This window comes from Streptomyces sp. NPDC102270, assembly GCF_044766405.1.
In the GTDB taxonomy this organism is placed as follows: Bacteria; Actinomycetota; Actinomycetes; order Streptomycetales; family Streptomycetaceae; genus Streptomyces.
In genome coordinates this window covers 225,033-339,818 of sequence record NZ_JBIWLX010000009.1, presented here as the reverse complement: position 1 = coordinate 339,818, position 114,786 = coordinate 225,033, and the positions used below count along the sequence as shown (strand labels likewise).

The following is a 114,786-nucleotide window of genomic DNA, read 5'->3' as shown; positions in this document are numbered from 1 at the left end:
CGCCCACCGCCGCCTTGACATCGTTATCGAAGGTCGACGCGGCCTTGTCGACGGAGTTTTGACCGGTCGTCACGGACTCCATCGCCTTCTGGATCGCGGTCGAGACCTGGTTGTACTCGGGCAGTCCGGGCCGGTAGTGGGTGTCGGCCACCAGCTCGGTGAAGAACTTGTTGGTCGGCACCGAGTTCAGGTACGCCGGGTCCGACGCGACGTCGGTGCGCACCGCGATGTTCGCGTTCGTCACGTTCCACTGCGCGGCGTTGGTCTTCGTCTGGAGCGTGGTGGACAGGAACTTCCAGGCCAGGTCCGGGTTCTTGGCCTTCGCCGGGATCGACCAGGCCCAGCCGCCCGACATGCTCGTACGGCCCGGCGCCTGGCCGTTCTGCGTGGGCATCGCCGCGGTGCCCATCACCGACTGCCACTTCGTCCACGGCTTGGCCGCCGCCGAACTCCAGTTGTTGGGCATCCAGGAGCCGTCGATGTCGATCGCCAGCTTGCCCTCGGGGATGAGCTCGGTGCCCACGGTGGTACCGAAGTTGGCGCCCAGCGCCTGCTGCTTGGACGGGCCGAGGTCCTGGCTGTAGAGGGTGTGGACGAAATCGAGCGCGTCCTTGAAGCCCTGGCTGCCCACCACCCACTTCTTCTGCGAGGCGTCGTAGAGCGACTTGTCGCCGGCCGGGGTGCCGTACAGCAGCATCTCGAAGCCCTGCATGGAGGAGGCCTCACCGCCCGCCTGGCCGGTGTAGAGGTTCAGCGGGGTCACGCCGGGCAGCTTCGCCTTGATCTTCCTGGCGGCGGCGAGCACGTCGGCCCAGGTCTTCGGCTGCCAGGGCACCGGGATCCCGGCCTTCTGGAGGAGCTGCTTGTTGTACCAGATCCCGCGGGTGTCGGTGTCGTCCGGCACGGCGTAGGTCTTGCCGTCGGAGGCTCCGGTCACCGCCGCCTTGGCGGCCTTGGCGTACTGCGACCAGTCGGACCACTTCGCGGTGTAGGAGTCCAGGGGCTTGAGATAGCCGCCCGCGATGTCGGAGTTGATGAGCGCGGTGTCCTCGTAGACGAGGTCGGGCGCGGTCGCGGGGGAGCGCATCATGAGCTGGAGCTTGGTGTAGTAGTCGTTCTCGGAGGCGACCACCGGCACGAGGGTGACCTTGGTGCCCGGGTTGGCCTTGGTGAACTGCTTCACCATCGAGGCGAGGAAGGTGGCCTGGATCTTGTTGGTGCTGTCCAGGTTCTGCCAGTAGACGACCTTGATGGACTTGGCCGAGCTGCCTGACGAGCCCGAACCGCAGCCGGTGACGGCCAAGGTGGTGGCGGCGGTGAAAGCCGCGGCAGTGACGATTCTTGAGCGCACAGTGGGTTCCTCCGGAACGCGAAACCTGAGGGAAAGCCGCGAGTTCTCAGCCTGGAGGCCAGCTCGGACGACGCTCCAGCCTCTGCGCCACCCTGCGCTGATCGGCCTCGATGGCCGGATTTTGATGGGCGCCAGCTAAATCCATTTGATGGATGAAGTCAATGCTTCCAGTATGTAAACTTTCGCCCTGGGAGCGCCGGGGCGGCGCAGGCGAGGGATCAGGTGACCGACAGGTGACGATGCTCAGCGGGACGAACCTGCCGCGGGTCGGCGGCTACAACCAGGCCGTCGTCCTGGACGCCATCCGCACCACGGGTCAGGTGAGCCGGGTCGAGCTGGCCGCCCTCACAGGGCTGACCAACCAGACCGTCTCCAACGTCGTCCGCAAGCTCCTCGACGCGGGTCTCGTGGCGGAGTCCGGCCAGGCCCCCTCCAGCGGCGGCAAGCGCCGCACCCTGCTGACCCTCCGGGCCGACGGGGCCTGCGCGGTCGGCGTCCACCTCGACCCCGACGCCGCGGTCATCGTGGTGGTCGACCTGGCCGGCGAGGTGATCGGCAGCCGGCGACTGCGGCTCACCGACCCGGGCGACCCGGCCGACGTCGTGGACCGCATAGCCCGCACCACCGGGCGCCTCCTCGACCGCAGCGCCGTGGACCGCACGCGCCTGCTCGGTCTGGGCATCGCCGCGCCCGGCCCCCTCGACGGCATCACCGGCGCCGTGGTCTCCCCGCCGAACTTCCCCGGCTGGGGGCGCGTCCCCCTCGCGGACATGTTCGCCGACGCCACCGGTCTGCCCGTCGCCCTCGACAACGACGCCACCGCCGCCGCCATCGGAGAGCGCTGGATCGGCGGCGCCGAGCGGGCCGGCAGCTTCCTCTTCCTCTACCTCGGCACCGGCGTCGGTGCCGGAATCGTCCTCAACAACACGGTCCTGCACGGTGATTCGGGCAACGCCGGCGAGTTCGGCCACATGGCCGTGGAGCCCGGCGACCGCGTCTGCCACTGCGGCGCCATGGACTGCCTCGGCCCCTACGTCAGCCCGGCCGCGATCATCGACGACCTGCTGCGCCGGTACGGCTCTGCCGCCGCCGAGCGCATCGGCCTCACCGGTACGCCCGACTCCGTGCACCACGACTGGAAGGCCCTGCGCCGAGCCGCCCGCGCGGGTGACGCCGACGCCTGCGAGGTCGTACGGCGAGCCGCGCGCCGTATCGGCGAGGCCGCGCGCGGCGCCGCCAGCCTCCTCGACGTCAGCCGGGTCGTCCTCGGCGGCGAGGCGCTGCGCGGCATCGAACCGATCATCCGCGAGGAGGTCGAGGCCGCCGTCAACCGCACATCCGTCGCCCGTACGATCCGGACGGTCGCCGTCGAGCAGAGCGTGATCGGCGAGACGGTGGGCGCGGTGGGCGCGGCGTCGCTGGTGCTGCACGGGAACTACGCGCCGGGGTGGCGGATGCTGACGGATGGGCCGGACTGAAGTGGGCGCGGTGCGTGTCGACTTGGCGGTGTGCCGACGTTCCGCGCCCGAAGTCCGGGTCAGTGGCGCGGTGGGCGCCGGCGGCGGGTCTGGTGCGTAGGCACCAGGACAGGTGACTGGCTGGTCCGGGTGCACCAGGGCAGGACGGCTGCGGAGGACGATGTCCGGCGGGGCGCCGGAAGGAAGGGTTGGAGGTGCGCGAATTCCGCGCATTCCCCCTGCCTAGCGGCGTCTGGAGTGATCGACAGGTGGCTACTTTTCTCTACCGGATCGGACGGTGGGCCTTCCGGCGGCGCCGGCTCGTGGGCGGTCTGTGGCTGAGTGTCCTGGTGCTGGCCGTCGCCGCCGCCGCCCTGGCCCCGGCCGGCGAGGACGAGGACCTCGCCATGCCCGGCACCGAGTCGCAGAAGGCGTTCGACCTGCTGGACGAGCGCTTCCCGCAGAGCAATTCCCAAGGGGCCGAGGCCCGCCTGGTGTTCCGGGCTCCGGACGGACAGCGGGTGACGGCCAGGCAGAACAAGGCGGCCGTCGAGGACGCGCTCGGCTCGCTGGACCAGGGCGAGCAGGTCGCCTCGACCACCGACCCCTACACGACCGGCGCCGTCAGCGAGGACGGCACCATCGCCTACTCGACGATCACCTACACCGCGGACGCCGTCGATCTGACCGCGTCGGCGAAGAGCGCCCTCGAGGACGCCGCGAGCCGGGCCCGGGACGCGGGGCTGACCGCGGAGATCGGCGGCTCGGCCCTGGACGCGGAAGAGGAGCTGGGCGGGACGACGGAGATGATCGGCGTGGCGGTGGCCGCGGTGGTGCTGGTCCTCGCCCTCGGATCGCTGGTGGCGGCCGGACTGTCGCTGCTGACCGCCTTCGTGGGCGTGGCCATCGCCTTCGGCCTGGTCTCCGCGCTGGCCGTTCCGCTGGGCCTGACGTCCACCGTCGCCATCCTGGCGTTGATGCTGGGCCTTGCGGTCGGCATCGACTACGCGCTGTTCATCACCTCCCGTTTCCGCGACGAGCGTGCCCGGGGCAGCGGGCCGGAGGAGGCCGCCGGCCGGGCGGTGGGCACGGCCGGATCAGCCGTGGTCTTCGCCGGGGCGACCGTCGTCATCGCCCTGGTCGGCCTCGGGGTCGTCGGAATCCCCGAGCTCACCAGGATGGGCATGGGCGGCGCGGGTGCCGTGGCCCTCGCCGTGCTCGTCGCGCTGACCCTGGTCCCCGCGCTGTTCGGCTTCTTCGGCCGGCGGGTCCTGTCCCGCGCCGTCCGCAAGGCCAGCCCTCCGGCAGACGAGCGTTCGCACCCGGTGCTCGGCGCGGCCGGCCGGCCCGGGCTCGGCACCCGCTGGGCGCGGTTCGTGCTGCGCCGGCCGGTGGCCGTGCTGATGATCGCCGGACTCGGTCTCGGCGCCGTCGCCCTTCCCGCGCTGAGCCTCGAACTCGGGCTGCCCGGAGACGAGTCCAAGTCGGTGCAGACCACCCAGCGGCGCGCCTACGACCTGCTGTCGGAGGGTTTCGGCCCAGGCTTCAACGGCCCGCTGACCGTGGTCGTGGACATGTCCAGGTCGGCGGACAGCAGGGCCACCACGGATCTGGTCGCCAAGACCGTACGGGCGGTGGACGGGGTCGCGTCGGTCGGCGATCCGGTGCTCAACCGGACCAAGGACACGGCCGTTCTCACCGCCGTCCCGCGGACCGCGCCGAACAGCGGCGCGACCAAGGACCTGGTGCACGCGATCCGGGACGCGGTCCCGGGCGTCGAGGCCGACACGGGCGCCGGCATCCTGGTGACCGGAACCACCGCGCTGAACATCGACATCTCCGAGGCCATGTCCGACGCCCTCGTCCCCTATCTGAGCGTGGTCATCGGCCTGGCGGTGCTCCTGCTGATGGTGGTCTTCCGTTCGGTCCTGGTCCCGGTCAAGGCGGCGCTCGGCTTCCTGCTGTCGGTGGGTGCCGCCTTCGGCGTCCTCGTCGCCGTCTTCCAGTGGGGCTGGGCGGCGGACCTGATCGGCATCGAACAGACCGGACCGGTCATGTCCCTGATGCCGATCCTCATCATCGGCATCGTGTTCGGCCTCGCCATGGACTACGAGGTCTTCCTCCTCACGCGCATGCGGGAGGCCTACGCCCATGGCGCGTCCCCCGGCGAGGCGATCGTCAACGGGTTCCGGCACAGCGGACGGGTGGTGGCCGCGGCGGCCATCATCATGATCAGCGTGTTCGCCGGATTCATCGGGATGAACAGCCCCACCATCCAGACGATGGGCGTCGGTCTGGCCGCCGCCGTGGCCTTCGACGCCTTCGTGGTCCGGATGGCGATCGCGCCCGCGGTCCTGGCACTGCTCGGCCACCGGGCCTGGTGGCTGCCCCGTATTCTGAACCGCGTGTTGCCGAACGTGGACATCGAGGGCGAGGCACTGAGCAGGCAGGTCCCGGCCGCCGCGGGCGAGCCGGACGCGGCGGTGCGGCGACTGCCCGTCGGGCGGGACTGAGCCGGCCATGACGAACACGGGTGGCGGTGGCCCGCGATCACGCGGCACGTGGTGGCGGGAGGCAGCGATCACGGCGACGGCGTTCGCGCTCTGTCTGCTCGGCGGCGTCGTGCAGGACGACGGCAGCACACTGTCACCGCCCTCTGCCGCCGCCTACGTCATCGCCGTGGTGTCCTGTGCCGTGCTTCCGGTGCGGCACCGGGCGCCCCTGGCCGCCATGGCGGTCACCACCGCGAGCGGCGTACTGGCGCCCTTTCTCGGTCTTCTGCTGAGCCCTCTCATCGCGGCCCCGGCCGTGATCGCCGCCTACTCCTACTCGCTCACCGCGCGCACCGAACGGCGCGCGGCGAGCGCGGTGGCGCTCATCTCCGTCGCGCTGCTCGTCGCCTCCACCCCCTTGTTCGGGGCCCTCTCGTGGAAGGACGCGAGCAGGGTGGGCGCGGTGGCGGCGTTCCCGCTGGTGGCCGGCGTACTGGGGCACTCGGTGCACAACCGGCGGGCCTACCTGGCGGCCATGGAGGAACGGGCCCTGCGGGCCGAGCAGAGCCGGGACAGCGAGGCCCGCCGCCGAGTGGCCGAGGAGCGGGTGCGCATCGCCCGCGAACTGCACGACCTGGTGGCCCATCAGATCACCCTGGCCAACGCGCAGGCCACGGTCGCCGCCCACCTCTTCGACACGCGCCCGGAGCAGACCCGCAGGAGTCTCAAGGAGCTTGTCGAGACCACCAGCGACGCGCTCGACGACCTGCGGGCCACAGTCGGTCTGCTGCGTCAGTCCGGGGACGCGGCCGCGCCTCCCGAACCGGCGCCCGGCCTGTCCCGGCTGCCCACGCTCCTGGAGTCCTTCCGCCGCGCGGGCCTGGAGGTGTCGGTGCGCCACGAGGGCACGGCCAGGCCACTGCCGCCGGGAGTGGACCTCACCGCCTACCGCATCGTCCAGGAGGCCCTGACCAACGTGACCAAGCACGCCGGCACCGGAACCGCCCGGTTGGGCCTCGCCTGGCACCGCGATCGCGTGACCGTCACCGTCGCCGACGACGGAGGGGGCGGCCATGCGGCACCGACGGCCTCCGCCGGACCGAGCGCGTCCGCGGCGGGGGACCGGCCGCCCGGCTACGGTCTGATCGGGATGCGTGAACGTGCCACCGCGATCGGGGGACACCTCTCGGCGGGCCGGCGACCGGAGGGCGGCTTCCTCGTCCACGCCCAGCTGCCCCTCCCGCCCGCCAAGGACACGGCGCGCGGAACTGACGGGGCGACAGCCGTCGAGGAGCGGACGGCCGACGCGGCGACCGGTGACGGAGCGATGGGGGACGCGCCGTGACTCTCCGAGTTCTGCTCGCCGACGACCAGGCGCTGCTGCGCGGTGCCTTCCGGATGCTTCTCGACTCCGCCGACGACATCACCGTCGTCGGTGAGGCGGCCGACGGCCGGGAGGCAGTGAGACTCACCCGGGAGCTGCGCCCGGACGTTGTCGTCATGGACATCCGTATGCCCGAGGTCGACGGCCTCACCGCCACGTCCCAGATCTGCGCGGACCCCGAACTGCGCGCCAGCCGCATCCTGATCCTCACCACGTACGAGACCGACGAGTACGTCGCCCAGGCGTTGCGCGCCGGGGCCGGCGGCTTCATCGGCAAGGGCATCGGGGCCGAGGACCTGCTGGACGCCGTGCGGACCATCGCCGACGGCGACACCCTTCTGTCCCCCGCCGCGACCCGTTCCCTGGTCGCCCGATTCCTGGCCACACCGGACGATGTCCCCTCGCACCGGCCCGAACAGCTCGCCGTGCTCACCCCGCGCGAGCGCGAGATGGTGGCCCTGGTCGCGACCGGCCTGTCCAACCAGGAGATCGCCGAGCGGATGTTCCTCAGCCCCTTCACGGTCCGCGCCCACGTACAGCGCGCCATGACGAAACTCGACGCCCGCGACCGGGCCCAACTCGTCGTCATCGCCTACCGGACGGGCCTGGTGCAGGCCACCCCCGACGGCGGCGCCGACCGCAGGTCGTAGTACCCCACTCGCTCACCGCCCGCCCACGAGAGCGCGGCGCGCTCATCAAGCATGCCCACACGCATGCCCGCAACCAAGGATGACGAGGATTCCTGTGTCCGAAGTGGTCGAAAAAGTGGTGCCCCCGGTCCGCATCGGCAGGCCGGCGATCGCTGCGCTGGGCCTCCTGGCCCTCGCGCTCGGCAGCCTGCAGTCAGTGGTGGAACCCGCACTGCCGCTTCTGCAACGCGAGTTGGGGGTCAGCCCCGGCGAAGGAGCACTGGTCGGCAACGCGTTACTCGTCACGGGCGCGGTCGCCGCACCCGTGGCAGGCAAACTCGGCGACCGCTACGGCGGCAAGCGGGTACTGGCCTGGCTGATGGCCGTCGTCTCGGCCGGTGGTCTGCTGGCCGGCCTGGCCACCATGCCGAACACCCTCGAGCTCTCCCACGAACTCGTGCTGTGGAACACCCCGGGGAAAGCCGCGGCCCTCTACGCCGTCGGCGACAACGACGAACTGCACGCCTTCCTGAACTTCCACCGGCCACAACCGCCGTTCGACGCCCTCCGCAACCCCGCCGCCCAGCGGGACCTGTTCGCCACGGTCTTCGCGGGTGCGGGATGGGAGGTCCCCCGGCATCGTCGATGTCATGCGCGACGCGGACGACCTGTTCTTCGACACGGCCGGCCAGATCCGCATGCCCCACTGGCCCAGCGGCCGTGTCGCACTCGTCGGCGACGCCGCGTACGCGCCCTCGTTCCTGACCGGGCAGGGCTCGAGCCTCGCGCTGGTCGGTGCCTACATGCTCGCCGACGCCCTGGCGAGGCACCACGACCACACTGCGGCCTTCGCCGCCTACGAACGCGGCGTCCGCGGGTTCGTGGCCGTGAACCAGGCACTGGTCGACAACGGTGCGGCCAGGCTCTTCCCCACCACGGCGCGGGCCCTGGACCAATGCAACACGATGCTGCGCAGCCTCGTGACCATGCCCACCGCGATCGCACGACCGGCCCACTCGGCCCTGACGCTGCCCGAGTTCGCCGCGCTCAGGTCAGGTTCAGGCCGCCGTCGAGCACGATGACCTCCCCGGTCAGATAGCCGCTGGCGATCACCGACGCCACCAGGTCGGCCACGTCGGCGGGTCGGGCCGGGCGGTGCATCGGCGCACGGTCCCGCCACAGCTCGTGCGCCTGTGCCCAGTCCTTCGTCATCGGCGTGTCCACGAGGCCCGGCGCCACCGCGTTCACCCGTACGTCGGGCCCGAGCGCGGCGGCGAGCAGCCGGGTCACGTGGTTGAGCGCGGCCTTGCTCGCCGCGTACGGCACCGAGGAACCCTTGGGCCGTACGCCGGCGTGGCTGGTGATGTTGACGATGCTGCCGCCCCCGGGGGACCGCCGTAGCGCCGGAAGGGCCGCGGTGCACAGCACCCAGGGCGCGATGAGGTTGACCTCCAGCAGGTGCCGCCAGTCCGCGGGGGTGGCCGCGGCGAGGTCGGCGTGCGGGATCGGCCAACTGATGCCCGCGTTGTTCACCAGCACGTCCAGCCGCCCGAAGTGGCCCAGCGCCTTCTCGACCAGCCCGCGGGCCTCCTCCTCGACGCCGAGATCCGCCTGGACGTAGGCCCCGCCGAGCTCCGCCGCCAGCGCCTGCCCGGCCTCCGTGCTGCGCCGCGAGTGCACGACGACCCGTGTCCCGTCCGCGGCGAGCCGCCGTACGACGGCCTCGCCGATCCCCGACGTGGACCCGGTGACCAGGGCGACGGGCCGGTCTCCCGCTTCGATGCTCATGACAGTGGATCTTGCCAGCTTCACCGCTACCTGTGCCTACTCCGCTCCCTGCACGCCCGTCCTCCCGCGTCCCCAGGCGGCAAGCGGCTGGAGCGCGTCGTTGAGTTGCTCACCGTCCACGGTCAGTGAGTACTCGACGCGGGGCGGCACCTCGTCGTAGGAGACGCGGCGCACCACACCGTCCGTCTCCAGCTCCCGCAGGTGGGACGCGAGCACCTTCTCGGTGATGCCCGGAAGCAGCCGGCGCAGTTCGCCGAAGCGGCGGCAGGGATGTTCGTGCAGCGCCCAGAGGATCAGCACCTTCCACTTGCCGCCGATCACCTCCATGGCGGCGTCGATCCCGCAGATGTGTCCGTCCGGCGCGCCCGGCCGGTTCAGCGTCGTCATGCCCCACTCCTTCGACGTGTTCGCTCACCCCGGGGTAACCACCCACTCCGAAGTGCGTACTTGATCGCCCACCGGCCTGTGCCCAGCCTGAACGGCATGACATACAACACCGTTGAGAAGACCCCCGTGACCCTGCTGGGCCTCGGCGCGATGGGTACCGCGCTGGCCCGTGCCTGGCTGGCGGCCGGCCATCCGCTCACTGTCTGGAACCGAACCGCGCCCCGTGCCAGGCCACTTGCCGCCGAGGGCGCGAAGGTCGCCGACAGCGCGGCCGACGCGGTCGCCGCAAGCGCCCTGGTCGTCGTCTGTCTGCTGGACGACGCCTCGGTCCAGGAGGCGCTGGCCGGTGCCGACCTGGCCGGCCGGGACCTGGTCAACCTGACCACCAGCACCCCTGCCCAAGCCCGCGAACGCGCCGACTGGGCCCGCGAGCGCGGTGCCCGCTACCTGGACGGCGGGATCATGGCCGTCCCGCCGATGATCGGTGTCCCGGAGTCCGGCGGTTATGTGTTCTACAGCGGCTCGCCGGAGCTGTTCGACCGGCACCGGGACACCCTGGCGGTCCCGGCCGGCACCGTCTACGTCGGCCGGGACGCGGGCTTCGCGGCGCTGCACGACGTGGCCCTGCTCAGCGCCATGTACGGGATGTTCGCCGGAGCGGCCCACGCCTTCGCCCTGATCCGCAAGGAGGACATCGACCCCGCGTCGCTCGCCCCGCTGCTCGCCGACTGGCTCGTCGCGATGGCCCCGGCCGTGCACCGGACCGCCGACCAGCTGCGCAGTGGGGACTACACCCGAGGTGTCGTCTCCACCCTCGCCATGCAGGCGGCCGGCACGCCGGCGTTCCTGAGCACCGCCGAACAGCAGGGCGTCAGCCCCGAACTGCTCAGTCCCTACTTCGCGTTGATGCGCCGTCGGCTGGCCGAGGGCGGCGGGGAGGAGGACCTGACGGGCGTGATCGACCTGCTGGTGCGCTGACGGCCGCTCACGGCCCGGGACACCCGGGCTGTCCGGCCGTGCGGGTGCGACCCGGCTCCCGCACGGCCGACCCCGCGTCACGGCTTGATGCCCACCCCGGTCCACAGGCTGACCTCGGCGTCCGAGGCGGTGGGCTCCTTGTCCGGGCGCCAGCGGTGACCGACCGTGACTCCCGGGTCGAGCAGGTCGAGGCCCTCGAAGAAGCGCGCCACGTCGTCGCGTGAGCGGAACTGCACCGGCGTGCCCGCGCCCGTGTAGATGTCCGTGACCTTCTGCCATGTGTCCGGATCGAAGTCGGGCGTGCAGTGGCTCAGGGCCAGCGCGCTGCCCGAGGGAAGCTCGGCCAGCAGCCGGCTCACGATGCCGTACGGGTCCTGCGCGTCGGTGAGGAAGTGCATGAGGGCGTTGAGGGACAGCGCCACCGGCCGGTTCGTGTCCAGCGCCTCGGCCAGCTCGGGCGCGTTCAGGAGCGCGTCCGGGTTGTTGACGTCGGCCTCGATGTACGTCGTGCGGCCCTCGGGCGTGTTGCGCATCAGGCGCTCGGCGTACTTGAGGACCAGGGGGTCGTTGTCGGCGTAGACCACCCGGGCGTCGGGCACCACCGACTGGGCGACCTGGTGGAGGTTCGGCTCGGTGGGGATGCCGGTGCCGATGTCCAGCCACTGACGGATGCCGTGCTCCTTCGCGAGCACGCGGGTGGCGCGGTGCATGAACGCGCGGTTCTCCCGGGCGCACGTGAAGATGCCGGGGTAGACCGACGCGACGGTCTCGGCCGCCTGCTTGTCGATGTCGAAGTGGTCCTTGCCGCCGAGGTAGTAGTCGTACATCCGCGCGGAGTGCGGCCGGCTGGTGTCGATCTCCCGCGCGGCGTGGGAGTTGCTCATCCTGTCCCTTTCAAATGGTGTGCGTGGGGGTGTCGGGCAGGTCGCTGCCGGGGGCAGGTCCGGCTCGGGTCGTTGTTCAGCCGGCCGTCAGATGGTCGGCGAGGCCCCGCTTGACGCCCGCGACGAACGCGGCGATCTCCTGCGGGGTGTAGATCAGCGCGGGTCCGGCCGGATCGGTGGACTGCCGCAGCGCCACCCGGCCGTCGGCCAGGAGTTTCGTCTGCACGCACTGGCCGCCGTTGGGACCGCTCCACGGGGACTCCCAGCCCTGCTCGCCGAGTTCGGTGGCCGGCATCCCGTTGTAGACGTGACAGTCGGTGCTGGTCATGAGTACTCCTTGCGCATGCGGTTCAGGAGTGCCTTGCTGTCCGCGTCCGAGATCAGCAGGGACATGCGGTTGTGCGCCTCCAGATGCGCCGACACGTCCGAGCGCTGGTCCAGGTACATCGCGCCGGAGAGGACCTCGGTGTAGACGATGTCCGGCAACTCCGGCTCCTCGAAGCGGAAGTAGGTGAACGGGGCGCACGCGCCCACGTGGGCACCGGCGGTGAACGGCACGACGTCGACGCTGACGTGCTCCAGCTCCGAGATCTCCAGGATGCGTTCGATCTGCTCCCGCATGACCTCGGGGCCGCCGACCATCCGGTGCAGCACGGCCTCTTCCATCACCACCCACAGCGTGGGCGCGTCGGGTCTCTCCAGCAGGCTCTGGCGGCGCAGCCGCAGATCCACCCGCCGCCCGAGGTCCTCGTCGGGCTCGCCCGGGAAGCCGCCGCGCAGGACCCCGCGCGCGTACGCGTGGGTCTGCAGCAGCCCCGTGACGTAGTGCGGCTCATAGGTGCGCAGGGTCCTGGCCCCGGCCTCCAGGCTGACGTAGGCGCTGAACCACGTCGGCAGGACGTCCCGGTACGTGTGCCACCAGCCGGGCGCGTTGGCCCGCTCGGCGAGGGCGACGAACTCGTCGATCTCCTGCCGGCCGGCCCCGTAGGTCTCGAGGAGCTTCTCCACGTAGAGCGGCTTGAGGGCGACCTCCGCCTTCTCCAGGCGCCGGATGGTCAGGGACGTCACCCTGAGCGCCTTGGCGGCATCCTCCAGCGAGGCACCCGCGCCCTGCCGCCGCTCCTGGAGTCGCCGACCCAGGATCATGCGCAGCACGGTGGGAGCACTGGCGCCGGCCGAGCCCGTACGGCCTTCGCTCACGTCCTGACCTCCTGAGGGGATGTCACCGGCCCGAGTCTGACAGCGACTTGCTGACGCCACCAGTTCGATACCGGCTTTCTGAAATTATCAGGGAGCTGGTTGCAGGTTGAACTTGGGTGCGAGCATAGTTACTTGCGTGAACCGTGCCGCCGAACGCGCGCACGGTGCTGGCAACCGCCCCCACCCCCCCGGCAGGTTGGCACTCCTGCCCCCGATGCGTCTCGTCCGGCCGCGCCGCCGCCCCCACGGAAGGCCAACACCGTGTCCCCCCACACGACCTCGTCCCGTCAGCTGTTGGACGCCGTGGACCAGGAACGAACCCACTGGATCGAACTTCCCGCGCACCGTTCCAGCATCGGCGTCGCCCGGCGCTCGGTCGGCACCCGGCTCAAGACCTGGAGTCTGCCGGGCGAGCTGTGCTCGGACGCGGTGCTGCTCCTGTCCGAACTGGCCACCAACGCCGTGTGTCACACCCTCAGCGCGCGCATCCTGTGCGGCATCGGACTGGTCACCGACGGGATCCTCCGGCTGGAGGTGCACGACCACGACCGCTCGGGCCCCACTCTGCGCCGGTGTCGTGCGGGCCTCGACGACGAGGGCGGGCGCGGACTGTTCCTGGTGGAGGAACTCGCGGACACCTGGGGGGTGCACCGGTCCAGACTCACCGGCGGCAACGCCGTGTGGGCGAACCTGATGGCCTGAACTAGCTCTTGTCGGGAGTGAGTTCGGCGAGCAGCAGGGTCCGGTCGTCCGCGCCGGCCGGATCGGAGGGGGCGTGCAGCAGCCGTCGGCACAGTGCGGGGAGCGGGTCGTGATCGACGGCCGCCGCGTCGAGCGCCTGGGCGAGGCGGGCGATCTCGTGGTCTATGTCGGCGTCCCGGGACTCCACCAGACCGTCGCTGTAGAGGACGAGCAGCGCGGGGTCGTCGATGCTCAGCACGGTCGGCTCGTAGGTGCCCGCGGCGAGGCCGAGCGGCAGGCCCGCGCCGACCAGTTGGACCGGAGCGGTCCGGCCGTCCGGTCCGCGCAGGAGCGGGGGAGGGTGACCGGCGCCCACGAGGGTGCAGGTGCGGTTCCGGGGGTCCCACTCGGCGTAGATGCAGGTCGCGAAGGACGCGCCCGGGGTGTCGCTGGCGAGCGCGTCGAGCCGTCGTATGAGATCGGCAGCGGGGATGTCGAGGCCGGCCAGCGTGCGTACGGCGGTACGCAGCTGGATCATCGCCACGGCGGACTCCGGGCCGTGCCCCATGGCGTCCCCGACGATCAGGCTGACCCGGTCGCCCGGCCGTTTCAACACGTCGAACCAGTCACCGCCGATGATCGAGCCCTGCCCGGCGGGCAGGGAGCCGTGGGCGATCCGGCAGCCCTCGACCTCCTGGATCGTGCCCGGCAGCAGGCTGCCCCGGATGGCCAGGGCGGTGCGGCGCTCGTGCTCGTAGCGGCGCGCGTTGTCCAGGGCGACGGCGGCCCGCGCGGCCAGCGACTCCACGGCGGCGATCTCCGCGGTCAAAAACGGCCCCCGGTCCGGCCCGCGCGAGCAGGCGACGAAGCCGATCGCCCCGCCCCGCAGCCGCAGCGGCGCCACGAGGAAGGAGCGCGTCCTGAGCAGCTCGCCGATGCGCGCGTCCTCACCGGCGGAGGCCGCGAGCCGCTCGGCCGTATGGGCGTCGAAGGAGTCGAGCAACTGCGCGTGCCCGTCGACCAGCGCGCGGGCGTACGGGGTCTCCCGGGGGAAGACGAGCACCTCGCCGACCGGCAGGGTGCGGTCCCAGGACTCGGGCGCGTCCGTGCCCACCCGCAGGGCCAGCCGGCGCGCCTCGATCTGCGCGGGGTCCGCGCCGGCGTAGGTGGTCTCCTCGCGCCGCCACCGCTCCAGCAGATACAGGGACGCCGCGTCGCAGAAGCCGGGCGTGAGCGCGTGCACGACATGGCTGCCGGTCAGCCCCAGGTCGAGTTCCGAGCCGATGACGTCGGCCGCGGGAGAGAAGGCCGAACGGCGGGGCTGGGGCACGGCGGTGGGGGTGTCGGCGGAGCGGCGGTGCGGTTCGTTCCGCAGGGTCGTAGTGCCTTTCCGGGTGGGGGTCCGGGTACCCGGCGGCACGATCGATCGCCGGGCGTCGCAGGGCAACTATATGATGGAGCGTCAAGTGGCCTGGTGGGAAAGGACGTTTTGGTGACCGACACGGATGCTCTGCCGCCAGGGACCGATCCGGACAAGGCGAGCGTAGCCCGGATGTACGACGCGTTGCTGGGCGGAGAGCACAACTTCGCCATCGACCGGGAGGCGGTGGCGGCCGTCACGGCCATCGACCCCCAGGTGCGCGCGCTGGCCCGCGCCAACCGAGCCTTCCTGGGGCGGGCCGTGCGCTTCCTGACCGACGCCGGCGTCCGCCAGTTCATCGACCTGGGCTCCGGGATCCCGACGCAGGGCAACGTCCACGAGGTGGCCCAGGCGGCGAGCCCCGAGGCTCGGGTGATCTACGTCGACAAGGACCCGGTGGCCGTCGCCCACAGCACCACCCTGCTCTCCGGCAACCCGCGCGCCGACATCGTCGACGCCGACATCCGGCGGCCGGCCGACGTCCTGTCCTCGCCGCAGGTACGGGAGTTGATCGACTTCGGTCAGCCGGTCGCCGTGCTCATGGTCGCCATCCTGCACTTCGTCACGCCCGAGGAGAATCCGGCCGGCATCGTCGCCGCCTTCCGGGACGCCCTGCCCGAGGGCAGCTGGCTGGCCCTGTCCCACGCCACCAACGAGGACCGCCCCGACACGGCCGCCGCGGTCACCCAGCTGTACCGCTCCCGGGCCACCTCACCGGTCACCGCCCGCTCCTACGACGAGATCCGGGGCCTGTTCACCGGGTTCGACCTGACGGAACCGGGCCTGGTCCATGTTCCGCTGTGGCGCCCGGACGAGGGCGAGGAACTCCCGGAGAACCCGTCGGAGTACTGGGTGTACGCGGGAGTCGGCCGCAAGAGCGGGTGACAGCGGGGCGGCGCGGCTGTCAGTTGCGCAGGGTGAGTGTCACGTCGGCCTTGTCGTCGGGCTGCCCCTCACTCCAATTCTGTACGTGGATATTCCTGGAAGCACTTGCTCCAGGAAAGAGGATCATATTGGCGAAAGCCTGGGCGCCGTCCAAGTCGTTGGTGTCCTCGCTGGCCCCCTCGTAAAACTCGACGAGGCCCTCGGTCACGCGGATGACGCCATTCGGATCGATGGCAAGCCTGTAGTGAACTTCGACCCTTATCGCTCCGCCGCACCGGGACGCCAGGTGGATTCCCTTGGCAGTTCCGCTCGTCACGGTGCGTGGAGTGAGCGAGAACCCTCGGTTGCAGACGGTGTTCGGTCCGAAGTCCTCATAGTCCATGATCCGCATGCTGACGTTCCCCGTCACCGTACGCTCGGCGGTCTGGGCATCCGTCGCCAGGGCGGGGACCGCGACGGCCGCTGCGGCCGGAATGGCGAGCGCCCGCCAGAGCGCGGAGCGAGAGGGCCCGCGACATATACCTTTTACCCTCACGAGGTTTCCCTCCTGTCAAAATGAGTGCGTGAGGCTGGAACACGGCCAGCCAATGACCCCCTTCATTCCGAACTACGCCTTCGGTTACCTGTGCGCATTTCCACTCGGCGCGTCAACCATTGTTGGTTGAATGGTCAGTTGGCGGCCCATACAATGCGTTCTGGACCGCTGCGACGGTACGCCGGCCCTCACCCCGCGATGGAGTCCAGTTGTTCCGCCGCCGGACGCAGCGCCCACAGGTCGCCGCCCGGCGGCGCCTCCAGCGACGGAACAGCCCTCCGCGCTCGTACGTCACCCGCGTCCGCGGCCGCGTGCACGACGTCGGTCGCCGCGTACCGCAGGAACTCCAGCTCCGGATGGGGCCAGTCGGCGGCTCCGGTCGCGGCGGGCAGCAGATAGTCCACCGCTTTGAACAGGCTCTGCCGGTCCGGGCCCCGGTACGCCCACAGATCGACCCCGACCTGCCGTCCGATGGCCGCGAGCCGGGTGTAGGCGACCAGATCGAAGGTCGAGTAGTGCCAGCTGCGGGTGCGGGTCAGCTCCAGGGGCTGGCTGCCGTCGGCCGCGATCTGCGGCGCGATGCGCCTGCTCCGGGCGTCCAGGACCGTCCGGCGGGCCAGTGCCTCGTCGCCGGTCGCGTAGGCGAGGCCGGCGAGCAGCAGGTCGTAGAAGGTGCCGTGGTTGTTGGCGGCGGCCCCCTCCTGCTTGCCGAAGTCGCTGTCCTTGAGCCAGCCGAGGAAGTCGGTGTTCCACCGGGCCATGCCGGTGGAATCCTTCCTGCTCCAGCCGGGGGCGCCGGTGTCCAGGAGGGCGAGCGCGTCGACGACGCTGGTGTACGACTGCGAGAAGTCGATGATGCCGATGGCCCGGCCGTCGTACTTGCAGGGGATGAACTGGGCGTAATCCAGGTTGGGGTTCATCCGGGTGGCCGGGGCGAGGAACCAGGTGCGCAGCACCTGCCCGGCCTTGCGCGCGTACCGGCTCTCGCCGGTGTAGTACCAGGCGAGGGAGAGGTCGTAGGCGGAGTCGAAGGTCTTCTCGACGTCCTGACGGTCGGTGCCGGAACCGACCTCGGGATTGCGCTCGCCGTCACGCTGGACGTACGGGCAGCCCCATGGGTTGTCAGCGGTGGGGCTCTGGGACGGCCACCAGTACGGGGCCTGGCTGAGGTAGTCGTGCACGTCACCGCCGGGGGCGGGCCTTGGCTTGTCGACGACCGTCCAGGGGCCCTGGTCCAGCCACTTGTCGGCGCGGGCGGTCAACGCCTTCACCGCCCGCCGCAGTTGGGGATCACCCCGATGGAGCCGGGCTTTCGTCTGCTGCAGACGGGCACCGTCCAGGACCGTGGTGTGCGGCGGGGGAGCGGTGTGTGCCGCCGCCGGTGCGCAGAGCCCGGTGGTGAGCGCGGACAGGGCGGTCAGAAGGGCGCCACACAGACGCGACCGCGCGCTCATCGGCCCACTCCGTCCAGCCGGCGCTGGGCGTCGTACAGGTTCCGTGGCCGCACCGCGCCCGGACTGCCGTACAGCTCGAGGCGCGTGTGCAGCTCGCCCGTGAAGTCGGGGACGTCGATCTGGTCGAACTCCCTGACCTCGTCCACGCCGACGGTCGCGGAGTACGGCGCCAGGCCGTCGATCTTCACCAGCCCCGCGCGGCCGTTGGTGACGCGGACGTTCCAGTGCGTGAACCGGGCGCCGAAGAGGGGGCCCGCGCTCGCGTCACCGCCGTGGCGGCCGTTGTTGTTCAGGGTGATGTCGGTGCGGACATTGGCGAAGGGCAGGCCGCGATGGCTGTCGAAGGTGCCCATCCGCATGTCGCCGCGCGACCAGACGTTGTACGACGACAGTCCCTCGACGTTGATGCCGTGGAGCTGGGTGTTCGCGGGCGCGGGGCTGGTGCGCTCCTCGATCGTGAAGTCCTCGACGAGGTTGTCGTGCGAGCCCTCGCGGCAGAAGTAGGGGTGATGGGAGCCGCGGCCCGCCACCCGCGTCCGGCGCAATGTGCACGCGGAGGCGGCCACCAGGCCGAATCCGTTGTCGACATGACGGACCGTCACATCGTCCACCCAGCAGTCGTACGCGCACTGCAGCACGACACCGTTGTGACCCTTGTCCAGCAGATGTGGCTGCTGGGGGGCGTCGGGCGCCTCCAGGGTCAGGCCCTCGACACCCGAGCCGCTCAACTCCGGTACATGCGTGGTCAGTTGTGGGGACCACTCGCGCCGCAGGTCCAGCGGGAGCGGGCGTTCCAGGGTGACCTTCCGGCCGTGGACGCGGGTGATGCGGACGGGCCACTCGTAGGGCACGTACGAGGTCAGTTTCGTCTTGTCGTCCCAGATGTAGGCCTCGGGGCCGGGCCCGCCGCCGCACATGTGCTCAAGGAGGGTGTGGTCCGCGTCGTCCGCGAGCCGGAGGAGGACCAGGGCGCCGGGACGCAGTGAGGAGGTGTCGGCGGCCGTCACCGTCCAGGAGCCCTGCCGTGCCGGGGCGAGCTCGGTGAGCGTCCGCCACTCGTCGCGCCGGTTGCCCGTCCAGCCCTCGAACGGCCACGCCCTGGCCCTGATCGCGGCGACGAGCGATTCCCAACGGGCCCTGGGAGCCAGCCAGATGAGGCCGCCCGCCCAGGACCACGACGACTTGTCCCCGCCGTATCGGGAGCCGTAGGTCCCGATCAGCTCGGTGAGGTTCTTCGTCGCGTACAACGTAGTACGACCGCTGCCGGCGCCCCTGAGCACCACGTTCGAGCGGTCCAGGCGGATCACGTCGTCGATGCGGAACGTGCCCGGCGGGAGGGTGACCGTGCCACCGCCGGCCCTTCCGGCGGCGGCGATGGCACGGTTGATCGCGGGAGCGGAGTCGGTCGTGCCGTCCGCCACGGCGCCGAAGTGCCGTACGTCGGCTACGACTCTGCGATGCGGAAGATGTGTGGCCCCACCATGACACCCCGCACGTCCGACGTACGGGATCTGCGGATGAGTGAAGGGGGTGCGGGCGAACTCCCGCCACAGTGTCGGTACTTCGCCCGCATGGGCGGTCGGCGCCGTGACGACGCCCGCCGCCACCGCGACGGCGCCTCCCAGCAGCGTTCGCCTCGTCATGCCCATGACATTCGATGGGACCATGGGCCCCGTGTGCGCGTTGCTCATGTCCGTTCGCCCTTCCCATGTGCTTTTCATGGATGTGAACGACGTTCATAACTGCGTTGAGCGGTGAGCATGCCACGCCGCTCTTCTGTGCGAAAGAGGTTGCGCACGGGTTAATGGGCCACGTCCGTGAACGGGCACCCATGCCGAACCCCGCCGACCAGATGTCTGTCGGCGGGGCTCGGTGATGCGGGGTGGACCCGGTCCTACCGTCGGCTCCGGCCGACGGAGATGATGCCGGTGATTTTCGAGCCGGTGGCGTTGTCGTAGACGACCTCACCGCCGGACTTCTTCCAGATCCGGAGGTGGAAGGTGTCCGGGTCATCCGTGGCGGTGACGCGGAAGCCGTAACCGCTCTTGCCGTTGACCGTGCCGGACCCCTGGTAGACGGCCTGTGAGCCGGTGACCACGAGCCAGTCGGAGCCGGTCGAACGGAACTTCAGCCCGGCCGGGCCGAAGTCGAGGGATGCCTCGCCGACCGGCGCCACGACTCCTGGCAGGTAGGCCGCGGCGAAGGTGAAGGCGGCCTTGCCCGTCAGGCCCGGCTTGGCGGGGTAGGCGCCGGCCGGGGAGGCGAGGACACCGGCGCCGAGCGCGGGACCGGCGGAGCGGTCGTACACGATCAGCTCGGGAAGCGTCCTGCTGTCCGCTGCGCCGTCGTCGTCGGTGACGGTGATCACCGGACGGCGGATCCCGGCCTTGGCGTAGGCGTGCTCGGCGCGGCAGCCGGACGCGGTGACCGTGCCGGACCGCGGCGCGCTCCCGTCCTTCCAGTCGACCACGCAGGTGTGGGTGTCACTCGTGCCCGGGTCGGTGAACCCGGCCGTGACGACCGCGCGCCCGCCGACCGCCACCGGGGACTGCGGACCCGCGGCGGAGACGACGACCGGTGCCGCGTTGGCCACCTTCACCGTCGCCGTGTCCCGGCTGCGGCCGCCCGTGAGGGTGACCGTGTAGGTGCCGTCGTCGGTGCAGGTGACCGTCGTCGCGGCCGAGCCGGCGTCGGCGAAGGAGCAGGGCGCTTTGGCCTCGACGGTCCACTTCGCGGTGCCCGCACCGGAGAGAGTGCCGTGCAGGGCGATCGCGTCGCCCTCCTTCCCGTCGACGTCCTCGCCGGCGTGCACGATGCTCACCGGGTCGACGCCGGTCAGGGTGGGCACGACCTTCTTGATCAGGCCGTCGGCGTCGAACTCGAGCTTGTCGACGGTCGTTTCACGATGCATGCCGTCACCGCCGGGCATGGCGAACCGGTGGTAGGCGATGTACCAGTCGTCGGTGTTCGGCACCTGGACGACCGAGTGGTGACCGGGACCCTTGATGCCGAGCGAGAGGTCCTTCTCCAGGATCACGCCCCGCTTGGTCCACGGACCGATGGGGGAGGGGCCGGTGGCGTAGGCGACGCGGTAGTTCTCGTCGCGGGTGTCGTTCTCCGACCACATGAGGTAGTAGGTGCCGTGGCGCTTGATGACGAACGAGCCCTCGTTGTAGCCGCTGGGCGTGATGTCCTTCATCTTCGTGAGGTCGAGGGACGTCATGTCGGCGTTCAGCGGGGCCACATAGGCGTGCCCGTTGCCCCAGTAGAGGTACGACTGCCCGTCGTCGTCGGTGAACACGGCCGGGTCGATCATCTGGCCGCTGAACTGGCCCGCCTTCAGGAGGGGTTGGCCCAGCGCGTCCTTGAACGGGCCGGTCGGTGAGTCGGACACCGCGACACCGATGTTGGCGTCGGCACAGAAGTAGAAGTAGTACTTCCCGTCCTTCTCGGCGATCGTCGGCGCCCAGGCCCTGCTGTCCGCCCACGAGATGTCCGGACCGAGGTCGAGGATGACGCCGTGGTCCTTCCAGTGCACCAGGTCGGTCGAGGAGTACGCCTTGAACTGCGTGCCGCTCCAGCCCTCGAAGCCGTCGGTCGTCGGGTAGATGTAGAAGGTGTCGCCGAAGCGCACGATGTTCGGGTCGGCGTTGAGCCCCGGCAGGACCGGGCTTCTCATGATCAGCGCCGAGACCGTCCAGGTGCGCTTCTTGCCGTCGGACCCGGTCACCTCGTACGTCACCGGCTTGCTGAAGTCCTGCACGCTGCCGGAGGCGGGGCTGATCGCCGCGCCGTGCGCGAGGGTGAACTCCGGTGCCAGCGAGGTGAGATCGGTGCCCTCCTTCATCGGCAGCGTGACCTTGCTGTCCGCGTTGTCGACGATGGCGTCGACCTTGAGCGCCGGGTGCGTCGCCTTGGCGATGCCCGCGGTGTTGCCGCTGAGCTCCATGACCTCCGCGGCCGTCAGGGCCCGGTCGTAGATGCGGAAGTCGTCGACCTCGCCGCCGAAGGCGGGGTCGCCCGTGTACAGGGACCTGCCGATGTAGCCGCTGTAGTCCTTGTTCGCGTCGTACAGCTCGGACGGCTTGATGGTGGTCGTCGCACGGGCCGCCTCGACGCCGTCGACGTAGAGGATCATCGTGCCGGTCGCCCCGTCGAGGGTGACAGTGACGTGCCGCCACTCACCGGGCGTGAGCTGCGAGCCGGCCGTCAGCTTCGACTCCGCCGACCAACTCGCCTTCGTGATCGCCGAGTAGAGACTGTTGCCGCCGTTGGAGGGTGTCGCGAACAGGTACTTGTTGCTGTCCGGACCGAGCCCGAACAGCCACTGGAAGCTGCTGCCGCCCTTCCACTTGGCGTACGTCGACACCGTCACGCTGTCGGCGTTCTTCAGCACGCCTCTCGGGATCTTGACGTACGGCGAACCCGTCGCGTCTCCAGACATCTTGAAGGAGCCACCCTGCACACCGGTGCCGAAGGCGGGCGTACCGGCATAGGTGCCGTGGTAGCCGTGGCCGCTGGAGTCGACCGCGATGTTGCCGCCCGTTTCGTCGAAGCCGTAGTGCAGGAGCAGGTCGGCCGGGACGTCGGGGCCCTCCTGCGAGACGGTGACCTCCGCCTGGACCGGGATCGCCGCACCGTCCGGCAGGCTGCCGGTGATCCTGAAGGTGCCCGCCTGGGCGTACTTCGACGCCGGGACGTCCTCCCAGGTGACCGCGACGGGACGCTTGACGCCGTCGGCGTACGTGGCGATCACGGTGGCCGGCAGGACCGGTGCCTGGCCGATCCGCGTCTTCACCGAGATGCCCTCGACGCTCTCGACGAGCTGGTCCGGCTGGTAGGAGCGCAGCAGCCGGTCGTACTCGGCCTGGGTGACCGGGAGGACGGTGCCGTGGCGCGGCTTGGCCGGCAGGTCGTAGTCGGCGACCGGGGTCCAGTTGCCGGAATCGAGGTCGGTGGTCTCGAAGGGGATGTATCCGCGGCCGCCGAACTCGTCGAGGAAGGCGTACCACTTGTGCTCGGTGTTCGACTTGAAGACCAGCGGCCCCTCGGCGGCGCTCATCGCGCCCTTGCCGATGCCCTCCGCTACGGCGGTCCAGTTCGGGTTCAGGATCGAGTCGCTCTTCTCCTCGAAGATGAACTTGCTGTTGGGCGTCGAGGAGCTGTTGTTGCGCTCGTCCTTCGACAGCCGGTAGTAGGTGCCGTTGTTCTGGATCATCGTGGAGTCGATGACCGAGTAGCCGCGGTCGATCCAGACCTTGGGCTCGCTGAACGTGTAGAAGTCGCGGGTGGTCGCGTACATCATGCGGTTGTACGTGTCGCCGGAGTGCGCCGCGTTGTCGTACAGCTTCGACGCCCAGAAGACGACGTACTCGCCGAGCTTGCTGTCGTAGTACGCCTCCGGCGCCCAGGTGTTGCCGGCGCTGTCGGGCGAGACCTTGACCAGCCGCTGGTTCGTCCAGTGGACCAGGTCGGTGGACTCCCAGACCATGACGGACTTGCTGCCGGTGCGCTGCGAGGCGTCCCAGTCGCCGTTGCCGTAGATCCTCAGGTCGGTGGCGATCTGGTAGAACTTGTCGCCCTCGGGGGAGCGGATGATGAACGGGTCGCGCAGGCCCTTCTCGCCGAGCGTGGAGGTCAGGACCGGCTTGCCGTCGTTCAACTCCCGCCACTTCATGGGGTCGTCACCCTTGCTGAGCGCGGCGTAGAGCTGCTCGCCGTCCGAGGTGCCCTCGCCGGTGAAGTAGCTGAACATGTAGCCCTTGAGGGCCTGTTTCGCGGGGAGTTCGGGGACCTTGGCGGTGAGGACGCGGGTGGTCTTCGCGTCGCCCCTGGTGACGGTGGCGGTCAGTTTCACGGTGGCGTCGCCGTCGCCGTGGGCGGGGCGGTGGACCACGCCGTCGTCCGCGACGACGTCCTCGTCTGCGGAGGACCAGGAGACGGCGGTGCCGTAGTCGCCGGTTGCCGGGAGGGCGAGGTTGCCGCGTACGTCGTCGATGTTGTGGACGGCGAGCGACTGGGCGGCTCGCTCGGTGGCCGTGGCGTCGTCGAAGTCCGGCAGGACCGTGACGTCGAAGCTCTTGGTGTCGGTCACAGTGCCCTTCTTCAGGGTCGCCGTGAGCGTGGCGTGGCCGTCCGGTGCACCGGCGGCGGGGCGGGTCACCTCGCCGGAGCCGCTCACCACGTCCGGGTTGTCGCTGGCCCAGGCGATGGCGGACCCGCCGGCCGTGCCGGTCTTCGGCAGGTCCAGGTCGGCCGTGACAGCGCTGGTGTCGCCGAGGCCGAGTGCGGCCTTGTCGGCAGCGACGCCCTCGGTGGCGACGGGCAGGGAGAGCTGCTCGACCTCGGAGGACGTGAGGGCCCGGTCGTAGACGCGGAAGTCGCGGATCCGGCCCTTGAACAGCTTGTCGCCGGAGTACACCGACTTGCCGATGTAGTTGGCGGTGGTCGTACCGGAGCCGATGGCGCCGGGCGTGATGGTGACCGCGGTGTTGCGGCCGACTTCGACGCCGTCCTCGTACAGCACACCGGTGGTGCCGGTCTGGGTGTAGGTCAGCTGCTTCCACACCGCGCGGGTGAGGTTGTGCGAGTCGGCGGGCTTCGTGGTCTGCTCGGTCGACCAGTTGCCGCTCGCGATCGAGGTGCGCAGGGAGTTGCCGGTGGCGAACAGGTACCCGTTGCCGTTGCCGCCGCTGGAGTTGCCGAAGCCGTAGAGGAAGTACGGCGTGCTCTGGGCGGAGTCGATCAGCACGTCCGTGGAGACGGTGATGGAGCCCATGCCCTTCATGACGTCGTTCGGCACCTTGATGTAGGTGTCGGAGCCGTTGAAGGCGAGTCCCCGCGCGGGGTCCGACCAGTCGGCGGTGCCGTTCACCGTGCCGTCGCGGCCGTTGCCGGAGGCGTCGGTGACGGTACTGCCCGAGGCGCCGTCCAGCTTGTACCAGAGGGCCAGTCCCTCGGTGACGTCCGCGGTGTCCGCCGCCTGGGCGGAGACCGCGGGCGCGGCGAGACCCAGGAGCAGTGACGCGGCGGTCAGAGCGGCGAGGCGGCCCGCCCGGCGTCTCGCGCGGGTGCGCGGACGTGCGAGATACGTCATATGGGGTTCCCTGCTGAGGCGTGGGGTGGCATGGCGGGGCCTCGGCGGTGGGCACCCTGCCGTTTCGGCTGTGTGACGTCGTGTTGCGAGAGTGTCAATCGGGCCATACGACAACGTCAAGAGGTTTCGAACGATGTCCGATTGGTCGAACGACACGTTCTCCCCACATGTATGGGGGAGTTGGGGGCATGCGGGTTGTACCCAGCGTGACTACCTCAGACAATCGAAGGGACGGGCACCATGCTCGCCATCATCTCCGCGGTCCTGTTCTTCATCTCCTTTCTGATCAACGCTGCGGACATCTCGACCAATGACACCTTCACCTCGACGAACATCATGCTGCTCGGCCTCATGGTGCTCGCGCTTCACCTGGCGGGCATCGGCAGCGGGTGGAGCGCACGGGGCCGCAGGTCCTGAGTCTCGTAACGGACGGGGCGGCTCCCAGCGGGGGGCTGCCCCGTTCTTGCGTGCGGGGCCACGGTCAGGTGGGCCGATCACCTCTCGAGCGGGCCCGTCACGATCCCTGCAACCAGGCCCGGGTGCCGAACGAGGCACACGCCCGTGAGGCCACCCCCGCCGCGGCGCGCAGGGCCTCGACGAAGGCGTACGGGGTCACCTTCCCCTGATCGGCGAGGTGATAGGTAAGTGCCCCGTGGAGGACGTCACCCGCGCCCAGTGTGTCCGCGACCCGGACGGCGGGTACGTCCACGGTGCCGGCGCCTTCCGGGCCCACCCACTCGATGGGCCGCCCTCCGCGGCTCACCGCCGACCACTGCACCCCGTGTTCGGTGAGGAACCGCAGGACGTCCGCAGGGGTGTTCGTGCCGGGCGGCCGGAAGTCGGCCGAGCAGACGGCCACGTCGATCGACGGCAGCAGCTCCTCCGTACCGGGCTTCCAACTGCCCCCGTCCAGAACGGTTCGCCGGCCGGCGGCCCGCGCGGTGCGGGCGGTCGCCGTCGCCAGCTCCATGTGGTGGCCGTCGAACTCGGCGATGTCGCAGGCGGCCACCAGCGCCTTCAGATCGTCGGGCGGCGTGAGCCGGAACCCCGTCGCGTTGGTCGAGGCGACGGCGCGGTCCCCCGTCGACTCGGTGACCAGAATGGACGACACGGCGGGCGGCTCGGCCGAATCGGCGGCCAGGTCCCGGACGCGCACGCCCAAATTCCGCAGCTCCGTCGCGACCGCGACTCCCAGCGGATGCGAGCCGATGCCGGTCAGCAGCCCGGCCGCGCCGCCCAGGTGGCTGAAGGTCACGGCCGCGTTCGCCGCCGGACCACCTGCCGCCACGACCTGCTGATGACTCGTCAGTTTCTCGTCGGAGCCGGGCACATGGTCCACCAGCTGAACGACGTCCACCGTGCACAGGCCGACGAACAGCCCCTCGGGACGTCGGCTGTTCGTCGGCCTGTGCATCGTGCGGCACCCCTTCCCGCTCGCGGTCCTCAGCCCGCCGCCCTCTTCACCAGCTCACCGATCCGCTCCTCGTCCGCCGCGGTCAGCTTCGTGAGCGCGAAGGCGGTCGGCCACATCGTGCCCTCGTCGAGGTCGGCCTTGTCGTTGAAGCCGAAGGTCGCGTACCGCGCGTTGAACTTCTCCGCGCTCTGGAAGAAACAGACCACCTTGCCCTCCTTGGCGTAGGCGGGCATCCCGTACCAGAGCTTCGGCGCCAGGCCGGGCGCGTTCTCCTTGACCACGGCGTGGATCCGTTCGGCCATGACCCGGTCCGCGTCCTGCATCTCGGCGATCTTCGCGACCACGGCGGCCTCGTCCTCCGCCGCCTTGTCGGCACGCGAGCTGCGGCGCGCCGACGCCTTGACCTCCTGGGCGCGCTCCTTCATCGCGGCGCGCTCCTCGGCGGTGAACGTCTCGGTCCTGCCGGTCGTCCTGCGCGTGCCGGCCATAACGGTTCCTCCAGGTCTACGGATGGTCGGGCATATCTTCACGCGAGAACCGCCGTGGCGTTCACCCCCACGCGCCGGCGATCTGCCGGGTCGTGGCGTTGAGCCGGTTGAACAGGTTCGTCAGGCCGATCATCAGGACGATCGCGGCGAGCTGCTTCTCGTCGAAGTAGGTGGCGGCCGTGTCCCAGACGCCGTCGGTCACCGCGTCGGGACGATCGGCGAGGCGCGTCGCCGCCTCGGCCAGCGCGAGCGCCGCCCGCTCCTCCTCGGTGAAGTAGGGGGCCTCCCGCCACACGGTGACCGTGGCCAGCCGCTCGTCACTCACTCCTGCCTTACGGGCCGTCTTGGCGCCGCCGTCGACACACGCGCTGCATCCGTTGATCTGACTGACCCGCAGATGCACCAGCTCCAGCGTCTGCCCGTCCACCCCACCGGAGTGCACGGCCTTGAAGAGCTGCTGGATGGGCTGCATCGCGTCGGACAGGACGACGGCCGGGTTCTGCATACGGGACTGCATCAGGAATCTCTCCTCTGCCGGGCTGTGCCCCGTCCCTCGGGGCGTGATTCCATCTCAGCCGAGAGGGCTTGTCAGGACGACGGTCGTGGGACACCGTGGGACAGCTGAAACGGCCTTGAGCAGGCACGATCCGGCCCGGACAGGTTCTGTCGGGGCGGGACAGGGGGGCGGGGAACAGTGGTTGAGCACGACAGGACAGGGGCCGGAGATCCACGGGAGGAACTGGCCGCCCGGCTGCGGCTGCTCCAGGAGCTGTCGAGGCGGGGCGTACGGGCCCTCGCCCGGGACGCCGGCCTCAGCTCCTCGTCCCTGTCCCGCTACCTCGGCGGCCAGACGGTTCCGCCGTGGCCCGCGGTGATCGCCCTGTGCCGGCTCGTCCAGCGCGACCCCCGCCCGCTGCGCCCCCTGTGGGAACGCGCCTCCAACCCCCTGCCGGCACCACCGAAGACCAGCCGCCAGGTACCCCCGCCCGCACCGCCCGCCGGCGCCCCGCGCCCGCCCCGCAACGACCTCCCTCGCGACGTGCCCGACTTCACCGGCCGCGAGGCCGAGCTCGCTGCCGTGCTCGACGGGGTGGCCGGCAGCCGGGTGATCGCCCTCGACGGCATGGCGGGCATCGGCAAGACCTGCCTGGCCGTGCACGCCGCGCACCGGCTCGCCGCCGACTACCCGGAGGCCCAGCTCTACCTGGACCTGCACGGCTTCACCGAGGGCCGCAGACCGCTCGACCCCGACCGCGCCCTGCGCACCCTGCTCGCCGCCCTCGACGTACCCTCCGAGAAGGTGCCCCAGGACGGCGGTGTCGAGGAACTGGCCGCCTGCTGGCGGTCCGAACTGGCCCACCGGCGGGCCGTCGTGGTCCTCGACAACGTCGCCGACGCCGACCAGGTCCGCCCGCTGTTGCCCGGTGCCGGCCCCTCCGTCGCCCTCATCACGAGCCGCAACCGGCTGCTCGGATTGGACGAGGTCCCGCCCGTGTCGCTGGACGTGCTCACCGAGCAGGAGAGCGCCGAGCTGCTGGCCCGCGCCAGCGGCGAGGTCGACGGCCCCGAGGGGCGCCTGGCTCGTGACCCCGGGTCCACCGCCGAGGTGCTGCGTCTGTGCGGCCGGCTGCCACTGGCCCTCAGGCTGGCCGCGGCCCGGCTGCGACACCGGCCGGGCTGGACGGTGGGCATCCTCGTCGAGCGGATGGCGGAGGGGGCGAGCGAGTTCGACACCGCCTTCGCCATGTCCGTACGGCAGTTGGACCGTGCCAAGGCCCGGCTGTTCCGTCTGCTGGGTCTGCTGCCGGGGTCGTCGTTCGACGAGCACGTGGCGGCGGCGCTGGTGGACGTGTCGCTGCGCAGCGCCCGCGCGATGCTGGAGGACCTGCTGGACGCGCACCTGGTCCAGCAGCCCGCGGCAGGCCGCTACCACCTCCACGACCTGGTCCACCAGCACGCCCGCCGCGCCACCACGGAACAGGACTCCCCGGCGGAACGGGACCGGGCCCTGACCCGGGTGCTCGACTACTACGTGCACGCGGCGGCCGCCGCGGACACCGCGATGCCGTTCCTGTCGCTGAGCCGCGAGGCCTCCGTGGACCGCCCGCCGGCCGAACTGCCCCATTTCCAGGACAAGATCGCGGCCCTCATCTGGTTCGGCACCGAATACCTCAACCTGCTGGCCGCGTTCGAGGCGGCGGAGGAGGCCGGGGCCGACCGGCACCTGTGCGAACTGCCGCGCTTCATGCGGGCGTACTTCGCCCGGCGCTGCGGCACCACGATGCTCAACGGCCTCTTCGAACGGTCCCTTGCCGCCGCGCGGCGCCTCGACGATCCCCTGCAACTCGCCGAGGCACACAGCGACTTGGGGTTCGCCCGGTACAACGCGGGCCGCATGGCGGAGGCGAGCGCCGCGTACGAGGCGGCGACGGCGCTGGTGCTCCGGGCCGGGGACGTCCGCGCCGAGGCCGAACTGACCATGCGCCGCGGCTACTTGAGATGGGACGAGGGCTACGTCGAGGAGCCGCTCGGGCTGTTCCGGCTGGCGGGCAAGCTGTACGCAGACGCCGGCTGCCCCATGGGCGCGGCCCAGGCGACCGCGTACGAGGCGTGGGCGCTGCTGCAGCTGGGGCACCGTGAGGAGGCGGCGCAGCTGGCCCGTACGGCGCTGGAGATCCCGCACGCCGACGGAGCGTGGCCGCCCACCCTGACGGCCCTGATCACGCTGGGCGTGGCCATCGCCGACGAGGACCCCGACGAGGCCGTCGGCCACCTTCACCGGGCGCTCGCGCTGGCCCGCGAGGACGGCCACCGGCACAACGAGGCATGGTGTCTGAACTGCCTGGGCGTCGCCCTGCGCCAGATGGGCCGCCACGAGGAGGCCCTGGCGAGCCACGAGCGGGCGTTCGCGCTGCTGGACGCGCTGTTCGAGGACCACTGGAAGATCCACTTCCTCAGCGCCTACGGGGAGACCTGCCGCCTGGCAGGCCTGCCCGACCAGGCCCTGCGCCTCCACCGCCAGGCCCTGGAACTGGCTCCGAAGCTCGGTAACCGCCACGCGGAGGCCCTGGCCCACGAGGGCATCGCGGCGGTCCTCGACGCCACGGACCCGACGGCGGCAGCCGAACACCGGGCGGAGGGCAGGGCCGCCTTGCCGGAGTCTGAACCAGCAGCCTGAACCAGGGGTCTGAGACGCCACCCGCCGTACGGCGTCCGCTGCGGCCGAGCGTCGTACAGGTGCATCTCACCGCGGACGAGGCGCATCCCGATCGGCACGGCGACCAGGGCCACCGAGAGCGTCCCGTGCCAAGGCACCGGCCGAGTCGATCCGGCGCATCACCGGCGAGTACCGGCAGGCGACCACGCGGACGCTCCGCATCGCCTTCATCTCCGCCTTCGCCCTGGAGTTGCTGTCCTGCCCGGCAGCCCGGCCAGGTGGTGCGACTGGACCCGCCCATCGGTGGGAGCTGCCGGCATCCGAGCCGGCCGAGGGCCCGCCTGCCTGTCGCGTGCGGCACCAGGCCGGCTCGTCCCACCGCAGCGCGGGCCGCGAGGTCGGCGGGTCAGGTCAACGGCACGATGTGGGCGGTCGGTTCCTGGCCTGGCCGCTGCCGGGCGTCGCGGCCCCGATCTTCAGCTGCCCAGCAGGCCGCGCCGACGTAGGGGGTAAAGACGTCGGCCGCGGGCGGGACGGCCAGTGCCGAGCCCCAGGCGCCCGCATCACCCGGCCGTGGCGCGTCCTGGACACCTGTCTCCGAGCAGCCCCACGGGGAAGCGTGCGTCGCTGCCATCCACCGTGCCCTCCCCGCCTTGCAAAACCGGAACCATGTTCCGTATTGTTTGCGGAACGTGGTTCCGTTTCTTCGTGACGGCGGAACGGATCCCGGCAGTCCTGCCACGCCATGCCGCACGACTTCATCCCCCGGAGGAATCACATGCAGTACCGCACCTTGGGCCGCACCGGAGTGCAGGTCAGTTCTCTCGCGCTCGGCGCCATGAACTTCGGCAGGATCGGCCGCACCACCCAGGACGAGGCGACCGCGATCGTCGACGCAGCCCTCGATGCCGGCGTCAACGTCATCGACACCGCCGACATGTACGGCGACGGCGAGTCGGAGGAGATGGTGGGCAAGGCCATCGCCGGCCGCCGCGACGACATCGTGCTGGCCACCAAGGCCGGCATGCCCATCGGCGACGAACGCAACCACCGGGGCAGTTCGCGCCGTTGGCTGGTCACCGAGCTGGAGGCCAGTCTGCGCCGCCTCGGCGTCGACCACGTCGACCTGTACCAGATCCACCGCTGGGACCCGAACACCGGCGACGAGGAGACGCTGTCGGCCCTCACCGACCTGCAACGCGCCGGAAAGATCCGCTACTTCGGCTCCTCCACCTTCCCCGCCCACCGCATCGTGCAGGCCCAGTGGGCCGCCCGCGAACACCGCCTGAGCCGTTACGTCACCGAACAGCCCAGCTACTCGATCCTCCAGCGCGGTATCGAGGCCCACGTCCTGCCCGTCACTCAGGAGTACGGCCTCGGCGTACTGGTGTGGAGCCCACTGGCCTCGGGCTGGCTGTCGGGTGCGATTCGCGCGGGCCGGGACATCACCACCCACCGCTCGGCGATCCTGCCCCAGCGATTCGACACGACCGCCCCCGCCAACCGGGCCAGGCTCGCCGCCGTCGAGCGACTGGCCGGGGTCGCCGAAGAGGCGGGCCTCACCCTCATCCAGCTCGCACTCGGTTTCGTGACCGCGCACCCCGGCGTGACCAGTGCCCTGATCGGCCCCCGCACGGTCGACCACCTGCACGCCCAACTCGCCGCCGCGGACACCGTGCTGAGCACCGATGTCCTCGACGCGATCGACGAGATCGTCGCCCCCGGCACCGACCTGGCCCCGGACGAGAAGCACGACACCCCGCCCGCACTCCTCGACCCGTCACTGCGCCGCCGCTGACCGCCCAGGGAGACCCCACGCACGAAAGGCCCACCGTCCATGCCGCACCACCCCCCGCCCAGCTTCGGGATCATGACCGCCCCCATGCAGGTCGACTATCACGACATCCTGCGCGTCTGGCGCGAGGCGGACACCATCGACGCCATCGAGCACGCCTGGCTCTTCGACCACCTCATGCCGATCGGCGGCGACCCCGACGGACCGGCCCACGAAGGCTGGACCCTCCTCTCGGCCCTGGCCGCCCGGACGCGGCGCCTACGGCTCGGCGTCATGGTGAGCAGCAACCGCTTCCGGCCACCCGCGATGCTGGCCAAGATCGCCACGACCGTCGACATCGTCTCCGGCGGCAGGCTCGACTTCGGCATCGGTGTCGGCTCGCGCCCCGACCACCCGCCGGCCCGACGCGAGTACGAAGCCCACGGCCTGCCCTTCCACGACTCCGCGCACGCCGTGGGCAGCCTCGACGAGGCCTGTACGCTGATCAAGCGCCTGTGGACCGAGGAGAAGCCCTTCGACCACCACGGCACCCACCACCACCTCACCGGCGCCTTCGGCAACCCCAAACCGGTCCAGCGCCCCCACCCCCCGGTCCTCATCGGCGGCCGCTCCTCCGCGACCCTGCGCATCGCCGCCCGCCACGCCGACCTGTGGAACATCCCCGCCGGCGACATCGACGACGTCACCCGCCGCAGCGCCCTGCTGGACCGGTACTGCGAGGAGATCGGCCGCGACCCCGCCGAGATCACCCGTTCGATCCACCTGCCGGTCTCCTACGACCGTCCGGGCGCCACCCGCGACGCGATCACCGAAGCGACCGACGCCGGCTTCACCCACATCGTCCTCGGACTGCCGTCGCCCTACCCCGCCCACGTCGCCCGATGGGTCGCCGACGAACTCGTCACCCCCACGGCGTGAGGGTTCACTTCCAGCCGTACGCGTACGCCGCCACCCAGGTGATGTCGAGCTGCGCGCTGCTTCCCGGCGCCGCACCCGGACCCTCCAGAGCGCTCTCGTTCTGGAGCACCCAGGACAGGGGACGGTCCGGCACGTCACGGGTGTCATGACCCGTCTGCCGGCCGTCGACGAAGAACCGGACATGGCCCGGGGTCCACTCGGTGGACACCGTGTGCCACCGCGTCCAGTCGTCGCTTCCCGGGAAGTAGCCCTGCTCACCACCGCCGCAGGGGTGGTGGAAGGAGCTGAGGGAGCCTGTCCACTCGCCCTCGGGGTGGTCCATCTCGCAGCCCCCGCCGTAGTGCAGCCACGCGGACTTGTAGCCGGGCGCCAGTTCGGTGACCTTGATGCGCGCGCTGTACTTGCCGTACGTCATCTGCATCACCGCACGCGGCACCAGCGCCGCGGCATGCACAGGGCCGCCGTCCGCGGGCCGCCACATCCGGATCGACATCCGCCCGTCGCCGTTCGCCGCGGGACCGACGCTCACGGTGTCCTCCGGGTGGTGGACACCCACCACGTCCGGCCCCGGCTGACGGCCGTGTCGGGCCAACCCGTCGGATAGGCCCACCAGTTGTCGCGGTACTTCCCCTTCAGGCCCCCGCAGTGGGCCGCGGAGGTGTCGACATCGTGCGCGCAGTCGCTGAACGAACCCAGCGGCACCCGGTCGCCGTTGAAGTCCTCGGCGAGGACCTGCCAGAAGGGCCCGCAGTCACCACGGGGCAGACGCGTGGCGGTGGTGCGGCAGGCATCGGCGGGAGCGGGCGCACCGTCGGCCCGGGGGAGACCGAGGAGACCGCCGGCCACGAGCAGGAGGCTCGCGGCGGTCACCAGGATCCGCTTGCGGTGGTGCGGCGCTGCGTGTGAACCCATCCCGAGGCTCCTTCAGGCGGCCGACGCCATCCGCCCGTGCCGCGCGGGGCGCCGGAAAGGCCATGAACCGCGGCGGAGCGGACCGCACTTCGCGAAAGGACATCCTCGCCCTCCGCACCGCACGGCGCCATCCCCCGGACGGGCCGCGAACCGGAAGGCCCGCTCCGCCGCCGCCTCAGAACTCGCTGTCGATGCCGGTCACGACCGCGGGGCCCAACGGGGCGTCCTCTTCCGCCAGGCCACTGTCACGCAGGGCCCGGGACACCAGCCGTACCGCTTCGGCCTCGGCCTGCAACCGGTCGGGTGCGTCGACCTCGACCCGTGCGGCGAACATGCCGTCCTCCTCCGTGGTCAGCACGCTCAGCTCCTCGCTCTCGCCGAGGTCCGTGTTCCTGGGGTCCTGAGGCCGAAGCCTCCGTCCGATGTCCGAGCGGACGCTGTCGGGCACTCCCCGCAGGAACGTGCCGGGGACGGTGATGACGTAGGTGGTCACGGGGACTCCTTTCTGACGTCCTACCCGGTTCCCCGTGAGCCCGATCGGAACCGAAGGCGTACGGAGGGACTCCGGATGTGCAGGCGGCGTGCCGCCCAGAAGGGGTTTCTGAAACCGTCCCCGCATGGTCACGCCGATCGCGGGTAAACGCGGCCAGAACACCGGAATCTCGGGATGGGCGGACGATGACGACGTCAGTGACGGCCGGCACAGGTACGGCAGTGCCGGAGGTGGCGGACCCCGCACGGGGCGACAGTGAGCGCAGCCGCGCTCTCCGGGACGCCGAAGGCCGCCCGCTCGTCCCTCTGGACCTCGCGGGGAACTGACCAGGGAGTGAAGATCGGCCACGAGGATCAGGACTGCCGAGGCCGGCCGCACGGCCCGCCCGAGGACCGACCCAGGGGTGGACATGCCGTCCACGGCCATGGGCGACGAGTGAAGATCGGATCGTCGCTCTGACCGCGTTCCCGTCGTTGTCCTGGGCAACGGCCGGCGGCAGGCGACATGGATGGAGTGGGGAGGCCGGGACGAGAGTGATCTCGGGGACTGAGGCTGCCGAGCTGGTGTCGGCGACGGCAGCCGGCGCCGAGACGGCGTGGGAGCACTGGGAGCCGTCGGTCCTCCTCGTGGAGGACGATCCCGGCGACGCCATGCTCGTGGAGGAACTGGTCGTCGACGGCGCCGTGAAGATGCGGCTGCGCTGGGTGCGGTCGATGACCGAGGCCACCGAGGTGCTGGCGACCGAGACACCCGACTGCGTCCTGCTCGACCTGCACCTGCCGGACGCCCACGGCCTCGAGGCGGTCTCCCTCGTCCAGGGCCTGGCCGAGCAGGTCGCCATCGTGGTCCTCACCGGGCTCGCCGAGGAGCAGACCGGCCTCGCCGCGGTCGCGGCCGGCGCACAGGACTACCTGCTCAAGGGCCGGGTGGAGCCCGAGCTGTTCGGGCGGGCGGTGCGCTACGCGATCCAGCGCAAGCAGACCGAGCAGGCGGCGGTCGCCCTGCAGGCCGGCGCGCTCCAGGCACAGGAGAACGCCCGTCTGGAGCGCGGACTCCTGCCCCGCCCCCTGCTGCGCGCCGAGGGCGTCCAGGTCGTCGCCCGCTACCGGCCCGGCCGCGCACAGACACTGCTGGGCGGTGACTTCTACGACATCGTCCAGAGCGCCGACGGCACCCTCCACGCCCTCATCGGGGACGTCTCCGGGCACGGCCCGGACGAAGCGGCCCTGGGGGTCGCCCTGCGGATCGCCTGGCGCACCCTCGTCCTCAGCGGAATAACCGGCGCTCAGCAGATGGCCCGGCTCGAGGAACTGCTGATGGCCGAACGGGCCCGCGACGAGGTCTTCGCGACCCTGGTGAGCCTGGCCGCCGTCCCCGGAGAGCAACACGCCCATGTGGTACGAGCCGGGCATCACGGCCTGCTCCAGCGCACCGGGACGGACGTGCAGTGGGTCGAGGTGCCCGGTGGACCGGCCCTGGGCATGGTCCCCGGCGGCGCCAGGTGGCCGACCGCACAACTGCCGGTACCGGCGGGAACGTCGGTGGTGCTCTTCACGGACGGCCTCTTCGAGGGGCACGTGAACCGTGGCACGGAACGCCTCGGCGAGGAAGGACTCCTGGCCCTCGCCCGGGAGGCGGCCGCCCTGGAGCCGGAGGCCTTCGTGGATCGGTTGATCGAGAAGGCCGAGAGCCTCGCCGAGTCGCGGGGCGGCCTGGCAGACGACGTGGCCGTCGTCCATCTGAACTGGAACTGAGTGAGCGAGAGTGCGGTGCGGGACCACATGGTGAGGCGAGGGATGGGCGCGATGCGCAGGGGAGGCCGGTTGACGGTGCAGGGCTGGTTCTACCTGCTGCTGGCCGTCATGACGCTGCTGGTGGTGGCCGGCAGCCTGGTCGGCGCCGGCCTCCTCGGCCGGACGGCAGAGGTGAGCGACCGGCTTTCGCGTCGCATTCAGCCCGCCCAGACCGAGGCGTACCGGCTGCAGGCGGCACTGGCCAACCAGGAGTCGGGCATCCGCGGCTACGCCATCGCCGCCGACCGGCAGTTCCTCACTCCGTACACCCAGGGCAAACGGGACGAGGCGGGCTCGGCCGCCCGGCTGCGCGAGTTCATCGGCGACCGGCCCGAACTGGTGGCGGACCTGCGGGCGATCGAAACCCAGGCGGCCGACTGGCGCCGCACCTATGCCGAACCCCTCGCGGTATCGGTCACGCCCGGCCGTCCGAAGCCGCTGGACCAGCAGAAGGCCGACCAGGGCAACAAGGAGTTCGACCGGCTGCGCGCACTGTGGGACAGGCAGAACACCGACCTGGCGAAGGCGGTGAAGCAGGGCCGTTCCCATCTCGCCCATGAACGCACGGTGCGCGACTGGGTCCTGGCGGGCATGCTCGCCGTCTTCCTGCTGGCCGGCCTCGCCTGCGCCGTCCTGATCCGGGTCCTCGTGACACGTCCCCTGGAGGCGCTGAGCACGGCGTCCAGGCGGGTGGCGGACGGTGACTTCTCGTACGTCATCACCGGCGCCGGCCCGGCCGATCTGGCCGCGGTGGCCAACGCCGTCGAGGGCATGCGCTGGCATGTCGTGGCCGAACTGGAGGCCTCCCGCGCCCAGGAGCAGGCGCTGACCAGGCAGGCCGCCGAGATGGACGCCCAGGCCGAGGAACTGCGCCGCTCCAACGCGGAACTGGAGCAGTTCGCCTACGTCGCCTCCCACGATCTGCAGGAGCCGCTGCGCAAGGTCGCCTCCTTCTGCCAGCTGCTGGAGAAGCGCTACGGCGACACCCTCGACGACCGGGGCCGGCAATACGTCGACTTCGCCGTCGACGGGGCCCGGCGCATGCAGGTCCTCATCAACGATCTGCTGACCTTCTCCCGGGTCGGGCGGGTCAACGACGCCCGGGTGCCCGTCGGACTCGACCAGGCGCTGGACAAGGCGCTGGCCAACCTCGGGGCAGCCGTCGAGGAGTCCGACGCCCGCGTCGACCGCCCGGAACACCTGCCCGAGGTGGTGGGGGACCCCACCCTGCTGACCATGCTCTGGCAGAACTTGATCGGCAACGCCCTCAAGTTCCGCCACCCCGACCTCGCTCCACACGTGACCATCACCTGCGCGGCGGACCCGGACGAGCCCGACAGTCTGCTGATGTGCGTCACGGACAACGGCATAGGCATTCCCGAGCCGTTCACGGAGAAGGTGTTCATCATCTTCCAGCGACTGCACGGCAGGGACGCCTACGGGGGCACCGGTATCGGTCTGGCCCTGTGCAAGAAGATCGTGGAACAACATGGTGGCAAGATCTGGATCGACACCGCACACACGGACGGCACGCGCTTCTGCTTCACCCTTCCGTCCATCGCCGAGAGCCCGGAGGCGTCCGGTATCGGCACCGAGGAGAAGGTTCTGACATGACCACCCCAGCCGCGAGCCCGATCGACGTGCTCCTCGTCGAGGACGACCCCGGCGACGAGCTGATGACCCGTGAGGCGTTCGAGGACAACAAGATCGGCAACACGCTCCACGTGGTCCGGGACGGCGAGGAGGCACTCGACTTCCTCTACCGGCGCGGCGACCACACGGACGCGCCGCAGCCCGATCTCATCCTGCTCGACCTCAACCTGCCCAAGTACGACGGTCGTCAGGTCCTGGAGAAGATCAAGTCCGACCCGGAGCTGTCCCACATCCCCGTCGTCGTCCTCACCACCTCCGCGGCCGAGGAGGACATTCTGCGCAGCTACAAGCTCCACGCCAACGCCTATGTCACCAAGCCGGTCGATCTGGACCAGTTCATCGCCGCGGTCCGTCAGATCGACGACTTCTTCGTCCAGGTCGTCCGCCTGCCGCGTCACTTCTGACGTCGCTTCCCGACCGGCGGGCCGACAGGGAACCGTCCCTGCCCCGCCCGGTCGGCGACCGGGCTCTCAGAAAACGCCCTCGCAGGCTGTCGAACTGAAGTCTGACTAACCATCGTTTGTTCGAACCTACGAACTTCTTCCGTAGTGGGTTACTGATGGCGCCGCGCACTGGTAGGAAACATTCCTAACAATCAGGTCTGCACCAATCAACTCTCCACCCCCCACCTCCGCTTGGAGCCCCCGTGGAACCTGACACAGTGCCCCCGGCCGCCCAGACGTCCCGCCGTACCGTCCTCGCTCTGATGGGCGCGGCTACCTGTGCGGCCCTGTTGAGCCCCCGCCGTGCCGCCGCAGCCTCGGCGGCCGCACCGGGCCTCGACGACCCCGCGAAGAAGGAGATCGCCATGAAGCTGGTGTCGAGCGCGGAGAACTCCTCGCTCGACTGGAAGGCGCAGTACAAGTACATCGAGGACATAGGTGACGGCCGCGGCTACACCGCCGGCATCATCGGCTTCTGCTCCGGCACCGGAGACATGCTCGACCTCGTCGAGCTGTACGCCGACCGCAAGCCCGGCAACGTCCTCGCCAAGTACCTGCCGGCCCTGCGCCGCGTCGACGGCTCAGACTCCCACGACGGCCTGGACCCGAACTTCCCCGACGACTGGCGCAAGGCCGCCCGGGACACGGTGTTCCAGCAGGCGCAGAACGACGAACGCGACCGCGTCTACTTCAACCCCGCCGTCCGGCAGGGCAAGGCGGACGGGCTGCGCGCGCTCGGCCAGTTCGCCTACTACGACGCCATCGTCATGCACGGCGACGGCGGCGACGCGACCAGCTTCAGCAGCATCCGCCGCCGGGCCCTGCGCCAGGCCAAGCCCCCGGCGCAGGGCGGCAGCGAGACGACGTACCTGGACGCCTTCCTCGACGCACGCGTGTGGGCGATGAAACAGGAGGAGGCGCACAGCGACACCAGCCGGGTCGACACCGCCCAACGCGTCTTCCTGCGCCAGGGCAACCTCGACCTGAACCCGCCCCTGGACTGGAAGGTCTACGGGGACAGCTACCACATCGGCTGACAGGCCGTCGGTGACGGCCTTGGTGCGCCACGGCGCCGGGGCCGTCACCGCTTCGCGCGGGCGCGCCGACAGCGCCACGCGATGAAAACCCTGTCGACGCAGCGTGTTTGCCGTCGAAGCGAGCGGTAACGCGATGTCCATGAGTGAATCGAACGAGCAGACGAATCAAGATTCCGCGACCACCCAGACCGCGGCGAAGGCCCGGCGCAGCACGGCCAAGGCCACTGCCCCGGCGACCAAGGCGGCGAACAAGGCCGCCGAGAAGGCGGATGACGCCGCGTCAGCGGGCCAGGAGGCGACCGAACGGACGGCCAAGACGGTGAGCGGGGCCGCGCAGACCGCGGCCAAGAGCGTCGAGGCCGGCCGCCAGACCGTCATCGCCGCCTCGGGACAGGCCGCGGCCGTCGCCAAGACGGCCTGGACGGTCATCGCCCAGCGGAAGCTCATCGCCGCGGGCGTCGGTGCGGGGCTGACCGCCCTGACCGCCACGTCGTACGCGGTCGGCCGACGCTCCGGACGTCACACGCACGGTCCGATCACCCGCTTGACCGGCGGGCGGATCTGACGGGGGAGGGGCGGGCCCCGAGACATTCCTCACCGTTCTTGACCTAACAGGTCGTTGAGGCGGGCGCCCGCCGCCCACTGCCGCAGAGCGCTGCCGTCGAGCAGACGGATCGTCCGCTCCCTGCGTGCCCACCGGAGGTCGCGGTCGGTGAAGACGCCCCGATGCACGACCAGACGCAGCGGCGACCCCTGGGCCCCGCGGTGCGGGTGAGGATGCGGCGCGTCCTCGTCGGGGAGGGGCTCCGCCACCGGCCGGAAGGCCACGTCGATACGACGGCCGGCCGCGTCCCGCGCGCACAGGCGCGGCCGGTCCGGCGCGGGCACCAGCCGCACCCGCCACCCGTCCCGGCGCAGCATCCGCGCCACCGCCAACGCCAGTTGCTGGGTGTCGAGTTCGCGCAGCTCGTCCGCGGTGTAGTAACCCAGACGACGGCGGGCGTCAGGACGCCCGTGCCGTATCGCGGCCGTGACGACCAGGGCCAGCAGGCCGACCCCGGCCACGGGGACGGCGATCCCGGCGGCGCGGTACCCCGCGGCGAGCACGGCCGCCACCGCGCACACGCCCGCCACGACACCGGCGAAGGCGGGCAGCACATCACGGAGCCCCGGCCCGTAGCGCCCCTCGGCCCGCAGCGCGCGCACGACGTGCCGTTTCCGCGACAGACGTGACGGGACGAGGCCGGACGTCCACGACAGACGTGCCACAGCCCCAGCCCTCCCCGTGCCGCCCGGTCCGCACCCGTCACTTCACTGATACCCAGCCGGTGGCCAAGTGCCGTGGAAGCAGGACGAATTCGGCCACGCACGCCCAGCGCACGGAGGCGTCATGGGGGCGCGTGGGAGGCCGTCATGGCACCCGGTCCGGAGCCCTGTCCGTGGCGGCTTCGCACCGCCGTCCTTGCCACCCGGTTGCGAGTGCTCGCTCACAGGCGAGGCTGGATACATGGGCGCCGGGGCACACGGGAAGGACAGGACGGCCCAGTGAACAGGGCACAGACCGGCACGCGGCAGCGGCCGACCGGCGAGGAGAGGAAGACATGGCAGGGGCGGAGGACACGGGGGCCGAGGGGAGACGACCCTCTACGGGGCCCACCGAGGCGCTGGAGGCCATCGGGACCGCGGCGTACGTCGTGGACGACGAGGGCCACGTCATCGCCGTGAACAGCCATGCCGAAGAGCTGCTGGTCCGCCCCGCCGCAGAGTTCCTCGGCCGTGACGCCCACGACCTCCTGCACCGGGACGCCCACGGTCATCCCTTGCCGCGCAGCCGGTGCGACATGCGACAGGCGTTCCACGCCGGGCGCACCGCCCAGGCCGAGGGGGACTACTTCGAGTGCGGCGACGGCACCCTGTTGCCCGTCTCGTGGCTGATCACGCCGTACGACCTGGACGGCGAGGACGTCGGCACGCTCGTGCTCGTCCACGCCCAGCACCCGCCGGAGACAGGCAGCCGGCCGGAGGCGGAGGTCCAGGCGATGCCGGAGCTGGAACGGCTCGCCCTGCTGGCCGAGACCACCACCCGCCTGACGTCCACACTCGACGTCGAGGAGACCCTGCGGCGGCTGGTGGCCCTGGTGGTGCCCCGGCTGGCGGACTGGGCCGTCGTCGACCTGATCACCGAGCGCGACGAGGTGTGGCGGACCGCGGTCGTCCACGCGGAGGACGACACCCTGGTGCGCCACGAGGACCTTCAGGGACCGATGCCGCCGGTCCCGGAGGAATCACCGATGCCCCTGTCCCGGGCCCTGCGCGGGGTCGCCTCCACCCTGGCAGGGCCGCAGACCTACCAGCGGGAGCCGGACTCCGGGATAGCGGTGGAACAGCGCCGCCTGTTCGAGGCCACCGGAATCCGCTCCGCCGCCATCGCCCCCATCCGCAGCACCCGCGCCGTCCTGGGCGCCCTGACCCTGGGCCGGGCCAAGGACCCGGTGGACTTCACCACCGCCGATCTCCCGCTGATCGAGGACATCGCCCGCCGTGCCGGCCTGGCCCTGGACAACGCGCGCCTCTACCAGCGGCAGCGCAAGGTCGCCGAGACCATGCAGAACCACCTGCTGCCCCAGATGCCACGGGTGCCCGGACTGCAGATGACGGCCCGCTACCTGCCCGCCCCCGACGCCTCACAGGTCGGCGGCGACTGGTACGACGCCTTCACCCTCTCCGACGGCGCCACCGCGCTGGCGGTCGGAGACGTCGTCGGCCACGACCTGGAGGCCGCGGCCGGCATGGCACAACTGCGCAACATGCTCCGCGCCTACGCCTGGGCCCACCAGGAGGCGCCGAGCCGGATCGTCGCCCGGCTCGACGCGGCGGTCATGCACATCACCGACGTCACCATGGCCACCATGATCTTGGCCCGCATCGAGGAGAGGGACGACGGTCACTGGGAACTGACCTGGACCAACGCCGGCCACCCGCCGCCCCTCCTGATCAGCCACGACGGCCTGGCCCGCTACCTCACCGACGGTCACGGCATCCTCCTGGGCACCGGAGTCAACGCACCCCGCACCGACGCGAGCGTTCTGCTGCCGCCCGGCTCCACCCTGCTGCTCTACACCGACGGCCTGATCGAGGCACCCGGCCGGTCCATAGACGAGGGCCTGCAGCATCTGAGCCGGCACGCCGCCGCCCTCGCCCACCGCCCGCTGGCCTCCTTCACCGACCAGGTGCTGCGCCGGGTACGGCACGTCCACAACGACGACGACGTCGCCCTGCTTGCCGTACGAGCACCCACCAGAACGTCATGACCCCTGACCGTGATAGACAACGCCCCTGAACCCACGGGCCGTCCGCGCCCGCCGACCCGGCGACCTCCCGACAACAGGACTTGATGCAAGTGATTCTGAAGACCTTTCGCTGGGCGTTCGCGGTCACCGCGCTCGGCCTGGCCGCAGGAGTGCTCTACGACGGCTGGGCCGCGTTCGGCATCGTGGCGATCCTGGCCGTGCTGGAGATCTCCCTGTCGTTCGACAACGCGGTGGTCAACGCCGGAATCCTGAAGAAGATGAACGCCTTCTGGCAGAAGATCTTCCTCACGGTCGGCGTCCTGATCGCCGTGTTCGGCATGCGGCTGGTCTTCCCGGTCGTGATCGTCGCGGTCACCGCGAAGCTCAATCCGTACGACGCGGTCCAGCTGGCCCTGACCGACAAGAACCGTTACGAGCAGCTGGTCACCGACGCGCACCCGGCGATCGCCGCGTTCGGCGGGATGTTCCTGCTGATGATCTTCCTGGACTTCATCTTCGAGGACCGGGACATCCAGTGGCTGCGCTGGATCGAGCGGCCGCTGGCCAAGCTCGGCAAGGTCGACATGCTGTCGGTCTGCATCGCCCTGGTCGTCCTGCTGATCACCGCCTTCACCTTCGCCACCCACGCCCACCAGCACGGCGGCGCGCACGCCGACAAGGCGCAGACCGTCCTGATCTCCGGTATCGCGGGCCTGATCACCTACATGGTCGTCGGCGGCCTCTCCGGCTACTTCGAGGACAAACTCGAGGACGAGGAGGAACGCGAGAAGGAGGCCGAACGCTCCGGCGGGACCCGTTCGGCGGTCACGCTGGCAGGCCGGGCCGCGTTCTTCATGTTCCTGTACCTGGAGGTCCTGGACGCCTCCTTCTCCTTCGACGGTGTGATCGGCGCGTTCGCCATCACCAACGACATCGTCCTGATGGCGCTGGGCCTGGGCATCGGCGCCATGTACGTCCGTTCCCTGACCGTGTACCTGGTCCGCCAGGGCACCCTCGACGACTACGTCTACCTGGAGCACGGCGCGCACTACGCGATCGGCGCCCTCGCCGTGATCCTCATGGTCACCATCCAGTACCAGATCAACGAGATCATCACCGGACTCGTCGGGGTCGTCCTCATCGGCTGGTCCTTCTGGTCCTCGGTGCGCCGCAACAAGGCGCTCGCGGCGAACGAGGGCGTGAAGGACACGGACTCGGTCCCGGCGCCGTAAGGCCCGAAGGGCGGTCCTCGCGGTCTGCCTCTGCCATGGCCACGACGAACCGGGGCATCCGTCGGGGTATGAAGGCGATGCCGACACGGCGCCTGACGCGCCTGATGGTGGTACTGGCACTGTTGCCCCTGGCCGGGGCGTGCAGCGACGATCACGACCGGGCGTCCGGTGGCCCGCCGGCGGCGGGGGCGCTCCGCGTCGCGGACTCCGGCGAACAGGTGGTCATCGCCACCGACAACGGCCTGCGGCTGCGTCCGGCCGACGGCCGCGACGTAACCGTCGACGACCGCGTAGACGGGCACTGGTCCCATCACGGGAAGGTGTGGACGCTCGACCTGTCGTGTGCCGACCGAAGCACGGGCGACGGGGACTGTCCCCGGATGCCGTACGTCGAGATCCCCGACGGCATCAGTGTCACGGCCACCGCCCGCAACGCCGGCGTCGACGTGGCGGGCGTCGCCGCCGCTTTGGACATCGCGACCGTCAACGGCGATGTGACGGTGACCCGTTCCGGACGCGACGGCGCCGACGTACGGCTGTCCACCCGCAACGGCTCCGTGCGCGCGACGAGCGTGGCTGCGCGGCGGGTGCACGCGGCGACCACGAACGGCGACGTCGTCCTCGGATGTACGGCCGTCCCCTCCGGTGTCAGCGCCGCGACCGTCAACGGCTCGGTCGACGTCACCGTGCCCCACGACAGCCCGCCCTACCGGGTCACCGCGTCCACCGACAACGGCCGCGCCACCGTGGCCGTCCCGGTACGCGAGGCCGACCGGGACCACACCATGACGCTGACCTCGGTCAACGGCGACGTCGGCGCCCGCCGGGACTGACCGCTGCCCGGCCCCACAGCGACTGGAACGCTGAGGATGTCATCGGTGGTTTGAGCTTCATTCGCCCGGGCAGACGCGGGTTCAGGTGCTTGGGATCACAGGCCCACCGCGGAAGCGGCCGAACGCGGCTCTCCTTGGTGCGTGCCGCCGAGGCCTCTCCCGCGACAGTCCGAGTGATACGGCGGACGCGACCGCCCTCACTCCCACTGCGCAGACGGAGGAGCGAATCATGCTCATGGCCCACCCCGCCCTTCTCACCGACCTGCTCGAGCGCTACGAGGCGCTGCATGTCCTGCACGCCGAGGAAGGCAGCGCCGGAGCGCGTCAGCGGCTCGAGGACGTGTCCTACACCTTGTGCATCGCCACGGGCACCCGCGACATCGAATCCGCCCTGGCAGCGGCCCGCCGCCAGTTGTCCGGGACCCGCCCCAAGGACGACTCGCTGGTGGCGGGCGCCTGACGTGAGTGACACGAGCCGACCGGGTACTCGGGTGATCCGCCGAACACCGGCCGGAGGCTGCCCGCTGCGCCAGGGGCCGCCACCTGCCGAGAACCCGAGAACCTGAGGAGCCCCCGATCATGACGGACGTGTCCGGTACCGGTCCCGCTCCCGCGGACGACCGCAAGGAGCTCACCAACCGCCAGGGCCACCCGGTCCACGACAACCAGAACCAGCGCACCGTCGGCGCCCGCGGGCCCGCCACGCTGGAGAACTACCAGTTCCTGGAGAAGATCAGCCACTTCGACCGGGAACGCATCCCCGAGCGGGTCGTACACGCCCGCGGCGTCACCGCGTACGGCTACTTCGAGTCCTACGGTGCCTGGGGAGACGAGCCGATCAGCCGGTACACCCGGGCCAAACTGTTCCAGGAGCGCGGCAAGCGCACCGACCTGGCCGTCCGCTTCTCCACCGTCATCGGCGGGCGCGATTCCTCCGAGGCCGCCCGTGATCCCCGCGGCTTCGCCGTGAAGTTCTACACCGAGGACGGCAACTGGGACCTGGTGGGCAACAACCTGGGCGTCTTCTTCATCCGGGACGCGATCAAGTTCCCGGACGTCATCCACGCCCTCAAACCCGATCCGGTCACCTTCGAGCAGCAGCCGCGCCGCATCTTCGACTTCATGTCCCAGACACCCGAGTCGATGCACATGCTGGTCAACCTGTTCAGCCCGCGCGGCATCCCCGCGGACTACCGCCACATGCAGGGCTTCGGCGTCAACACCTACAAGTGGGTCAACGCCGACGGCGAGACCAAGCTGGTCAAGTACCACTGGATGCCCAAGCAGGGCGTCCGCTCGATGACCGAGGAGGACGCCGCCAATGTGCAGGCCGACTCGCTCGGCCACGCCACCAAGGACCTGTACGAGGCGGTCGCCCGCGGGGAGTACCCCGAGTGGGAGCTGCTGGTCCAGATGATGGACGACCACGACCACCCCGAGCTGGACTTCGATCCGCTGGACGACACCAAGACCTGGCCCGAGCAGGACTTCCCGCCGAAGCCGGTGGGCCGGATGGTGCTGGACCGGATGCCGGAGAACTTCTTCGCCGAGAACGAGCAGATCTCCTTCGGCACCGGCGTCCTCGTCGACGGACTGGACTTCTCCGACGACAAGATGCTGGTGGGCCGGACCTTCTCCTACAGCGACACGCAGCGCTACCGGGTGGGCCCGAACTACCTCCAGCTCCCCGTCAACCAGGCCAAGAACGCCGAGGTGCGCACCAACCAGCGCGACGGTCAGATGACGTACCACGTGGACGGCGGGGGCGAGAACCCGATCGTCAACTACGAGCCGTCGATCACCGGTGGCCTGCGCGAGGCGCAGTACCCGACGCACGACGAACAGGGCCCGGAGATCCACGGCCGGCTCACCCGCAAGCGCATCCCCCGCACCAACGACTACCTGCAGGCGGGCCAGCGATACCTCCTCCTGGAGGAGTGGGAGCGCGACGACCTGGTGAAGAACTTCACCGACCTGCTCGCCCAGTGCGACCGGCCCGTGCAGGAACGCATGGTGTGGCACTTCCTGCTGGTCGAGAACGACCTCGGTCTGAGGGTCGGTGACGGGCTCGGCATCAGCCCCGAGGACGTGGCCGGTCTCGAGCCGCTGGCGAGCCAGGACCTCACCGACGAGGACCGCAAACGGCTGTCGAACCTCGGCAAGAACCCGCCGCGGGACGTCGAGGGCCTGACCATGACCCACTGTGTGCCCGACGAGCGGCACGTGGTGACCCGCTGATCCACCCGGACCAGGGCGGCGCCGGCGGCGAGGGCACATGAGATCGTTGGGCCACCGATCCCTGAGAGGCGACCCCAACGATGAACGAGGTGGAGCCGGAGGGCTCCGGCACCGCGGCGCGGACGCTGGCCCGGCTGGCCCTGCTCTGCCTGGCGGGCGTGGTCGCGGCGGTGGTGGCCGCGGGCCAGTGGCTGCTCCTGCTGCTGGGCTTCGTGGGCCTGTGCCTGGCCGCCGCCGGCATCTGGTGGGCACTGGCCCACCGGGGCCTGGCGCGTCTGTGCGGCGCCCTGCTGGCGGTGGCCGCGCCCGTCGCCGTCCTGGTCCTGTACGCGGTGTCCGGCCTGTGGCCGTTCGCGGCCTCGGCGCTGGGCCTGTGGGTGGCGGCACTGGCCTGCGCCAGAAGCGCGCTGCGCCGACTGCGCGCACCCCGCGCCACGCACTCGCGTCCGGTCCGGCCCCCTCGCAGGCCGGTCCTGATCATGAACCCGCTGTCGGGCGGCGGCAAGGTCGGCGAGCACGCACTGGTGGAGCGCGCCGAGGCCCTGGGCGCCCGGGTGATCCTGCTCGACGTGGACGACAGCCCCGATCCGGCGGCGCTGGCCCGCCAGGCCCTCGCCGAGGGCGCGGACCTGCTCGGCGTGGCGGGCGGGGACGGTACGCAGGCCCTGGTGGCGGGGGTGGCCGCGGAACACGACGTGCCGTTCATGGTCCTCGCCGCCGGGACCCGCAATCACTTCGCGATGGATCTGGGCCTGGACCGCGACGATCCGGCGAGTGGTCTCCAAGCCCTCTCGCACGGTGTGGAGATCCGTGTCGACCTGGGCGACGTGGCGGGCCGGCCCTTCGTGAACACGGTCTCGTTCGGGACGTACGCGGAGATCGTGCAGAGGCCCGAATACCGCGACGCCAAGGCGTCCACCACGCTCGACCTGCTGCCGGACCTGCTGGTCGGTGAGGCCGGCGCCCAGCTGACCGCCACGGCGGACGGCCGACGGCTCGAAGCCCCGCACGCGCTGCTGGTGAGCAACAACCCCTACGCGCAGGCCGGCCCGATGGGCGTCGGACGGAGATCCCACCTGGACGGTGGCCGGCTCGGTGTGATCAGTCTGCGGATCGAGGGCGCGGCACAGGCCGCCGAACTGGCGCTGCGGGGCGAACGCGCCAGCGGGATCACCTCCTCGACCTCGCGCCGGGTCGTCGTCGAGGCCGACGCGGAGACCATCCCGGTGGCCGTGGACGGCGAAGCGCTGCTGCTGCCCCCGCCGGTCGTGTGCGCCGTACGACCCAAGGCCCTGCGGGTGCGGGTACCGAGAGACCGTCCCGGCGCGCCGTACACTGCCCCGTCGGTCGACTGGCGCCGGGTCGTGCGCCTCGCCTTCGACCGGACTCCCTTCCCGGCCGTCAAGAACCAGGAGCAGAGCGATGCTTGACCGACCGCAGCGCGAACAGCACACCGCCCGAGAGCTGTTGCGGGATCTCGCCGCCCTCGACCAGGCGCTGTACGAGGCCGTCACGGTCACCCGGACTCCCGCTCTGGACCACGCCCTGCGGCGACTGTCGGCCGCGGCGGACCACTCCAAGATCTCCTTCACGATCGCCGGACTGCTCGCCCTGTGCCCCGGCCGGCCACGGCGCGCCGCCGCCCTCGGAGTCGCGGCCATCGGTGTCGCCTCGGCGAGCGCGAACATGCTCGGCAAGCGCCTGGTGCGCCGGCCCCGTCCGCACCGGGCGGAGAACTCGCCGTTCCCGGGGCGGCATGTGCCGATGCCCGAGTCCGCGTCCTTCCCCTCCGGGCACACGGCGTCCGCGGTCGCGTTCGCGGCGGCGGTCGGACCCGCGCTTCCCGTCGCCACGGTGCCGCTGGGCCTCCTGGCCTGCGCGGTGGGCTACTCACGGATCCACACCGGCGTGCACTACCCGGGCGACGTCGTCGCCGGTGCCGTGCTGGGCACCGGGGCGGCGGCCGCGGTCCTCGCGGCCGCCGGATGGCGCGGCGGCGGTCTCCGTCCTGCCCGGCGGACCGGCTGAACGACCCTCACAGGGGCGTCCGTCAGTCCGACGCCCCGGAGCCGCTCTCGGGCTGCGCGGCGGGGTCGCCGGCGTCGGGCGAGGTGTAGAAGACCGAGGTCCCCTGCTTGGTGCGCTGGGCCTGGTTCCTTGCCACGAGTCCTTCGAGTGTGGTGCGCACGACGGTGGCCTTGATCGTGCGCTCGGGGTGCTGCCTGCCGAGCGCATTCGAGATCTCGGCCGCCGAGCGGGGCTCCTTCTGTTCGGCCAGATGCTCTCGGACGAGGTCCACCAGGGTGGGCCCCGACCGGGTGGGCGAAACCTTGGCGGCCGCCTTCTTCGCGCTCTGCTTCCCGGCCGGTGCGGCGGAGGCCTTCTTGCGCGGAGCGGGCACCGCACCGCGTGGCGGAGCGGCGGGCGTGGCGGACGCCGGCGGAGTGCCCAGCACCTGCTGGATGTTCCGCAGGACGGTGTGGTCGTGCTGCAGTGCGGCCAACTGACCCTGGAGCGCCGCGATTTCCCCGCTGAGGCGCTCCTGTTCCTTGAGATTGCGTTCGAGGTCGTCGGTCACCTGGGTGCTGTACTGCGAGGTCAACTCGGTGGTGGTGGGAGCGGATTCGGACATGGGCTGGCACCTCTTCCTATGTCGTAGCGATACTACGCAGGACACACCTGTCCTGTTCTGTACTTGTGCCGCACCCGCTGCGCGGTCTGGAGGGCGTCGATCGGGGTACACGGGTCGGCATGACACCGACTGACGACCCGACAGCGGCCAGGGCAGCACGGCAACTGCGCCGCATACAGGCCTTCTACGCGGCCGGCGTCGTCCTGTGGACGGCGTCGTCGGCCTGGACGATGTGGGATTCTCCCGGCAGCCGGCTCATGTGGACCTCCCTGCTGCTCCTGGCCGTTTTCACGGGCCTGCTGGCCATGACCTCCCGGTGGCTGGGGCACCTGCGGCCCACCGGCTCGGCCCGGCCTTCCCACCACGCCGCGTTTTCCGGAAGGGCCGGGCGCCACGCGGTACCCAAGCCCTGATTCCCTCGCAGTCCGTGCGGCTCCAGCTCGGCGCGGTCATCAACAAGGGGCTCACCGTACGCGGCGCCCAGCAGCACGGCCGGCGCTACATGGGCGGCTGAGCTCCTCGTCGGTCGTTTGCCGCACGTGCAGGGGGAGACCCGGCTGCCCATGAGCGTGCGACGACGTCATCCACGTACACGACAGAACCGGGTCCTGCGGCTGCTCGACCGTCTGGAGCGGGAACCGCGGCAGGACCCGCTGATCGACACACTCGGGGCGCGGATACGGTCCCTGCCGCTGGGGCGCGGCCGGGACGTGCTGCACGGCACGTGGCTCGGGCATCCCGTCCATCCGCTGCTGGTGCAGGTGCCGATCGGCAGCTGGCTGTCCGCCGCGATCCTGGACCTGCGCAAGGGCCGCCCCCGTGAGGCGGGCCTGCTGGTGGGCGTCGGCCTGGCCGCGGCCGTCCCCGCCGCGCTGACGGGGGCCGTGGACTGGGCGGAACTGCGCCGCCCGCAGATGCGCGTCGGGCTGGTGCACGCCGTGTCCAACACGGCGGCCGCCGGCCTGTACACGGCCTCCCTCGCCTGCCGCCTCACCGGCCGTGGGCGCGCGGGCCGGACCCTCGGCTTCCTGGGACTCGCGGCAGTGGGCACCGGCGGCATGCTGGGCGGCCACCTGGCCTACCGGCAGGCCGCCGGCGCCAACCATGCCGAGGCCGTGCCCCATGTCGTCGGCGACCGCTGGCACCGGATCGGCGCGGTGGGCGACTTCCCGCCCGGCCGACCCGTGCGGCGCAGCGTGGACGACGTGCCGGTCCTGGTGGTGCGTGAGACCGGCGGGGCGATCCACGCGCTGGCCGACCGGTGCAGCCATCTGGCGGGGCCGCTGTCCGAAGGGACGGTGTCCGACGGCTGCGTGCGGTGCCCCTGGCACGGCAGTGTCTTCCGGCTCTCGGACGGCCTGAATGTCCAGGGCCCGGCCATCGCCCCTCAGCCGGCCTTCGACACGCGGGTCACCGAGGGACAGGTCGAGGTGCGACTGCGCCACCACGAAGAGAAAAACGAAGAGCACGAAGAGAAAGACGCGGACGGTGGAGAACCGGACCGTCACCTGAGCGAGGCAAGCCATGAGCACATCAACTGACGGCCGCATCGGACGACGGGCGCAGGCGTTCCTGCGGCGTACCGGCCGCCACTACGCGGGCACGCACGACCGGCCCCTGCGCGGCTATCTCGCCGCCATGGCGGCGTTCGGCACGTACACGGCCGGCTGGGCCACGGCCGTCCGGCTTCGCGGGCGCCCTTTGCCCGACCGGCCGGAACCCTGGGACGTGCTCCTGACCTCGGTGGCCACGTTCCGGCTCAGCCGGCTGATCAGCAAGGCGTCGGTGACCAGCCCACTGCGCGCCCCGTTCACGACGTACGTCGGTCCGCAGGGCCCCGCCGAACTGCACGAGGAGGCGCAGCCCGAGACCGGCAAGGACACCGTGGGCGAACTGCTGACCTGCCCCTTCTGCATGAGCGTCTGGGTGGCGTCGACCCTGACCGCCGGACAGCTCCTGTGGCCCCGCGCGACACGTACCGCTATGGGCGCCCTGACCGCGCTGGCCGGCGCGGACGCCCTGCAGCTGGCGTACGGCGCACTGGTCGGCAAAACCACCGACGGCTGACCGGGAAACCCGCTCATCTGTGGGCCAACTTCTTCAAACGCGCATAACCGTGCTTATCCGTCGATCTTCTGGGCACTTGGGGGTCACCCTGCGACAGGCGGGACCATCGGCACCACCTCGAGGAGCGACTGTGGCCATGCGCATCGGAGTAGAGGAGGAGTTCCACATCCTGGCAGTGGAGAGCGGACTGCTCGTGCCGCGTGCCGACGCGGTTCTGCGTCGGCTTTCCCGGGACACCTTCACCACGGAGCTGCACCAGTCCACCGTGGAGTCGAACAGCGGGGTGCACGCCTCGCTGACCGACCTGTACACCGACCTCGCCAGAACCAGACGGCGGCTCGACGCGGCCGCCTCCTCGCTGGGGCTGGCGGTCGTGGCCGCGGGCACGGCACCCCTCGCGCCCGCCGGCTCCGGGCACCCCACGGCCGGCGCGCGCTATCGCCACATGGTCGAGGAGTACCGGCAGGTCGCCGACGAGCAGCTCATCTGCGGCGCCCAGGTCCATGTGGACATACCCGACCGCGACACAGCCGTAGGGGTGATGTGCGCGGTCTCTCCCTGGCTGCCCGTGCTGCTGGCGCTGTCCGCCAGCTCACCGTTCTGGCAGGGAGCCGACACCGGCTACGCCAGCTGGCGCACGCTGTTGTGGCAGCGCTGGCCGACCGCGGGCCCGGTCGGCTGCTTCCGCAGCGCGGCCGACTACGACGCCGCGGTGGGCGACCTCGTCCGGGCCGGGGTCATCAGCGACCCGGGGATGATCTACTACGACGTTCGCCCCTCCGCACATCTGCGGACGCTGGAACTCCGTATCTGCGACGCCTGCCCGCGGGTGGAGACCGTCGTGCTCGTCGCCGGTCTGTTCCGTGCCCTGGTGGCCCAGGCCATCGAGCTGCGCGCGGCCGGTGCGGCGGAGTGCGACGGCCGTCACGAATGGCTGCGCGGCGCGTCCTGGCGGGCCGCCCGCTCCGGCCTGGAGGGTGTCCTGGTGGATCCGAGGACCCACCGGGAGGCGCCCGCCGCCGATGTCGTACGCGCACTGCTGGCCCGCTTGCGTCCCGCCCTGGAGGCCCACGGCGACTGGCAGACCGTCAGGGATCTGGCCGAGGCGGCCCTGGCCGACGGCAGTGCCGCCGAGCGCATGCGCCGCACGGCGCGCGAGGAGGATCTGCTGTCCTGCACCGACCTGCTGATCGCGGAGACCCGCGGCGAGCGGCGCCACCGCAGGCCGGCCCACGTCAGCCGCAGGAGCGTCGCAGGTTCCGTCGCGGGCGCGGCGGGCTCCGGTGCACCGGAGGTCCTGGGCAGCTGATCCGGTCCCGCGCGGGGCGCGCCCGGCTGCCCCGTCGGGCCGTCCCATATCCGACAACCCCGAGGAGAGATTTCGTCATGTCCAGCAATTCCGCCCGGGTCGCGACCGGCAGGCGCGACCCGGGGATCCCGTCCCGGCTCGTGGCCGACGGTTCCTGGGAAGGGGGCGGCGCGTCATGTGCGGTCTGAGCGGCGAGATCCGTTTCGACGGCAGGCGACCCGACCTCGCGGCCGTCGAGCGTATGACCGACCGGCTCGCCGCCCGCGGACCGGACGGCCAGGGCATCTGGACACGGGGCGCGGTGGCGCTGGGGCACCGACGACTGAAGATCATCGACCTGTCCGACGCCGGCGCCCAGCCGATGACCGACGCCGACGGCGAGATCACCGGCGTCTTCAACGGCTGCGTCTACAACTACCAGGAGCTGCGCGAAGAGCTCGGGCGCCTGGGGCACCGCTTCAAGTCCACCTCCGACACGGAGGTCGTGCTCCACGCCTACCGTGAGTGGGGAACCGCCTGCGTGGAGCACTTCCACGGCATGTTCGCCTTCGCGCTCGTCGAGCACCGCACCGGCCGTGTCGTGCTGGGCCGCGACCGGCTGGGCATCAAGCCGCTGTACCTGGCGCCGACGCCGGACCGGCTGCGGTTCGCCTCCTCCCTGCCCGCCCTCCTGGCCGCCGGCGACGTGGACACCACCATCGATCCGGTGGCCGTCCACCAGTACCTGAGCTGGCACGCCACGGTCGCCCCGCCGCGCACGGTCCTCAACGGCGTACACAAACTGCCGCCTGCCACTGTGCGGGTCGTCGAGCCGGACGGCAGCCACCGCGACCACCGCTACTGGCAGCCGTCCTACACACGGCGGGACGAGTACGCGGACATGGCGCCCGACGAGTGGCGTGACGCGGTGCTGGAGGCGCTGCGCACGGCCGTACGCCGCAGGATGGTCTCCGACGTGCCGGTGGGCGTGCTGCTCTCCGGCGGCCTGGACTCCAGCCTGATCGTCGCTCTGCTCGCCGACGAGGGGCAGCGCGACCTGAAGACGTTCAGTGTGGGCTTCGAGGCGGAGGGCGGGGAGGAGGGCGACGAGTTCCGCTACTCGGACCTGGTCGCCCGCGAGTTCGGCACGGACCACCGCCGGATGATGGTGCCCTCGGGCCGCGTCTCGACCGCCCTGGACGACGCCGTCGCAGCGATGAGCGAGCCGATGATCAGCCACGACGTGGTCGCCTTCCACCTGCTGTCCGAGCAGGTCTCCAAGGAGGTGAAGGTCGTACAGAGCGGGCAGGGCGCCGACGAGGTGTTCGCCGGGTACCACTGGTATCCGGAACTGGCCGCGGTCGCCCGCGAGGAGGAGCCGCAGAGGTACGCCGAGACGTACTTCGACCGCCCGCACGCCGACCTCGCGGGGGTCCTCCAGCCGCACATGCTGCCCGAGGACGACGTGTCGGGCCGCTTCGTCAGGGACCACATGGCCCGTCCCGGAGCGCAGACCGCCCTGGACGCGGCGCTGCGACTGGACACGCACGTCATGCTGGTCGACGACCCGGTGAAGCGGGTCGACAACATGACCATGGCCTGGGGACTGGAGGCCCGCGTGCCCTTCCTCGACCACGAGCTGGTGGAGCTCGCCGCGGCCTGTCCGCCGGAGCTCAAACTCGCCGACGGCGGCAAGGGCGTACTGAAGGAAGCGGGCCGCAAGCTCCTGCCGCGGGAGATCGTCGACCGGCCCAAGGGGTACTTCCCGGTCCCGGCCATCCGGCACATGGCGGGTCCCGTCCTGGACCGCGTCCGCGAGGCGCTCGCGGCACCCGAGGCGAAGAAGCGGGGGATCTTCCAGGAGTCGTACGTGGCGGAGCTCCTGGCGGCGCCCGACGAGCACCGGACCAAACGGGGCGCCAACGCCCTGTGGCAGGTGGCGCTGCTGGAGATTTGGCTGCAGACACACGACATCTCGTGACCGGCGAGCACACCGCCCGGCCCCCGCACACGGCGCCGCCCGCCCCGGCGCAGGGCCCTCGCGGTGCGACGCCCGGATCGGCGCCGGGGTCTGCCCATGGTGCGGCGCCCGGGTGGGTGGAGGGGCCTGCCGGTGCCGTGATGCCGGCATCGGCGGAGGGCCCGCGCGCCGCGGCGCCTGCGTCGGCGCAGGAATCCGCAGCGCCGCAGGGGTCTGCCCGTGGTGCGGCGCCCGGATCGGTAGAAGGGCCTGCCGGTGCAGCGACGCCTGCGTCGGCGCAGGAATCCGCAGCGCCGCAGGGGTCTGCCGGTGCCGCGATGCCCGCCCCGGCACGGGGGTCCGCCCGCCCCGCAGACCCCGCACCGGCACAGGGGTCCGCCCGCCCCGCAGGCCGAGCACCGGTGCGCGGGCCCGCCCGCGTCGCCGCGCCCCCACCGGTGCAGGAGCCCGCCCGTGCGGCGGCCCCGGCTCCGATGCCGCTGCCCGAGGCGGAAGGGCCACGGGACGCCGTGACCCGGCTGCACGCGCACGGCTGCTGGTATCCCTCAGCCCATCCCGACGGCACCCAGGTGGCCTTCATCTGCGACCGGGGCGGCGTCCCCCAGCTGTGGGCCGGGCCCGTGGACGGGGAGGGCGTCCGGCTGCTCGACTCCTCCCCGGACCCCGTGAAGGAGGTGTCCTGGTCACCCGACGGCCGCTGGATCGCGTACACCACCGCACCGGGCGGCGGAGAGCACTCACGCGTGCTGTGCGTGCGTCCCGACGGCACCGGTCGTCGCCTGCTGGCCGGTGCCGACCCGGACAGCTCCGCCTACCTCGGCTGCTGGGCCCACGACGGCTCGGCCGTCGCCGTCACCCTCGCCGCACCGGCCGACACCCCCACCCGGGCGGACGCCGCCCCGGCCCACTGGACGGCGCGGGACGGCCGGGCGACCCTCCTGGGCACCACCGCTTACGCCGTGGGGCAGGGAGGGACACCGGCGACCCGGCCTGGCGCGGGCCTGTCCGCCTACCTCGTCGATCCGGACGCTCTGGCCTCTCCCGTGCTGCTCGCCACGGAACCGGACGCCCCCACCCTCCGGGTGTGCGACCTCAGCCACGACGGCAGGCTGGCGCTGCTGCGCCGGGGGCCGCGCGGGCGGCGGGAGGCGTTCGTCCGGCGCCTCTACGACGGGGCGACCACCTTCACCCTGCCGGTCGCCGACGGTGACCAGTGGATCGGCCGGTTCTCGCCCGACGGGCGGACGCTGTGGCTGCGCAGCGACGCCGACCGGGAGTACGCGGCCCTGTTCGCCGTCGCTCTCGACGCCGACGGCACACCGCTCGGCAGAACCGTCGTCGCCGAGCGCGAGGACTGCGACCTCGAACTGCTGGCGATGGCGCACGACGGCAGGACGGCCGTACTCGCGTGGAACGTGCGGGGCGCCTGCGAACTCGACGTCGTCGAGACCACCCCCGGGTACGGGGCCGCGGACACCGCCGGACCGGCGCGGCCGGTGCCGCTGCCCCACGAGGTCGTCACGCGGATCGCGCCGGCCGGTGCCGGGCGCCTGCTGCTGGCGCTGTCCGGTTCACAACGCCGCCCCGGCGTGTGGTGGGCCCACGAAGGCGTGTCCCTGCTGCGCACCCCGTGGTCCTCCCGGGACGAGGACGCCGTCCCACCCGGCCGCCCGCCCGTACGCCCCGTCCTCTCCCGCCTCACCGCCCGGGACGGCCTGCCCCTCAGCGGCTGGTACTACCGCGCTCCCGGACGCGCCCCGAACGAGCCCGCGCCCTGCGTGATCCACCTGCACGGCGGCCCCGAGGACCAGGAACGCCCGGTGTTCGACCCGCTCTACCACGAGCTGCTCGGGCGCGGACTGGACGTCTTCGCCCCCGATGTCCGCGGCTCCGGCGGACACGGCAGGTCCTTCGTCGACGCTGACCTGGGCACCGGCCGCTTCGCCGCACTCGACGACGTCGCGGACTGCGCGGCCCACGCGGTCACGGCGGGCCCCGCGGACCCCACGCGGCTGGCGGTGATGGGACGCTCATACGGCGGCTACCTGACCTTCGCCTCCCTGGTGTGGCACCCGGACCTGTTCCGCACCGGGGTCGCCGTCTGCGGCATGTCCGACCTCCTGACCTTCTTCGCCGGCACCGAGCCCTGGATCGCGGAATCGGCCGCTCACAAGTACGGCCACCCCGAACGCGACCGCGAGCTGCTGCACGCCCTGTCCCCGATGAGCCGTATCGACGCGCTGCGGGCGCCCCTGCTCGCCGTCCACGGCGAGCACGACACCAACGTGCCGCCGGGGGAGTCGGAACAGTTCGTGCGGGCCGCGCGGGAACACGGTGTGGCCGCCGAACTCCTCGTCCTGCGGGACGAGGGGCACGACTTCCTGCGCGCGGACAACCGGCGCCTGTTCCGCCGGGCCGCCGCGGACTGGATGGAACGGCACCTGCACCCCTCCTGACCCCCGGACGGCGGCTCCGGGCGTTTCGGACGGCGTCAGCGGTCAACACGGTGTTCAGACCGGTAGGCATACGACGTCGACACCGGACCGGGCGGGACGGACTTGGGAGGAACGATGGATCACTCGCGGGTGCCGGTACTGGAGGCGCTGGAGGAGTTCCGGCGTCGCGGAGACACGGTCTTCGGCCCGCCCGGCCACAGGCAGGGCCGCGGTGTGGACCCGCGAGTTGCCGAGATCGTCGGGCTCGACGTGTTCCGCTCGGACGTCCTGTCCCTCAACGGCCTGGACGACCGCCGCCAGTCCCAGGGCGTGCTCAGCCAGGCGCAGGAACTGATGGCGGACGCGGTCGGCGCCGAGCAGGCGTTCTTCTCCACGTGCGGCAGCTCCCTGTCCGTCAAGACGGCGATGCTGGCCGTGGCGGGCCCCGGGGAGAAGCTGCTGATCTCGCGCAACGCGCACAAGTCCGTGATCTCGGCCGTCGTCGTCAACGGCGTCGAACCGATCTGGGTCCACCCCAAGTTCGACCGCGAGCGGCACATCGCCCACCCGCCGGAGCCCGACGACGTACGCCGCCGCCTCCAGGAGCACCCGGACGCCAAGGGCATGCTGCTGATCACCCCCACCGATTGGGGGACCTGCGCCGACATCCGGGGCGTGGCGCGCGTGTGCCACGAGTTCGACGTACCCCTCATCGTCGACGAGGCCTGGGGCGCCCACCTGCCCTTCCACCCCGACCTGCCGGCCTGGGGCATGGACGCCGAGGCGGACCTGGTGGTCACCAGCGTCCACAAGATGGGCGGGGCGATCGAGCAGAGCTCCGTCTTCCACCTCCAGTACGACCGGGTCTCGCCGGAAGCACTCAAGCAGCGGGAGGACCTGCTCGGTACCACGAGCGCCTCGTCCCTGGTGTACCTGACCCTCGACGGCTGGCGCCGCCAGATGGTCGAGCAGGGCCACGACCTCCTGGACGCCGCGCTGCACCGCGCGGAGCGGATCCGGCTGGCGGCCGGGGACCTGCCGGGACTGCGGCCCATGGGGCAGGAGATCGTGGAGGAAGGGCTCGCCGCCGACTTCGACCCCCTGAAGATCGTGATCGACGTACGCGAGCTCGGGATCAGCGGCATGCAGGCCGCCGAATGGCTGCGGGCCGAGCGGCACGTGGATGTGGGCGGTTCCGACACCTGCCGGCTCAGCGCGTCGATCACGCACGCCGATGACGACGAGACGGAGAAGGTGCTGCTGGACGCCCTGCGCGCCCTCACCGAGGGCGCCGAGTCCATCGAACGCAGGCCGCCGGTACGCCTGCCCGAGCCCTCGGCCCTGGAGCTGGAGCAGGCCATGCTGCCGCGCGATGCCTTCTTCGCCGCGGTCGACCATGTCCCCGCCGAGCGTGCCGCCGGGCGTATCTCCGCGGAGATGATCAGCCCGTACCCGCCGGGCGTGCCGGCGGTCGCTCCCGGTGAGGTCATCACCGACGAGGTCCTCGACTACCTGCGCAGCGGCGTCGAGCACGGCGTCCTGATCCCGGACGCCGCCGACCCCTCGGTCAAGACGCTGCGGGTGGTGGCACGGCACTGAGCGGGTCTGCTGTGAGGAGGCCCTTGCCGGCGATCGCCGCCAGGGACAGCGTGCGGTAGCCCATGGACTCGAACAGCACGGTGATCCGGTCGCCCTCCTCGCTCATCACCGTTCCGTCGCCCCATTCCGAGTGCCGCACGCGCGTGCCCGCCGGATAGGAGTCGGCAGGCGCCTGCGCGTCGGAGTCGTCGCTCGTGTCGCCCACCCCCTCGACGACGCTGTCCTCGGACGGGGCGGGCGCGACGGGCGCACACATGTCGCACGCCCCGCACGGCGCCTCGTAGGGCTCCCCGAAGTAACCGAGCAGGAAGCGGCGCCGGCAGCCGGTCGTCTCGGCGTACCCCAGCATCATGGCCAGCCTCGACTCCTCCAGCCTCCTGCGTGACCGGGCCTCCTCCGCCGCACGCGCGGCCGCCTCCTCGGCCGTCGTCCCGGCAACGGCACGCACCCGCCCGTCGTCCTCGGTGCGCACGGCCCCCCCTGCTCCAGCCGATTGACGGCCGCCGTCACCCGTCTGCGCGAAAGCCCCGTCTCCTTCCCGATGCCGTCCGGCTCGGCGGGAGCGTCGCGCTCGTGGACGTACTCAGCGACCGCGCCGAGGGTGTCCTCGTCCGGCGTGCGGGTGGCGAAGAGGCGCTGCAGGCCGCTGTCCTGCGGCCGGTAGTGCAGGACGGCGAGCGCGGGCCCGCCGTCGCGGCCCGCACGGCCGATCTCCTGGTAGTAGGCGTCCAGGGAGCCGGGTACGGAGGCGTGCAGCACGAACCGTACGTCCTCCTTGTCGATGCCCATGCCGAAGGCGGAGGTGGCGACCACGACGTCGGTCTCGCCGGCCAGGAAGGCATCGTGGACCCGGGAGCGCTCACCGGCTGTCAGCCCGGCGTGGTAGGCGTCGGCCGACAGACCCAGCGCGGCGAGGTCGGCGGCGTAGGCCTCGGCGTCCCGGCGGGTGGCGGTGTAGACGAGGCCCGGCTTGGGCTCCGCCGCGGCACGCTCCACGACCACCCGGCGCTTGTCCGTGTCGTCGAGGAAGCGGCGCACCTCCAACGCGATGTTCGGCCGGTCGAAACCGGCGACGACCAGTTCCGGATCTTCCATGCCGAGCCGCTCCACGATCTCCTCGCGCACCGGCGGAGCGGCCGTGGCGGTCAGGGCGAGGACCGGCGGCCTGCCCATCCGCTGGGCCGCCTGGGCCAGGCGGAGGTAGTCGGGACGGAAGTCGTGGCCCCAGGCGGCGACGCACTGGGCCTCGTCGACGACGAACAGCGAGGGCGCGGCCTCGGCCAGGCGCTCGACCACCTCGTCCTTGGCGAGCTGCTCGGGGGAGAGGAACAGGAACTCGGCGTCGCCCTGCCGCACCGCGTCCCAGGCGGCCTCCGCCTCTCCGGCCGCCTGGGCGGAGTTGACCGCGACGGCCTCCGGGGCGTCGGCGTGGCTGAGCAGGCCGGCGATCTGGTCCCGCTGGAGGGCGATCAGCGGAGAAACCACCACCGTGGGCCCGGGAAGCAACAGCCCGGGCACCTGGTAGACCGCCGACTTCCCGGCGCCGGTGGGCATCACGGCCAGGGTGTCCCGGCCCCGCATGACCGCTTCCATCGCGGTCAGCTGCCCCGGCCGCAACTCGCTCCAGCCGAACACGTCGTCGGCGGCCCGCGCCAACCGCTCCGGGACGCCGGGACTTCTCGTGGCGGTCATGCCGGCTCCCTTCACGGCCTGGGGTCGGTGCGGTGCCACTGCGGCCGTGCGTCGCCGCCGCGACGTCCCGCCACGGAGGCACAGCGCGGACACAGGCGCCGCACCCGGTCGGCCGCGCCCCCGGACTCCGGGAAGGTGTCGGACCAGGCGACGTGCGGGAACCGGATCAGCTGGGAGCGGCTGAGGGAGAGCCCGCAGACCGTCTGGTTCGTGCCCGGCTGCCCTGCGTGGACTTCTCCGGACGGCAGTCGTCGGCGGCCCTCCTCCTCGTCCGTCCACTGGCCGGACGAGGCGGCGGCGTACTGCTTGACACGTGGCATGGCGGCTCCCCGATCGTCTGGGGCACCGCGTTCCCCGTCTGCCCGGACACAAGCCCGGTTCCTGCCTCAGGCCACCCGGATCCCCACGATGCAGGTGTCGTCGTCCGTGTCCGACTTGCTGTGCGTCAGCAGACGGTCCAACTGCTGGTCCAGCGTGGGCGGGACGGCCCGAGCGACCGTCAGGAACTGCGTCAGGGACTCCTCCACGGACCGGTCCCGGCGTTCGATCAGACCGTCCGTGTACATCAGCAGCGTGTCGTCGACGGCCAGCTGGACCTCGTGCTCCTCGTACGTCGCCTCCGGTACGGCGCCCAGCAGCAGCCCCGTCACCAGCGGCAGCGGTGCCGCCTCGGAGCCGCGCACCAGGACCGGCGGCAGATGCCCGGCCCGCGCCCAGCGCAGAGTGTGGGTCTCGGGGTCGTACAGGCCGCAGACGGCCGTTGCGGTGACCGCTCCGGTCAGATGGTGGGCCACCATGTTGAGCCAGGACAGCAGTTGGCCCGGCCCGGCGCCGGTCACGGCGAGCCCGCGCAGCGCGTTGCGCAGGACGACCATGCTGGTGGCCGCCTCTATGCCGTGCCCCGCGACGTCGCCCACGCACAGCAGCACCAGCCCGGACGGCAGCACGACCGCGTCGTACCAGTCGCCGCCGACGAGATGCTGGGTCTCCGCGGGCCGGTAGCGCACCGCCACGTCCAGTCCCGGAACCGCCAGCGGCGCCTGCGTCGGGGGCATGATGGCGTGCTGCAACTGGAGGGTCAGCCGGTCGCGTTCGCTGGCCTGCTGCTCGCTGTGGGCGAGCTGGTCCCGGGTGGCGGCGAGGGCGACCTCGGTCCAGTGGTGCGAGGAGATGTCCTGGTAGGCGCCGCGCAGCAGGTACAACTGACCGGCGGAGTCCAGGGCCGGCTCCGCCACGACCCGGATATGGCGGGTGACCCCGTCGGGGCGTTGCAGCCGGAACGCGGTGGAGGCGGGACGGCGCTGGTGGAGCAGGGTGCGCAGGAACCGGCCGATGGCGACGGCGTCATCGGGGTGGGCGTGGGCGGCCAGGTCCTCCAACGGCACGGGGGCGTCGGAGGCGGGCCTGCCGTAGAGGTGGTAGAGCTGGCCGTTCCAGGTGATCTCGCTTGTCAGCAGGTTCTCCTCGAAACCGCCGATGCGGCCCAGGCGCTGGGCGTGCTGGAGCAGGCTCGCCAGGCGGGCCGTCTCGTCCTCGATGCGCCAGATCAGCAGGACGCTGCCGCCGTGCCGGCTGACGTTGATGTCGGCGACCGCCGCGAGCGTGACGTCGTCCACCAGGGCGGTGAGCCGCATGCGGTGGGCGCGGAAGGGCTCGCCGGTGGCGTAGACGCGCTCGATCCGTTCGAACAGCTCGCTGTGGCCCGCGGCCATCGGGTACGCCTCCAGCAGCAGCGCTCCGTTCACGGCGCCCCGCGGCCGGCCGGCCGGGTCGAGGAAGCGGCTGTTGACGTGGTGGATGCGGAAGTCGACGAGCTGCCCGTCGGAGCCCAGGTGCGGCACCAGTACCAGGGCGGGATCGTGGAGCCCGTCGGCCAGGTCCATCAGCTCGGAGACGTCCGGCAGGACGCGCGGGCTCGTGGCGTCGTCGGGATGCGGGAGCGCGTTCGTCTCCAAGGTGTGCGCGCACAGCTCGGCCAGCGCCTCGATCTGGCGGACGATCGCCGCGGGAGGGGGCTCCAGCGCCGTGGACCAGACGATCTCCAGTACGCCGTGGATGCGCCCGCCGGTCTCGGCGGGTACGGCGACCCGGCCGCCGTCGCGGTAGTGGTGCTGCCCGATGGACGGCAGGCCGGTCTCGGACAGACTGCGGATCCATTCCCCCCTGCGCTCGGTGAGCCCGCGCCGTGCCACGGTCGTCACGCCCGGCGGCACATGGCGCCAGCGTCCGGCCTCGGCCGTGGAGAACCCGGCGCTGCCCGCCAGCGCGAGGGACCCGTCGGCCCCCAGGGCCCAGATGGCCACCGCCTCCGCGCCCAGCGGGGTGAGCGCGTGTTCCAGCAGCGAGTCCGCGACGGCCTGGGTGTCGTCGGCGGCCAGCACTCCGCTCTCCGCCGCACGCAGTCGTACGGCGGAGGAGTGCCCGTCGGCCGGATCGGCAGACGCGGTCGCCGCGAGGAAGGCGCTGGTCACCTCGGACATCCGGTCGCGCGAGGCCTGGTTGATCACCTCGACGGCGAACTCCAGTGGTGTCAGCCCCGCCTGCTCGGCGAGCTCGGCGAGCTGCCGCGAGGCCTGCGCCGGACCGCACCCCAGCCGCTCGACCAGGATGCCCTTGGCCAGTTCGATCAGGGCCCGCCCTTCCGCCTCGGCCTGCGCTGCCCGCACCTCCTTGCGCAGCCGCTCCACGGTCGCCGCCAGCCTGCCCACGGGGGAGGGCTGCCCGTCACCGTCGCCGTCGTCGACGGCGGGCTGGTCTGGCACGGAGGCGTTCTCGGGCTCGGAGGGCTGACGGAGATCACTCAAGGTGGGCCTGTTCCTCGGCTGGGACGTCACGCGGTCGGCTGGTGGGCTCTGCGTGCGCTCACCCCGGCAGCCACCGTCGGACGCGGGCGATCAGGTCGCCGGTGTCGACGGGCTTGGTGACGTAGTCGTTGGCACCCGACGCGAGGCTCTTCTCCTGGTCGCCCGGCATGGCCTTCGCGGTGACCGCGATGATGGGCAGCTCCGCGTACTGCGGCATCGAACGGATCTCCGCGGTGGCGGCGTAGCCGTCCATCTCCGGCATCATCACGTCCATCAGGACCAGCGAGATGTCCGGGTGGGCGAGGAGCATCTCGATGCCCTTGCGGCCGTTGTCCGCGTGCAGGACGTGGAAGCCGTGCAGTTCCAGCACCCCGCTGAGCGCGAAGAGGTTGCGCGCGTCGTCGTCGACCACCAGGACCGTCCGGCCGACGAAGGAGTCGTCCACCACCTGCGCCACAGGCCGCTGCGGGTCCTCGGGACGCACCAGCGACAGCACGTCGCCAGGCTGCTCGGCGGACAGGTGCAGGGTGATGCGCTCGCGCAGGTCGTCCAGGCTGGACAGGAAGTCCAGCGGCCGGTCGCCCGCCAGAGCCCGCAGACCCTGCTCCTGGCCGAGGTTCACCCGATGCCCGGTGTGGATCAGGACCGGCACGCTGGCCAGCGCCGAGTCGCCGCGCATGGCCTCCAGGAAGTCGGCGCCCTCGTCGTGCCGCATGCCCAGTTCGAGGACGACACAGTGGCAGGGGTCGGCCGCCAGCGTGCTCGCCGCCTCCTGCGCCCCCACCGCCGTGATGATGTCGATCCCCCCGTGCGGATCGTCGGAGTCGTACGCGAGGTCGGCGACGGCCCGCTCGGCGACCAGCGTGAGCAGACCCCGCGGGCGCTCCTCGATGACCAGCAGACGGCGCCTGCGGTGCTCGGGGGAGGGCGCGGGAGCGGCGAGCTGCCGGGGCTCGGCCGGCTCCCCGGCGGCCAAGGTGTCCTGCGGGTGTTCCGCGGGACGTCCGCCGCCCTCCACCAGTTCCGCGAAGTCGGCGCGTGCCACGGGCAGGTACAACGTGAAGGTGCTGCCCTGGCCGGGAGTGCTGTCGACGGTGACCGCGCCGCCCAGCAGATGGGCGATCTCCCGGGTGATGGACAGACCGAGCCCGGTGCCGCCGTACTTGCGACTGGTCGTCCCGTCGGCCTGCTGGAACGCCCCGAAGATCGTCTCCAGTTGCTGCTGCGGGATGCCGATACCGGTGTCCTTGACCCGGAACGCCACGACCGGGCCGCCGCGGTGCACGCCCGGCGGTACCTCCCGGTCCGCGGCGGGGTCGATCCGCAGTTCCACACCGCCCTGCTCGGTGAACTTCACCGCGTTCGACAGCAGGTTGCGCAGGATCTGACGCAGCCGGGAGTCGTCGGTGAGCAGATCGGCCGGGGTGCCGGGGGCGGTGGCCACCGTGAACTCCAGGCTCTTCTGCGACGTCATCGGCCTGAACGTCGCCTCGACGTACTCCAGAAGCTGGCGCAGCGGGACCCGCTCGGGCGCGACGTCCATCTTGCCCGCCTCGACCTTGGACAGGTCGAGGATGTCGTTGATCAGCTGGAGCAGGTCCGAGCCGGCCGAGTGGATGATGCCCGCGTACTCGACCTGCTTCGGCGTGAGGTTGCGCGAGGGGTTCTGCGCCAGCAACTGGGCCAGGATCAGCAGGCTGTTGAGGGGGGTGCGCAGCTCGTGGCTCATGTTGGCCAGGAACTCCGACTTGTACTTGGAGGCCAGCGACAACTGCTGCGCGCGGGTCTCCAGTTCCTGCCGGGCCTGCTCGATCTGGAGGTTCTTGGCCTCGATGTCCCGGTTCTGCGAGGCCAGCAGGGAGGCCTTCTCCTCCAGTTCGGCGTTGGAGCGCTGGAGTTCGTCCTGCTGGACCTGCAACTCCTCGGAGCGGGCCTGGAGTTCGGCGGTCAGCCGCTGGGACTCGTCGAGCAGCTCGTCGGTGCGGACGTTGGCGACGATGGTGTTGAGGTTGACACCGATGGTCGGCATCAGCTGCGTCAGGAAGTCCTGGTGGATCTGCCTGAAGCGGCTGACGGAGGCCAGTTCGATCACCCCGAGGACCTGCTCCTCGACCACGATCGGCAGCACCACCAGAGCGGAGGGCGCGGCGTGCCCGAGACCCGAGGAGATGGTGACGTACCCCTCGGGCAGCTCTTCCACGGTGACGCTACGGCGGTTGCGCGCGGCCTGCCCGACCAGCGAGCGCCCGACCGGGATGCGGGTGGGCCGCTCTTCGTCGTCGGGATAGCCGTACGAGCCCACCAGCCGCAGTTCGTGCCCGCGCGGGGTGTCCTCCGCCAGGTAGAAGGCGCCGTACTGGGCGGCGACCAGCGGGGTGAGCTCGTCCATGATGAGCTCGGCGACCACGGGCAGGTCCCGGTGGCCCTGCATCAGGCTGGAGATCCGGGCCAGGTTGGTCTTCAGCCAGTCCTGTTCCTGGTTGGCCCGGGTGGTCTCGCGCAGGGACTCCACCATGGAGTTGATGTTGTCCTTGAGCTCGGCGACCTCGCCGGAGGCCTCCACGTTGATCGACCGGGTCAGGTCGCCCTCGGCGACGGCGCTGGCGACCTCGGCGATCGCGCGGACCTGCCGGGTGAGGTTCCCGGCCAGTTCGTTGACGTTCTCGGTGAGCCGCTTCCAGGTGCCCTCGACGCCCTCCACCTCGGCCTGTCCGCCGAGCCGTCCCTCGCTGCCGACCTCGCGGGCGACGCGGGTGACCTCGGCGGCGAACGACGACAGCTGGTCGACCATCGTGTTGATGGTCGTCTTCAGCTCCAGGATCTCGCCCCGGGCGTCGACGTCGATCTTCTTCGACAGGTCGCCGTTGGCCACGGCGGTCGTCACCAGGGCGATGTTGCGCACCTGCCCGGTGAGGTTGTTGGCCATCGAGTTGACGTTGTCGGTGAGGTCCTTCCAGGTGCCGGCCACGTTGGGTACGTGCGCCTGTCCGCCGAGCCGTCCCTCGGTGCCGACCTCGCGGGCCACGCGGGTGACCTCGTTGGCGAACGCGGACAGTGTGTCGACCATCGTGTTGATGACGTCCGCCAGGGCTGCGACCTCGCCCTTGGCCTCCACGGTGATCTTCTGCGAGAGGTCGCCGCGGGCCACGGCGGTGGCCACCTGGGCGATCGAGCGGACCTGCCCGGTCAGGTTCGACGCCATCACGTTGACGTTGTCGGTCAGGTCCTTCCAGGTCCCCGACACGCCTCGGACGATCGCCTGTCCGCCGAGGTTGCCCTCGGTGCCGACTTCTCGGGCGACGCGGGTGACTTCGTCGGCGAAGGCGGAGAGCTGGTCGACCATCGTGTTGATGGTGTTCTTGAGTTCGAGGATCTCGCCGCGGGCGTCGACGGTGATCTTCTGGGAGAGGTCGCCCTGCGCCACCGCCGTGGCCACCTGGGCGATGTTGCGGACCTGGGACGTCAGGTTTCCGCCCATGAAGTTCACGGAGTCGGTGAGGTCGCGCCAGGTGCCCTTGACGCCCTTGACGTCGGCCTGACCGCCCAGCCGGCCCTCGGTGCCGACTTCTCGGGCGACGCGGGTGACTTCGTCGGCGAAGGCGGAGAGCTGGTCGACCATCGTGTTGATGGTGTTCTTGAGTTCGAGGATCTCGCCGCGGGCGTCGACGGTGATCTTCTGGGAGAGGTCGCCCTGCGCCACCGCCGTCGTCACCTGGGCGATGTTGCGGACCTGGGACGTCAGGTTTCCGGCCATGAAGTTGACCGAATCGGTGAGGTCGCGCCAGACGCCGCCCACTCCGGGTACCTGGGCCTGACCGCCGAGGCGCCCCTCGCTGCCGACCTCGCGGGCGACGCGGGTGACCTCGTCGGCGAAGGCGGACAGCTGGTCGACCATCGTGTTGACGGTCTCCTTCAGCTGAAGGATCTCCCCGCGCGCGGGCACGTCGATCTTCTGGGACAGGTCGCCCTTGGCCACCGCGGTCGCCACCTGGGCGATGTCACGGACCTGGGTGGTCAGATTGCCCGCCATGGCGTTGACCGAGTCGGTCAGGTCCGCCCAGGTGCCCGAGACCCCCGGGACCTCCGCTTGGCCGCCCAGCGTGCCCTCGGTGCCCACCTCGCGGGCCACCCGGGTGACTTCCGACGTGAACACGGACAGCTGATCGACCATGCCGTTGAAGACCGTGGCGATGTCGCCCAGCAGACCCTCGCCGTCGGAAGGCAGCCGGGTGCCGAAGTCGCCGTCGCGCACGGCGGTCAGCCCGGCCAGCAACTGCAGTAGTTCCTGTTCGCCCGGGGCCTGTTCCCGGGCCTCCGTCGACGTGCTGGTCATGCGCACCCTCGTTCCGCTCCCCACGAGCCCCCGCACCGAGGACTCGGAACCGTGCCGGGCTCGTGAAGGGCCCGCTCACCAGCAACAATCCCGCACCCCACGGAGCTGCGCGATGAGAAATCCGATGAAGATTAACCCAGGTGCCGAGCAGCGACAAAAGGTTGACCGAAGCATGGTGACATGGCGAAAAAAGGCTTCGTGAGGGTGGCATGAGGGAGGCGGCCTCGGGTACTCGGCACTGTTTTTCACTGGCCGGGGTATGCCGGCGCGAGGGCGTCCTCCAGGGTCGGGTGGAAGGGGATGACGGTGTCGAGACCCACGAGCTGCAAGGTGCGCAGCACGGCGCCCGGCACCACCACGAGCCGCAGCCATCCTCCCGTGGCCCGGGCGGCCTGGAAGGCGGCGATCAGGGCGTTGACACCGCTGGAGTCCATGAACGTGACCCGGCTCAGATCGATGACGACCCGCCGCTCCGCGGAGGCGCCCGCCGGGGCCAGGGCCCGCGTCAGGCCGCCCACGCTCTGGTGGTCGATCTCTCCGTCGAGGCCGAGGACGGTGATGCCGTCGGCGTCGGTCCGGGACACGGACAAGCTGCCGCGACCCGCTGCTTCCCGCTTCTCTGCCACTTGCGTCCTCTGCGCACTCGATGGGACCTGCCACGTCCTTGGTGCCACCGTTGCCCCAGAAGTCCCGGCGCGATGCGTGAGACAGCACGTGAGTTCGCCCGCAGCACAGGAACAGCGGGGCACAGGCGTAAGGCAGGAGACACGGGGTAGGCGCGCGCTCATGAACGGGGTACTGGAGATGGTCGGCGGGGTGCGGGTCCTGCCTGAGGAGTGTTCGCGGATGCCGGAAGCCGCACCTGCCGAGGTGACCGTGGCCCTGGACGGAGCGGACGGCTGTATCGCCGACGCCCGGGCCCAGACGTCGAAATTCCTGACGCGGGTGCAGGGGGAGTACGGGCTGCCGGTGTCGGCCCGCACCATGGATCTGGGGCAGCTGGTGGTCAGCGAGCTGGTCACCAACGCGTTGAAATACGCGCCCGGGCCGGTGCTGCTGCACCTGCGCATCACCGACGGCATGCTGGAGATCGAGGTGTGGGACACCGATCCGACACTTCCGCTGGCGCGCGCCGCCGACGCGGGGCGGGTGGGCCAGCACGGTCTGGAGATCGTGATGGCGGTCGTCCAGGGGATCGAGGCGCGCCGAGAGCCGGTCGGCAAGTGCGTCACGGCCCGCCTCACGTTGTTCGACGATCCGATGTAGACGACCCGATGCAGTGGTCGGACGAGGGGCGGTGAGCAGTCACCGCGGGCACGAGGGTGCGCGGCGCCGGCGCCAGGCCGACCGGCATCCTGCCCGGATCCAGGTTGTGGCCATCCTCGCGCACCGGCACGCTGTTCTTGGACATGGGCACTCCTCATCGGTCGAGCCGCAACGGGCGCTCGCCGACCTTCCGGGAGGGCGGTGCATCCGGCCGAGGGATCACGAGGGAAGTTCTCTGCACACACAGTCTGGGAGGCATCCGTGGCTCGTCGCCATCGTCTGATCCGAGTCAGTCCGAGCGCCGTGTGGGACATCCTCGCCGACGGTCACCGCTACGCGGAGTGGGTCGTGGGAACCAGCCGGTCCGAGCCGGTCCGGGGGAAGTGGCCGCACCAGGACGCGGCGATCCGTTTCCAGATCCGGCTCGGCCCGGTCCGACTGGAGAACGAGACGGTCGTACGCCACTGCGAGGAAGGCGCCCGGCTGGAGCTGGAGGCCCACGCCGGAGTGCTGGGCACCGCCCGCATCGCGATCGAGCTGCGGCAGTGGGGCGAGCACTGCCTGGTCATCGTGGACGAGCACCCACTGCAGGGAGCGGGCGGCCGACTGCACAACGTCGGCTTCGACGCGCTGATCCAGCTGCGCCACCGCACCATGCTCGCCCGACTGGCCAGGCTGTGCGAGAACCGGGACCGCGACGCCCTGCGTCCGGTGCCGATCAGGTCGGTGGCACCGGGCGCGGAGGGCGCCGGTCATGCCTGACGCCGTGGTGATCGGCGCGGGCCCCAACGGCCTGGTCGCCGCCAACGTACTGGCGGACGCCGGCTGGAGCGTCGAGGTGCTGGAGGAACAGCCGGAGCCGGGCGGCGCGGTGCGCCACGACCACGGGGTCGATCCCGCCTTCGTCAACGATCTCTTCAGCTCCTTCTACCCGCTCGCCGCCGCCTCCCCGGTCCTGGCCGCACTGCGCCTGGAGGACCACGGACTGCGCTGGAGCAACGCGCCGAGCGTGCTCGCCCACCCCCTCACCGACGGCAGCTGCGCCCTCCTGGACCGCGATCTCGACATCACCGCCGGGTCCCTCGACGCCTTCGCGCCGGGCGACGGGGACGCGTGGCGGAGGCTGCACGATGTGTGGCTGAACCTGCGCCCCGACCTCCTGGACGCGCTGTTCACGCCCTTCCCCCCGGTCCGCGCGGCGGCCCGCCTGGCGTGGCGGCTGCGGGCCGCGGGCGGTCTGCGGATGGCCCGGACCCTGGTCCTTCCGGTACGGCGGATGGGGGAGGAGGAGTTCCGCGGCCAGGGCGGCCGGCTTCTGCTGGCGGGCAATGCCCTGCACGCCGACCTCGCCCCGGAATCGGCGGGCAGCGGCGGCTTCGGCTGGCTGATGGCCATGCTGGGCCAGACATACGGCTTCCCCGTCCCCGTCGGCGGCTCCGGCGCCCTGACCCAGGCCCTGGCCGGCCGTCTGCGGGCCCGGGGCGGGCGGATCCGCTGCGGGCAGCGCGTCGAGGAGGTCGTCGTCCGCGGGGGCCGGGCCGTCGGCGTGCGGACGGCGACCGGCGACGCGGTGCGGGCCCGCCGGGCGGTGCTGGCGGACGTGTCGGTACCCGCCCTGTACGGGAGCATGCTCGACCCCGAGCACCTGCCCGCGCAGCTCCTGGACGACCTGCGCCGGTTCCAGTGGGACTTCGCCACCTTCAAGGTCGACTGGGCGCTCGACGGCCCGGTGCCCTGGCGGGCCGAGCAGGCGTCCCGGGCCGGTACCGTGCATCTCGCCGACGGCGTCGACGAACTCACGCGGTTCGCCGCGCAGCTCGCCATGCGGCAGGTCCCGGACCGCCCCTTCCTGCTGTTCGGACAGATGACCACGGCGGACGCGACCCGCTCCCCGCAGGGCACGGAATCGGCCTGGGCCTACACCCACGTCCCCCACGAGATCGGTGCCGACGCCGCCGACGAGGGCATCACCGGCCAGTGGGACACCAAGGACCAGGAACTCATGGCCGATCGGGTCGAACGCCAGGTGGAACGGTTCGCGCCCGGATTCCGTGCCCTGATCCGCGCCCGCCGCGTCCTGGCGCCCCCGACCCTCCAGGCGCTGGACGCCAACCTGAGCGGCGGCGCCATCAACGGGGGCACGACCGCACTCCACCAGCAGCTCGTCTTCCGGCCCGTGCCGGGCACCGGACGCCCGGAGACCCCGGTCCCCGGCCTCTACCTGGCCTCCTCCGGCGCCCACCCGGGCGGCGGCGTGCACGGGGCGCCGGGCGCCAACGCGGCACGGGCCGCCCTGCACCGCCACCGGCCCCCCGGTCTCAACCGCGCCCAACGACTCCTGACCCGCCGCGACCGCACCGGAAGCAGACGCTGAGCCACGGCGCCGCCCGCTTCGGGATGCCGTACCTGTCGAGGAGGAACAGTGAACGAACACGAGCAGGCCCTGGGCGGCCCCGACCGTGACCACCGGCGCCCCGCCGGTGTCGACGACACGACCGTCAAGGCCCTCGGGGCGCTGTCCAAGGCACTGGAGACGACCGAGCGGGCCAGGGGCCGGCTGTACGACTTCCATCAGCTGACCGGTACCGCCGATCTGCAACTGGACGATGCCGTACGGCTGTTGGAGGAGGCAGGTCACCCCGAATGGGCCGAGAAGGTCCGCTCGCAGGTCCTCGGGCGCAATGTCATCCCCGGACACTGGACGTTCCAGATCGTCGAGGCCTACAACGCCACCTACTACCGGCCCTTCCAGCAGCTGGAGCTGAGCGCGGTGCAGGAACTCGCGCAGGGCAGTGACCACTTGTTCGAGGCGGAGATGAAGGAGGAGCGCCGCACGCCCGGGCACCCCGACCACACCCCGCGCCCGCCGGCCTCAGGGACCTGAGCCGGGGCGTTCGTTCGACGCAAGGAGAGTCCATCCGTGCGCAGCAGTCCGCTCATCGGCCGGACGGTGGCCGTCACCGGAGCAGCCCGCGGTCTGGGCGCGGCTCTGGCCCGGGAAATCTCCCGGCGAGGGGGCCGGGTGGCGCTGCTGGGCCACGAGAAAAGCCTCCTGGACGCGGAGGCCGCCGCCCTGCCGGGGCCGGCCCTGGCCATCGGGGTGGACGTCACGGACCCGGACGCGCTGGCCACCGCGGCCCACGCCGTGCGGGCCCGACTCGGAGCTGTCTCGGCCGTGGTGGCCAACGCGGGCATAGCCGAAGGCGGCCCGTTCCAGGCCTCACCGCCGGCCGCCTGGAGCCGCGTCGTGGACGTCAATCTCACCGGCAGCGCCCACACGGCCCGGGCGTTCCTCCCGGACCTCCTCGACACGGCGGGCTACTTCCTCCAGATCGCCTCGCTCGCGTCGATCGGCGCGGCCCCGATGATGAGCGCCTACTGCGCCTCCAAGGCGGGGGCCGAGGCCTTCGCACACGCCCTGCGGGCCGAGGTGGCACACCGGGGCGTCGGGGTGGGCATCGCCTACCTCAACTGGACGGACACCGACATGATCCGGGACGCCGACCGGCACGCCGTCCTGCGGGAACTGCGCGTGCACATGCCGGGGCCCGCCCGCCGGATCCACCCCGTCGACACGGTGGCCGCCCGCCTGGTCACGGGCCTGGAGCGGCGTCGTACAGCGGTGTACGCACCGGGCTGGCTGCGCCTGGTCCAGCCGGTGCGCACGGCCCTGCCTCCCGTCGTACTGCGCGTGTCGCGCCGTGCGCTGCCGCGCATGGAGGCCGAAGCGCCGGTCGAGTACACCGGGCCGCTGGGCGCCGGTGGCCTCGCCGACCGCGCGGCGCGTCACGAGAACTGACCCGGCGCCCGCCCGTTAGCCGCGACGGCAGTTTCACCGCAGGCCGTTTGTCCCGCCCGAGCGGGTGTGTCCGATGCCTGAGGTGAAACTGCCGGATGCCTCACCGCGTGGCGGTGCCGGTCAGGAGCGCCGTGCGCGGCGGGTGCCGTAGAGCGCGGCGGCGCCGAGGGCGATCACCGCGGCCGCACCGCCCGCTATCAGGCCTACCGGCGCGCTGGAACCGGTCTCGGCCAGCGGCGGGGTGCTGTCGCTGGGCGAGGGCGCCGGGGTGGTGGGGGGCGTCGACTCCAGCGGAGGGACGTCCGGGGTGGTGGGCGGAGTGCTGGAGGAGGGCGGCGGGGTGGTGGACGTGGCCGGCGGAGTCGTCTCGTCCGCGGGCGGTTGGCTGGCCGGCGGGGTGCTCGGGCTGTCCGGCGTGGAAGGGGAGGCCGGGGGCGTGGGGGAGTTCGGCTGCTCAGGGGCGCACGACTTGTCGCCGCCGTTCCACGCGGCGATCAGGTGGTTCGGCGTGACGACGTTGTCGGGCTGGTAGGGCGCGGGCCCGTGCCCCTTTCCGGAGCCGCCGTCGTAGATGACGTCGTCGCCGTACAGGTCGATCTGGCCGTAGCAGTCCGGCGTCTTCACCGTGAGCTTCTGCCAGGTCCGCTTGGCGTCGTCGGCGCCGGGAAGGTCCGCGGCGCCGAGATAGACGGTGGCGTGGTCGACGAGGGTCTGGAGACCGGAGGTCGGCCAGGTGGGGCCCTCGGTGGTGTATTCGGCCAGTGAGACCGGGTACGTGCAGCCGTCACCGACCGTCTGACCCGGAGCCAGCCGCACCTCGACGGTGCCGGGGGCGGCGGACAACTGGTGGAAGCCGCCCTGCGAGGTCCAGTCGGCGTCCGGCTTTCCGGTGGCGTCGACGATGCGGTACTGCACCGTGGCGGACTGGCAGCCGCCCGCGGGTGTGGCACTGGCGGCGGCGGCCCCGAACAGCGGAGTGGCAGTGGCGAGGAAGGCGGTCGCGGCGACGGCGGCCGACGTTCTGGAGCGTGAAAGGCGCGTCAAGATATGCCCTAGCGGTTTCGTGAGTGTGGGAGGTGGCAGGACGCGAGCGGCCGCGGTGGGCGGAGAAGACGAAGGCAAGCCGTGGCGAGCCACGCGCGTCACTTCGCTCGCTTCAGTCACAGCGAGCGAGCCGCATTCTTGTCGGTCTTCACAACTCCCGTCAATCTTTCACGAGTTCAGCACGCGGAGGCGTCCTGGCTTGGGAGTTCTGCCCCGGTATTCGCAGGTCCTGTGGTCGGCTCGGTCAGTCCGTCGCCGGTGCGGGTCCGGACGGGCCCTGCCCTGAACTGAGCCCGTCCAGCAGGAGGTCGCCCAGCTCGGAGAAGGCGTCGCCGGCGGTCAGGCCGGTGCTCTCCAGAAGGACTCCCGACTGGACCGCGTCGATGGTCACCGCCACGACCTGAGCCGCGAAATGCCCGTTGAGCGCGCGGAAGACACCGGTCTCAACGCCTTCTTCGATCAGCTGGTGGACCCGGTGCGCCGCGGCCGCGGAGTTCTTGCGGTAGATCTGTGCGGTCGGCTCGTACCCGACCATGTCGTCGTAGAAGGCGTGGGAATGCCGGCGCATGGCCGTGCCGACGCCGGCGAGGTAGACCCGGATGCGCTGCCTGGGGTCGGGCTCGGCCTGGACGGCCTGTTCGATCTCGACCGTCGCCTCCCGGAAGAAGGCGCGGGTGACCGCCAGGACCAGCTGTTCCTTCGTGGGGGCGAGGCTGTAGAGCGTCGCCTTGGAGCACCCGAGCCGCTGGGCGAGCTCATCCATGGTCACCGCGGTGAAACCCTCGGCCAGGATGATCGCCTCGGCCTGGCGCAGCAGCTCGTCGCGTCGGCGGGTGTCGACGACCCGCTTGCGTGCCGTCCGGCGTGGGCGTCGGTCGCGCGAGTCAGTTTGGGCCGTCACCGCAGCATTCTCCCACGCCCGCCCCCGCCGGAAGCAGCGGGTGATCCCACCGCCGTCGCGAGCGGGGAAGCGGCGTCACCTGATCGAGGAGCCGATGGAGATGCCGCCGTCCACGTCCAGGACGACGCCGGTGATGTAGCCGGCGGCCTCACTGGCGAGGAAGGCGGCGGCTTCGGCGATGTCCTCGGGCCTGCCGGTGTGGCGCATGGGGATCTTGTTGGTGAGTTTGTCGCGGGCGGGGCCGTTCATGGAGGCGAGCATGGGGGTCTCGATGAGGCCGGGAGCGATGGCGTTGGCGGTGATGCCGTGCCGGGCGCCCTCCAGCGCGAGGGTGCGGGTCATACCGACGATGCCGGCCTTGGCGGCCACGTAGTTGGTCTGGCCGAAGTTCCCGCGCCAGGACATGGACGAGAAGCTGATGATGCGTCCGTAGCCCTGGCGTTTCATGGGGGCGAACGCGGCGCGGGCGCAGTGGAAGCCGCCGGTGAGGCTGACGTCGATGACCGCGTGCCAGTCCTCGTCGCTGATGTCCTCGACGCGGTTGTCGCGAATGATGCCGGCGTTGTTGACCAGCACGTCGAGGCGGCCCATAGCGTCGGTGACGCCGTCGATCCAGGCGTTGACCTGGGCCGATCTCGTCACGTCCACCACGTCGGTGCGCAGTTGCGCGTCGTGGGCGTCGGTGAGGGTCCTGGCGGCGTCGGTGAGGGCCTGTGCGTTGACGTCGGCCAGTGCGACGGTGGCGCCCTCGGCGGCGAACCGGGCCGCCATGGCGAGGCCGAGACCTTGTGCGGCCCCGGTGATGGCGACGACCCGTCCCTGGTAGCGCTTCACTTGTTGTCCGCTTTCGTGGTGGGAGGAGCGAGGAAGACCCGCAGGGCGTCGGCCACCGAGCTCGCCGGCCAGTTGTCGGCGAAGGTGGCCAGCTCCTCGCGCAGGGCCTGCTCGGGGGGCATGCCGTCGATCCGGTGCAGCAGCGTCTTGAGGCGTTGCTGAGCCGGGCTGTGACGGTCGGCCAACTGATGGCAGAGGCGGGTGGCGGTGGCGTCGAGGTCGGCCTCGGGCACGATCGCCTGGATCCAGCCGGTGTGCGCGAAGGCGGTCGCGGGCAGCAGTTCGCCGGTGAGCAGGAGCCAGCGTGACAGGCCGCGTCCGACCGCGCCGGGCAGCCGGACGCTGGACCCGCCTGCCGGCACCAGGCGCCGGCCCAGATGACCGTCCCCGATGAGCGTGGTGTCGGCGGCGACGACCACATCGCAGGCCAGCGCGAGTTCGAGACCCCCGGCGACGGCGTGACCGTGCAGCACGGCGACCCATGGCTTGGGGCTGGCCGCGATACGGCTGAAGCAGGCCGACACGTCGGTCAGGAAGTCCACCGGGTTGTCGCCGCGGTCGTGCATCTGAAGGAACTGGTGGAAGTCCCCGCCCGCACAGAAGCTCCGTCCCCTGCCTGCCACCGCGATCACCGCTGTGCCGGGATCGGCCTCGGCACTGGTGATCTGCTTGTCCAGGGCCTCGATGAGGGTGACGTCCAGGGCGTTGCGTCGCTCGGGGCGGTTGAGCAGCAGCCACCGGACGGGGCCGCGTTGCTCGACGAGCAGAGGTTCGGTGTCGGTCAACGTGGCTCCGGGGTGGCGAGTTCGGTTTGCCGGCGTCTGCGCAGCAGGTAGCGCTGGGTCTTGCCGCTGGGCGTCTTGGGCAGGGCGTCGATGAAGTGGATCCGGCGCGGGTAGGCGTGGGCGGCGTAGCGGGTCTTGACCAGCAGCTGGAGCTCGGTGGCCAGTTCCGGTGAGGCGTCGATGCCGTCGCGGAGGAGGACGTACGCCTCGATGACCTCGCCGCGGACCTCGTCGGGTGCGCCGATGACACTGCACTCGGCGACGCCGGGATGCTGGGCGAGGACGCTCTCGATCTCGAACGGCCCGATCCGGTAACCGGCCATGATGATGACGTCGTCGTCGCGGGAGGAGAAGAAGAAGTCGCCGTCCGCGTCGATGCGCCCGGCGTCGCCCGTGAGGTACCAGCGGCCGTCCGCGGTGAACTTGGCGCCGGCCTGCCCGGGGATCTGGTAGTCGCGGAAGGTCATCAGGGGGCTGGCGGCGACGTCGATCGCGACCCGGCCGAGCACGCCCGGTTCGACGGGCTCGTCCTTGTCGTCGGCCAGGACGGTGAGGCTCCAGCCGGGCACCGGCCGGCCCATCGATCCCGCCTTGAGGGGACGGGCGAGTTCGGGATGATGGTGGTTGGCCAGGGGCATGCCGACCTCGGTCTGGCCGAAGTGATCGTGCACGGCCAGGCCGAGCGTGGCCCCGGCCCACTCGTTGACCTCGGGAGTCAGGGGCTCACCCGCGCTGGACAGCCGCTCCAGCCGCAGGTTCTGCGGCACCGGCACCGACGAGGAGCGCAGGCCGCGGTACACGGTGGGGGCGGCGGTGAAGTCGGAGACCTGGTGGTCGACGAGGGTGCGCCAGGTCGTCTCCGGGGAGAACCCGCCGGACAGCAACAGGCTGGGAATGCCGGCGGCCATCGGAGCGACGATGGCGGAGTACAGCCCGTAGGCCCAGCCGGGGTCGGCGGCGCACCAGTACCTGCTGTCCCGGGTGACACCCAGGCCGTACTCCAGGTAGACCTGCCATCCGGCGATGTAGGAGACGGGGTGGACGACCCCCTTGGGCTTGCCGGTGGTGCCCGAGGTGAACATGTGCACCAGGGGTCCGTCCCCGCTGGTGGTGACGGCGGGCACGGGCTCGGGTGGCGCGGCGGCGAGGAGGTCGCCCAGCGAGACGTCACCGTGCTGCGCGCCGGTTCCGGTGACGACGACACGGCGCTGAGGGTCGTCCGGCATGTCGGGGCCCGGGTCGAGCTTGTGGCGCTGGTCCGGGTCGACGACCACGACGTGCGCCCCCGCACCCTCCAGACGCAGGGCGATGGCCTGGGGCGCGAACGCGGTGAACAGCGGGACATGGACCGCGCCCAGCCGCCAGATCGCCAGGATGACGGTGACCAGGTCGGTGCTCTTGCCCATCAGAGTCGCCACCCGGTCACCCGGGCCGACGCCGAGCCCCTGCAGCGCCCGCGCACAGCGGTGCGAGTCCGCGGCCAGAGCACCGAAGGTCAGCGTCGCGGCCTTGCCGTCACTGTCGACCACGGTGAACGCGACGTTCTCGGGGGCGTGCCGGTCGCACAGCAGCCAGGCCACGTTCAGGGAGGGAGCCGTGAAGACCGAGGTCAGTTCGGCGACCCGGTCGGCGGCGCTCACCGCTGGTCCTTGCGGTCGATGACGGGCAGGACCAGGCGGCTGGGGTGGTTCGGACCGTGGTGGATGTGGTTGACCGCGGGAATCATCTGTTCCTCGCTCTCGCGGGCGATGAACCCGCCGGTGTTGGTGTTGCGGTCGTAGCGCGGGAAGTTGCTGCTGGAGACGTCCACGCGGATGCGGTGGCCGGGAAGGAACACGTTGGAGGTGGCGGTCATGTCGACGGTGATCTCGTAGACCGTGCCGGGCTCCATGAGTTCTTCCGTGGCGAGGCCGTCCCGGTAGCGGGTGCGCAGGATCCCGTCGCACAGGTTGATCGCCTTGCCGTCGGGGAAGACGTCGACGAGCTTGGCGGTGAAGTCGGTGTCGACCGCCGACGAGGACACGAACAGGGTCAGGCTGACCGGACCGGTGACCTCCACGGGCTCGTGCAGCACGGGGCCGGCGAAGCACAGCACGTCCTCGCGGGCGGCGACCGCCCGCTGGTCGACGGGGCCGCAGAACCCCTGTGTCGTCGGCATGGACGCCCCGCCGGCCGAGGGAACCGGGCGGCGCGGGTCGTAGAGGTAGGTGTCGCGCTCCGCGTGGGTCGGCGGCTCGGTCGTCAACGTGCCGTCGCCGTCCGCCGTGTTGGCGTGGCCGGCGCTGGTGAGGTGGAAGTCGGTCCAGCGCGTGTCGGGCAGCGGCCACTCCTGCTCGTCGCGCCACTGGTCGATGCCCATCACGAAGATCTTCACCGGGGCCACGTCGTCCAGAGCGGTGGTGTCGCCGCGGAGCCAGCGGTCGAAGAACTTCACATGCAGACCGGTCAGGCCCAGCATCTGGGCACTGGCCAACGGACCGAAGGAGCGGTCGGGGTAGACGCCGGTCGTGGACATGTGGTCCCACGGACCGATGATCAGCCGCTGCCCGTCACGGGCCTGCTCACTGCCTGCCTTCTGGCGGGCGGTGGTGTAGGTACGCACGGTCTGGCCGATGTAGAGGTCGTACCAGCCGCCGATGTTGAGCGCCGGAGCGGTGACGTTCTCGAGCTCGGGCGTGAGCTCAATGGCGTCCCAGTACTCGTCGTGGGAGGGGTGCGCCATCCAGTCGTCCCACCACTTGCCGTACGCCGCGAGGACCGGAACCTCGGCCGTCGGCAGCACGTCGTTGAGCGCGTCCGGAGACAGGAGTGCCTGACCGAGCTGCTGCAGCTGAGCCACGGAGCCCTCGCCGGCCGCCAGGGACCGCTGCGCGTCAGCCATGTACATCATGGCGTTCCACATCGTGACCAGGCTCAGTGAGAGGGCACCGCCCGGGCCGTACCAGGGCGACTCGTAGTTGTCGATCGAGGTGAGGGCGGGCGCGATCGCCCTGAGGGCGGGGGCGCCGGTCACGGCGGTTTCCCACTGGACCATGCCCAGGTAGGACGGCCCGAACATGCCTACCGTGCCGTCCGACCACGGCTGGTCGGCGATCCAGGCGACGGTGTCCTCACCGTCGGCCCGGTCGGCCATATGGGGAACGAACTCGCCCTCCGAGCGGTGGGTACCCCGGCAGTCCTGTACCACCAGCGCGTACCCGGCCTGCACCAGAGCCAGGAAGTCGGGGACGGCCGATTGGCCGAAGCCCATCACGTCCTTGCCGTACGGCAGGCGAACGAGCAGCGTCGGCGCCTCCCCCTGGGCCGGATGCCACACGTTGGCGGCGAGCGCGACGCCGTCACGCATCGGGACCCGGACGTCTATCTCGTACAGGTGCTGCATCGGTACTCCTCGTCGAGCCGACGGCGTGGTTCAGGATGTGGGTACGTTAGGCAGTACTTTCGTACCCTGTCAATTACCCCGAGGTGTCCCGGGCTCCCGGATCGCCGGGGGCGGCCGGGGTAGGCATCGGGGGGACCAGTCGGCCTTCGGAGGAGATGAACCGGTGAGAATCGTCGTGACAGGTGCGTCCGGTTTCCTCGGACGACTGCTGGTCGGCGCGTTGGCGCGGACGGGGACCTTCGGCGGTGAGCCGATCAGCCGTCTGGTGCTGGTCGACCGCGTGGGCGGCCCCGGCACGGCACACGGTGACGAGGTGCCCGTGCAGGTGGTGCACGGGGAACTGCCCGAGCACCTGGACGCGGTGTTCGCCGAGCCGGTGGACGTGCTGTTCCATCTCGCCGCCGCGGTGTCGGCGGAGTGCGAGGCCGACTTCGACCTCGGGATGCGCGCCAACGTGGACGTCACCCGCGCGCTGCTGGAGGCGGCCCGGGCGCAGTCCGGCTCGGGCGGGCCGGTGACGCGGGTGCTGTTCGCCAGCAGTGTCGCCGTCTACGGCTCCCACCCGGCACTGCCTCTGCCACCGGCGGTCAGCGAGACGACGGTGCCGGTACCGCGGTCCAGTTACGGCACCCAGAAGCTGATGTGCGAGCAGCTGATCGCGGACTGCACCCGACGCGGCTTCGTCGACGGGCGTGTCGTGCGGCTGATGACGGTGGCGGTACGTCCGGGCAGGCCCAACGCGGCCGCCTCCGGATTCCTGTCCGGCATCGTCCGCGAGCCGCTCGCGGGGCTGCCCGCCGTCTGCCCGGTCGATCCCGCTCTCGAAGTGGCACTCTCCTCACCCCGGCGCACCATCGAGGGCATCCTCCGTGTCGCCGAGGCCGAACGCGGCACCGGACCGGGGTACTTGGAGGGCCCGCTGCCGGTGAATCTGCCCGCCCTGACCGTCTCGGTCGCCGACATCCTCGCCACCCTGCGACAGGTGGCCGGTGACACGGTCGCCGACCGGGTCACCCTCGCTCCGGACCCAGCGGTCGAGGCGATCGTCGGCTCATGGCCGGCCGTCTTCGACCACCGGCGCGCCGCCGCACTGGGACTAGGTCCCGACCCGAGCTTCCTCTCGGTCCTCCGGGACTACCTCACCGATCACCCCGACGCGGTCACCGCCCCGCCGGACTGAACCGCGGAAGGCGGTTCGGTCAGCCGGGGAAGCGTCCGGTGGAGCGCAGCAGCCAGCGGCGTTCGGCGTAGGCCAGGTCGTCACGCCACAGCCGTCCGGCACCCGCCGTCATCAAGCGGCGCAGGACAGGGGCCGCGGTGCGGGCCACGGCGAAGCCAGGGCGCGCGGAGGAGGCCACGACCGCCTCGACGACGGCGGTACGCGGCCGGCCCAGCTCGTCCGGGCCGAGCGGGGTCACGTGCGTCTCGACCACGGAGCCCAGGCCCTCGCCCTCGGTGATGCGCATGAGGACCGTCCGGGGTTCGGGCGTGGTGAACACCGCCCGTACCGGCACGACGAACCGACCGGCGACCTTGAAGGACACGTCCACGGTGAACCCGTCCTCACCCGCCTCCTCGGCGCCGGGTGTGCCGACCACGGTCAGATCGACGAAGGAGTACGGGTGGAACCACGCCCCGTGCCACGGGTCCAGCCGATTGGCCAGGACATCCTCCGGCTCGCAGATCCCCACCCCGCTGTAGACGGCGGCGACGGAGCGCGACAACTTTGGCCGGGGCGGAACGACCGGTGCCGGTGTCGGCGGTTCACCGCCGGCCTGGTCCAGGCGCACCCAGACCAGCACTCCGTCGTCGTGCACGGGCAGCGGCTCCCAGCCGGCGAACGCCCCGCCGTCCAGGGCGAGTCCGTGCCAGTGGCAGACGAGGGTCCCGCAGCGCACCGGGCTGTCGGCGAGCGGTGCCCCCAGGTGCGGGCAGATACCGGGACCCGCCGCGAGCCGCCCGTCGGCGGTGCGCCACACCACCACTTCCCGACCGGCCACCGTCGCGGACAGCGGCCGGTCTCCGCGTACGTCCCGGGCGGCACCGACGACGTACCAGTTGCCGGACGGGCGGGCCTGGGCCCGCTTCAGTGCCTCGGCGATCAGGCCGGGCCGGGCCTGCCGCCACGTCGGCTGCTGCCTCTCCCAGCGCACCGGGCGGCGCCGCAGGGCGAGTGGGAAGCGGGCACGGCCCGCAGGTCGCCGCGGTGTCATGCGATCCTCCGCAAGGGTGAGGGAGTGCCGGCCGCCGTGTCCGGTACGGGTGCCGCCCGGTTGCCGGCCGTCCGGTGCCGCAGCCGTGCCGCGCCGACCCGGACCAGGCCGTCGAGGGCCACGACGGCGCGGCGGCGTCCCGGGACCACGGCACGGCGCCGCACCGAGCGGTACCCGTCCGCGGCGACCGCGTCCAGGATGCCGCCGTACAGCACGAACGCGGTGCGGATGCACGGGCGGGAGACCGCGTCGAGCATGGCCAGCCCCGGAGTGGCCGCACGGTACAGCTCGCGGGTCAGCCGCTCGAACTCCCGCAGGGCGGCGGTGATCCGGCGGTCGGGCCGTCCGGTGTCCCGGCTCCAGCGCAGCAGATGCCGGTCGACGCCGTGGGCGGCCAGCAGGTCGGCGGGCAGATAGACGCGGCCGCGGTCGAGGTCCTCGCCCACGTCCCGCAGGAAGTTGGTCAGCTGGAACGCCACGCCCAGGGCCGCCGCGTGCGGTGCCGCCTCCTCGCGCGGGACGACCGTGCCGAGCACCGGCAGCATCTGCAGGCCGATCACCTCCGCCGAACCGTAGGTGTAGGTGCGCAGGTCGGCGTAGGTGGCATAGGCCGTGGTGTCGAGGTCGGCGCGCATCGCCGTCATGAAGTCGGTGAAGTGGCGGTGGTCGATGTCGTAGCGCAGCGCGGTGTCGGCCAGGGCTCGGACGACCGGTTCGGCGCTGTCGCCCCTGCTCAGCCCTCTCTCCAGCTGGTGCTGAAGACGGGCCAGCCGCTCCGCGCGCTCGGCGGGGGTGGTCGTGCCGTCGAGCGTGTCGACGATGTCGTCGGCCCAGCGGGCGAACCCGTACAGCGCGTGCACGGCCGGCCGGCGTGCCGGCGGAAGCAGGCGGGTGGCGAGGAAGTACGTCTTGCCGTGCTGGGCGTTGAGCCGCCTGCAGCGGGTGTACGCCTGCCGCAGTGCCGGATCGGTGACGCCTGCCGCGTCGAGTTCACGGACGGTCATACGGGTCTCCGTTCGCGGGGTTCACGTACTGCGGGGCGCGGCCGCCCGGGGCGGGTACCGCCGGTGATGCGTGCGGCGGCGAGCTTGCCCGACAGCAGGACGGTCGGCACGCCGACGCCGGGGGTGGTGCCGCAGCCGGCGAGAACCGCGTTGACCGTGCCCCGCACCAGGTTGCGCGGCCTGAACGGCCCGGTCTGCGCGAAGGTGTGGGCGGCGGAGAAGGGCGAGCCGGCTGCATGGCCCTGGGCCTGCCAGTCGGCCGGAGTGACCAGACACTCCTCGTCGATGGCGGCGGCGAGACCGTCCAGGCCGCGCCGTTCCAGTTCGGCGAGCAGGCTGTCGCGGTAGCGCGGCCCGAGTTCGCCCCAGGCGGCCGGCCCGGGGCCGAGCGCGGTGTTCGGGCAGGGCGCCAGGATGTAGTGCAGATGGCGGCCGGGCGGGGCCAGGCCCGGATCGGTGGCGGTCGGGCGCGTGATGAGCAGGGACGGATCGCTCATCAGACGGCCGGTCTCGGTGAGTTCGGAGAACGTCCGCCGCCATGCCGCCCCGAAGGAGAGGGTGTGGTGGGCCAGCCAGGGCCAGGTGCGGTCCGTGCCGGCGTGCAGGATCACGGCGGAGGGCGAGAACCGCAGACCCACCGGCCGTCTCGGGGCGCGGCCCAGCAGCCGGTAGGCGACGGGAAGGTCAGTAGTGAGGACGACGGCGTCGCAGGCGATACGGCCGGTGTCGGTGACCACGGCGGTGATCCGTTCCCCGGAGCGTTCCAGACGGGTCACCGCCTCCCCGAAGCGCAGGTCGGCGCCCGCGTCCGCGGCGGCGTCCGCCATCGCCCGGGGCAGGGCGTGCATACCGCCGCGCGGGAACCACACGCCCGCCACCGTGTCCATGTAGGCGATGACGGCGTACGCGGCCAGGGCGCGTTCCGGGGCCACCCCCGCGTACAGGGACTGGAACGAGAAGACGCGCCGTAGCCGCTCGTCGTGCAGGAAGCGTCCGATGCGCGCGTCCAGACGCCCGAACCCGCCGAGCGCGGCCAGGCGTGCGAGGTCGGGGTGGAGCAGGCTCAGGGGCGAGTCGAAGTCGGCGTCGATGAAGCGCCGCATCTGCACCCGGTACAGCCGCTCCAGCCAGGCACGCAACCGCCGGTATCCGGCGGCTTCGGCGGCCCCGGCGAAGCGCTCGATCTCCGCCTCCATCGCCTCGGCGCCGGTGTGCACGTCCAGCGTGCTGCCGTCGGCGAACCGGGCCCGGTAGGCCGGGTGCAGCGGCACCAGATCGATCCGGGCGCGCAGGCTGTCGCCGACGGCGGCGAACGCCTCGTCCGCCAGGTGAGGCATCGTCAGCACCGTGGGTCCGGTGTCGAAGTGGTAGCCGCCGCGGACGATCCGCCCGGCACGCCCACCGGGTGACGCGTCGCGTTCCACCACGGTCACCCGGCGTCCGGCGCCGAGCAGATGCAGGGCGGCCGCAAGCCCGGACAGACCGGCGCCGACGACCACCACATGGTCGGTGCGCCCGGGCACGGTCCGGGTCATCGGCCGGCCCCCTCGCCGGTCGCCGGGACCAGGGGGAGGGCGACCACGTCGGAGGCCGTGGTGCCGGTCACGCCGCCCGCGGAGCGCAGGAGCCCCTGCAACCGCCTCGCGGGGCCGGGTTCGAGCGCGGCGGTGTCCAGGTGGCGCAGGCCCTGGGCGACCAGCCCGCGGATCTTGTCCTCGACGGTGTCGCGCGCGCCCGTGGACACGAACACCTGGCGTACCGCGGCGAGTTCGGCGTCGGAGGCGTCCGTACGGCCGAGCGTGTCGCGCAGCAGGTCCTGGGCACGTCGGTCACCCGAGGCCTGCGCCCGTGCCTGCGCGACGGCGGCGAGGTAGGTGGGTTTGCCGCTGCGGATGTCGCCGCCCCGGGGCTTGCCGGTGTCGTGCGGATCGGCGAAGGCGTCGAGGAGGTCGTCGCGCAGCTGGAAGGCCAGCCCGACGCGGCGGCCCGCCGAACACAGGGCCCGGGTGGCGGCGGGGCCGGCGTCGGCCAGGGCCGCGCCGAGCGCGAGGGGGCGTTCCACGGAGTACCGGGCGCTCTTGAGGCAGGCGGCGCGGATCGCCCGGGCCTCGGAACGCGCCGAGGTGGCCTCACCCTGCACGTCCAGGTACTGCCCGGCCACCATCTCCGTGCGCAGGGCGCTCCACAGCACCCGGACCCGCCGCGCGGTGGGGCGCGGCATCTCGGTGTCCGCCAGCACGTCGTCCGCCCAGGCCAGGGCCAGGTCACCGGCGAGGATCGCCGCGGCCTCCCCGAGGCGCGCACCGCGCCGCGGGGCACACGCGCCCGCGTACTGGGCGGTGACGTCGACGTGCAGGGCAGGCTGTCCGCGGCGCAGCCGCGCGCCGTCCATCACGTCGTCATGGACCAGGGCACAGGTCTGGATGAGTTCCAGGGCGGATCCGATCCGCAGCGCGGCGTGCGCCTGCCAGGGCTCGCCGCCGCCGCAGGCCCGCAGGGCCCACCACACGAACTGGGCACGGCCGAGTTTGCCGCCGCTCCGCGTGAAACGGACGACCCGCCCGGCCAGGTCCTCGCCGAAGAGCGGATCGACGGCCTCGGCCGCGGCCATGTGATGGTCGAGCAGGCCACCGAGTACCGCGCGCACGGCGTGCGGCACGTCCGCGTCCACGGCGCGCGGGTCGTCGTACGCCGGGGGTGTGCCGGGCGGGGAGGCGCGCTGGTGATCACCTCGGCCGTGGTCCGTCTCCGCGGCCGTCCGGTGCGCCGGAGCGGGGGACACCTGCTCGGCGGTCGGGGGTGCGCACGGACTCCGGTCCGCGCGGTGGTCCTTTGTCACGGTGGAGCTCATGCCGCTTCCCCTCGTCGAATGCTCGTGCTCAGAGCTGGCGTCGTCATGACCGGTTCGCCTCGGATGGCGGAGACGGATGCGGGGCGGAACGGGAAGGAATGGAAGCGACCGGGCCCCACGGGGGTGCGTTTTCCCCGCCGCCTGCTCGATTCGATGCGAAGTCGATGCAAGTTGCCTCATCCGCGTGGAATCCGCACGGTGGAAGGGCCGCGGTCGCTCCAGGCGACCACCAGGCCCAGCGGAGGAGTGACGATGAGGACCGCACAGCGAACCGGCGGGGAGAGGGACATCGACGAGCGCGAGCTCGTGGAGGGGTTCCGCAACGGGGACGAGGCATGCCTCGCCGTCGTGCACCACCGGTGGGGTCCGCTCGTCCACGCCCTTGCCAGGCGCTCCCTGGGCGATGCGAGGGAGGCGGAGGACGTCACCCAGCTGGTGTTCCTCGCCGCGTGGCGGGGCCGCGCCGGATTCGCCCCGGACCGCGGCACCCTGCCCGGCTGGCTCACGGGCATCGCCCGCCGGAAGATCGCCGACGCGCTCGCCGCCCGCACCCGGCGCACCGAACTCGTCGCCGCCGTGGGCGCCCAGTTGCAGCTGCGGGCCCACGACGAGGCGGTGCTGCCGGAGACCGCCCTCGACCGTGTCCTGCTCGCCGACGAGATGTCACAGCTTCCGGCACCACAGCGCCGGGTGCTCAACCTCGCCTTCTACGACGACCTCACCCAGACCCAGATCGCCGAACTCACCGGCTGGCCGCTGGGAACGGTCAAGAGCCACGCCCGACGGGGCCTGCGCCGCCTCGCCGGCCGGCTCCGCACGGACGATCTCGTCGAGTGCGCCGCGTGACGACGCGGAATCGATCCGCGGCTTCACGGGTGGCATCCGCATCCGGACGGGTACTGCGACCGGAACACCGACGACACGGCACGGCGAGGGTGCGGAGGGAGTGACCGGCCATGGACGAGGTGGACGTCGCCATCATCGGAGCGGGAGCCGCGGGCCTGTCCCTGGCCCACCGCCTCTCGCGCCCCGCGCCAGGCGCGCGCCTGTCCGTCGTCCTCGTGGACGCCCCGCCCGGCCCGCTGCGCCCGCCCCGGCGCACCTGGTGCTTCTGGGAGACCGGCCGCGGACCCTACGACGCCGCGGTCACCAGGTCATGGCAGCGCCTGCGCGTGCACCCGCCCACGGGGGAACCGATCGAGCACGACATCTCCCCCCTGCGCTACAAGATGATCCACTCGGACGACTTCGAGTCCCTGATCGAGCAGGACCTCGCCCGCAGCGGACACGTACGACGCCTCGAGGCCACGGTCGAGAGCGTCGAAGGACTCCCGCAGGGTGCGCGCATCGACGCCCGCACCGCGGCCGGGCGCCCCGCATCCGTGCAGGCCCGCTGGGTGTTCGACTCCCGGCCGCTGGACAGCCTCCCCGCGGCCCGTACGACGCTGCTCCAGCACTTCCACGGCTGGTTCGTCCGCACCGGCCGTCCGGTCTTCGACCCGGCCCGCGTCGAGTTCATGGACCTGCGCACGTCCCAGCCCGCGAAAGGCCTCTCCTTCGGCTACGTGCTGCCCACCCGCCCGGACCAGGCCCTGGTGGAGTACACGGAGTTCTCGCCGGCCGTCCTGTCCGCGGACGCGTACGACAAGGCCCTGGACCACTACACCGGCACCGTGCTCGGGCTGCGGGACTTCGAGGTGACCGGCACCGAGACCGGCGTCATCCCGATGACCGACGCCAGGTTCGCACGGCAGACGGGCGCGTCGGTCTTCCGTATCGGAGCGGCCGGCGGAGCCACCCGGCCCTCGACCGGCTACACCTTCGCCGGCGCCCAGCGGCAGACCGCGGCCGTCGCGGCAGCCCTGCGCCGAGGCCGGCGACCCCTGCCCCCGCTGCCGCACTTGCCCCGCTCCCGCGCCATGGACGCGGTCCTGCTGCACGCCCTCGACAGCGGCCTCGTCGACGGCGCGGACTTCTTCGCACGACTGTTCACAAGGATCCCCATGACCCGGCTCCTGCGCTTCCTCGACGGCGGCACACGACCGCACGAAGAACTCGCCATCGGTCTGCGCACCCCCGTCCTGCCCATGCTGCGAGCCGCCGCGCAAGTGCCCCGACTTCCCCGACGCCCCTTCCCCGGACCCTGACCCGCTGTGCGGCCCGATCCCCCGACTCCCCGACGACCCGCACCAGGAGGCAGCGTGACCGTGCTGCGTGACGCGGACCTGGCCGCCGCATTCGACCATGCGGCGCACAGGTACGACACACTCGTGGCCGCCAACCCCGGCTACCACGCCCAGCTGCGCCGCTCGGCCCGGCGGCTGGGCCTGCCCCACCGGGGCACCGGGCTGCGCGTGCTGGACCTCGGCTGCGGCACCGGCGCCTCCACCGCCGCGCTCGCCCGCGTCCTGCCCGACGCCGACATCACGGGCGTGGACGCCTCCGCCGGGATGCTCGACCGTGCCACGGCCAGGCCGTGGCACGGCAGGGTCAGGTTCGTGTGCGCGCCGGCGGAGGCTCTCGCCGAGGCGGGCGTGGCCGGGCCCTTCGACGCGGTGTTCGCCGCCTACCTCTTCCGCAACGTCGCGGACCCGGACGCCGTGCTGGACACCGTCCACGACCTGCTGGCCCCGCACGGCCGGCTCGCCGTGCACGAGTACACTCTCAGCGGCCGCCCGCTCGACCGGGCCGTCTGGACGGCCGTGTGCCGGGGCCTGGTGCTGCCCGTCGCCAACGCCCTCGGCGACGGCGACCTCTACCGCCACCTGTGGCGCAGCGTCGTCGGCTTCGACACCGTCGACCGGTTCACGGACCGTGTGCGAGCCCGGGGGTACGACCGGGTACGGGCCCTGCCCCTGCCCGGCTGGCAGACCGGCATCACCCACACCGTCGTCGCCCGCCGCGCCGCCCCGCCCGCCCGGGGCGGACAGTGACCGCCGCCACGGCGGGTCCCCGCCCCGGGCGGGACCGGCACGCCGTCCTCCTGCCCCCGCCGCCCGGAGCGACCCGGGTCGGCGGGCCGCGCAGCACCGCCGTCGTCGGCGGCGGCATCGCCGGCCTCGCCGCCGCCACGGCGCTCGCCGAACGCGGCGTCGACGTCACGCTCTACGAACGCGAGGCCTACCTCGGCGGCCGCGTCGGCGGCTGGAGCACCCACCTGTACGACGGCACCACCGCCACCATGAGCCGCGGCTTCCACGCCTTCTTCCGCCAGTACTACAACCTGCGCAGCCTGCTGAGCCGTACCGATTCCCGTCCGGGCCGCCTCACCGGCCTCCCCGACTACCCGCTGCGGCACCGCGACGGACTGCGGGACAGTTTCCGCAGAGTGCCGCGCACGCCGCCACTGAGCGCACTGGGCTTCGTGGCGCTGAGCCCCTCCTTCCGCTGGCGGGACATGGCGCGCATGAGTCCCGCGCGGGCCCTTCCCCTGCTGGACGTCCGCGTCCCCGACGTCTACACCGAACTGGACGCCGTCAGCGCCCACGACTTCCTCGCGTCCCTGCGCTTCCCGGCGGCCGCACGCCACCTGGCCTTCGAGGTCTTCTCCCGCAGCTTCTTCGCCGACCCCCGCGACCTGTCGGCCGCCGAGATGGTCCTGATGTTCCACATCTACTTCCTCGGCAGCTCCGAGGGACTTCTCTTCGACGTGCCCGACGACCCCTTCCCGACCGCCCTGTGGGACCCCCTCGCCAAGCACCTCGGCCACCACGGCGTCGACCTGCGCCTGTCCACCTCCGTCGAGAACGTCTCGCCCACCGCGGACGGCGCCTTCACCGTCGCCACGGACCGCGAGGAGAGGCGGTACGACACCGTCGTGCTGGCTCTCGACACGGCGGGCCTGCGCTCCCTGGTCGGCCGCTCGCCCCGGCTCGCCGACGCGGCCTGGCGTGAACGCGTCGGGCGGCTCCGCACCGCCCCGCCCTTCCTCGTCTCCCGGCTCTGGCTCGACCGCCCCGTCGACGCCGGCCGGCCCGGGTTCCTCGGCACGGCCGGATACGGCTCGCTGGACAACGTCAGCGTCCTGGAGCGCTGGGAGCAGGAGGCCGCCCGCTGGTCCGCCCGCACCGGCGGTTCCGTGGTCGAACTCCACGGCTACGCGCTGCCCGAGAACGCCGACCCCGACGCGCAGGCCCGGCACCTGAGCGCACAGCTGGGCAACGTCTACCCCGAGACCCGCCACGCGCGCGTCCTCGACGCACGGCACGAGTGGCGCCAGGACTGCCCCCTGTTCCCAGTCGGCGGATACACCGACCGCCCCGGCGTACGCACCCCGCAGCCCGGCCTGATGCTCGCGGGCGACCTGGTGCGCACGGACCTCCCCGTCGCCCTGATGGAACGGGCCGCCACCAGCGGCTTCCTCGCCGCCAACGCCATCCTGCAGTCGTGGGCGGTACGGGGCCACCCCTTGTGGACGGTGCCCAACGGCGGCCGCAACCGCGTGCTCCGGGCCCTGGCGGGCGCCCGTGCATGACAGGGGGCGTCACGAGGTGCGCATGCAGCTTGAGAGACTGCTGGGTATGGACATCGTGAGCAGAAACCATGTGACCGTCACCGGCAACGCGCAGGGACCTACGGTCGTGCTGGCTCACGGCTTCGGCTGTGACCAGAACATGTGGCGGCTGACCGTGCCTGCTCTGGCCGACGACTACCGCGTGGTGCTGTTCGACTACGTCGGTTCGGGCCGCTCGGACGCGTCCGCGTTCTCGGCGGACCGGTATGCCTCTCTGGACGGGTACGCCCGGGACGTGGTCGAGGTGTGCGAAGCCCTCGACCTGCGCGACGCGGTGTTCGTGGGCCACTCGGTCAGCGCGATGATCGGCGTACTGGCGGCCGGCATGGCGCCGGAGCGGATCGGCGCGCTGGTGATGGTCGCGCCGTCCCCGCGGTACATCGACGACGAGGGCTACCGGGGCGGGTTCAGCGCCGAGGACATCGACGAACTGCTGGCGTCCCTGGAAGCGAACTACCTCGGCTGGTCGGCCGCCATGGCCCCGCTGATCATGGACAACGCCGACCGGCCCGAACTGGGCGACGAGCTCAAGAACAGCTTCTGCGCCACCGACCCGGACATGGCACGCGTCTTCGCCCGGACCACGTTCCTGTCGGACTCCAGGGACGACCTGAAGAAGGTGAGCGTGCCGACACTGGTGCTGGAATGCACCCAGGACGTGATCGCCCCCCGTGAGGTCGGAGCCTTCGTTCACGAGACGGTTCCCGACTCGACCCTGGTCACCCTCGACGCCACCGGACACTGCCCGCACCTGTCCGCGCCCGAGGCCACCAACCGGGCGATCGTCGACTTCCTGGCGAGCCTGTGATGATGTGCCGCGCCGGCCAGCAACCAGACCCACGGGACGCCGACCGCGACAACGCCGCGGACGCGGCGTTCGCCGCACTGCTGGAGGACAGCGTCGAGGACCTCTACGAGAACGCCCCCTGCGGATACCTCTCCACGCTGATGGACGGCACCGTCGCCAAGATCAACGGCACCCTGCTGGACTGGCTCGGCCTGGAGCGGGAGGCCGTGGTGGGCCGGATGCGGTTCACCGACCTGCTGAGCGTCGGCGGCAAGCTGTACCACGAGACGCACTTCGCGCCGCTGCTGCGGATGCAGGGCGAGATCAGCGGCATAGCCCTGGAGATGAAACAGACCGGCGGCGGCCGGATACCCGTGCTGGCGTCCTCCGTCGTCAAGAACGGCACCACCGGTCAACCCCTCCTGATCCGCACCACGGTCTTCGACGCCCGGGACCGCCGCGCCTACGAAGTCGAACTCCTGCGCCGCCGTGAAGCGGCCGAGGAAGCACGCCGGCAGGCGGAGGCCGACCGGACCCGGCTGCAGGAGGCGCTCGCCGTACTCCAGCAGTCGCTGCTCCCGGACACCCTGCCGCCGGTACCGGGCGTTCAGACGGCCGCCCACTACCACACCGCCTCACCCGACCGGCTGGGCGGCGACTTCTACGACGTCTTCCCCCTCGACGGCAAACGCTTCGGGTTCTTCCTCGGCGATGTGTGCGGCAAGGGACCCCAGGCCGCCGCACTCACCTCGCTGACCCGCTACACCCTGCGCGCCGCCGCACTGCACGACCCCGACCCCGTCTCCGCCCTGACCATCCTCAACACGGCGCTCCACGAGCGGTACGCCGGCAGCGGCGACCCCCGCTACTGCACCGCCGTCTTCGGCACCCTCGAACCCGATCCGGAGACCGGGCGTCTGGCCGTTCACCTCGCCGCAGGCGGTCACCCACCGGTCGTCGTCGCGCGCGCGGACGGCACAGCCGACTTCCTGCCCACCCCCGGCGGCCTTCTCGTCGGCATCCTGCCCTCCGCGCGCTTCGCCGACGCCCGGACCGTTCTCGGCCCAGGCGACACGCTTCTTCTCTACACGGACGGCCTCACCGAAGCCCGCACCGGCCAGGACCGCACCGGTCTCTACGGCGACGAGGCGTTGCTCGCCTTCGTCACGGCGCACGCGGGCAAGCCGCCGCAAGCCCTCATCCAGGCCCTGACCGGACTTCTGGGCAGCTTCGGTGACGGCCTCGACGACGACACCGCCCTGCTCGCCATAGGTGTCCCCGCCTCCGACCCACAGACGAGAAACGAACCATGAGCCCGTTGAAAATCACCACCCGAGACGCCGCGACCGGCCCCGTTCTGAAGCTTTTCGGTGAACTCGACTACGCCAACGTCGGCGAACTGCGCGCAGTGCTCGACGGCCTCCCCCTCCGGCCGGGCCAGTGCCTGGTCCTGGACATGAGCGGACTGGAGTTCTGCGACTCCAGCGGCATCACGGCTCTGATCGCCGCGCGCAGCAACGCACAGGCCGTCCAGGCGGACGTCGCCCTGGCGGCCGTACCGCCGAACACCCTGCGCGTGCTGCGCATCGTAGGTCTCGATCAGATCTTCACCATCCACCCCGACGACGCGAGCGGCGCTCGAACCTGAGCCGATCGGCCGCCACGGTCAGTCCAGGATCTCGATGTACCCGTCGGTGCCGTGCACGCGGATCCGCTGCCCGTCCCGGATCCGCCGGGTGGCCTGCTCGACGCCCACGACGGCCGGCAGGCCGTACTCCCGGGCGATCACCGCGCCATGGGTCATCAGGCCGCCCACCTCCGTCACCAGGCCCGCGATGCCGACGAACAGCGGTGACCAGCTGGGATCCGTGAAGGTGGTGACCAGGATGTCGCCCGCTTCGAGATCGGCGTCCGCCATGTCGAGGATGACGCGGGCCCTTCCCTCGACGGTCCCGGTGGAGACCGGCAGGCCCGCCAGGGCGCCGGCCGGCACGTCGTCGCGCCGGTACGCCCCGCTGAGCGCCTCCCCGTCCGAGGTGAGGACCCGGGGCGGCGTGAGCGCCTGGTACGAGCGGAACGCGTCCTTGCGCTGCTGCACGAGCCGGTCGTCGACCTGCTTCGAGTGCACGACGTCGCGGAACTCCTCGAAGGTGAGGTAGGAGACGTCCTCCTTTTCGGCGAGCACGCCCGCCTCCACCAGACGCTCGGCTTCCGCGAACAGGGCCTGCTTGTAGACGAAGTAGCGGCTGATGATGTCGTACTTCGGGTACTCCCGGTAGCCGATGAAGGTGCGGACCCGGTCGATCATGCCCTTGGTCTCGTCGGCCTTCCGCTCCCCGTCCGGCAGGGCCCGCAGGCGTGACAGCACGCCCTGTTCCTTCTTCTGCGCCTGTTGGCGCCCTTGCTCGAAACGCCGCCGCGCCGCGCCCGGTTCGAAGTTCCTCACGTGGTCGAGGATCACGGGCACGAGCGTGCCGGGGCGCTCGCGCCACCGCGGCCTCGTGATGTCGATCTCGCCGACGCAGCGCATGCCGTACCGGTCGAGGTAGGCCTCGATGGCGCCGCGTGCCTCGGTCCCGCCGGGGAGCTTCGCCATTTCGTCGAGGAAGCCGTCGTCCCCGACGCCGCCCTCCAGGAACGCGACCACCTCCCGATGCGGGCGGATCACGTCCGCGACGTCGAGCAGCGCCAGTCCCATCTCCGAGGTGACGTTGCCGGGGGCGGACAGGGTCAGCGTGTCGGCCGCGTTCTTCTCGCCCAGCCACTCCTCCAGCTTGTCGTTGAGCCACCAGGTGGCCTCCATCCCCGCCATGATCGCCTTGAAGTTCAGGGGATCGGTGAGGACTCGTTTCTGTTCCTCGAAGGCCTCCAGCAGGAACTCGAACAGCTCCGCGCCGCTCTTCGTCCGGGCATCGCGCCGCAGGGCCGCGAGGGACGCCCGGCTGCGCTCGATCAGCCCGGTGACGACGGCCGGATCGGTCTCGACCGGGTCGGACGCGCCGCCGGCCCGCGGCCCGCCGGCAGGCGCGTCCGGGAGCGACGGAACGAAGTCCTCGCGCTCCAGGACGGTCTCCAGCGCGTCCCTGACCAGCGGATCGCCCCTCCCCATGAGGTCCAGCAGGGCGGCCCGGCTCGCGGGCGAGGCCAGACGCCGGGTGACGTCGACGAACAGCCTCCCGCCGGCCTCGTGCATCTGCACCATGGCCGTCAACTGCCACATGGACAGGCCCAGGGGCTTCATGGGGTCGGTCATCATCTGCTGGTGGCCGACGGAGACGTAGACGTGATTCTCCTGGTCACCGCTCTCCGGGACGGGGAACAGCGTCGTGATCGGGCGGCTCTGCACGATGTGGAAGTCGTCGCCGACCAGGCACCATTCGATGTCCTGCGGGCGGCCGAAGTGCGCTTCGATCCGACGCCCGAGCTCCACGAGCCGGACCGCCTGCGCATCCGTCAGCGCCGGCTGCTCCTGCCGCTGCGCGTCGATCGCCACTTCCCGCGTGCCCCCGGCGGGCAGGGCGTGTACGGCACGCTGCTTGGCGGAGATCGTCCTGGCGACGACCTCGCCGTGCCGCACGGTGAAGACGTCCGGGTTCACCAGACCGGAGACAAGGGCCTCGCCGAGGCCGAATCCCGCGTCCAGGGTGGCAACCGTCCGGTTGCCCGTGACGGGGTCGGCCGTGAACAGGATGCCGGACGCCTGCGGGAGGACCATCTGCTGCACGACGACGGCCATACGGACCGTACGGTGGTCGATGCCGTTGCGCCGGCGGTAGGTCACGGCCCGTTCGGTGAACAGAGACGCCCAGCACCGGCTGACGTGCCGGAGGATCGCCGCCGGACCCACGATGTTCAGGTAGGTGTCCTGCTGGCCCGCGAAGGAGGCGGTGGGCAGGTCCTCAGCGGTCGCGCTGGACCGGACGGCGTAGGCGGCCTGCTCGCCGGACCGAGCGAGCGCACCGGTGATCGCCTCCGCCAGCTCGTCCGGGACGGCGATCCCCTCGATGGTTTGGCGGATCTGCGCGCTGAGCGTACGGATCGCCTCCTGGTCGTCCGGGTCCACCCGCGAGAGCTGATCCAGCTGTGCGTCGAGCGACGGCATCGACTCCACGACCCGCCGGTAGGCGTCCGTCGTCACGCAGAAACCCGCCGGCACGCGGATGCCCTCCATCCGTGACAGGCTGCCCAGGTGCGCCCCCTTGCCGCCGACGACGGCGACTTGACTCCCGTCGACCTCCTGAAGATCCAACACGTACTGCTCGGTCAGGTCTGACGACACGTAGTTCCCCCATATCCGCAGGTTGTGGCCTCGGCCGACGATTGTGCGCGGTGACCGGGGGCTTGCCGCAAGCCCCCCTTCGCGCTATAACTTGGGTAACGGCAAGGAGAGTTCTCTCCTTGCCCTTTCTTTTTGCCGTCCTCCGGAGCGGCCCCACGTGCTTGCTCGACGGCGCATCGGGTACCGCGTTTCAATGAGGGTGGTATCTGCATGGCCAAGCGATTACTGAAAGCGATGGGTGTGTGACTCGTCTCAGTGGCTCGGGGGACGACCAGTCGGGCGGACCGGGTGACGACCCACTCTCCGTCGCGCTGGAGGTCGCCGATGCCGTGGACGGTCTCGCGAACCTGTGGTCGGTGGCCGCCCAGGGAGCGAGTCTGAGGCTGTCACCGCACCAGCTGAGAGCACTGCGGATCCTGGAGTCGGAACCGGGCCTCAACCTCACCTCCCTGGCGGAGAGCATGGAGATAGGCCCGCCGACCGCCAGCCGGCTGTGTGACCGGCTGGAGGCCGCCGGCCTGTTGGAGCGTCTGCTGCACCCGCACCGGCGGCGTGAGGTGCAGCTCGTTCTCACGGTGCGCGGCCGGCATGTGCTCGACGAGGTGGCCGCGCGCAGATCACAGGCGCTCGCCGCGGTCCTCGCGGCCATGGGACCCGGCGAGCGGGCGGCGCTGAGCGGGGGGCTGCGGGCCTTCCTGAGCGCTCAGGGCGACACCGACAAGGACAACGACGACCCCGGACGCTGACCGCGGGGTCAGCCGTGGCGGCCGGTCCAGTCGAGGCACACCACGGCGGCGTCGGACAGCAGTTCCTTGCTGCCGTAGTGCTCGATGAGCCCGCCGACGACCGCGCGTGCCGTCTCGTGCGGCGGAGTGGCACGGGTGGCGCCGAGGACCTGGCGCAGGACCCGCTCGCCGAACAGGTCGCCCGTCGCGGAGCGGGTGCCGTGGACCCCGCTGCTTACCGCGATGAGACGGTCGCCGGGCTCGACCTGGAACGTCTGCTCCGTGTAGAGGGTCTCCTCGAACATGCCGAGCGGCATCTGCGCCTCCAGCTCGACCCGCTCGGTGTGGCCGCCGCGCTGCCGGAACAGTTGCGGGGAGCCCGCGTCGACGGCGTGCACGAGGCCCGTGGCCAGCTCGAAACTCAACAGCAGGGTGGAGGCGTACGCCTTGCCGCCGTACTGGGCGTAGACGGCCTGGTCGGCGAGACACGCCTGGTCGGCGAGGCCTATGCCGGCGCGCCGGGCGTTGCGCAGGGCGCCGGTCGTGAGACCGGCGAGCAGGGAGGCGTCTATGCCCTGTCCCATCCCGTCGGTGATGGTGAGGACGAGGTGGTCGGCGCCGGTGGACCAGTCGAAGGTGTCGCCGCCGATGGCATAGGCGGGTTCGAGGTGGGCGCCGATGACGAACTCCTCGCGGGCGCAGCCCCGGCCGGGCAGAAGCTGCCACTGCATCTCGGCGGCGAGGGTCAGCCGACGGGTGCGGCGGGCCTGGAGGTAGAGGTCGGTGTCGCGGCCGGCGGTGGCGATCTCGTGTCCGAGCGCCGTGGCGAAGTCGCCCAGCTGGAGCACGGTGCGCGGGTCGACGGCGCCTGCGGGCAGGTGCACGGACAGGACGCCGAGACGGTCGCCGCGCACCGTGATGGGCAGATGCGCCAGCTGGCCGGCCGGGTCGGGCAGGACTTCGAGCACCGGTTTCTGGGTGAGGAAGGCGCTGCCCGCGGGCCCCTCGTGGGCGGAGACCGGGGGGCCGGTCCGCGGCAGGTGCGTGACCGGCTGCAGGACGGTCAGGCCGTAGTCGGCGAGGAGCACGCTCACCTCCTGAGCCCCTACCCGTTCGGCGAGCAGACGGCGGGCGGTGGCCACCAGCGCGTGCGGCGAGGCCGCGCGCAGGTGTGCTTCCGCGGACGGCTGCGGTTCAGAGGCTTTCACCAGATCCACCCTCTCGCCTTGTGTCCTTCACGCTACCGCGAGCGGACGGGCCGACAGGCGGTTCGCTTTCGGAAGGCGAGCGGTCGGATGTGCGGGGCCGCTCCCGCGCCGCGACGGTCACGGTGTGGCACAGCAACAGGCAGACGTCGTCGTCCCGTTCGGAGTCGTACAGGAGGGGCTTGAGCAGGGCGTCGGCGGCGGCGTCCAGGTCCTGTTCCAGCTCCGGTGTGCCCAACGCCTCCAGGGCGCGGCACAGGCGCCCGATTCCGGGGTCGATGCCCTGCCCCCGGCGTTCCACCAGGCCGTCGGTGTACAGCACGAGGGACGAACCGGGGGGCAGGTCGGTCCGGTGGTCCGTGTACACGTAGGGCAGCGGGATGCCCAGCATCACGCCGGGTTTGGCGTCCAGGACCCGTACGGTGCCGTCGGCGGCGCGCACGACGGCCGGCGGGTGGCCCGCCGAGGCCCAGACCACTTCCGGTTCGCCCGGCCGGAAACGGGCGATCAGCGCGGTGGCGTACAGGTCCGGCTGCAGGTGGCCCAGCATGTGGTGCAGGCGCGTGAGGATCTCGCCGGGGGTGGCGTTCTCGACGGCGTAGGCGCGCAGGGCGGTGCGCAACTGGCCCATGACGACGGCGGCGTGCAGCCCGTGGCCGGTGACATCCCCTATCACGGCCAGCAGGCTGCCGTCGGGCTGGAGGAAGGCGTCGTACCAGTCACCGCCGATGTTCATGCCCCAGGTGGCGGGGAGGTAGCGCGCGGCGAGCAGCAGTCCCGGCGGCGTGGGCAGGTCCGTGAGCTGGGCGCGCTGCAGTGCTTCGGCGGTGTTGCGGGACCGCTGGTAGCGGTGGGCGTGGTCCAGGGCGACACCCACGCGGCGGGCCAGCTCGACCAGCATCAGGGAGGTGTCCTCGTCGAAGCGGGGACCGGGGGCGGTGAGGGTGAGGACGCCCAGCAGGCGCTGTGCGACGAGGGGGATGGCCAGCAGCGGCCGCTCGGGGGACAGGGCGGAGGGCGGGAGATCGTCGACGCCGGGAAGGCTGCCCGGGTGGGCGGCGGCGTGCTGGGGGCGGCCGGTGCGGGCGGCGGCCACGGCGGCCGCCGAGTGCTCCCGGACGCGGTGCGCGCGTTCGTCTTCGTGGCCCTCGGACTCCTCCTCGTCGAAGAGCCAGACGTCGAGGCGTTCCGCGTACTCCGGCACCAGCACGTCGAAGAGGCGGCGCAGGATGGCCGTACGGCTGAGGGACGACGTGATGGCGGCGCTGGCGTCGCCGAGGAAGGTCAGCAGGCGGCGGGCCTTTTCGGCCGCGGCGCGTGCGGTCCGCTCGGCTTCGAGGAGCTCTTGCTGAGCGCGTGCCGCGGCCTCCAGGTCGGCGTGCAGCGCCAGGACGCCCTGGTTGGTCTGGTGCAGTTCCTCCCGGTGCAGCCGGACCAGGTTCTCCTGCTCGTCGAGGAGGCTGAGCACGGCCGCGGTGTTCTCGTCGGCGCTCAGCAGGGCCTGCGGCAGCGAGGGGGCGCCGCGGCGAGCCATGCGGACGGGCGCGTGCGGCAGCGGGCAGGTCAGTAACGGCGTCTCGTCCTGAGGATCCGGCTCGCGCTCGCCGACCGGGCTCAAGGACACCTCGAGCAGACCGGACTGCCGGATGTGGAGGCGGAGTTGCCACTCACCGCCCTGGCCGAGGCAGTGGCGCAGGCGTGCCGTGAGCGCCGTCAGGAAGCGGGCCCGCTCCAGCGCCGGCGCCCCGCCGTCCGTGGCGATGCGGTCGACGGCGGCGCGGGCCCGGGCGGCGTCGGCCACCGACGCGATCTTCCAGACGTCAGGGGGTGCGGTCATACGGGTCCGTCCGGGGGTCAGGGGCCAGGACGGCCACACTGGCGTCGTCGCGCAAGGGGCGGGCGGCGCTGCCGGCGTCCCGCAGGACGACCGCGGCCACCACGGCAGGATCGTGGGCGGCGAGCCGGGGGTCACCGGGGGGCTCCCAGCGGCCGGGGAGCCCGTCGCTGTGCAGGACGAGCAGACTGTCCGGCGTCCAGGCGCTCTCGCGCAGGGGCACGGTGGCGGGGAAGTGGGCGCCGACGATGCCGGGGTGGGAGATGAGGGGCTGCCACGCGCCGTCGGTGCGCAGCCTGGCGCCGATGTTGCCGACCCCGGCGAAGGAGAGCCGGCCGCTGTCCTCGTCCAGCTGTGCGACGCCGACGGCCGCGCCTCGCGTGGCCCGCAGTGCGGTGTGCAGCCGCCGCAGGATCTCGGCCGGCGGCAGATCGGCGCAGCGGCGCAGTTCCTCGACGGCGGCCGTGGACGCGTCGGCCGCCTTGTCCCCGTGGCCGAGGCCGTCCACGAGCATCAGCGTGACGCGTGGGCCGGAGCGCACCCGGCTGAAGGCGTCTCCGGAGTGCTCGGCATGGGCGAGGGAGGTGGTGATCCCACCGGCCCGGGTGCCCGAACCCGACCTGGCCTGCCGGGGGAGAGGGCGGCCGGGGCCCCGCACCGGGGTGATGCGGGCCACCGCGACGGTGCCCCGCCCCGGTCTGCTGTGCAGGTCGAACTCGCCGGCGACGCGCCGACAGGTGCCCAGGCCCGCACCGAGGGACGACGAGGCGGTGGTGTGACCGTCCCGCATCGCCGCCGGGACGTTGTCGATGCCGGGTCCGTGATCGAGCGAGACGATCTGGACGCAGGGCACGTCCTCGGCGAGCGTGTCGGCGGGGGCGGCCAGGTTGATGAAGAGGCGGCCGCCCCCGGCGTGCTTGACGAGGTTGGTGCCCAGCTCGGTGGCGACCAGCGCCGCGACCGCCGTGGCGTGCGCGTCCAGGCCCGCCGCGGCGCAGGCGGCTTCGGCGGCGACCCGTACGTCCCGGACGCGGGTGCTGTCCTGGACCGGGATGTCCCAGACCCTGCTCACGACGCACCTGTGCGGGGCGCGGGCAGGCCGGAGACCCAGTCGGTGATGGTGACGGTGGTGCCCTGGCCCGGGCGGGTGTCCAGAGCGAACTCCTTGACGAGCCGCTTGGCCCCGCTCAGTCCCAGCCCCAGGCCGTTTCCGGTGGTGTAACCGTCGGTCATGGCGAGCTCGACGTCCCGGATGCCGGGGCCCGCGTCGACGAAGGACAGCCGCAGTCCGCGGCGGGTGCCTTCCGCCAGCACGCTCATCTCCATGTGCCCGCCGCCACCGTGGACGAGGGTGTTGCGGGCCAGCTCGCTGGCCGCGGTCACCAGCTTGGTCTGCTGGACCAGGTTGAAGCCGAGGTCGGCAGCGCTCTGGCGCACCTGTTGGCGGACCCAGGACAGGTCCGCGTCCGAGGCGATGGGCAGGCGCATGGTCGAGGCGATGGGGGCATGCATCATGCACCCTCTTCCGGGTGTGCGGTCGGAGCTGCCGAGGGCGCGCGGCCCAGCAGGGACAAGGCCTTCTCGACGTTCAGGGCAGTCCCCAGGCCGGGCAGGGTGAGACCCATCTCGACCAGGGTGATGGCCACGACGGGACGCATGCCGGCGAGTACGGTCCGAGCGGCCAGCAGGCGTGAGCTCGCGGCGATCTCGGCCAGAACGCGGCCGAGGAAGGAATCGACGATCTCCACCCCGGAGATGTCGATCACGACACCGTTCACCGGCGTCGCGCCGGACGCGATCCGCTGGGAGATGTCGTGCTGGAGCTGTTCGGCCAGCCCGTCGCTCAGCTCGCCCTGCAGGGTGACCAGCAGGACGTCTCCCAGTGCCAGTACCGGCACCGGGCCCGGGCCGGAATGCGTGGCGAGGAAGTCGGTCACCGCGGACTCGCTCCCGTCACCGGGCGGGCGGAGACGACGATGCCCTGCTGGGCGAGCGCGTAGGCCAGCGCGTCGGCGAGACCGGCCCGCGTGATGATCGAGCCCAGGTCGATGCCGAGATGGACGATGGTCTGCGCGATGGCGGGACGGATCCCGGAGACGATGCACTCCGCGCCCATCAGCCGGGCCGCGGCGACCGTCTTCATCAAGTGCTGCGCCACGAGCGAGTCCACGGTCGGGACGCCGGTGATGTCGAGGATCGCGTACGCGGCCCGCTGGTCCACGATCGCTTCCAGCAGGCTCTCCATCACCACCTGGCTGCGGGCGCTGTCCAGGGTCCCTATCAGCGGTACCGCGACCACGCCCTCCCACAGCTTTATGACGGGTGTGGCCACCTCCAGCAGCTGCTGGCGCTGCCGGGCGATGAGCTCCTCGCCCGCGCTCACCGTCGTCTCCATGATCACCAGGCGGAGCGTCGCCGTCAGGACCGCCAGCGCCTGGACACACGCGTCCCCTCGCCTGCCGTCGACGGCGTCCTCGAACTCGGAGCGCAGCAGTGCGGTCACCGGCTCGCGCAGCTCCGCGACCTCTCCGGCGATCTGCACCGGCGTGAACCCGGCCCGGGCCCGGGCCGCGGCCATCCGGGCGAGCTGGTCCCGCACAGTACCGAAGCCCGGAGCGTCGACATCCTCGAGACGCCCGGAGCAGGCCACCTCGGCCAGGGCGTCCACCACGGCTTTGCACGCCTCGACCGCCTCGTCCCGGGAGACGGTGAAGACCGTACGGAACAGGGCGGCGTCCGCCCAGCGCTGGGCGATCCGCTCACGACGCCGCTCCAGGAAGGCGCCCAGCTCCTTCGCCGTCTCGAGGGCTGTGTCGTGCTCCGCCACCTGCATCGTCTCCCTGCCTGCGAGCCCGTTCGGCCCGCCGAGCGGTCAGGCCACGTGGCAATTATTGCCGCATGGCAAACGTTAACGCGAGCGTGTACGGCGAACAACATGCCCCCGCCGCAGCGCCCGGACTCGCCGGTCAGCCGGACTGCTGTGGCCTGCCGTGCCAGTCCAGACACACGATCAGCGCGTCGTCGTCCGGCATGGCTTCACCGCGGTGGCCGGTCAGCTCCCGCAGGACGGCGCGCGGCACCTCGGCGGCGGGCAGCAGGCGCGTGGAGTGGATGGCCCGGGCGAGAGCCGCTTCCCCGTACGCCTCGCCCCTCGGGGAGGCCACGGCATCGACGCCGTCGCTGACGAAGACGAGCCGGTCGCCGGGCTCCGCGTGGAAGTCCTGCGCGAGGTAGTCGGTCTCCTCGAACATGCCCAGCGGGAGCTGGGCGTCGAAGGCGACCCGTTCCACGGTGCCGCCACGCAGCCGCAGCAGCTGGGGGGAGCCGGCGTCCACGACACTCGCCCGGCCGGTGGCCAGGTCGAAGTCGAGCATCAGGACCGACAGATAGCAGCGCCCCCGGTAGTGGGCGTAGACGGCCTGGTCGGCCAGGGCCGCCTGGTCGGCGATGGACAGCCCGGCGCGCCGGGCGTTGCGCAGCGCGTTGATGGCCAGGTTCGTCAGCAGGGACGCCTCTATGCCCTCGCCCATGCCGTTGGTGACGTACAGCGTCAGCCGGTCGGCGGTGGCAGACCAGTCGAAGTTGTCGCCGAAGATGGCGTAGGCCGGCTCCAGCTGCGCACCCAATTCGTACTCGGGGCGGGAGCAGGCGCGGCCGGGCAGCAACTGCCACTGCATCTCGGCGGCCAGCGTCAGCCGGTCCTTGCGCCGCGCCTGGAGGTACACGTCGGTGTCGCGCTCCGCCACGACCACCTCGTGCCCCAGTACGTCGGCGATGTCGGCCAGCTCCGACTCCCACCGCTGCGTGGCGTCGCTGTCGGACAGGGTGACGGACAGCACGCCGAGCCGGTCGCCGCGCACACTGACCGGCAGATGCAGACGGGTTCGTCCGCTCCGCCCTTCCTCCCGGTACGGCTTCTGCGAACCGAAGGCCCGCCCGGCCGGAGTGTTGTGCACGGACACCGGCTCCAGCGTGTGCGGCAGGACCGACACCGGCTGGAGCACGGTCAGGCTGTAGTCGGCCATGAACAGCTCGACGTCCTCCGCGCCGTACTGCTCGATCAGTACGGCGCGGATGGCGTCGAGCAACTCGTGGGGGGCCGCTGTGCGCAGAGCGCGTTCAACGGCCAAAAATCTCTTCATGATGACAAAACACCTGTTCCTTCGCCGGACGACGTACGGGTCTCACTCACGAGGCCGGCTCGCTTCCACCGTCCCGGTCCTGTGCGGTCGGCGCGCGCCTAGTACGCTGACAGGCACCCCGGTGCCTGCGAGAGTGTGATCGTGACTGCCTTCCGTCGCCGCTCAGAGCCTGATGAGGTCGCACGCGTGACCACCACGGCCGCCGAGCTGCTGGAGGTCGTGTGGGGCCGGGCCTCGACCTCGCCCACCTCCGCGTCGCAGCTGCGGGTGCTGCACATCCTCGAGCACCACGACGGCATCAACCTGCGCACCCTCGCCGAGTGCCTCGCCTCGACCCCGCCGTCCACCAGCCGGCTCTGCGACCGGCTGGTGGCGGCCGGGTTCGTCGAGCGGATCGTGAGCGAGGAGAACAGGCGTGAGGTGCGGCTGCATCTCAGCGGCCGGGGCCGCGCCTTCCTCGGCGACCTGCGCGCCCGCAGGGAGAGGGAGTTGCAGACCGTGCTGGCGGACATGCCCGCCGCGAAGCGGGTCGCGCTGCTGGAAGGGCTGGAGGCGTTCTGTTCCGCCGCGGCGACGCAGATACACGACGACCCGGCGGAGTCCGGCCACCGGACCGCCTGAACCGAAGAGCGCGCCGACGGCACCTTTGTCACCTCTCGACATGGGTGACCAGCACACGGAGTGGTCTCCGTCCACCGGAGCATTCCAGGTCCTTCCCCGTACGTCCGACACGGCTACTGTGTTGCGTCCCGGCTTTTGTTGTCAAACGGCAACAGTGCGCGGGTGGCTTCCTTACGGGAGCTCGGGTACCCCGCCGCGGCGAGTTCTTCGGCGCGTGTGCGCTATGTCTCTCGAACGAGGGAAGCCGGGCATGCCCGGAGCCATGTGGGGAAGGAGCTTCTGCTCAGCCGAACCGCAGTGTCCGCGGGGCGAAGGTGCCCTCGGGGCCGTCGGCGCGACCGACCGACCACACCGTGTCGGTGCCTGGCACCGGCGCCAGCCGCAGTGTCCGGGAGTCTCCCTCGCCGGCCACCGCCGGTTCGTCGTACTCGGTGAAGGACCGACCGTTCCAGGCGAGGAAGTCCGGCCCGGAGACCAGCGGCGGAGAGCCCGGCGGGCCCCACTTCTGCGAGCGGGCCACCGCGACCCAGGCCAGCTCGCCCGAGGCGGAGGCCGCCAGCGAACTGATCGAGCCGAAATCGGTGGGCACGCTCACCCGGCTCCACGTCTGTCCGTCGAAGCGGAGCAGCAGCGGCGGAATCGGCCGTCCCGGCGGACCGCCGATGAACCCGGCCGTGCCGCCCGCCCACACCTCGGTCGGGGAGACCGCCAGCACACTGCCCACGGCCGACCGCGGGGACGCGTCCACGATCGTCTGCTGCCACGCCTGCCCGTCCCAGTGGGACACGGCCGCACCCGAGTCGGTGGCGCCCGCGGCCCAGACGTCGTCGGCGGCCTTGATGTGCAGGCCGTATACCGCTCCCGGTGGTACGGGCACGTCCAGCCAGCCGTCCTCGTCCCGGCGCAGCAGTGCCTGGGCGCCGCCGCGCGAACCGATCAGCCAGGTCTCACCGCCGCCGCCGACGACCTGGGTCGGCACGACACCGGGCGGGGGCCGGCTCTCGGACCAGGCGGTGCCGTCGAAGCGGAGCAGACGGCCGCCGCCCGCCGCGTCCCGGCCCACCGCCCAGACCGCGGCCGGGGAGGTCGCGGCGACGGACAGCAACTCACCCTGCCAGCCCGCCCCGGGCAGGCTCTGGCGGTGCCATTCGGTTCCGTCCCAGCGCAGCACCAGCGGGAAGCCCGGCGCCTCGCGACCGACGGCGTCGGCGCCCACCGCCCAGGCCAGGTCCGGGCCGAGTGCCACGGCCTCGTTCAGCGCGGCCTGGGGGCGGACCTGGGCCGGGACCGGAACGTGCAGCGAGGACAGGGGTTCCGCCGCGGCCGAGCTCATCACGGCGATGAGGGTCATGGCGACGGCGAGGGCCGCGACGAGAAGTCTGCGTGCCATGGTCAGCCTCCCAGCCGCTCACTCATCAGATTCGGTTTCGAGCCGTAGATCTCGACGGTGCCGAAGGACAGCAAGGCCGCCCCCGCCCTGGCCAGCGCACGTGGTTTGACGTCGATCGCGTTCGTGCGCTCCGGGCCGTAGGAGAAGGTGGTGCGGGGGCCGTCGACGCGCGCGTACTTCGACTGGAACGCGCGGTCGCTGCGCACCGGCAGCCACAGCGCGCCGTCCGGGCCGCGCACCATGGCCTCGGTGGAGGTGTCGCCCAGCGGCGGGTAGGTGGTGCGCCAGGCGTGCCCGTCGAAGGACATCAGGTAGGTGCGGCCCACGCCGTCGGTGTACCGGCTGCCGCCGATCGTGATCCGGCCGGACGGTTCGAGCAGCAGGGTGTGCACGTTGCTGTTCGGCGGCAGCGGTACCTTCGCGTCCCGCCATGCCGTGCCGTCCCAGTGCAGGACAGTCGTCCCGTTGCTGGTGTCCGCCCAGGCCCAGGCGTCCGTGGCGGTACGCGCGGTGATCCCCATCAGGTACAGCACGCCGTCCGGGGTGGCCTGCGTGGTCCAGCGGGAACCGTCGTAGTGCAGCACCTTCAGTCCGGTGTCGTCCTCACCGACCACCCAGGCGGCCCCCGGTACGGCGGTGAAGTCCTGGTAGGTCCACAGCGTCTGCGGCAGCGGGACGGTACTCCAGCCTCCCGCCGACCGGCGCAGGATCTCGCCCTCGCCCGCGCGGTTGTGGAGGATCCACACGTCCGTGCCGACGAACTGCACCTTGCCGAGCCAGCCCGGCTCACCGGCACCGGGGAAGGAGGTGTCCCGGCTCCACGCCGTGCCGTCCCAGCGGTACAGCATCGGCCGCAGGCCGTCGGCGGCCTGCTCGTACCCGGTCGCCCACGCCTCGCGCGGCCCGCGGGCGGCGAGGTCGGACACCGTCACGGGCGGGGCCGCCGCCGGCACCGGCAGCGCCGACCAGCTCGGCGTCACGCCCTTGGCAGGCGTCACGGCCGCGGCCGGCGACACCACCGCGGCACACGCGATCACCAGGCAGACGACGACCGCACGGAGACCGTTCACGAGACCTCCCAGAACGCGCAGGCCGCACAGGTTATTGGCCGTCACGCCCCGTGGACAGTCGGCATTCGGCCGATCGTGGCCCGTGGGAACACAGACCCTGCGCCCGCCTCACTGCCCGCCCCGCCTTACTACGCCGTGGTGTTCACCGCCGTGCGGACCGCCGGCGACAAAGGCTAAGAGGACGCTGACGAGCGGTTGTTCGAACTGGCCGCCGAGCAGCCGGGATTCCTCGGTGTCGGTCGCTTCCCGTCCTTTTCGGCGTGCTCCTCAGGCGGAAGCCGGAGTAGCCCGGTCGGACGTGGGTTCCAGGCGGACGACGAGTCCCTTCGACGTGGGCTGGTTGCTGATGTCGGCGACGCTGTCCAGCGGCACCAGGACGTTGGTCTCGGGGTAGTAGGCGGCGGCGGAGCCCGGTGCGGTGGGGTAGGGGACGACCTCGAAGTCCCGGGCGCGGCGCTCGGTGCCGTCCGCCCCGACGCTCACCAGGTCGACGTGGTCTCCCTGGGCCAGGCCGAGTCCGGAGAGGTCGGCCGGGTTGACGAGTACGACGTGGCGGCTGCCGTGGATGCCGCGGTAGCGGTCGTCGAGCGTGTAGGGGACGGTGTTCCACTGGTCGTGCGAGCGCAGGGTCTGCAACAGCAGGTGACCCTCGGGCGCCTTGGGGACCACCCGCTCGTTGCGGGTGAACAGGGCCTTGCCGACCGCGGTGTTGAACACGCCCTCGTTGACGGGGTTGGGCAGCTGGAAGCCACCGGGCCGCGTCACGCGCGCGTTGAAGTCGTGGAAGCCCGGCACGATGCGGGAGATGCGGTCACGGATCGTGCCGTAGTCCCCTTCGAACCGGTCCCAGGGGATGTCCGGTTTGCCGCCGAGGGTGCGGCGGGCGAGCCGGCACAGGATCGCGACCTCGCTGAGCAGCAGGTGAGAAGCGGGCTCGAGACGCCCCTGGGAGGTGTGCACCTCGCTCATGGAGTTCTCCACCGTGACGAACTGCTCGCCGTCGGCCTGGACGTCTCGTTCGGTGCGGCCGAGCGTGGGCAGGATCAGCGCCGTGTCACCGCAGACGGTGTGGGACCGGTTCAGCTTGGTGGAGATGTGGGCGGTCAGCTGGCACGAACGCATCGCGTCCTCGGTGACCTCGCTGTCGGGAGCGGCACGCACGAAGTTGCCGGCCAGGGCGAGGAAGACCTTGACGCGTCCCTCGCGCATCGCCTTGATCGCGTTGACCGAGTCGAGCCCGTGCGGGCGCGGCGGGTCGAAGCCGAACTCCTTCTGGAGGGCGTCGAGGAACGAGTCCGGCATCTGTTCCCAGATGCCCATGGTGCGGTCGCCCTGGACGTTGCTGTGCCCGCGCACCGGGCAGACACCGGTACCGGCCCGCCCCAGGTTGCCGCGGAGCATCATGAAGTTGACGATCTCCCGGATGGTGGGCACACCGTGCTTGTGCTGGGTGATGCCCATCGCCCAGCACACGATGACGCGTTCGCTGCGCAGGACCTCGTCGCGGACCTTCTCGATCTCCTCGCGGGTCAGGCCGGTCGCCGCGCGCACGTCCTCCCAGTCGACGGCGCGCGCGTGCTGGGCGAACTCCTCGAAGCCGGAGGTGTGCGCGTCGATGAAGTCGTGGTCCAGGACGGTGCCGGGCCGGGCGTCCTCGGCTTCCAGCAGCAGCAGGTTGAGGGCCTGGAAGAGGGCGAGGTCGCCGCCGGGCTTGATGTGCAGGAAGCGGTCGGCGATCTGGGTGCCGCGTCCGATGACCCCGCGTGGCTTCTGCGGGTTCTTGAAGCGCCGTAGCCCCGCCTCGGGCAGCGGGTTGACCGCCACGATGCGGGCGCCGTTGCGCTTGGCCTCCTCCAGGGCGGACAGCTGGCGCGGGTGGTTGGTGCCGGGGTTCTGTCCGACCAGGAAGATCAGGTCGGCGTGGTGGAGGTCGTCGAGACTGACGGTGCCCTTGCCGGTGCCCAGCGTCTCGCTCAGGGCGAAGCCGCTGGACTCGTGGCACATGTTGCTGCAGTCGGGCAGGTTGTTGGTGCCGAAGGCGCGGGCGAAGAGCTGGAGGACGAAGGCGGCCTCGTTGCTGGCCCGGCCCGAGGTGTAGAAGACGGCCTGGTCGGGGGAGGAGAGCGCGGTGAGTTCCTCCGCGAGCACGCCCAGGGCGTCGTTCCAGCTGAGGGGCTCGTAGTGGTCGGAGCCCGGTCGCTTGATCATCGGCTCGGTGAGCCGGCCCTGCTGGTTGAGCCACATGTCGGAGCGGCCGGCGAGGTCGGAGACGCTGTGCTCACGGAAGAAGTCGGCGGTGATCCGGCGTTTCGTGGCCTCGTCGTTGATGTGCTTGGCGCCGTTCTCGCAGTACTCGTTGCGATGGCGCCGGCCCGGGGCCGGATCCGCCCAGGCGCAGCCGGGACAGTCGATCCCGCCCACCTGGTTCATGGTCAGCAGGTCCACCCCGGTCTTGCGCGGGGACGTCTGCTCCAGGGAGTACTCCAGCGCGTGCACGACCGCGGGGACCCCGGCCGCCCACTTCTTCGGCGGTGTCACGGAGAGGGTGGTCTCCGGCTCGTCGTCGGGCGGGTTCTGCATCGCATCGCCTTTCTCTTGCCGCGACTCGCTGGCCGCTGGGTCCTGCCGCGTCCGGTACGAGGGTCAGCCGACGGGCCACTGGGCCACTCGGCTCCTCGGCGGTTCCGGGTGGTCGTGCTGTACTCGGCCGTTGCGGATGGTGCCGCGCCAGGCCCCGCCCTCCTGCCCCAGCCCCTCCATGAACAGCTTGAAGTTCTGGAGCTCGCGGCGCACCAGCCGGGTGATCACCTGGGTGACCCTGGAAGAGCCGGTGAGCCGTTTCGCGGTGCCGCGTGGCTCCAGCAGCATCCGGACGGTGATGGCCGTGCCGCCCGACTCCGTCGGCCGGAACTCGACCTCGCCCTGGTGGGAGGGGCGCTGCTCCAGGCCGCGCCAGGCCAGGTAGGCGTCGGGGTCCTGCTCCACGATCTCCACCGCGAAGCGACGGCGCAGCGGCCCGTAGCCGATGGTCCAGGTGGTCACGGTGGGCCTGGCCTGTTCCACACCGTGCACCACGTTCGAGAACCGGGGGAACGTCTTGAACTGGGTCCACTGGTTGTACGCCGTCCGCACCGGCACCGCGACCTCTACGGTCTCCTCGACGTGCCGCCTCCGCAGCGGCCGCCGGCGCGTGACGCCGTCGGCGTCGGTGCGCATCCCCGGTGTGTTCGGGACGGCCTGCTGGGAGTCGTGTTCACGCGCCATCCTGGCCTCTCCTCCGATGAGCGAGCCGGGGCGTCGCACCCGGCCCCCTTCGTGCGTCAGGGCTTCTCTACCGGTTCCCACATCGCGGTTTTCGAGTCGCTCCAATGCGCCGGCTTCCAGGCGTGGTGGGCTCGACTCCCGGGGCTGGTTCCAGCCGTTCTCGGCGTAAGAGTCCCGTCAAGGCGGCGGGGGCCGGCGTAAGGGAGCCGTCAACGGGTGACCGCATCCGGTGACGTGCGGGGTTTGCTCTCCCTGTCCGTTTTTCTTCCGAACCTCTTCCAGGAGTTCGTGATGGCCGATCTGGCCTTCGTCGTCACCACGGTCGCGGTCTTCGCGCTGGTGGCCCTCGTCGCCAAGGGGGTGACGAGGCTGTGACCGCCGAGAACATCGTCGGCCTGGTGGTGGCCGTCGCCCTGCTGGGCTATCTCGTCCTCGCCCTGATCTTCCCCGAGAGGTTCTGAACCAGCACATGGGTCCCGTACTCGCCGGCGTCCTCCAGCTGCTGGCCCTCATAGGGGCGCTGGCGCTCGCCCACATCCCCCTCGGCACCTACATGGCCCGGGTCTACTCCGCCGACCGGCACTGGCGCATCGAGAAGTGGATCTACAAGTCCATCGGCGCCGATCCCGACACGCAGATGCGCTGGCCCGCCTACCTGCGCGGTGTCCTCGCCTTCTCGGCCGTGTCGGTCCTCTTCCTCTACCTCATCCAGCGGCTCCAGGGCGTGCTGCCGCTGTCGCTCGGCTTCAAGGCCGTCAACCCGGACCAGGCGTTCAACACCGCGGTCTCCTTCGTGACCAACACCGACTGGCAGTCGTACTACGGCGAACAGGCCATGGGCCACATCGTGCAGACCGCCGGTCTGGCCGTGCAGAACTTCGTCTCGGCGGCCGTCGGCATGGCCGTCGCCGTGGCGCTGGTGCGCGGGTTCGCGTTCTCCCGCTCCCGGCTTCGCCCGAGCGGAGGGACCACCGTCCGCACCGGTGAGCTGGGCAACTTCTGGTCGGACATGGTGCGCGGTGTCACCCGCGTCCTGCTGCCGGGCGCGTTCCTCGCGGCGATCGTGCTGGTCGCCTGCGGCGTGATCCAGAACTTCGCCGGAATCCACGAGGTGGGCCAGTTCATGGGCGGCTCGCAGCAGTGGAACGGCGGCGCCGTCGCCTCGCAGGAGGCCATCAAGGAACTCGGCACCAACGGTGGCGGCTACTTCAACGGCAACTCGGCGCACCCGTTCGAGAATCCGACGCCCTTCACCAACCTCTTCGAGATCTTCCTGCTGCTGGTGATTCCGTTCTCCCTGACCCGCACCTTCGGGCTGATGGTCGGCTCGGTCAAGCAGGGCTACGCGATCCTCGCGACCATGGCCGTCATCTGGGTGGGCTTCGTCGCCCTGATGATGTGGACCGAATTCGCCCACCACGGACCGGCGTTGCAGATCGCCGGTGGGGCGTTGGAGGGCAAGGAGGTCAGGTTCGGCGTCGGTTCCTCCTCGATCTTCGCGGTGTCCACGACCCTGACGTCGACAGGTGCCGTGGACTCGTTCCACTCGTCCTTCACGGGGCTCGGCGGCGGCATCACCATGCTGGGCATGATGCTGGGCGAGATCGCGCCCGGCGGTACCGGCTCCGGGCTCTACGGCATGCTGGTCATGGCCGTCATCGCGGTCTTCATCGCCGGCCTGATGGTCGGCCGTACGCCCGAGTATCTGGGCAAGAAGATCGGCACCCGCGAGATCAAGCTGGCCGCCTGCTACATCCTCGTCACCCCCGCGCTGGTGCTCGTCTTCACCGCCGCCGCGATGGCGCTGCCCACGCCGGGCAACTCGATGGCCAACACCGGGGCGCACGGCTTCTCCGAGATCCTCTACGCCTACACGTCCGCCGCCAACAACAACGGCTCGGCCTTCGCCGGACTGAACGCGGACACGCAGTGGTTCAACACCACCCTGGGCCTGGCCATGGTCCTCGGCCGCTTCCTGCCCATGGTGTTCGTGCTGGCGCTGGCCGGCTCGCTCGCGGATCAGCAGCCGGTGCCGGCGACGGCGGGCACCCTGCGCACCGAAAAGCCGCTGTTCACCGGGTTGTTGGTGGGCGCGATCCTCATCATCACCGGTCTGACGTACTTCCCGGCGCTCGCGCTTGGCCCGCTGGCCGAGGGGCTGGCGTCATGAGCACTCCTGCGGGGACCGCTCGCAACGAAAGCGAAGAGATGTCCACAGCCACTCCCACCCGAGTACCGCACAGCGACGTACCCACCGGGCGCCGTTCTCCCGAGGGCCGGGTCGGCGCGGGCCTCTTCGACCCCGGGCAGCTGCTGACGTCGCTGCCGGACGCCTTCCGCAAGCTCGACCCAAGGGTGATGGTCAAGTCGCCCGTGATGTTCGTGGTGTGGATCGGCTCCGCCCTGACGACCGTCTTCTCCTTCGAGGACCCCGGCGACTGGTTCGGCTGGACCATCAGCGCCTGGCTGTGGCTGACGGTCCTGTTCGCCAACCTGGCGGAGGCGGTCGCCGAGGGCCGGGGCAAGGCGCAGGCCGACACCCTGCGCAAGGCCAAGACCGACACCGTCGCCAGGCGTCTGGCGGGTGACCGTGAGGAGCACGTCCCCGGCACCGGTCTGGGGATCGGGGACCTGGTCGTCTGCGAGGCAGGCGACATCATTCCCGGCGACGGTGACGTCGTCGAGGGAGTCGCGTCGGTCGACGAGTCGGCGATCACCGGAGAGTCGGCACCCGTCATCCGGGAGTCGGGCGGCGACCGCTCGGCGGTCACCGGCGGCACCAAGGTCCTCTCCGACCGGATCGTCATCAGGATCACGACGAAGCCGGGCGAGACCTTCATCGACCGGATGATCAACCTGGTCGAGGGCGCGGCCCGGCAGAAGACGCCCAACGAGATCGCCCTGAACATCCTGCTGGCCTCGCTGACGATTGTCTTCCTGCTGGCCGTGGCCACGCTGCCGCCGCTCGCCGACTATGCGGGCACCCACCTCACGATGGTCGTGCTGGTCGCCCTGCTCGTCTGCCTCATCCCCACGACGATCGGCGCGCTGCTCTCCGCGATCGGTATCGCGGGCATGGACCGGCTCGTCCAGCGCAACGTCCTGGCGATGTCCGGCCGGGCGGTCGAGGCCGCCGGTGACGTCTCCACACTGCTGCTCGACAAGACCGGCACCATCACCCTCGGCAACCGGCAAGCGGCACAGTTCCTGCCGGTGCGGGGTGCCGGCGAGGCCGAGCTCGCCGACGCGGCCCAACTGTCGTCGCTGGCCGACGAGACGCCGGAGGGCCGCTCCGTCGTCGTACTGGCGAAAGAGAGGTACGGGCTGCGTGAGCGCCACCGGGGCGAACTCGCCGGCGCCGAGTGGATCGCCTTCACCGCGCAGACCCGCATGTCCGGCGTGGACGTCGACGGCAGGAGCGTGCGCAAGGGCGCGGCCGGTTCGGTCATCGCCTGGGTCGAGGAGCGGGGCGGCGCGGTCGCCGAGGACGCCGGGACCCTCTCCGACCGGATCTCCGAGGCCGGCGGCACTCCGCTGCTGGTGGCCGTCGAGGACGATCGGGGGGCCCGCGTCCTCGGGGTGGTCCACCTGAAGGACGTGGTCAAGGAGGGCATGCGGGAGCGGTTCGAGGAACTGCGCCGCATGGGCATCAGGACCGTCATGATCACTGGTGACAATCAGCTGACGGCCAAGGCGATCGCCGAGGAGGCGGGCGTCGACGACTTCCTCGCCGAGGCCACTCCCGAGGACAAGATGGCCCTCATCAAGCGGGAACAGGCGGGCGGCAAGCTCGTCGCGATGACCGGTGACGGCACCAACGACGCCCCGGCCCTGGCCCAGGCGGACGTCGGCGTCGCGATGAACACCGGTACGTCGGCCGCCAAGGAGGCCGGCAACATGGTCGACCTCGACTCCGACCCGACCAAGCTGATCGAGATCGTCGAGATCGGCAAGCAACTCCTCATCACGCGGGGCGCGTTGACCACGTTCTCCATCGCCAACGACGTCGCGAAGTACTTCGCGATCATTCCGGCGCTGTTCGCGGCGGTTTACCCCGGCCTGGACAAGCTCAACATCATGGGCCTGTCCTCGCCGGACTCCGCGATCCTGTCCGCCGTCGTCTTCAACGCGCTGATCATCATCGCGCTGGTGCCGCTCTCCCTGAAGGGCGTGCAGTACCGGCCGGTGAGCGCGGACAAGCTGCTGCGGCGCAACCTCGGGATCTACGGCCTCGGCGGGCTGATCGCGCCCTTCGTCGGCATCAAGATCATCGACCTGCTCGTCTCGCTCATCCCCGGGATCGCGTGAAGGACATGAACAGCTCCTTTGTGAACACCGCCCGTCTGCTCGGCGCGGGCCTGCGGGCACTGCTGGTGTTGACCGTGCTCACAGGCATCCTCTATCCGCTGGCCGTCACAGGTGTGGCCCAGGCGTTCTTCCCCACCGCGGCCAACGGCTCCGAGACCAGGGCGGACGGCAAGGTCGTCGGCTCCTCCCTCATCGGTCAACAGGGCTACAGCCTGGACTACTTCCAGTCCCGGCCGGCCAACGGACTGGGAAAGAACTCGGTCAACACGCAGTACGCGTTGATCCTGTCCGGCGCCACCAACCGCTCCGCCGACAACCCCGAACTCGTCACGTGGGTGAAGGAGGCCAAGGCCGGAGTCGCCAAGGACAACTCCACCGCCGACTACAAGGTCAAGCCGTCCCAGGTGCCTGCCGACGCGGTCACCTCCTCCGGCTCCGGCCTCGACCCGGACATCTCCCCGGCGTACGCGCAGCTCCAGGTCCACCGGGTCGCCGAGCGCAACGGCCTGTCCGTCGCACAGGTCGAGAAGCTGGTCGAGGACCACACCGACGGCCGCACGCTCGGCTTCATCGGAGAGCCCCGGGTCAACGTCCTCGAACTCAACATCGCCGTCAGGAAACTGGTGGGGAAGACCTGACGCGGGGCTGATGGTGGAGGACGACCCGCAGCTCGTACGGGGTCCTCGTCATCACTCTTCAGGCACGCCGGTACGGAGTCGACACGGCCCCGACGGCGCCACCGCGCTCAGCCCGGCTGCCCGAGGTGGCACTGCTCGGCCTCGGGCTGGCCGATATGGACGGCGTCGATGTCATCAAGGGGCTGCGGGCCGGGCCCGGGCGCCGATGCTCCAAGCGGCCGTTCATCCACGGCGCGCAGCGGGCGGCGTTCTGCTGGGCCCCGGAGGCATGGTCGGTCTCGGCTTCGGGGAGGACCTGCGCGGCGGGTCATGGCCGCCCCGCGGGGTCCTCCAGGCCTCGTACGGGTGCGGGTGTGCCGTCGCTGCGGGTCTCCAGGGCGTGCAGGACGGCCACCATGTCCTCGTCGCCGTGGCCCTGTGCGACGGCCTCGCCGTACAGGGCGTGGCAGGCGTCGAGCAGCGGGGAGGCCAGACCGGCCTTGCGGGCGGCCTCGGCGATCAGCCGGTTGTTCTCCAGGACGTTGGTGGCGGCGGCCTGCACGGTGAAGTCGCGGGTCAGCAACTTGGGCCCCTTCACCCGTGAGACGGCACTGGCCATCGGTCCCGCGTCCAGGACGTCCCGGAGCAGGTGCTGGTCGAGTCCGTGCCGGTCGGCGAAGTGGAACGCCTCGGCCAGCCCGGTGACGAGGGTGATCAGGAACAGGTTCACCGAGAACTTCATCAGCAGCGCGCCAGGGACCGCACCGCAGTCGAACGTCTCCCGGCACATGGCGGCCAGCAGCG

The 114,786-nt window shown here is 71.5% G+C and carries 97 protein-coding genes and 3 pseudogenes (2 of these 100 running past the window's edge); 52 read left to right on the top strand and 48 right to left on the bottom strand.

The window, feature by feature from the left end:
• A protein-coding gene (locus tag ACIRP7_RS21170; RefSeq protein ID WP_403661529.1) for an extracellular solute-binding protein crosses the window boundary here: on the bottom strand, nt 1-1,351 show its 5' portion. 29 nt of this gene lie to the left of the window's left edge; 1,351 of the gene's 1,380 nt are visible here — the first part of the coding sequence; it begins with the start codon at nt 1,349-1,351; its stop codon lies beyond the left edge, outside the window.
• 239 nt (nt 1,352-1,590) lie between these two features.
• Here ACIRP7_RS21170 and ACIRP7_RS21165 point away from each other — a divergent pair, with 239 nt between their 5' ends.
• The 5 genes and pseudogenes from ACIRP7_RS21165 (at nt 1,591) to ACIRP7_RS21145 (ending at nt 8,395) form a co-directional block, all read left to right on the top strand.
• The gene (locus ACIRP7_RS21165; protein WP_403661784.1) at nt 1,591-2,829 is read left to right on the top strand and encodes an ROK family protein; all 1,239 of its coding nucleotides are present in this window, start codon (nt 1,591-1,593) and stop codon (nt 2,827-2,829) included.
• 248 nt (nt 2,830-3,077) lie between these two features.
• Nucleotides 3,078-5,321: an MMPL family transporter gene (locus ACIRP7_RS21160; RefSeq protein ID WP_403661526.1), complete on the top strand. Its 2,244-nt coding sequence runs from the start codon at nt 3,078-3,080 to the stop codon at nt 5,319-5,321.
• 7 nt (nt 5,322-5,328) lie between these two features.
• Nucleotides 5,329-6,645, top strand: coding sequence for a sensor histidine kinase (locus ACIRP7_RS21155; RefSeq protein WP_403661523.1), 1,317 nt, complete (start codon nt 5,329-5,331; stop codon nt 6,643-6,645).
• On the top strand, nt 6,642-7,334 hold the full coding sequence (locus tag ACIRP7_RS21150; protein ID WP_403661520.1) for a response regulator: 693 nt from the start codon (nt 6,642-6,644) through the stop codon (nt 7,332-7,334). The genes ACIRP7_RS21155 and ACIRP7_RS21150 overlap by 4 nt, the downstream gene beginning before the upstream one ends.
• A gap of 79 nt (nt 7,335-7,413) precedes the next feature.
• Nucleotides 7,414-8,395: pseudogene (locus ACIRP7_RS21145) on the top strand (MFS transporter).
• Here the strand turns inward: ACIRP7_RS21145 and ACIRP7_RS21140 are convergent.
• Both ACIRP7_RS21140 and ACIRP7_RS21135 read right to left on the bottom strand, forming a co-directional pair.
• Nucleotides 8,361-9,101: an SDR family NAD(P)-dependent oxidoreductase gene (locus tag ACIRP7_RS21140; protein ID WP_403661517.1), complete on the bottom strand. Its 741-nt coding sequence runs from the start codon at nt 9,099-9,101 to the stop codon at nt 8,361-8,363. The pseudogene ACIRP7_RS21145 and the gene ACIRP7_RS21140 sit on opposite strands and share 35 nt — an antisense overlap.
• A 36-nt stretch (nt 9,102-9,137) precedes the next feature.
• Complete coding sequence (locus ACIRP7_RS21135; protein ID WP_403661514.1) at nt 9,138-9,488, bottom strand: winged helix-turn-helix transcriptional regulator; 351 nt, start codon at nt 9,486-9,488, stop codon at nt 9,138-9,140.
• Between the two features lie 96 nt (nt 9,489-9,584).
• Here ACIRP7_RS21135 and ACIRP7_RS21130 point away from each other — a divergent pair, with 96 nt between their 5' ends.
• A complete protein-coding gene (locus ACIRP7_RS21130) occupies nt 9,585-10,466 on the top strand; it encodes an NAD(P)-dependent oxidoreductase (protein WP_403661511.1) in 882 nt (293 codons plus the stop codon).
• A gap of 77 nt (nt 10,467-10,543) precedes the next feature.
• On the opposite strand, the gene ACIRP7_RS21125 is transcribed toward ACIRP7_RS21130, so the two are convergent.
• The 3 genes from ACIRP7_RS21125 to ACIRP7_RS21115 all read right to left on the bottom strand — a co-directional run bounded on the left by ACIRP7_RS21125 (nt 10,544) and on the right by ACIRP7_RS21115 (nt 12,550).
• Nucleotides 10,544-11,350: an SAM-dependent methyltransferase gene (locus ACIRP7_RS21125; protein WP_403661508.1), complete on the bottom strand. Its 807-nt coding sequence runs from the start codon at nt 11,348-11,350 to the stop codon at nt 10,544-10,546.
• A 76-nt stretch (nt 11,351-11,426) separates the two neighbouring features.
• Nucleotides 11,427-11,678 (bottom strand): DUF397 domain-containing protein, encoded by a 252-nt coding sequence (locus tag ACIRP7_RS21120; protein WP_037708986.1) that lies wholly within the window; start codon nt 11,676-11,678, stop codon nt 11,427-11,429.
• Nucleotides 11,675-12,550 (bottom strand): helix-turn-helix domain-containing protein, encoded by an 876-nt coding sequence (locus tag ACIRP7_RS21115; RefSeq protein WP_403661505.1) that lies wholly within the window; start codon nt 12,548-12,550, stop codon nt 11,675-11,677. Before ACIRP7_RS21115 ends, ACIRP7_RS21120 begins: the two co-directional genes overlap by 4 nt.
• A gap of 261 nt (nt 12,551-12,811) precedes the next feature.
• On the opposite strand from ACIRP7_RS21115, the gene ACIRP7_RS21110 reads away from it, so the two are divergent.
• The gene (locus ACIRP7_RS21110; RefSeq protein WP_403661502.1) at nt 12,812-13,252 is read left to right on the top strand and encodes an ATP-binding protein; all 441 of its coding nucleotides are present in this window, start codon (nt 12,812-12,814) and stop codon (nt 13,250-13,252) included.
• A 1-nt stretch (nt 13,253) separates the two neighbouring features.
• On the opposite strand, the gene ACIRP7_RS21105 is transcribed toward ACIRP7_RS21110, so the two are convergent.
• Nucleotides 13,254-14,561, bottom strand: coding sequence for a PP2C family protein-serine/threonine phosphatase (locus ACIRP7_RS21105; protein WP_403661498.1), 1,308 nt, complete (start codon nt 14,559-14,561; stop codon nt 13,254-13,256).
• A 162-nt stretch (nt 14,562-14,723) separates the two neighbouring features.
• Between ACIRP7_RS21105 and ACIRP7_RS21100 the strand changes: the two genes are divergently transcribed.
• Nucleotides 14,724-15,536, top strand: coding sequence for an SAM-dependent methyltransferase (locus ACIRP7_RS21100; RefSeq protein WP_403661495.1), 813 nt, complete (start codon nt 14,724-14,726; stop codon nt 15,534-15,536).
• A 19-nt stretch (nt 15,537-15,555) separates the two neighbouring features.
• Here ACIRP7_RS21100 and ACIRP7_RS21095 read toward each other — a convergent pair whose 3' ends face one another.
• From ACIRP7_RS21095 to ACIRP7_RS21080, 4 genes are all read right to left on the bottom strand, one after another.
• Nucleotides 15,556-15,918 (bottom strand): hypothetical protein, encoded by a 363-nt coding sequence (locus ACIRP7_RS21095; protein WP_403661493.1) that lies wholly within the window; start codon nt 15,916-15,918, stop codon nt 15,556-15,558.
• Between the two features lie 341 nt (nt 15,919-16,259).
• On the bottom strand, nt 16,260-17,525 hold the full coding sequence (locus ACIRP7_RS21090; RefSeq protein WP_403661490.1) for an alginate lyase family protein: 1,266 nt from the start codon (nt 17,523-17,525) through the stop codon (nt 16,260-16,262).
• On the bottom strand, nt 17,522-19,174 hold the full coding sequence (locus ACIRP7_RS21085) for a glycosyl hydrolase family 28-related protein (protein WP_403661781.1): 1,653 nt from the start codon (nt 19,172-19,174) through the stop codon (nt 17,522-17,524). The genes ACIRP7_RS21090 and ACIRP7_RS21085 overlap by 4 nt, the downstream gene beginning before the upstream one ends.
• A gap of 245 nt (nt 19,175-19,419) precedes the next feature.
• Entirely contained in the window at nt 19,420-24,621 is a 5,202-nt protein-coding gene (locus ACIRP7_RS21080) for a family 43 glycosylhydrolase (RefSeq protein WP_403661487.1), read from the bottom strand.
• A 240-nt stretch (nt 24,622-24,861) separates the two neighbouring features.
• On the opposite strand from ACIRP7_RS21080, the gene ACIRP7_RS21075 reads away from it, so the two are divergent.
• Nucleotides 24,862-25,038 (top strand): hypothetical protein, encoded by a 177-nt coding sequence (locus tag ACIRP7_RS21075; RefSeq protein WP_403661484.1) that lies wholly within the window; start codon nt 24,862-24,864, stop codon nt 25,036-25,038.
• Nucleotides 25,039-25,135: 97 nt separating this feature from the next.
• Here the strand turns inward: ACIRP7_RS21075 and ACIRP7_RS21070 are convergent, their stop codons facing one another.
• The 3 genes from ACIRP7_RS21070 to ACIRP7_RS21060 form a co-directional block, all read right to left on the bottom strand.
• The gene (locus tag ACIRP7_RS21070; RefSeq protein ID WP_403661481.1) at nt 25,136-26,035 is read right to left on the bottom strand and encodes a PfkB family carbohydrate kinase; all 900 of its coding nucleotides are present in this window, start codon (nt 26,033-26,035) and stop codon (nt 25,136-25,138) included.
• A gap of 29 nt (nt 26,036-26,064) precedes the next feature.
• Nucleotides 26,065-26,523, bottom strand: coding sequence for an iron chaperone (locus ACIRP7_RS21065; protein WP_403661479.1), 459 nt, complete (start codon nt 26,521-26,523; stop codon nt 26,065-26,067).
• Between the two features lie 61 nt (nt 26,524-26,584).
• Nucleotides 26,585-27,040 (bottom strand): carboxymuconolactone decarboxylase family protein, encoded by a 456-nt coding sequence (locus ACIRP7_RS21060; protein WP_403661477.1) that lies wholly within the window; start codon nt 27,038-27,040, stop codon nt 26,585-26,587.
• A 177-nt stretch (nt 27,041-27,217) separates the two neighbouring features.
• On the opposite strand from ACIRP7_RS21060, the gene ACIRP7_RS21055 reads away from it, so the two are divergent.
• The 3 genes from ACIRP7_RS21055 to ACIRP7_RS21045 all read left to right on the top strand — a co-directional run bounded on the left by ACIRP7_RS21055 (nt 27,218) and on the right by ACIRP7_RS21045 (nt 32,393).
• The gene (locus ACIRP7_RS21055) at nt 27,218-29,701 is read left to right on the top strand and encodes a tetratricopeptide repeat protein (RefSeq protein WP_403661474.1); all 2,484 of its coding nucleotides are present in this window, start codon (nt 27,218-27,220) and stop codon (nt 29,699-29,701) included.
• Nucleotides 29,702-30,458: 757 nt separating this feature from the next.
• Entirely contained in the window at nt 30,459-31,478 is a 1,020-nt protein-coding gene (locus tag ACIRP7_RS21050) for an aldo/keto reductase (protein ID WP_403661471.1), read from the top strand.
• A gap of 39 nt (nt 31,479-31,517) precedes the next feature.
• The gene (locus ACIRP7_RS21045; protein WP_403661468.1) at nt 31,518-32,393 is read left to right on the top strand and encodes an LLM class flavin-dependent oxidoreductase; all 876 of its coding nucleotides are present in this window, start codon (nt 31,518-31,520) and stop codon (nt 32,391-32,393) included.
• Nucleotides 32,394-32,397: 4 nt separating this feature from the next.
• Here the strand turns inward: ACIRP7_RS21045 and ACIRP7_RS21040 are convergent, their stop codons facing one another.
• The 3 genes from ACIRP7_RS21040 to ACIRP7_RS21030 all read right to left on the bottom strand — a co-directional run bounded on the left by ACIRP7_RS21040 (nt 32,398) and on the right by ACIRP7_RS21030 (nt 33,798).
• Nucleotides 32,398-32,922 carry a glycoside hydrolase family 16 protein gene (locus tag ACIRP7_RS21040; RefSeq protein WP_403661465.1) on the bottom strand — a complete coding sequence of 175 codons (525 nt, stop codon included), beginning with the start codon at nt 32,920-32,922 and terminating at the stop codon, nt 32,398-32,400.
• Complete coding sequence (locus ACIRP7_RS21035; RefSeq protein ID WP_403661462.1) at nt 32,919-33,305, bottom strand: hypothetical protein; 387 nt, start codon at nt 33,303-33,305, stop codon at nt 32,919-32,921. The genes ACIRP7_RS21040 and ACIRP7_RS21035 overlap by 4 nt, the downstream gene beginning before the upstream one ends.
• Nucleotides 33,306-33,480: 175 nt before the next feature.
• Complete coding sequence (locus tag ACIRP7_RS21030) at nt 33,481-33,798, bottom strand: hypothetical protein (RefSeq protein WP_352389764.1); 318 nt, start codon at nt 33,796-33,798, stop codon at nt 33,481-33,483.
• A gap of 560 nt (nt 33,799-34,358) precedes the next feature.
• Between ACIRP7_RS21030 and ACIRP7_RS21025 the strand changes: the two genes are divergently transcribed.
• The 5 genes from ACIRP7_RS21025 to ACIRP7_RS21005 all read left to right on the top strand — a co-directional run bounded on the left by ACIRP7_RS21025 (nt 34,359) and on the right by ACIRP7_RS21005 (nt 39,289).
• Nucleotides 34,359-35,552: a PP2C family protein-serine/threonine phosphatase gene (locus tag ACIRP7_RS21025; RefSeq protein ID WP_403661778.1), complete on the top strand. Its 1,194-nt coding sequence runs from the start codon at nt 34,359-34,361 to the stop codon at nt 35,550-35,552.
• Between the two features lie 42 nt (nt 35,553-35,594).
• Nucleotides 35,595-37,205, top strand: coding sequence for an ATP-binding protein (locus tag ACIRP7_RS21020; RefSeq protein WP_403661775.1), 1,611 nt, complete (start codon nt 35,595-35,597; stop codon nt 37,203-37,205).
• Complete coding sequence (locus ACIRP7_RS21015) at nt 37,202-37,648, top strand: response regulator (RefSeq protein WP_330269187.1); 447 nt, start codon at nt 37,202-37,204, stop codon at nt 37,646-37,648. The genes ACIRP7_RS21020 and ACIRP7_RS21015 overlap by 4 nt, the downstream gene beginning before the upstream one ends.
• Before the next feature lie 302 nt (nt 37,649-37,950).
• A complete protein-coding gene (locus tag ACIRP7_RS21010) occupies nt 37,951-38,724 on the top strand; it encodes a chitosanase (protein ID WP_403661772.1) in 774 nt (257 codons plus the stop codon).
• Nucleotides 38,725-38,857: 133 nt separating this feature from the next.
• Entirely contained in the window at nt 38,858-39,289 is a 432-nt protein-coding gene (locus tag ACIRP7_RS21005; protein WP_403661458.1) for a hypothetical protein, read from the top strand.
• 29 nt (nt 39,290-39,318) lie between these two features.
• On the opposite strand, the gene ACIRP7_RS21000 is transcribed toward ACIRP7_RS21005, so the two are convergent.
• Nucleotides 39,319-39,993 (bottom strand): hypothetical protein, encoded by a 675-nt coding sequence (locus ACIRP7_RS21000; RefSeq protein ID WP_403661455.1) that lies wholly within the window; start codon nt 39,991-39,993, stop codon nt 39,319-39,321.
• Nucleotides 39,994-40,325: 332 nt separating this feature from the next.
• Here ACIRP7_RS21000 and ACIRP7_RS20995 point away from each other — a divergent pair, with 332 nt between their 5' ends.
• The 7 genes from ACIRP7_RS20995 to ACIRP7_RS20965 all read left to right on the top strand — a co-directional run bounded on the left by ACIRP7_RS20995 (nt 40,326) and on the right by ACIRP7_RS20965 (nt 48,345).
• Complete coding sequence (locus ACIRP7_RS20995) at nt 40,326-42,035, top strand: SpoIIE family protein phosphatase (RefSeq protein WP_403661452.1); 1,710 nt, start codon at nt 40,326-40,328, stop codon at nt 42,033-42,035.
• A gap of 89 nt (nt 42,036-42,124) precedes the next feature.
• Nucleotides 42,125-43,246: a DUF475 domain-containing protein gene (locus ACIRP7_RS20990; protein WP_403661449.1), complete on the top strand. Its 1,122-nt coding sequence runs from the start codon at nt 42,125-42,127 to the stop codon at nt 43,244-43,246.
• Between the two features lie 68 nt (nt 43,247-43,314).
• On the top strand, nt 43,315-44,079 hold the full coding sequence (locus ACIRP7_RS20985; RefSeq protein ID WP_403661769.1) for a DUF4097 family beta strand repeat-containing protein: 765 nt from the start codon (nt 43,315-43,317) through the stop codon (nt 44,077-44,079).
• A 229-nt stretch (nt 44,080-44,308) separates the two neighbouring features.
• Nucleotides 44,309-44,539, top strand: coding sequence for a DUF5133 domain-containing protein (locus tag ACIRP7_RS20980; protein WP_352389757.1), 231 nt, complete (start codon nt 44,309-44,311; stop codon nt 44,537-44,539).
• A gap of 119 nt (nt 44,540-44,658) precedes the next feature.
• Nucleotides 44,659-46,317 (top strand): catalase, encoded by a 1,659-nt coding sequence (locus ACIRP7_RS20975; protein WP_403661446.1) that lies wholly within the window; start codon nt 44,659-44,661, stop codon nt 46,315-46,317.
• An 80-nt stretch (nt 46,318-46,397) separates the two neighbouring features.
• Nucleotides 46,398-47,747: a diacylglycerol/lipid kinase family protein gene (locus tag ACIRP7_RS20970; RefSeq protein ID WP_403661443.1), complete on the top strand. Its 1,350-nt coding sequence runs from the start codon at nt 46,398-46,400 to the stop codon at nt 47,745-47,747.
• Nucleotides 47,740-48,345: a phosphatase PAP2 family protein gene (locus tag ACIRP7_RS20965; RefSeq protein WP_403661440.1), complete on the top strand. Its 606-nt coding sequence runs from the start codon at nt 47,740-47,742 to the stop codon at nt 48,343-48,345. The genes ACIRP7_RS20970 and ACIRP7_RS20965 overlap by 8 nt, the downstream gene beginning before the upstream one ends.
• Before the next feature lie 22 nt (nt 48,346-48,367).
• Here the strand turns inward: ACIRP7_RS20965 and ACIRP7_RS20960 are convergent, their stop codons facing one another.
• On the bottom strand, nt 48,368-48,949 hold the full coding sequence (locus ACIRP7_RS20960) for a hypothetical protein (protein ID WP_403661437.1): 582 nt from the start codon (nt 48,947-48,949) through the stop codon (nt 48,368-48,370).
• A gap of 119 nt (nt 48,950-49,068) precedes the next feature.
• Here ACIRP7_RS20960 and ACIRP7_RS20955 point away from each other — a divergent pair, with 119 nt between their 5' ends.
• The 7 genes from ACIRP7_RS20955 to ACIRP7_RS20925 all read left to right on the top strand — a co-directional run bounded on the left by ACIRP7_RS20955 (nt 49,069) and on the right by ACIRP7_RS20925 (nt 58,319).
• Nucleotides 49,069-49,362 (top strand): hypothetical protein, encoded by a 294-nt coding sequence (locus ACIRP7_RS20955; RefSeq protein ID WP_403661434.1) that lies wholly within the window; start codon nt 49,069-49,071, stop codon nt 49,360-49,362.
• A gap of 150 nt (nt 49,363-49,512) precedes the next feature.
• Nucleotides 49,513-50,490, top strand: a complete 978-nt coding sequence (locus ACIRP7_RS20950) for a Rieske 2Fe-2S domain-containing protein (protein ID WP_403661431.1) — start codon at nt 49,513-49,515, stop codon at nt 50,488-50,490.
• Nucleotides 50,474-51,016 (top strand): DUF1360 domain-containing protein, encoded by a 543-nt coding sequence (locus ACIRP7_RS20945; RefSeq protein WP_403661428.1) that lies wholly within the window; start codon nt 50,474-50,476, stop codon nt 51,014-51,016. The genes ACIRP7_RS20950 and ACIRP7_RS20945 overlap by 17 nt, the downstream gene beginning before the upstream one ends.
• A 136-nt stretch (nt 51,017-51,152) precedes the next feature.
• The gene (locus ACIRP7_RS20940) at nt 51,153-52,325 is read left to right on the top strand and encodes a glutamate--cysteine ligase (protein ID WP_403661425.1); all 1,173 of its coding nucleotides are present in this window, start codon (nt 51,153-51,155) and stop codon (nt 52,323-52,325) included.
• Between the two features lie 175 nt (nt 52,326-52,500).
• Nucleotides 52,501-54,285 carry an N-acetylglutaminylglutamine amidotransferase gene (locus ACIRP7_RS20935; RefSeq protein ID WP_403661422.1) on the top strand — a complete coding sequence of 595 codons (1,785 nt, stop codon included), beginning with the start codon at nt 52,501-52,503 and terminating at the stop codon, nt 54,283-54,285.
• A gap of 317 nt (nt 54,286-54,602) precedes the next feature.
• Nucleotides 54,603-56,741, top strand: a complete 2,139-nt coding sequence (locus ACIRP7_RS20930) for a S9 family peptidase (protein WP_403661419.1) — start codon at nt 54,603-54,605, stop codon at nt 56,739-56,741.
• A 114-nt stretch (nt 56,742-56,855) separates the two neighbouring features.
• Nucleotides 56,856-58,319: an aminotransferase class I/II-fold pyridoxal phosphate-dependent enzyme gene (locus ACIRP7_RS20925; RefSeq protein ID WP_403661416.1), complete on the top strand. Its 1,464-nt coding sequence runs from the start codon at nt 56,856-56,858 to the stop codon at nt 58,317-58,319.
• Here the strand turns inward: ACIRP7_RS20925 and ACIRP7_RS20920 are convergent.
• The 5 genes and pseudogenes from ACIRP7_RS20920 to ACIRP7_RS20900 all read right to left on the bottom strand — a co-directional run bounded on the left by ACIRP7_RS20920 (nt 58,288) and on the right by ACIRP7_RS20900 (nt 67,732).
• Nucleotides 58,288-60,011: pseudogene (locus ACIRP7_RS20920) on the bottom strand (RecQ family ATP-dependent DNA helicase). The gene ACIRP7_RS20925 and the pseudogene ACIRP7_RS20920 sit on opposite strands and share 32 nt — an antisense overlap.
• Nucleotides 60,012-60,022: 11 nt before the next feature.
• On the bottom strand, nt 60,023-60,331 hold the full coding sequence (locus ACIRP7_RS20915; protein WP_403661413.1) for a hypothetical protein: 309 nt from the start codon (nt 60,329-60,331) through the stop codon (nt 60,023-60,025).
• A 66-nt stretch (nt 60,332-60,397) separates the two neighbouring features.
• Nucleotides 60,398-62,815 carry a SpoIIE family protein phosphatase gene (locus ACIRP7_RS20910; protein WP_403661410.1) on the bottom strand — a complete coding sequence of 806 codons (2,418 nt, stop codon included), beginning with the start codon at nt 62,813-62,815 and terminating at the stop codon, nt 60,398-60,400.
• 58 nt (nt 62,816-62,873) lie between these two features.
• Nucleotides 62,874-67,148: a HAMP domain-containing protein gene (locus ACIRP7_RS20905; protein ID WP_403661407.1), complete on the bottom strand. Its 4,275-nt coding sequence runs from the start codon at nt 67,146-67,148 to the stop codon at nt 62,874-62,876.
• Nucleotides 67,149-67,393: 245 nt separating this feature from the next.
• Nucleotides 67,394-67,732 carry an STAS domain-containing protein gene (locus ACIRP7_RS20900; protein WP_403661404.1) on the bottom strand — a complete coding sequence of 113 codons (339 nt, stop codon included), beginning with the start codon at nt 67,730-67,732 and terminating at the stop codon, nt 67,394-67,396.
• A gap of 202 nt (nt 67,733-67,934) precedes the next feature.
• On the opposite strand from ACIRP7_RS20900, the gene ACIRP7_RS20895 reads away from it, so the two are divergent.
• Nucleotides 67,935-68,414 (top strand): ATP-binding protein, encoded by a 480-nt coding sequence (locus ACIRP7_RS20895; RefSeq protein WP_403661401.1) that lies wholly within the window; start codon nt 67,935-67,937, stop codon nt 68,412-68,414.
• Here the strand turns inward: ACIRP7_RS20895 and ACIRP7_RS20890 are convergent.
• Nucleotides 68,389-68,559: a hypothetical protein gene (locus tag ACIRP7_RS20890; RefSeq protein ID WP_403661398.1), complete on the bottom strand. Its 171-nt coding sequence runs from the start codon at nt 68,557-68,559 to the stop codon at nt 68,389-68,391. The two genes, ACIRP7_RS20895 and ACIRP7_RS20890, sit on opposite strands and share 26 nt — an antisense overlap.
• Before the next feature lie 116 nt (nt 68,560-68,675).
• On the opposite strand from ACIRP7_RS20890, the gene ACIRP7_RS20885 reads away from it, so the two are divergent.
• From ACIRP7_RS20885 to ACIRP7_RS20870, 4 genes are read left to right on the top strand one after another with little or no spacing between them, the layout of a single operon-like run.
• Nucleotides 68,676-69,176, top strand: coding sequence for an SRPBCC family protein (locus tag ACIRP7_RS20885; protein ID WP_403661395.1), 501 nt, complete (start codon nt 68,676-68,678; stop codon nt 69,174-69,176).
• Entirely contained in the window at nt 69,169-70,788 is a 1,620-nt protein-coding gene (locus ACIRP7_RS20880) for a phytoene desaturase family protein (RefSeq protein WP_403661392.1), read from the top strand. The genes ACIRP7_RS20885 and ACIRP7_RS20880 overlap by 8 nt, the downstream gene beginning before the upstream one ends.
• Nucleotides 70,789-70,836: 48 nt before the next feature.
• Nucleotides 70,837-71,298 (top strand): hypothetical protein, encoded by a 462-nt coding sequence (locus ACIRP7_RS20875; RefSeq protein WP_403661389.1) that lies wholly within the window; start codon nt 70,837-70,839, stop codon nt 71,296-71,298.
• Nucleotides 71,299-71,334: 36 nt separating this feature from the next.
• Nucleotides 71,335-72,213 carry an SDR family oxidoreductase gene (locus ACIRP7_RS20870; protein WP_403661386.1) on the top strand — a complete coding sequence of 293 codons (879 nt, stop codon included), beginning with the start codon at nt 71,335-71,337 and terminating at the stop codon, nt 72,211-72,213.
• 120 nt (nt 72,214-72,333) lie between these two features.
• Here the strand turns inward: ACIRP7_RS20870 and ACIRP7_RS20865 are convergent, their stop codons facing one another.
• The 6 genes from ACIRP7_RS20865 to ACIRP7_RS20840 all read right to left on the bottom strand — a co-directional run bounded on the left by ACIRP7_RS20865 (nt 72,334) and on the right by ACIRP7_RS20840 (nt 79,159).
• Complete coding sequence (locus ACIRP7_RS20865; protein ID WP_403661383.1) at nt 72,334-73,257, bottom strand: hypothetical protein; 924 nt, start codon at nt 73,255-73,257, stop codon at nt 72,334-72,336.
• A 244-nt stretch (nt 73,258-73,501) separates the two neighbouring features.
• Nucleotides 73,502-74,158 (bottom strand): TetR/AcrR family transcriptional regulator, encoded by a 657-nt coding sequence (locus tag ACIRP7_RS20860; protein WP_403661380.1) that lies wholly within the window; start codon nt 74,156-74,158, stop codon nt 73,502-73,504.
• Nucleotides 74,159-74,233: 75 nt separating this feature from the next.
• The gene (locus ACIRP7_RS20855; RefSeq protein WP_403661378.1) at nt 74,234-74,992 is read right to left on the bottom strand and encodes an SDR family oxidoreductase; all 759 of its coding nucleotides are present in this window, start codon (nt 74,990-74,992) and stop codon (nt 74,234-74,236) included.
• Complete coding sequence (locus tag ACIRP7_RS20850) at nt 74,989-75,777, bottom strand: enoyl-CoA hydratase/isomerase family protein (protein WP_403661375.1); 789 nt, start codon at nt 75,775-75,777, stop codon at nt 74,989-74,991. Before ACIRP7_RS20850 ends, ACIRP7_RS20855 begins: the two co-directional genes overlap by 4 nt.
• Nucleotides 75,774-77,417 carry an AMP-binding protein gene (locus ACIRP7_RS20845; RefSeq protein WP_403661372.1) on the bottom strand — a complete coding sequence of 548 codons (1,644 nt, stop codon included), beginning with the start codon at nt 77,415-77,417 and terminating at the stop codon, nt 75,774-75,776. The genes ACIRP7_RS20850 and ACIRP7_RS20845 overlap by 4 nt, the downstream gene beginning before the upstream one ends.
• On the bottom strand, nt 77,414-79,159 hold the full coding sequence (locus ACIRP7_RS20840) for a CocE/NonD family hydrolase (RefSeq protein WP_403661369.1): 1,746 nt from the start codon (nt 79,157-79,159) through the stop codon (nt 77,414-77,416). The genes ACIRP7_RS20845 and ACIRP7_RS20840 overlap by 4 nt, the downstream gene beginning before the upstream one ends.
• A gap of 163 nt (nt 79,160-79,322) precedes the next feature.
• Between ACIRP7_RS20840 and denD the strand changes: the two genes are divergently transcribed.
• Nucleotides 79,323-80,339, top strand: a complete 1,017-nt coding sequence (gene denD, locus ACIRP7_RS20835; protein WP_403661366.1) for a D-erythronate dehydrogenase — start codon at nt 79,323-79,325, stop codon at nt 80,337-80,339.
• 19 nt (nt 80,340-80,358) lie between these two features.
• Here the strand turns inward: denD and ACIRP7_RS20830 are convergent, their stop codons facing one another.
• From ACIRP7_RS20830 to ACIRP7_RS20815, 4 genes are read right to left on the bottom strand one after another with little or no spacing between them, the layout of a single operon-like run.
• On the bottom strand, nt 80,359-81,372 hold the full coding sequence (locus tag ACIRP7_RS20830) for a DUF5914 domain-containing protein (protein ID WP_403661364.1): 1,014 nt from the start codon (nt 81,370-81,372) through the stop codon (nt 80,359-80,361).
• Nucleotides 81,369-82,376, bottom strand: coding sequence for a phytoene/squalene synthase family protein (locus ACIRP7_RS20825; protein ID WP_403661361.1), 1,008 nt, complete (start codon nt 82,374-82,376; stop codon nt 81,369-81,371). Before ACIRP7_RS20825 ends, ACIRP7_RS20830 begins: the two co-directional genes overlap by 4 nt.
• Nucleotides 82,373-83,911, bottom strand: a complete 1,539-nt coding sequence (gene crtI, locus ACIRP7_RS20820) for a phytoene desaturase family protein (RefSeq protein ID WP_403661358.1) — start codon at nt 83,909-83,911, stop codon at nt 82,373-82,375. The genes ACIRP7_RS20825 and crtI overlap by 4 nt, the downstream gene beginning before the upstream one ends.
• Entirely contained in the window at nt 83,908-85,227 is a 1,320-nt protein-coding gene (locus ACIRP7_RS20815) for a polyprenyl synthetase family protein (protein WP_403661355.1), read from the bottom strand. The genes crtI and ACIRP7_RS20815 overlap by 4 nt, the downstream gene beginning before the upstream one ends.
• A gap of 252 nt (nt 85,228-85,479) precedes the next feature.
• Between ACIRP7_RS20815 and ACIRP7_RS20810 the strand changes: the two genes are divergently transcribed.
• From ACIRP7_RS20810 to ACIRP7_RS20780, 7 genes are all read left to right on the top strand, one after another.
• Nucleotides 85,480-86,073, top strand: coding sequence for an RNA polymerase sigma factor (locus tag ACIRP7_RS20810; protein ID WP_403661352.1), 594 nt, complete (start codon nt 85,480-85,482; stop codon nt 86,071-86,073).
• 110 nt (nt 86,074-86,183) lie between these two features.
• Nucleotides 86,184-87,374, top strand: coding sequence for a lycopene cyclase family protein (locus ACIRP7_RS20805; RefSeq protein ID WP_403661349.1), 1,191 nt, complete (start codon nt 86,184-86,186; stop codon nt 87,372-87,374).
• Between the two features lie 54 nt (nt 87,375-87,428).
• Nucleotides 87,429-88,160 carry a methyltransferase domain-containing protein gene (locus ACIRP7_RS20800; protein ID WP_403661347.1) on the top strand — a complete coding sequence of 244 codons (732 nt, stop codon included), beginning with the start codon at nt 87,429-87,431 and terminating at the stop codon, nt 88,158-88,160.
• On the top strand, nt 88,157-89,701 hold the full coding sequence (locus ACIRP7_RS20795) for an FAD-dependent oxidoreductase (RefSeq protein WP_403661344.1): 1,545 nt from the start codon (nt 88,157-88,159) through the stop codon (nt 89,699-89,701). The genes ACIRP7_RS20800 and ACIRP7_RS20795 overlap by 4 nt, the downstream gene beginning before the upstream one ends.
• Nucleotides 89,702-89,747: 46 nt before the next feature.
• Nucleotides 89,748-90,548, top strand: coding sequence for an alpha/beta fold hydrolase (locus ACIRP7_RS20790; protein WP_403661765.1), 801 nt, complete (start codon nt 89,748-89,750; stop codon nt 90,546-90,548).
• A 2-nt stretch (nt 90,549-90,550) separates the two neighbouring features.
• Complete coding sequence (locus tag ACIRP7_RS20785; protein ID WP_403661762.1) at nt 90,551-91,840, top strand: PP2C family protein-serine/threonine phosphatase; 1,290 nt, start codon at nt 90,551-90,553, stop codon at nt 91,838-91,840.
• Nucleotides 91,837-92,175, top strand: coding sequence for an STAS domain-containing protein (locus ACIRP7_RS20780; RefSeq protein WP_403661341.1), 339 nt, complete (start codon nt 91,837-91,839; stop codon nt 92,173-92,175). The genes ACIRP7_RS20785 and ACIRP7_RS20780 overlap by 4 nt, the downstream gene beginning before the upstream one ends.
• 18 nt (nt 92,176-92,193) lie before the next feature.
• Here the strand turns inward: ACIRP7_RS20780 and rph are convergent, their stop codons facing one another.
• Complete coding sequence (gene rph, locus ACIRP7_RS20775) at nt 92,194-94,794, bottom strand: rifamycin-inactivating phosphotransferase (RefSeq protein ID WP_403661759.1); 2,601 nt, start codon at nt 94,792-94,794, stop codon at nt 92,194-92,196.
• A gap of 254 nt (nt 94,795-95,048) precedes the next feature.
• Here rph and ACIRP7_RS20770 point away from each other — a divergent pair, with 254 nt between their 5' ends.
• A complete protein-coding gene (locus tag ACIRP7_RS20770; RefSeq protein ID WP_403661338.1) occupies nt 95,049-95,552 on the top strand; it encodes a MarR family winged helix-turn-helix transcriptional regulator in 504 nt (167 codons plus the stop codon).
• Between the two features lie 8 nt (nt 95,553-95,560).
• Here the strand turns inward: ACIRP7_RS20770 and ACIRP7_RS20765 are convergent, their stop codons facing one another.
• The 7 genes from ACIRP7_RS20765 to ACIRP7_RS20735 form a co-directional block, all read right to left on the bottom strand.
• Complete coding sequence (locus ACIRP7_RS20765) at nt 95,561-96,748, bottom strand: PP2C family protein-serine/threonine phosphatase (protein ID WP_403661335.1); 1,188 nt, start codon at nt 96,746-96,748, stop codon at nt 95,561-95,563.
• The gene (locus ACIRP7_RS20760; RefSeq protein WP_403661332.1) at nt 96,726-98,573 is read right to left on the bottom strand and encodes a PP2C family protein-serine/threonine phosphatase; all 1,848 of its coding nucleotides are present in this window, start codon (nt 98,571-98,573) and stop codon (nt 96,726-96,728) included. Before ACIRP7_RS20760 ends, ACIRP7_RS20765 begins: the two co-directional genes overlap by 23 nt.
• The gene (locus tag ACIRP7_RS20755; protein WP_403661329.1) at nt 98,557-99,642 is read right to left on the bottom strand and encodes a SpoIIE family protein phosphatase; all 1,086 of its coding nucleotides are present in this window, start codon (nt 99,640-99,642) and stop codon (nt 98,557-98,559) included. Before ACIRP7_RS20755 ends, ACIRP7_RS20760 begins: the two co-directional genes overlap by 17 nt.
• Nucleotides 99,639-100,082, bottom strand: a complete 444-nt coding sequence (locus tag ACIRP7_RS20750) for an anti-sigma regulatory factor (protein WP_403661756.1) — start codon at nt 100,080-100,082, stop codon at nt 99,639-99,641. Before ACIRP7_RS20750 ends, ACIRP7_RS20755 begins: the two co-directional genes overlap by 4 nt.
• Nucleotides 100,082-100,507 carry an STAS domain-containing protein gene (locus tag ACIRP7_RS20745; RefSeq protein ID WP_403661327.1) on the bottom strand — a complete coding sequence of 142 codons (426 nt, stop codon included), beginning with the start codon at nt 100,505-100,507 and terminating at the stop codon, nt 100,082-100,084. The genes ACIRP7_RS20750 and ACIRP7_RS20745 overlap by 1 nt, the downstream gene beginning before the upstream one ends.
• Nucleotides 100,504-101,403, bottom strand: a complete 900-nt coding sequence (locus tag ACIRP7_RS20740) for an STAS domain-containing protein (RefSeq protein ID WP_403661324.1) — start codon at nt 101,401-101,403, stop codon at nt 100,504-100,506. Before ACIRP7_RS20740 ends, ACIRP7_RS20745 begins: the two co-directional genes overlap by 4 nt.
• A gap of 133 nt (nt 101,404-101,536) precedes the next feature.
• Nucleotides 101,537-102,712 carry a PP2C family protein-serine/threonine phosphatase gene (locus ACIRP7_RS20735; protein ID WP_403661321.1) on the bottom strand — a complete coding sequence of 392 codons (1,176 nt, stop codon included), beginning with the start codon at nt 102,710-102,712 and terminating at the stop codon, nt 101,537-101,539.
• 186 nt (nt 102,713-102,898) lie between these two features.
• Here ACIRP7_RS20735 and ACIRP7_RS20730 point away from each other — a divergent pair, with 186 nt between their 5' ends.
• Nucleotides 102,899-103,333 (top strand): MarR family transcriptional regulator, encoded by a 435-nt coding sequence (locus tag ACIRP7_RS20730; RefSeq protein ID WP_403661318.1) that lies wholly within the window; start codon nt 102,899-102,901, stop codon nt 103,331-103,333.
• Between the two features lie 283 nt (nt 103,334-103,616).
• Here ACIRP7_RS20730 and ACIRP7_RS20725 read toward each other — a convergent pair whose 3' ends face one another.
• The 4 genes from ACIRP7_RS20725 to ACIRP7_RS20710 form a co-directional block, all read right to left on the bottom strand.
• Entirely contained in the window at nt 103,617-104,723 is a 1,107-nt protein-coding gene (locus ACIRP7_RS20725; protein WP_403661315.1) for a hypothetical protein, read from the bottom strand.
• A 2-nt stretch (nt 104,724-104,725) separates the two neighbouring features.
• Nucleotides 104,726-105,793 (bottom strand): hypothetical protein, encoded by a 1,068-nt coding sequence (locus ACIRP7_RS20720; RefSeq protein ID WP_403661312.1) that lies wholly within the window; start codon nt 105,791-105,793, stop codon nt 104,726-104,728.
• Nucleotides 105,794-106,060: 267 nt separating this feature from the next.
• The gene (locus ACIRP7_RS20715; RefSeq protein ID WP_403661309.1) at nt 106,061-108,373 is read right to left on the bottom strand and encodes an FdhF/YdeP family oxidoreductase; all 2,313 of its coding nucleotides are present in this window, start codon (nt 108,371-108,373) and stop codon (nt 106,061-106,063) included.
• Between the two features lie 63 nt (nt 108,374-108,436).
• A complete protein-coding gene (locus ACIRP7_RS20710; protein WP_403661306.1) occupies nt 108,437-109,057 on the bottom strand; it encodes an SRPBCC family protein in 621 nt (206 codons plus the stop codon).
• A gap of 216 nt (nt 109,058-109,273) precedes the next feature.
• Between ACIRP7_RS20710 and ACIRP7_RS20705 the strand changes: the two genes are divergently transcribed.
• The 6 genes and pseudogenes from ACIRP7_RS20705 to ACIRP7_RS20680 form a co-directional block, all read left to right on the top strand.
• Nucleotides 109,274-109,432: a hypothetical protein gene (locus ACIRP7_RS20705; RefSeq protein ID WP_403661303.1), complete on the top strand. Its 159-nt coding sequence runs from the start codon at nt 109,274-109,276 to the stop codon at nt 109,430-109,432.
• Nucleotides 109,429-109,518: a K(+)-transporting ATPase subunit F gene (gene kdpF / locus ACIRP7_RS20700; RefSeq protein ID WP_016434100.1), complete on the top strand. Its 90-nt coding sequence runs from the start codon at nt 109,429-109,431 to the stop codon at nt 109,516-109,518. The genes ACIRP7_RS20705 and kdpF overlap by 4 nt, the downstream gene beginning before the upstream one ends.
• Nucleotides 109,519-109,526: 8 nt before the next feature.
• The gene (gene kdpA / locus ACIRP7_RS20695; RefSeq protein ID WP_403661300.1) at nt 109,527-111,227 is read left to right on the top strand and encodes a potassium-transporting ATPase subunit KdpA; all 1,701 of its coding nucleotides are present in this window, start codon (nt 109,527-109,529) and stop codon (nt 111,225-111,227) included.
• Between the two features lie 38 nt (nt 111,228-111,265).
• Nucleotides 111,266-113,365 (top strand): potassium-transporting ATPase subunit KdpB, encoded by a 2,100-nt coding sequence (gene kdpB, locus ACIRP7_RS20690; protein ID WP_403661297.1) that lies wholly within the window; start codon nt 111,266-111,268, stop codon nt 113,363-113,365.
• A 5-nt stretch (nt 113,366-113,370) separates the two neighbouring features.
• Nucleotides 113,371-114,003: a potassium-transporting ATPase subunit C gene (locus ACIRP7_RS20685; RefSeq protein ID WP_403661294.1), complete on the top strand. Its 633-nt coding sequence runs from the start codon at nt 113,371-113,373 to the stop codon at nt 114,001-114,003.
• 10 nt (nt 114,004-114,013) lie between these two features.
• A pseudogene (locus ACIRP7_RS20680) lies at nt 114,014-114,191 on the top strand (DNA-binding response regulator); the annotation flags it as partial.
• Nucleotides 114,192-114,310: 119 nt separating this feature from the next.
• Here ACIRP7_RS20680 and ACIRP7_RS20675 read toward each other — a convergent pair.
• Nucleotides 114,311-114,786 carry the 3' portion of an NAD(P)-dependent oxidoreductase gene (locus ACIRP7_RS20675; protein WP_403661291.1) on the bottom strand. It continues 442 nt past the right edge of the window, so only the last 476 of its 918 coding nucleotides appear in the window; its start codon lies off the right edge, out of view; it ends in the stop codon at nt 114,311-114,313.

Bases quoted from the DNA above. Each gene is read 5' to 3' on its own strand.
- ACIRP7_RS20785 (WP_403661762.1), top strand. From the start codon at position 90,551: ATGTGCCGCGCCGGCCAGCAACCAGACCCACGGGACGCCGACCGCGAC.
- ACIRP7_RS20710 (WP_403661306.1), bottom strand. From the start codon at position 109,057: ATGGCGCGTGAACACGACTCCCAGCAGGCCGTCCCGAACACACCGGGG.
- ACIRP7_RS21075 (WP_403661484.1), top strand. From the start codon at position 24,862: ATGCTCGCCATCATCTCCGCGGTCCTGTTCTTCATCTCCTTTCTGATC.
- ACIRP7_RS20815 (WP_403661355.1), bottom strand. From the start codon at position 85,227: ATGAGCTCCACCGTGACAAAGGACCACCGCGCGGACCGGAGTCCGTGC.
- ACIRP7_RS21010 (WP_403661772.1), top strand. From the start codon at position 37,951: ATGGGCGCGGCTACCTGTGCGGCCCTGTTGAGCCCCCGCCGTGCCGCC.
- ACIRP7_RS20960 (WP_403661437.1), bottom strand. From the start codon at position 48,949: ATGTCCGAATCCGCTCCCACCACCACCGAGTTGACCTCGCAGTACAGC.
- kdpA (WP_403661300.1), top strand. From the start codon at position 109,527: ATGGGTCCCGTACTCGCCGGCGTCCTCCAGCTGCTGGCCCTCATAGGG.
- kdpB (WP_403661297.1), top strand. From the start codon at position 111,266: ATGTCCACAGCCACTCCCACCCGAGTACCGCACAGCGACGTACCCACC.
- ACIRP7_RS20930 (WP_403661419.1), top strand. From the start codon at position 54,603: ATGCCCGCCCCGGCACGGGGGTCCGCCCGCCCCGCAGACCCCGCACCG.
- ACIRP7_RS20995 (WP_403661452.1), top strand. From the start codon at position 40,326: ATGGCAGGGGCGGAGGACACGGGGGCCGAGGGGAGACGACCCTCTACG.
- ACIRP7_RS20715 (WP_403661309.1), bottom strand. From the start codon at position 108,373: ATGCAGAACCCGCCCGACGACGAGCCGGAGACCACCCTCTCCGTGACA.
- ACIRP7_RS21015 (WP_330269187.1), top strand. From the start codon at position 37,202: ATGACCACCCCAGCCGCGAGCCCGATCGACGTGCTCCTCGTCGAGGAC.
- ACIRP7_RS21005 (WP_403661458.1), top strand. From the start codon at position 38,858: ATGTCCATGAGTGAATCGAACGAGCAGACGAATCAAGATTCCGCGACC.
- ACIRP7_RS20880 (WP_403661392.1), top strand. From the start codon at position 69,169: ATGCCTGACGCCGTGGTGATCGGCGCGGGCCCCAACGGCCTGGTCGCC.
- ACIRP7_RS21090 (WP_403661490.1), bottom strand. From the start codon at position 17,525: ATGAGCGCGCGGTCGCGTCTGTGTGGCGCCCTTCTGACCGCCCTGTCC.
- crtI (WP_403661358.1), bottom strand. From the start codon at position 83,911: ATGACCCGGACCGTGCCCGGGCGCACCGACCATGTGGTGGTCGTCGGC.
- ACIRP7_RS20790 (WP_403661765.1), top strand. From the start codon at position 89,748: ATGGACATCGTGAGCAGAAACCATGTGACCGTCACCGGCAACGCGCAG.
- ACIRP7_RS20980 (WP_352389757.1), top strand. From the start codon at position 44,309: ATGCTCATGGCCCACCCCGCCCTTCTCACCGACCTGCTCGAGCGCTAC.
- ACIRP7_RS21130 (WP_403661511.1), top strand. From the start codon at position 9,585: ATGACATACAACACCGTTGAGAAGACCCCCGTGACCCTGCTGGGCCTC.
- ACIRP7_RS20780 (WP_403661341.1), top strand. From the start codon at position 91,837: ATGAGCCCGTTGAAAATCACCACCCGAGACGCCGCGACCGGCCCCGTT.
- ACIRP7_RS20935 (WP_403661422.1), top strand. From the start codon at position 52,501: ATGTGCGGTCTGAGCGGCGAGATCCGTTTCGACGGCAGGCGACCCGAC.
- ACIRP7_RS20740 (WP_403661324.1), bottom strand. From the start codon at position 101,403: ATGCAGGTGGCGGAGCACGACACAGCCCTCGAGACGGCGAAGGAGCTG.
- ACIRP7_RS20840 (WP_403661369.1), bottom strand. From the start codon at position 79,159: ATGCAGCACCTGTACGAGATAGACGTCCGGGTCCCGATGCGTGACGGC.
- ACIRP7_RS21045 (WP_403661468.1), top strand. From the start codon at position 31,518: ATGCCGCACCACCCCCCGCCCAGCTTCGGGATCATGACCGCCCCCATG.
- ACIRP7_RS20735 (WP_403661321.1), bottom strand. From the start codon at position 102,712: ATGAAGAGATTTTTGGCCGTTGAACGCGCTCTGCGCACAGCGGCCCCC.
- ACIRP7_RS20985 (WP_403661769.1), top strand. From the start codon at position 43,315: ATGAAGGCGATGCCGACACGGCGCCTGACGCGCCTGATGGTGGTACTG.
- ACIRP7_RS21070 (WP_403661481.1), bottom strand. From the start codon at position 26,035: ATGCACAGGCCGACGAACAGCCGACGTCCCGAGGGGCTGTTCGTCGGC.
- ACIRP7_RS21140 (WP_403661517.1), bottom strand. From the start codon at position 9,101: ATGAGCATCGAAGCGGGAGACCGGCCCGTCGCCCTGGTCACCGGGTCC.
- ACIRP7_RS21060 (WP_403661477.1), bottom strand. From the start codon at position 27,040: ATGCAGTCCCGTATGCAGAACCCGGCCGTCGTCCTGTCCGACGCGATG.
- ACIRP7_RS20925 (WP_403661416.1), top strand. From the start codon at position 56,856: ATGGATCACTCGCGGGTGCCGGTACTGGAGGCGCTGGAGGAGTTCCGG.
- ACIRP7_RS21155 (WP_403661523.1), top strand. From the start codon at position 5,329: ATGACGAACACGGGTGGCGGTGGCCCGCGATCACGCGGCACGTGGTGG.
- ACIRP7_RS20825 (WP_403661361.1), bottom strand. From the start codon at position 82,376: ATGACCGTCCGTGAACTCGACGCGGCAGGCGTCACCGATCCGGCACTG.
- ACIRP7_RS20805 (WP_403661349.1), top strand. From the start codon at position 86,184: ATGGACGAGGTGGACGTCGCCATCATCGGAGCGGGAGCCGCGGGCCTG.
- ACIRP7_RS21050 (WP_403661471.1), top strand. From the start codon at position 30,459: ATGCAGTACCGCACCTTGGGCCGCACCGGAGTGCAGGTCAGTTCTCTC.
- ACIRP7_RS20895 (WP_403661401.1), top strand. From the start codon at position 67,935: ATGAACGGGGTACTGGAGATGGTCGGCGGGGTGCGGGTCCTGCCTGAG.
- ACIRP7_RS20955 (WP_403661434.1), top strand. From the start codon at position 49,069: ATGACACCGACTGACGACCCGACAGCGGCCAGGGCAGCACGGCAACTG.
- ACIRP7_RS20725 (WP_403661315.1), bottom strand. From the start codon at position 104,723: ATGGCACGCAGACTTCTCGTCGCGGCCCTCGCCGTCGCCATGACCCTC.
- ACIRP7_RS20810 (WP_403661352.1), top strand. From the start codon at position 85,480: ATGAGGACCGCACAGCGAACCGGCGGGGAGAGGGACATCGACGAGCGC.
- ACIRP7_RS21125 (WP_403661508.1), bottom strand. From the start codon at position 11,350: ATGAGCAACTCCCACGCCGCGCGGGAGATCGACACCAGCCGGCCGCAC.
- ACIRP7_RS20830 (WP_403661364.1), bottom strand. From the start codon at position 81,372: ATGACACCGCGGCGACCTGCGGGCCGTGCCCGCTTCCCACTCGCCCTG.
- ACIRP7_RS21085 (WP_403661781.1), bottom strand. From the start codon at position 19,174: ATGGGCATGACGAGGCGAACGCTGCTGGGAGGCGCCGTCGCGGTGGCG.
- ACIRP7_RS20945 (WP_403661428.1), top strand. From the start codon at position 50,474: ATGAGCACATCAACTGACGGCCGCATCGGACGACGGGCGCAGGCGTTC.
- ACIRP7_RS20890 (WP_403661398.1), bottom strand. From the start codon at position 68,559: ATGTCCAAGAACAGCGTGCCGGTGCGCGAGGATGGCCACAACCTGGAT.
- ACIRP7_RS21080 (WP_403661487.1), bottom strand. From the start codon at position 24,621: ATGACGTATCTCGCACGTCCGCGCACCCGCGCGAGACGCCGGGCGGGC.
- ACIRP7_RS21095 (WP_403661493.1), bottom strand. From the start codon at position 15,918: ATGGACTATGAGGACTTCGGACCGAACACCGTCTGCAACCGAGGGTTC.
- ACIRP7_RS21135 (WP_403661514.1), bottom strand. From the start codon at position 9,488: ATGACGACGCTGAACCGGCCGGGCGCGCCGGACGGACACATCTGCGGG.
- ACIRP7_RS21120 (WP_037708986.1), bottom strand. From the start codon at position 11,678: ATGACCAGCACCGACTGTCACGTCTACAACGGGATGCCGGCCACCGAA.
- ACIRP7_RS20905 (WP_403661407.1), bottom strand. From the start codon at position 67,148: ATGACCAGCACGTCGACGGAGGCCCGGGAACAGGCCCCGGGCGAACAG.
- ACIRP7_RS20975 (WP_403661446.1), top strand. From the start codon at position 44,659: ATGACGGACGTGTCCGGTACCGGTCCCGCTCCCGCGGACGACCGCAAG.
- ACIRP7_RS20760 (WP_403661332.1), bottom strand. From the start codon at position 98,573: ATGACCGCACCCCCTGACGTCTGGAAGATCGCGTCGGTGGCCGACGCC.
- ACIRP7_RS21020 (WP_403661775.1), top strand. From the start codon at position 35,595: ATGGGCGCGATGCGCAGGGGAGGCCGGTTGACGGTGCAGGGCTGGTTC.
- ACIRP7_RS20965 (WP_403661440.1), top strand. From the start codon at position 47,740: ATGCTTGACCGACCGCAGCGCGAACAGCACACCGCCCGAGAGCTGTTG.
- ACIRP7_RS21165 (WP_403661784.1), top strand. From the start codon at position 1,591: ATGCTCAGCGGGACGAACCTGCCGCGGGTCGGCGGCTACAACCAGGCC.
- ACIRP7_RS21065 (WP_403661479.1), bottom strand. From the start codon at position 26,523: ATGGCCGGCACGCGCAGGACGACCGGCAGGACCGAGACGTTCACCGCC.
- ACIRP7_RS20950 (WP_403661431.1), top strand. From the start codon at position 49,513: ATGAGCGTGCGACGACGTCATCCACGTACACGACAGAACCGGGTCCTG.
- ACIRP7_RS20685 (WP_403661294.1), top strand. From the start codon at position 113,371: ATGAACAGCTCCTTTGTGAACACCGCCCGTCTGCTCGGCGCGGGCCTG.
- ACIRP7_RS21035 (WP_403661462.1), bottom strand. From the start codon at position 33,305: ATGGGTTCACACGCAGCGCCGCACCACCGCAAGCGGATCCTGGTGACC.
- ACIRP7_RS20970 (WP_403661443.1), top strand. From the start codon at position 46,398: ATGAACGAGGTGGAGCCGGAGGGCTCCGGCACCGCGGCGCGGACGCTG.
- ACIRP7_RS20940 (WP_403661425.1), top strand. From the start codon at position 51,153: ATGCGCATCGGAGTAGAGGAGGAGTTCCACATCCTGGCAGTGGAGAGC.
- ACIRP7_RS20915 (WP_403661413.1), bottom strand. From the start codon at position 60,331: ATGCCACGTGTCAAGCAGTACGCCGCCGCCTCGTCCGGCCAGTGGACG.
- ACIRP7_RS20750 (WP_403661756.1), bottom strand. From the start codon at position 100,082: ATGCATGCCCCCATCGCCTCGACCATGCGCCTGCCCATCGCCTCGGAC.